The organism is Bacteroidales bacterium, assembly GCA_035342335.1.
Classification (GTDB): Bacteria; Bacteroidota; Bacteroidia; order Bacteroidales; family JAGONC01; genus JAGONC01.
On sequence record DAOQWY010000002.1, the window covers coordinates 115,344 to 230,686 of the forward strand.

Genomic DNA, 115,343 nt, shown 5'->3' on the forward strand with positions numbered 1-115,343 from the left:
CCAGGGCCAACGAAACCGCCACACGTTATGCCCAGGGGGGAATTGCAGCAGTCATGTACACACCCGACACCTACGAAAAGCATATACGGGATACGATGATCGCAGGGGATCATCTCAGCAATGAAAAGATCGTCAGGATCACCATAACGGAATCCACCGAGCGTGTAAAGGAGTTGATTGCCTGGGGCGCTGAATTCGATAAGGAAAAATCAGGGAAATATGACCTCGCCCGGGAAGGAGGCCATTCGGAAAAAAGGATTCTTCATTACAAGGACCAAACGGGTGAGGAAATTGAACAAACCCTGCTGGAAAGGGTGACGAGTCATCCCAATATTGAGATCCTCGAGAATCATTTCGCCATCGACATCATCACCCAGCATCATCTCGGTATTGAAGTGACCCGCCGGAACAAAGACATTCAATGTTATGGAGCTTATGTTTTGAATCTGGAGGATCATTCGATCCTTACCATTCTGGCGAGGACCACGATGTTATCCACCGGTGGTGCCGGGAATGTTTACAGTGTTACCACCAACCCCCAGATTGCCACGGGTGACGGTATTGCCATGGTATACAGGGCTAAAGGCAGGGTGACGGACATGGAATTCTTCCAGTTTCACCCCACAGCGTTGTATCACCCGGCTGAACGGCCGGCTTTTCTCATTACAGAGGCGATGAGGGGATTCGGTGCACTGCTGAAGGACCGGCAGGGCAACGAGTTCATGTACAAGTATGATAAGCGTGGCTCCCTGGCACCACGGGATGTGGTTGCACGGGCGATCGACAACGAAATGAAAATATCAGGCGATGAATATGTTTACCTTGACAGCAGGCATCTCGATAAAAATCAGCTGGTCAATCATTTCCCGAATATTTATGCCAAGTGCCTGAGCATAGGCATCAACATCACCAACGAGATGATACCGGTCAATCCCGCAGCCCACTATCTGTGCGGAGGTATCAAAGTGGATGAATGGGGCCGGAGCTCCATACGGAACCTGTATGCTTCAGGGGAATGTGCCTCTACGGGGCTTCACGGAGCCAACAGATTGGCTTCCAATTCGTTACTCGAATCCCTGGTGTTTTCTCACCGTGCAAGCGTGGATGCCATAAAACAGATCAAAACAACAGGGCTGTGCGATGAAATTCCGGACTGGAATGATGAAGGAACCGTACTGAACGAAGAAATGATCCTGATCACGCAGAGCATGAAAGAGTTGCAGGCCGTGATGACCAACTATGTTGGCATTGTCAGGTCAAATTTAAGGTTGAAAAGGGCATTGCAACGCCTGGAGATCATCTACAGGGAAACCGAGGAGCTGTATCAGAAATCCATCATAACCAAGCAGCTATGTGAATTAAGGAACCTGATCAACCTTGGTTACCTGATCATTAAAGCTGCCCTGGATCGCAAAGAAAGCATCGGGCTTCACTACTCGATTGATTATCCACGCTCCAAGGCAAATGAATTCAGCGTTTCAAACGAAATGGGTTGAATTATTGTAATCCCAGCTTTTTCTTGACCAGCTCGGTGACATCGTCACCCGGATCTGCAAATAACAGCATGCCGCCTGTTGAATTCAGTATGTAGGTATAGCCATTTTCTTTGGCAACCTCTTTCACAGCATTCTGCGCCTTCTCAATGATGGGTGAGGTCAGTTCCACTTCTTTATTTTGGAGGTCCTGCTGTGCCGATGCCTGAAAGGCTTCCATCCGGGTTTGCAAATCAGTGATCTCACGCTCTTTTGTCTGGCGGATTATTTCCGACATTGTTGATTGATTATTCTGATAATCAGCAATTTTTGTTTCCAGTTCCCGTTGCATTGCATCAAACTGTTCCTGCACACCGGCTGCATATTTCTCATAAACTGTCCTCACTGAGTCAAGTCCTGGCATCAGTGCATACAGATCTGCAAAATTTATATGGCCGAATTTTTCCTGGTTCTGGGCGCTAATCCCAAGGGTAAGGGTACTGAATGTCAGTACGATCATCAACTTAACTATAATCTTCATCATTTTTATAACTGTTTAAGTGATAAGAGAAAGCGTGCAAATTTAGACATTTTTTCAAAGTGCGGGCATTAAACAAGTGTTTTCAGGAATTATTTATCGGAATCAAATGAATATCCAAGTTTACTCAGCACATCATCACTGAGGTCGTATTTTTCATTGGCATACAGCATACTCAGACTGCCCGCCTTGTCGAAGATGATCGCATAATTCTGCTGGACTGCCATTTCCTCAATTGCGTTATAGACTTTTTCCTGGATGGGCTTGATCAGTTCCTGTCTTTTCTTGAACAGGTCACCGTCCTTGCCGAAGCGCTGACGCTGCAATTCCTTCACTGCCTGTTCCTTTTTTATGATTTCATCTTCTCTTTTTTTCTTCATCTCTTCAGGTAACAAGACCGCTTCAGCCTGGTAAGATTTATAAAGTTGATCGATCTCGGTGTATTTATCCTCTATTTCCTTTTGCCATTCAGCAGCCATATCATCCAGCAACGACTGTGCATCGTTGTATTCGGGGATGTTCTTCAGGATGTAATCGGTGTCGACGAATGCATATTTCTGGGCCTGGCCTGTGAAGGAGGCGCCCAGGATCAGGAAGGCAATCAGCAGGTTTTTCTTGATACGTGTTTCCATGTTTATGAAAGTTAAATTGATTCGAGGGAGCGTGTCAAATATTATACCAAATTAATCAATCGACTGATTGATGGAAAAGTGGAACTGGCTGCCGTTTGCGTTTGGCAATCCGGGGACCTGGTCGAAACCATATCCCCAGTCGAGCCCCAGAAGGCCAAACATGGGCAGGTATACCCTGACACCAAATCCTGCAGAACGATACAGGTTGAATGGCTGGAAAGTACGAAAATCTTCCCATGAATTCCCGGCTTCCAGAAAGGCTGCCATATAGATCGTTGAACTGGGATTGAGCGACAGAGGATACCTGATCTCCAGCGTATTCCTGCTGTAGATCGTACCTCCCTTTGTTTTGTTTGTATATTTATTTGGTGTAAGGGACTCATTTTCGTATCCCCTGAATCCGATGATTTCCCGGCCATCCATGTTATTATACCCCGAAAGGCCGTCCCCTCCCATGTAATAACGTTCAAACGGTGTTATGCCGATATCCTGATTATAGCATCCCAGGAAGCCATACCGGAATTTCAGAGCCAGGACAAGATTACCTACAATGGGTTTATAGACCACTGCCCGGAAGGCCCATTTATGGTACTCAACCCATTTATACTTCTCATCGTCTTCCATGAGGGCATAATTTTTATTGGAAAAAGCAGAATACGGAGGGGTCAGTTTCAGAGAAAGCGAAACCTCGGTACCTGTTCGCGCAAAGATCGGGGCATCCACAGAGTTCCTTGCCAGGGTAATGCCGTATGTAATGCTGTTGTATTCACCGGTTCCCGTTCCAAAGGAGAATACGCTGGTATAGTTATCCAGCTTGTACCGCTGAAGATTGATGGTCTGGATCAGGCTGAAATAGTCATCGGGCCAGGTAAGCCGTTTTCCGAGCATAAGCGCTACCCCGTCGAGGACAAAGGATTGCCTGGATATATCGTTTTTAGAGAGTCCGTTGGAATAAAGTGAATGGTAATAGGACATGGTGAATGAGTTGGCCTTTTTACCTCCCAGCCAGGGTTCTGTAAAACTTGCATTATAGCTGATGTATCCTTTACCGTACGATTGCAACCGGACCGAAAGCTTCTGGCCATCTCCTGTTGGCACAGGCCGCCAGGCTCCTTTGACGAACATGTTTTTGAGTGAAAAATTGTTAAAGGAAACACCCAGTGTTCCAATGACCCGGCCATACCCCCATCCCCCTGAGAGCTCAATCTGATCCGATGATGTTTCCTCTACCTCATATTGAATATCCACTGTTCCATCGGCAGGATTCGGAATGGGAACAGGATTGATCTTTTCCTGGTTAAAGTATTGTAATTGAGCTAGTTCACGTGTGGTTCGTATGATTTCCGAGCGGGAAAAGAGTTCCCCGGGCTCAGTTCTGATCTCCCGTATGATCACATGGTCGTTGGTCCGGTCATTCCCTTTTACGGTCACCTTATTGATCCTGGCCTGTTTACCTTCATATATCCTCATCTCCAGATCGATGGAGTCGTTCTCAACCTTGACTTCAACCGGATCAACGGAAAAGAACAGATAGCCGTTATCGAGATACAGGGATGTCACGTCCATTCCATTTAAATTAAAGGACAGATTTGTAGAAAGCAATTCCTGGTCGTATACATCCCCTTTCTTGATCTTCAGGATCTCATTCAGCTGGTCGGCTGTGTATTTGGTATTGCCAATCCACGTAATGTTCCTGAAATAGTACTTGCTTCCTTCATAGATCTTCATATTCAGGTCAATAGTATTGTCGGGATTGGCAGAAATGACATCTTCTACAATTTTGGCGTCCCTGTAGCCCTGCTGATTATACTTTTTTATGACGTTATTCTTATCTTCCTTAAAGTCATCAACGATAAATTTTGAGCTCTTGAAAATCCTGAGTTTCACATTATCGGTAAAATAGTCACCAACGGCTCCCAGGACATTGAGCATGTCGAGGGTGGTGGCGGCCTTCAGTGTGGAGGTGACAAGCGTATCGATATAATTCAGGGGATGGACATAGCTTTTTTCTTTGGTTTTTTTCAGGCCCCCCTTGATCTGTTGATCCGTCATCGCCGCGTTGCCTTCAATGTTGATATGTCTGATCTTCACCCGCTGGTTCTTGTCAATCATCACCTCGAGGATGACGTTGTTAGGTTTAGTGGTATCGGATATTTGATTAAACGTTACCTCCGTATTAAGAAAGCCCTTGTCCTTGAAGTACTTTTTGATGGTCCGGGAAGTGCGTACAAGAAGGTTCTCCGTGAGGACATCTCCGGAGCGAAGGGTGATCTCTTCCTTCACGTTGTCGGCTTCAGTTTTCTTGATTCCCAGCAATGAAAATTTGGACATTCTGGGTCGTTCCTTCAAAAAAATGTTCAGGAAGATCACATCTCCCTGAATACGCGCAGCTGTGATCCTTATATCTTCAAAAAGGCCCTGGTCCCAAAGGTTGCGCATTGCATCGCTGATGTCATCCCCGGGCACCGAGACACGATCACCGACGGAAAGGCCCGACAGCATGATCAAAACATTCTGGTCAAGGTACTGGATCCCGCTGACGGTGATGCCTCCAATTTCATATTCTTTAGGCTTTAAATAGTCAATTCCCGACAGATCATCCCCGATGGTAACCTGAGTCGTACCAGGTAAGGAAAACAACAAACCAGCGATTATGGCGATGATGATCCTTTTTAATGGCATAAATGAATCAGGTTGAACTATTTTTTTAGATCTTTCCAAATCTTCTATCCCTTTTCTGAAAATCGAGTATTGCCTCATACAGGTCATTCCTGGTAAAATCAGGCCAGAGTTTAGGTGTGAAGTACAATTCTGTATAAGCAATCTGCCAGAGCAAAAAATTACTTAACCTGAATTCACCACTGGTTCGGATCAGCAATTCAGGATCAGGATAGTGAGCGGTGGTCAGGTGCCGGCTAAAGAATTCATCATCGATGGCCTGATCATCCAGCTGGTGGAGGCTGGCCTGCCGGGCAATCTGACGGGCAGCTTCAACAATCTCCCACCTGGAGCTGTAGCTGAGCGCCAGAATAAGTGTCATGCGGGTATTGCCGGCCGTAGTACGGATCGCTTCCATCAATTCGGAATAGCAGGTTGCATCCAGGCTTGTCAGATCACCGATCACCTGGAGGCGAATGTTGTTTTTCACGAGGGTTTTGGTCTCCCGGCCAATCGTCTGGACCAGTAGCTGCATCAGGGCGCTGACTTCCTCTTTGGGACGTTTCCAGTTTTCCGTTGAGAAAGCGAACAGGGTCAGGTACTGGATACCCAGTTCAGCAGCTGCCTCCGTGATTTCCCTGACGGCTTTCACCCCCTGTTCATGACCGAAAACACGCTCTTTCCCTTGCCGCTGTGCCCAGCGGCCATTGCCGTCCATGATCACCGCAATGTGCAAGGGCAGCTTTTCACGGTCTATTTGTTCTTTAATGTCCATAGTGCTCAAAAACCGCCCTCCGTGTATGAGGGACAGCATTATCCTTTAATATTCAAGATTAATGCATTTACGCCTGTTTACAAAACTGAATCTGTAAGTGGCAGCAACGCCGATAAAACCATAGAACGGCTGGCTGACCGGTAAAAAACCACTTTCGTTATTGTTAAGTCCCAAATTCTTCCTCAATCCAATTTCGGCTGACAATCCAAGGGATTCCCCGATACTGTATTTGAATCCCAAACCAAAAGGCAACGATACAGCACTTAATGTTTCGATTTTTAAAGAATCATTTACATATTCTGGCAGCCCGAGCAAAGTCGAATCTTTCCCAAATGCGTAAGCCAGTCCGCCAAAAATATACGTTGAGTAATAGTTTTTCTTGCTGCCAAGGATAAAATTGCGGAAATTGATTTCATAACGGGTTGCCACTTCATAAAAATGCGACCAGGAAAATGTTCCCGAGACTGTTTGCCGCGAATCAAAACTATGACGATACAACAGCTGAATGGCTGGAGATGGCTGATTTATATGAGGTTGAAAATTCACAGCCTTTTGATCCGTTTGTTCCGGATTCAAGAAGCTGGCTCCGTTGACAATGAAAAAACTGCCCACGTAAATTCCCACCTCGTCATACTGTGCGGATGTGTGGATGACCGTGATCAGACAGGACAGAGCCAGAATTAATCGTTTCATAGAAGTTAACCGCGCAAAAATACCACTTTTTGATTCTTTATCCATTCAGGAAATACCTCCGGAATAATTTCTGATATCGAGTCCCCATTTAAGTTTTCCGCGAATGGTGCTGAAAAAATTTTGTTCTTCCATCCGGATCAGATTGATTTTAAAATTCTCCCTGACGATGATGATCTCGGTTGATGAATCGAGGGTGTTGAACCGGGAATCAAGACTTACAAAAAATTCGCTGCTTCTTCCTTCCACCCGTAGTCGAATCGTGCAATCATCAGGAATAACGACAGGCCGTACGGTTAAATTGTGTGTCGCAATGGGAGTTATGAGAAAATTCCGGGCTTCGGGTAGTACGATGGGTCCGCCACAGGAAAGGGAATAAGCGGTGGAACCGGTCGGGGTGGCAATGATCAGCCCATCAGCCCAGTAGGAATTCAAAAAAAGATCATCAACATACGTGTGGATGGCCAGCATCGAGTTGGGGTCCTTCCGGTAGACAGCCACTTCATTCAATGCATAGTTCAATTCACCAAACAGACCGGCAGGTGATTCCAAACGGATCAATGTTCGCTGGTCAAGCCAGTACCGACGACTGAGAAGTGCGTCCACAGCCTGTTCCGTGTCTTCCGCCGTAACACTGGAAAGAAAGCCCAGACGTCCGGTATTGATTCCAAAGATGGGAATACCGGAATCCCTGACAAGGGTGACCGTATCCAGAAAAGTCCCGTCCCCGCCTATGGAAACCAGGTAGTCCAGATGGCCTGCAATATCGTTATGCCCCTGAAATGTATCTGCCGTTATTTCAAAACCATACTCGTGTATCAGCCGGTGATGAAATGACTCATAGATCATCAGACGACAATCTGATTTTGCCAGCCGACGGAAAAATTGACCGATAGCAGGCAAGCTTTCAGAAGGTATGGATTTACCGTAAAAACCTATATTCATAGTTCTGTCAAATATTCAGGTACCTCATCAGGGATTCATAACGATCACGGAGATCTTCATCGGGATCCTTCGGCGAGAAAGACGCTTTGACAATATAGTCATACCTGTTGAATGTCTGCAGGATGGACCTGATGTCGGTCTGGTTGATTTTGATCGTAATGTCCAATTTTGTCGACTCCGTATGGGGTGAGAGGTAGATACCGAGGATCTTGGCATCATTGGATTCAACGATCTGTGCAATCTCGGATAAAAGGTAATCATTGACATTCAATTCAAGGATGATGATCGCTCCCGGAAAACCTGAGCAGCTCATTGCAGCAAAACCAGCCAGCAGCTTCTGCAAGGTGATCAATCCGATGTATTCCTGTTTCCCATTGAGCACAGGTATGACGGAAACTTTCGACGAATCAGCCATCCTGATGACGTCGTAAACATGGTCATGTTCGTTGACGAAGATTCTCTGAAAGCTCGCCTTCAGGTTGTCCAGAGTGCAATCAGGGTCTTCAAGCGTATAGAGTTCCGTTTCGGTGATCAGTCCCAGATAGGATTCTTGATCCGTCACAGGCAAATGCCATACTTTATATTCGTCCATCAGCACCAGGGCGCTGGTACCTGTATCCGTAATTTTCAGCGAATGTAAGCCTTCAGCAATGAGATCTTTTGCAACCATGCCATTTTTCAAATGAGCCTGCTAAATTACAGGTTTTTAACGGATCCGTGTCAACAGGGATGAAAATTGCTGTTGGCTGCGGATCAGATGATCCGATTTAGTAGCTTTGTAAAAATGGAACGTTGAAGATTCATTATGGTCAGATTGAGCGTTAACATCAACAAAATTGCTACGTTGCGCAATGCGCGCGGCGGAAACATTCCGGATGTACAAAAGGCCGTCGTCGACTGTCAGCGATTTGGTGCACAGGGCATTACGGTTCATCCCCGGCCGGATGAACGGCACATTCGGTACAGGGATGTGATCGAAATCAAACCATTGATCACCACCGAATTCAACATTGAAGGCTATCCTGCGGAAAGTTTCATTGACCTGGTTCTGTCCAGCGTACCTGATCAGGTAACCCTTGTTCCGGATGCGCCCGGTGTGCTGACCTCCAATGCCGGATGGGACACACGGGAAAACCTGGCGTTCCTCCATACGGTCATCAGAAGGTTCAAGGATGCCGGGATACGGACGTCCCTTTTCGTTGAACCGGACCCCGAAATGATCCGTTATGCAGGAAAGACCGGAACGGATCGGATCGAGCTCTATACCGAAAGCTATGCCCGCAATTTTGCACAGGATAAGGAGCAGGCTATCAGACCCTTCCTCGCAGCGGCGGAAACCGCGCTGGAGGAAGGCCTCGGACTGAATGCAGGCCATGATCTCAGCCTTGAGAACCTTCGCTATTTTGTGATGCATATCCCTGGATTGCTTGAAGTTTCCATTGGTCATGCATTGATCGCCGATGCACTTTACTTCGGGCTGGAGAATACGATACAGCTCTACAGGAGGCAGCTGGAGGGGCGGGGTATTGGGTCATAAGGAGTCATTCATGGTGATTCATGGTGATTTATAGTCATTCGTGATCATTTAGAGATATTTGTGGTTATTTGTGGTTATTCTTTGTGATTTGGTTCGATGAAATTATTTTTCAGGCAATTTGGAACGGGTGAGCCAGTGATCATCCTGCATGGTATCTTTGGGTCATCGGATAACTGGGTGACCATTGGGCGCCGCCTTGGAGAACATTTTTCCGTATTCATTCCAGACCAAAGGAACCACGGACATTCACCTCATAGTCCGGCATTGAATTATTATGCCCTTGTTGAGGATTTAAGGGAGTTCATTGAAGAGCATGCCCTTAAAAATCCCGTTTTAATCGGACATTCTATGGGAGGCAAAGTGGCAATGGGCTTCGCACTCGATCTTCCTGTTCTGGTTAAGAAACTCGTCATAATCGACATCAGTCCTCAATCCAATGCCATACGGCAGGAACACCTGACGATTCTTCAGGCGATGCGTGCGGTCGATCCCGAAAACGTCACCTCGAGGCAGGCGGCAGAAGATGAACTGAACAAGTGGCCACTGAGCGGGAGGATACGGCAATTCATGTTAAAAAATCTACAGCGGACAGGACCTGGCCGGTTTGAGTGGCGTATCAACCTGAAAGCGATTGAGGACAACCTGGAACTGATTTTCGGACCGATACCCTTTACAGGACAATATCCTGGCCCGGTTCTGGTCATTCAGGGCGGTGATTCGGACTACATTGCCACCGCTGACAGGGGTATCTTCAGCACCTATTTTCCGAACGTCGGATTCATTACGATTCCAGGTGCTTCACACTGGATCAATGGCGACAAACCGGATGAACTGACCAATGTGCTGAGGGATTACCTTTCAGGAACTGAATGAAGGATCAGCGCCGGTTGATGCTCAGGGTGGAGACAGCGGCATCTATGGTGATGTAGATCTTATTGGTGGCAGCCGAAAAATCATCCGTCTGAAACGTATGATCCTTAACTTTATAAAATCCTTCCAGGTTACGGGAGGAAAGTACCGTGTTGGCTTTCACCTCACATCCCGATGACTGAGGTATGGAAAGGGTAATGGATGACGCACCTGCATCAATGGTGACATTCGTTTCCGGATAGGCATCACCCAGTTCAAGGTCAATGGAGGCCGCACCTCCATCAATATCGATCGTCCTGGTCCTGTAATCCTTCATATCCAGGGTGACAGCTGCAGCACCGATGTCCAGATCGAAATCCCAGACCGGATGGGGATTCAGTTTTATGTTCACTTTATGTTCCCTGGCGGGCCGTTGAATGTTTCCGGCCTCCAGCGTAAGTGAGATGATCTGTTTATCATCCGTATCCAGGGAGGTCATGCTGTAATTACCCCAGAAGCCTTTCCGCTCAAATTCGATCAGATTTGCCGAGGTATCGCCGATATGAAACTCACCCGCAGCTGCGTCCAGCCGGAGCTCGGCAGCAGCCAACGCAGAATCGTAAGGTTCGACCAGGTTCTGATAGGATGCCTCTGGGCCCCCGTACTTCTTTCGGTCAGGTTTGTTCCAATCATCTGTATCCCCCCTCCAGTTGTGAAAGGGCCGGGTCCATCCCCTGAAACCGGGATAAGTTACTTTGTTGTCGTTGACGACGAGAAAAAATGTGAACGCAACGATCAGAAATGAAACAAGGAGTTTGATCCATTCTTTCACCGGGATCATGGATATTCCCAGAAGTACCAGGATAACCGGCCAGAGACGAATGACCGACCACCACGTAAAATAGATTGCTCCGACGTTTTTTAGTATGATCAGAATGCCGATCAGAATAAGGATGGCACCCCAGAAAATTTTCTTAGTGCTCATGATTGATTTTTGTTTTTGTCTTTATATGCATTATAGACCAGTATGATCCCGCCGACAATGAGGAGAACAGGCCAGAGATCGCCAAAATGAATGCGGGGTAAAAATCTGTTCATCAAAAATAAAATTCCGATGGTTATCAGGATGATCCCGGCAACAAGGCTGCCATTGGTCTTTTCTTTTTTAGGATCCTTTGGCCCGGCTGGTGGCCCGGCTGGAACGGGATTAGGTGTGTTTATTGTTTCTTGGTCCATGATTGAAGATTTTTAATAACGGAGCCTCTCATCAGGAGAACTGATAAAACAGTGATTGGACGTAAAGATAAGAAAAAAGTTACAATTCCGGCTTATTTTCAACCGGCCAGTTCCTGATTCTTCCGATAGCCCCTTGCTGCAATGAATATACTGATCTCGTAAAGTCCATAGAGCGGGAGGGCGATCATGGTCTGACTGAAAACATCCGGTGGCGTAATAATGGCTGCGACGATCAGGATAAGGACCAGGGCATACTTGCGGTTCTTACGCATAAAATCAGAGGTCAGTATGCCGATCCGGGAGAAAAAATAAACAAAGACAGGCAGTTCAAACACAAGGCCAGTAGCGAACGTGAGGGTAACCACCGTGCCAAGATAGGATCTGAGCGAAATTTGATTCTGGACCATATCGCTCACCCGGTAAGAGCCCAGGAAATTCAAGGTCAGCGGGACAATTATGAAATAGCTGAACAAAACCCCTATGAAAAACAGCATGGACATGATCAGTACTGCGCCACCGGAATATTTACGTTCCCGGGACTTCAGTGCGGGCTTGATGAACCTCCAGATTTCCCAGAGCACATAGGGAACGGCCAGGATAAGTCCGGCGGAGAGTGAGATGTACATATGGGTCATGAACTGGCCCGACATGGTCAGGTTGACGATATTGAGCGCGAAATCATTGAAGCACAGGGCCGGCACCGACAATACATCGGCAAGCCTGCAGAACCACTGATTGGTGATGAAGTTGACGTCTTTTGGGGCCAGCAGAATGGTATCAAAAAGGATACTCCTGTTGATAAAGGCGACAACTGACAGGACAATGACAGCGATGGCCGACCGAAGGATGTGCCACCGGAGCTCTTCAAGGTGCTGCCAGAAGGACATCTCTTTTTCGGGATTGGATTCTCTGGTTTTTTTTGTAGACTTGGTTTCGGTCACGTGCGTGAACTTATCGTTTAAAAGGTACAGGCATCAGCAGGTAGGGATCAGGAACACCCGCCGCTTGCCACTTTTTTCTTCTTGATTTTTGTGGCGATCGTAGGTTTGGGTGCTGCGGGGGTAGTTTCCTGCGGTGACGGTGTCAGCTCATCCGCGCCGAGTGCCATTCCTGCACCTTTCCGGAAATCATATCTGGCAAATTCATCAGCCGGATCGGTCGAAGAGGGGGCGGAAGGATTCATGATCGTTTCAACCCAGTAGTTCAGACCCCCTTCCAGAACATAGTTGTTGGCATAGCCAAGTTGACGGAGAAGCATCCAGGCTTCATTTGAATGCGTGGCCCCATTGGAGTAGAACACATTCATGTAAACATCCTGGTCAAGGATATCGGTCCATTGATCCGACAGGATGTTATCCAGCGGTACATTGACAGCACCGGGAAGATGGAACTTATCAAATTCTTCGGGAGAGCGTACGTCAACCAAGCGCAGGTAAGGATCTTTATTGATGAGCATTTCAGCCACCTGGTCCGGGTGAATGAACTGAGTCCCGCTTTTCAGTTCCTCCAGCAACTGGTCGGAGGTCAATTTATAGGGTCTTGTTGTATTCACAGGAATGGCGGCGATGATAAAGCCAAGCAGGATCATCAGCAGGGAGATGACGACGCGGAAATTTAATTTGGAAAGCATAATCGATGAGGATTTGGATTAAAAACTAGTATTCTTCTCTGGGGAATTTTTTTTCAGCCCATTCTCCCACCCAAAACATACCAGCCGCCACGAGAATCATCAGTAAAACAAATACACCGGGTGAGATGTTCAATGCATCATTGACGGTAACGACACCCAGGTCTTTTGCCAGATACAGGTTCTGCCAGAGCGGAAATCCTTCTGCAAAAATAAAGATTCCAATGAAAAGGCCGCCGATGAACACAAGGGCGTCGATTTTACCGATGGCAGCACCACAAAAGCTTGTGCCCGGGCAGAATCCCCCCATGATGAAGCCAAGTCCCATGATGATCCCTCCAACAATGGTTGACCAGAGGTACGTGGGATTTACAAAAACATAGTCCAGTTCGATCCATCCAAATAAACTGAAAAACAGCAAGCCCAGTGCGGCAGTGATGGCTCCTGTAAAGAAAACTTTCAGGACAACGGTATCATAACCGTAGAACATACCTGCCAGTTTACGGCTGGAGGAGAAACCAGCCTGTTGAAGAACGGCACCGAAGCCAATGCCAATGAAGAAAGCCAATAGAAGATTGGTATTTTCTGATATTATTTCATTAACAATCAATGGTCCCATGGTAGAGCGAATTTAGATCCAGTTTTTTCTGAAGAAATAAGCAAATGCAAATGCAGTCCCAAAAATTGCCATCATCGAGATAAATCCCTGCAGGGAAAGAACAGCCATTCCGCTGAGGGCTGAGCCGCTGGTGCATCCCCGGCCCAGCTGGGAACCAAATCCAAACAGGGCACCTCCGATCAGGGCAAATACCAGACGGCGTTTCGATGTGATTTTGGGGGAATGTTCCACTTTCCATGTCAATCTCCGGGAAAGGATACCTGAAAGGAATGCACCGACCAGCACGCCGAGCATTTGATAAACCAACCAGGAATTCAATGGATTCCCTCCGTGGGATTCACCAAAATCCTTATAAAAAGTGGCATTGGCCGTATGGTCGGGGGCAATGGTTTCCATGGTTGCCACGATGGCCGACTTGACGGCGCCGCTGGCGCCGACACCCCGGCCGGCAATGAAATTGGCGGCAAGAACCACCAGTCCGAGCAACACTCCGGCGACATAGGGATTCATGTACCTGGTTTTCCTTACCTGTTTTGTATGTATTTCCATAGCATTGAAAGTATTTAATATAACCATCTGCTTGCCTGCCCTGCGTAGGCAATAATGAACCGGAACAGCAGCCCCCCGATCAACACCAGGATAGGTGCTATGATCAGTGGCAGCCTGTACCCTTTGATCTCCAGGACTTCAAGGATCGCCGGGAGGATAAGTCCCATAAAGACAACGAACAACCAGAAAGGGGTCGTATAAGGGCCTCCCAGAAACAACCCGGCTGCCTGGATCTGGACTTCCGTGCTTGCCATAAATCCCATGAACATATGGACGATAAGAAAGAGTTCAATGCCAATGAAAACCAGGTCCAGTTTTGCAAAATGAAGGCGCTCTTCATGTGATTTACTCATCAGTACGATGGCAGCGGCACCGGTCGAGAGGCCGGAAGTAAGAAACAACGGCCCAAGAATGGACGTGTTCCATAAGGGACGTGCATTGAACGCTGAAAGAAGGATACCTGTATATACCCCAAGGATCAGTGAAAGGATGATCAGGATCCAGGCGAGGATCTTTCTGTTTTTTTTGAAGAATTCGATGGGCTTCTCCAGCCAGTCAACCTTCCAGTTAAATCCCGGGAAAACATCTTTCAGGTAGATGGCACCCAGGACAACCGACAGCGGTGTAACGACCAGTAACGTCCAGGCCCCCCACGACATGGGTGATGTAAGTCGCAGGGTCGTGAAAAGCTGCCAGAAATACAGCCGGTGGTTCAGATCATAGATCAGAGCCAATAATCCAATGATCAACAGGATGGGCGTTATCAGGGGGGCAACTTTGACAGCTGTTCTGAATTTGTCTTCTTTCCCTTGCAGGATATAGAAGGAAGCGAAAACGAGTATACCTGCTGCAAGCCCTCCCAGGAACAGATACAGGGGGATTGGCCACTCCCAGATATGAAGCTCGGGATCGATTAAGGGATTCATCCTTCCGCTGACAATGATTTCCTCTTTCATAACGATCACCTTAGATTAAGAAAAAAAGATGCGGTTCAGTACCTGCTTCCGGGATCAGGGTTTTCCATTTCCTGATTTTCATGATCGTGGAGACATCGCTGTTTGGATCCTCCAGATCACCGAAATACAGGCATTTTGTCGGGCAAACGGCAACGCAGGCTGGTTTCAGTCCCTTCTGCACCCTGTTGGTCAAACAAAAGGTACACTTATCAGGGTATCCATCCGGATGGGGGAAGCGTGCATCGTAGGGGCAGGATGCAATGCAGGCACCGCATCCAATGCACTTGACGGGATTAACCAGGACGGTCCCACCGTCGGAATAATGGCTGGCGCCTGTGGGGCAACACCGCACACAGGGGGCATTTCCGCAATGATTGCAACGTTCTGAGCGGATTTCTATTTCCAATTGAGGAAACGTACCATCCACCACTTCTACCACCCAATCCCTGCAATATCCAATCGGAACATTGTTCTCAGTCTGGCAGGCAACCACGCAGTCACTGCATCCAACACATTTCCTGGTATCCACCGCCATTGCATATCTCATATGAATCCTCCTGTCAACTGGTTTTGAATTTATTCATCGGTTCATATCTCAGGAAGTTACAACCTGGCCGGCCGGATCTTCCAGAATAAATGTCACAAAATTTCCACGCATGCCTGTCCCACCCATGATCGGATCGACCCACACGCGGCTGATCAGTTCCGTATCGCTGGCCCCTTTTCCGTAGCACCGGGTCAGGCGTTTCTGGTCATGTCCGAATCCATGCACCATATAAACCGAATCCCAGCGAATGCGTTCCGTTACACGCACTTTCACGGGAAACGAGGAAACAATGCCATCCTGATTCCTCAACCATACATACTGATCATTTTTCATTCCCCACTGATTTGCCACTTTCGGATTGACCCAGAGTGAGTTTTCTTCCATGATATCCGTAAGGTTGGCATTGTTTGAGGTCCGGCTGAAGGTATGTACCGGGCTTCTTCCGTAGTTCAACCTGTAAAATCCTTCCGGCGGCTCTTCGTGCGGCGTGTAGTTAGGGATGGGATCAAAACCTTCAGCCTCAAATTCAGTGGAATAGAGTTCAATTTTACCTGAGGGGGTGTTGAATTCAATTTCCTCGCCATCGGCAAAATACAGATCATCGGCATCCCGTTCGAAGGTTTTTACACCGGTTCGCTGCATTTCTTCCAGGGAGGATCCTATTTGCCTGAGCTGCCAGTCCAGGACATCCTCCAGATTTTCGTAATCAAAATATTGCCGGATTTCCAGCTTTTTAGCCAGTTCCTTTGCGATCCACCAGGCAGGCTTGCTATCATATAAAGGGGGGCTTGCCGGCATTCGGAGAGCGATCTGTGGTTTCCGGTGCTGGCCCGCCCTGATGCTATCATACCGTTCAAGGTAGGTGCATTCAGGAAGAACCACATCGGCCCATCCGGTGATCTCCATCGGCATGGTATCAATCACGGCCAGCAGTTCAAGGTTCTGGATGGCTTCAAGGGTATTCTTTTGGTTGGGCAGGGTTTCAATGAGATTTGTCCCGCAAACGATCCAGCCTTTAAAATTACAGTCGCGATCAAATGAAGGGATGGTGGCGTCGCAGACCCCACTGGCCAGAACCGCTGAGGTAAGGTTATATTTTCCCGGGAAAGCCTCACGCCAGGTCCTTTTAGGAGTTGGAAATGCAGGGTGCGGAAATTCAGGCAATTCGTAATTCGCATTTCTGTAAAATCCGCCACGCCTTCCCCAGGAGCCAAGCAGGGCATTTAAGATCGCTATGGCCCGGCTTCGCTGGGTATCGTCACCATACCAGGTGACATGCCGTCCGGGATGAACGATCACGGCAGGTGAAGCGTGTCCCATTTCCCGCGCCGTTTCCCGGATGATATGCGGCTTGATCGTCGTAACACCATAGGCCCATTCGGGTGTTTTATCCCTTACGTGCGCTTTGAGCTGCTCAAAGCCTACCGTGTAACGTTCGACATAATCCCTGTCGTAAAGTTCTTCACCGATCAGAACATGCATCCAGGCAAGCAGCAGGGCTATGTCCGTTGCCGGTTTGATGGGAAGCCAGTATTTCGATTTGCTTGCAGCGGTGGAATAACGGGGATCCACCGTAATGATCGTTGCACCCTTGTCAATGGCATCCGACATCTCCTGAATCTGACCATTGTGCATGTTTTCACCGATATGGGACCCGATCAGCACCAGGCATCGCGTATCACGAATATCGGTATTCTCCGGAGAGTCGATGGATTCACCAAAGGTAGAGAGAAAGGCCACTTCGCGCGGGCCGCGGCACTGGGCAAAAGAAGGAGCTGCAATGTTGGTCGAACCGGTGGCTTTCAACAGGTCCCCGAAATACTTACCTCCGGAGCCATGCGTAAACAAAGCAACACATTCCGGCCCATGCTCACGGGCGATCTTTTGCATCTTCACGGCAAGGAAACTTAAGGCCTCGTCCCAGCTTGCCTCACGGAACGTCTGCCTGCCCCGTTCCTCGGTCCGGATCAAAGGTGTTTTCAGCCTGTCTTCATCGTAATACATCCCGACTCCCCCGGTACCTCTTGGGCATAACCTCCCATTACAATTCAGATCCTCTTCGTTGCCTTCAATCTTTTTGATCTTTCCCTGTTCGTCGAAATATACCCACCCCGCACACTTCCAGAAACAGATTTCACAATACGTGGGTACCCGTCGCAGCTGCCTGACGTTGCTGTCATCCTTCAGGAACTCCTTCAGGATCTCAGAGCCCCTGACCAGAGAAAGCGAACTTCCGGCTAAAGCCACTCCCCCAAGCCCCAGGGAGGAAATCCGGATAAATTCCCTTCTGTTCGTCATCATTATGGATTATGATCGTAAAACATTAATAATCAATCGATAGTAAGAGTATACCACAAAATTAACGAATTATTCCGTTTGACCAGCAAATCTCCGAAGTTTCAATTTTATCAACTAAATAATTATTAATCAATTTATTACACTAAATCAATAACACAAATGAATTTATGTATCTATTTACAATGTTGAAATCTACTGAATTATAATGATATTAAGAATGATTATAAATTTCATTCCCGCTGCTGGTTTTGAATGGTGTTCAACCACTGATCAGCTTTCATTAAGGCTGTTGATAAGGAAGCGATCGGGTGCAGGAAAAAATAACGTCCACGGGTAATGTTTTTCACCATTACCGGAAGAATGGAAAACGCAAGGTTCAACGACCAGTAGATATTTTTGCAACCATGATTCACCAGGTAGTGCTGGATGCGGGGATTTTTAAGTTCGACGCTTATTGCGGTGAAGCCAAGGATGACCAGGATGGCTCTGAAATTCAGCTGCAAGCCAACCCACACCCCCTCCCATTTGGATACGGAGGGTGCGGTCACAGGATTTGACCAGAAAAATGCGGACAAGATCAGAATGATCATCAATTGCAGCCAGAAAAAAGGCTTTTTCAGTCGCTTAAGGTGTTTGGCATAGAGGAACACGATGAGGATGCAATACAGGAAGGGCAGGATCAATCCAATGTAAATGTCTGCCATGTTAATGATATATAAACAAACCGGAATTGCCGCAAGATGAGCCAGCAGCATATAAATGGAGCGGTATCCCCCGGAAGATGCCGATGGACCGGATTGCTGAATCCCAGGATCTTCATCCGTAAGTTCTTCCGGGGGCACGGATCCGGCAGGCCTCTTCCCGATGGAATACCCCAGGATTGCTGCAATCACTCCAAAGATGACATAGGCAAAAATCAGGATCAGGATGATTACCCAGGGGTCGGCCTGCTGGATTCGGACCTGCCGGGCCGCAAAATAGTACAGGTTCAGGTAGATCTTGAAGAGGTCGGTTCCGTAGATGATCAACAGGGTGATGACTTTATGAATAAGGGCGCTCATCAGGCTAAACACCCCCCCGGTCATATAGCCCGCCAGGTTTCTGCCAAAGATGTTGACAAACAACTGCAACAGAACGGCCTCCGCAAAAATGCCGGTCATGGGGCCCAGAATGACGGCACTGGGAGAGACCGACTTCATCAGGGCACAGATCAGACCCGCCCTCCAGATCAATCCCTTTTCAGGCCATAATCTCGAAAATGAAACCATTAAAATGACGCCAAAAAAAGCGAGTATGGAGCCCGAGAACGGGATACGCAGATTATGCATAAAACTGCCCAAAATGATCTCCACCGATGCCCATAATCCCCCTGCGATGGCAGCTTTTTGCCAGATCAGGCTCCGGCTTTGGTCAGCAGTTTCGCGCTCCTGCAAAATGAGATGCAGGAAACGTTCAGGGGTGATGTCGGCTATTCGCACCACCTTTGCATCTGTCAGATGCCAGTGATCCCTGACCCTGTCTGCAAGTGATTCGCGCACTACCAGAAGGATGATTCCAGCAGGCACATCGTGTAAGGTTTCCAGAAATGTCGCCCAGCCCCCCTTTTGAAGTTCCAGCCCCCCGACCTCATCAATGATGAGCACGTCAGGAGAGGTATGGCAGGTTTTTCTCAAAGCCTCCAGTCCGAAATCCACACCGCTCTGCTTGAAGAAAAAATGATGATACGGAATGTCACTGCCTTCATCCACACGATCGCAAAGCAGCGAGGTCCGGCCGTTTTCAAGGTCCCTTACGTGAAACCGGTCACGTTCACCATCCTTCCAGGTACCGGTTGAACAAATCCCTCCGACCTGAATATGCTCCCCTGCCAGCAGGCGGGCAAGGTTCATCACCCAGCTGGTCTTCCCTTCACCCTTTTTTCCGGTAATCAAAAAAATCATGGTGATGGATCCTTTCCATAGAAAAGACAGCTGTCTCCATAACTTAAAAATCGAAACCCCTGGTCCAAAGCATATTGATAGGCCTGTTTCCAGTCGTCACCAATGAAAGCTGCAACAAGCAATAACAGCGTACTCCGGGGTTGGTGAAAATTGGTGATCAGTATATCCGTCAGGCGGAACCGGTAGCCGGGTACAATCATCAGGCTGGTCTGACCGTCCAGGTCCGTTATCCTCCTTTTATGCATCAAATCCAGGATAGCTTCCAGAGCATCCCTGTTCAAAATCCGGTCACTTCGAGCCTGTTGCCGGTAGGGTTCCCACTGGCTGATCACAAAGGGGGTATCCGTCCCGTGGGTCTGGATCAGCTTAACACCATACCAGTAAAGGCTTTCCAGGGTCCGGACGGTGGTGGTACCCACGGCGATCAGCTTACTGTAATCCCCTTTAATGAGTGACCGGATCAGGTTCACAGAAATGCGGATCTTCTCTGTATGCATGACATGGTCATCGATCCGTGAAGTTACGATGGGTGTAAAGGTACCTGCTCCAATATGCAGGGTGACCTCCGCACGTTTGATCTTTTTTTCCTGGAGCCGTTTCAGTACCTGCTCCGTAAAATGCAAACCAGCTGTTGGAGCAGCCACGGAGCCATCCGTACAGGCAAAAAGAGTTTGGTACCGGATGGCATCGAGGGAAACCGGTTCACGCTGAATATAAGGCGGCAGCGGAATTTTTCCAAAAAATTCCAGCACTTCGGCGAAAGAAAAGTGCCCGGGATTCCAGCAAAAACGTATGTTGCCGGGATTCGTTGCCGATCCGGTCCGCTCAGCATAAAACGTGATCTTTTCTCCATGGCAATAAGCCGATGCAGAAAGAGGCCCCTGTTTCCATCGCTTTGCATTGCCCACCAGGCAATGCCAGGTCACCCCGGAAGGTTGGACAAAGGCCGACTGTATCTCCTGCACTGGTTCAACAGGATTCAAACAGAACACTTCCACCCTGGCTCCGGTTGGCTTCTGAAACAGAAGACGGGCATGGATCACGCGGGTGTCATTGACTACCATCAGCCCCTTCTCGGGCAGGTGATCCGCAAGATTCTGAAAAGTGTCCTCACGGATGGAGTGATCGCTATAAAGAAGAAGTTTTGACTGATCTCTTTCTGCCAGGGGAAACTGGCTGATACGGTCAGCAGGCAACTCGTACGTGAAATCACTGATCAGAAATTCCATGCTATTTGTGCAGATCCCTTTTCATTACAATGATGCAGGAATTGTTTTGACACACAAAAATAACGATAATCATACCCGAATCAATGTATTTTTGCATACCGGGAGAATGATCCCCGTAATTCATCCATCAGCACTCACCATGAAAAAGAACATTCCAAATCTGATCACCCTGCTGAACTTAGTATCAGGGACACTGGCGATCCTGTTTATTCTCCGCAATCAATTACTCATGGGCTCTCTCTGCATAACGGTGGCACTTGTGCTGGATTTTCTTGATGGGTTTATGGCCAGACTGCTCCATGCCCGCTCGCCGATGGGGGAGCAACTGGATTCGTTGGCCGACCTGGTCTCATTTGGAGTGGCTCCTGGTTTTATCGTCTGGACCCTGATGGACGGTTCCACTGGATCTGAAGGAGGACTTTTTGCCAATCTGATTCCCTTCATCTTTGTGCTCATTCCCGTATTTTCTGCGATCAGGCTCGCCCGGTTTACGATTGACGCTTCCCAGAAATACACATTTAGAGGATTACCAACACCAGCCAGCGCGATCTTCATCGGAGCGCTTCCGGTGATACTGGCCGACAAAAATACATCATCCCACGTACAGAGTTTCATTTCCGATCCCCTGGTCCTCCTGGTAACTACGCTTCTGATATCTTTTCTGATGGTCGCGCCAGTCAACATGCTCTCCCTGAAGTTCAGGGATTTTTCCTGGAAATCGAATGGATTGCGCTATCTGATCCTGCTGGTCTCGGTAATCCTGATTCCTTTGCTCAGGGCAGGTGCCTTCCCTGTCATCATCTTCATTTACGTACTGGTATCGGTCTTCTTTATCCCTCAACGATGGTGGCCTGCCAGGCAAGAGTAATATCCGGATGATCGCATGTTGCGTTTCAATCTTTCCAGTAATTCCGCCCCTGTTTTTTTCATAATTTTGCAACCAGATTGGAAAATTGCTCTAAAGAATCATGAGGAGCCCTGTCAATTTCAACCTTCTGAGGCCAGCACTCATCCTGTTGTTTGTTTTTCTTTTCATCCCCACGGAAAACAATTATGGTCTTCAACGTATGGTAAACGCGGAGGTTTTGACCATGGAGGAAGAAAATCGACTTACAGCATTGCTTTTCAGACAGATGTATCGCCGGTTTGACTCCATCGTGGATGTCTGTCATCATTCTTTAGGATTCAATGGGAACATTTTGCTGGCGCATGATAATGAGATTGTTTACCAGGCCTGCTCAGGTTATGAAGATGCACATCTGATCAGATTAAGGCCAGAAACGTCCTTTCAGCTGGCCTCGGTAAGCAAGCAATTCACTGCCATGGCCATACTGATCCTGGAAGCAGAAGGCAAGCTAAGGCTGGATGATCCGCTTCGTAACTCCATTCCTGAATTACCCTACCAGGGGGTGACCATCCGGCATTTATTGAATCACACATCAGGTGTTCCCAACTACCTCTGGTACATTGATCAATACTGGACATCCGACAGCCTGTTACCCACCAACGAAGACCTGGTCAGCATTCTTGCTGAACACGGTGATCGGATGAATTTTGATCCCGGCGAAAGGTTCTCATACTCCAATACGGGTTATGCCCTGCTGGCCAGTGTGGTGGAACGCATCTCGGGACAATCCTTCGGATCCTTTCTTACGGAGAGGATTTTCATACCGCTACATATGGAAAATGCCTCCGTGCATGCCCCGAACGTGCGTGCTGCCGATCCCTTCTATCTGGTTGGGTATCGCTGGAACCGCTCAGAGAAAAATGCTTTCCAGACGGTGATGCATGATGGTATCGTGGGCGATAAGGGAGTTTATGCTTCTGTGGAGGATCTCTTTAAGTGGGATCAGGCCCTCAACAGTGGTAAACTGGTTCCGCATCGGAGCATTCAGCAGGCCATTACAGCCGGAAAGCTGGACAGTGACCGTGAAATACCCTATGGTTTCGGTTTCCGGCTTGATTTTGACAGCACTTCAAAGGTGGTCTATCATTATGGTCGCTGGAGCGGATTCCGTACCGCATTTGTCAAGTACCTGCCCGACAATCTGACCATCATCGTACTGAACAACACCAGTTTCAATGGAGTGGACCAGATCGTTGAGGCTTTTAGGGAAACATGGGTAGACCTGTCGGTTTGCCAGGCTTCAAAAGAAATCGCTCAAGCGTTACTTACCGGGGGAATGGAAAAAGGTTTGGCCCTTTACTCGGCCCAGAGCAATGATGCCAGGGAATGGGTCACCCGGTCAAAGGTTTTCCTGCGTATGGCAGATTATCTTGAAAGCCAGGGCAAAGCACACAAAGCAAAAGAAGTTCGTGAATTTTGCCAGGCTTTACCGGCGTAATTCAAATTTCTCTCCAAGGTAGACTTTTCTGACGTGTTCATCGTGTGCCAGCTCCTCGGATGTTCCTGATTTCATGATTGCACCTTCGAATAACAGATAGGAGCGGTCGGTGATTGAAAGCGTTTCATGGACGTTGTGGTCAGTGATCAGAACGCCGATGTTTTTATCTTTCAGTTTGGAGACGATGTACTGAATGTCTTCCACTGCTATGGGATCAACCCCTGCAAACGGTTCGTCGAGCAAAATGAACCTGGGATCGACGGCCAGCGCCCGGGCGATCTCTGTACGTCTTCTCTCTCCGCCTGAAAGGGTAATGCCCTTACTGTTCCTGACATGCTGAAGGCCAAATTCTTCGATCAGCGTTTCCAGTTTGACTTTTTGTTCCTGCCTGGTCAGTTTAGTAAATTCCAGGACTGCCTTCAGGTTATCTTCCACCGTCAGCGCCCGGAAAACGGAAGCCTCCTGCGACAGGTATCCGATGCCCAGTTTAGCCCTTTTGTACATCGGTTCGTGCGTAATTTCCAGGTCATCCAGGAAGACCTTACCTGAAAAGGGTTTGATCAATCCGACGATGATATAAAAAGACGTGGTTTTCCCTGCACCGTTTGGTCCGAGCAAGCCGACGATCTCCCCCTGATGCACCTCAATGGAGACATCATTGACCACAATTCTGTTCTTGTATTTTTTTACAAGATTCTTTGCATAGAGCATCTTAAAGGGTATTCCTAGATGATTCCTTCTTTGAGTATGTCGTGCAGATGAATGACGCCCGCATAACGGCCCTCATCCAAAACCAGCAACTGCGTTATATTGTTCTGCCTCATCACATCCAGTGCTTCGGAGACCAGGGTGTTCTGATCGATGGTACGGGGATTCTTCGTCATGATATCCCGGGCACGTATCGAATCAAGCGGGATATTTTTCTGAAGCATCCGCCGCAGGTCGCCATCGGTAATGATACCGACCAGCCGCTCATCTTCCATGACCGCTGTAGCGCCCAGCCGTTTTGAAGAGATCTCGATGATGGTCTGGTTGACATTTGCCTGGCTGTCGACCCGGGGAATTTCATTGTTGATAGAAAGATCGCTGACTTTGAGGTACAATTTTTTACCGAGCGATCCCCCGGGATGGTACCTGGCAAAGTCCTTCACGGTGAATCCATGGCATTCGATCAAACAGACAGCCAGAGCATCGCCCATGGCCAGCTGGGCAGCCGTACTGGAAGTCGGGGCAAGGTTGTTGGGACAAGCCTCCTTCCGGACGGCGGTACAGATGACCAGGTCGGCAGTTCGGGCCAGGTAGGATTCAGGGTTCCCGACCATTGCAATCAGTTTGTTCCCCAGGAGTTTCAACAGGGGAAGCATTACTTTTATCTCCGGGGTTTCGCCGCTTTTGGAGATACAGATGATGATATCGTCATCCCTGATCATCCCCAGATCTCCGTGGATGGCATCGGCTGCATGTAAAAAAATGGCACGGGTTCCTGTGGAGTTAAGGGTGGATACGATTTTATTGGCGATATGGGCGCTTTTACCGATACCCGTAATGATCACCCTTCCTGTTGAATGATAGATCATCTCAATGCATCTGTAAAAATCATCATCCACATAATTTATCAGGTGCAGGATGGCTTCCGACTCATCCCGCAGTGTCTGACGTGCAATCTGTTTAATTTCCCCGGCTGATTTCAATTATTTCTGATCTGTTGTGATACACGAGTTAAAACCACATCCTGCAAATTTACAACTTCCGTGCTTTATCCCTTAAGTTTATGTGGTTATAATAAAATGTTGAAAGCCATTGTTTATTGTATTATATTTATAAAAGAATTTTTATCATTTTTTTAAGCATCATTTAAAAAGTATTTTATATAAATTTGTGTATAGAGGAATGAATTTAAGCGCTGCGGGATTAATGGAAACAGCGGATCAGGTGTTTTTTGAATTGATAAGTAAATGGAGACCAGGACTATTTTTTCACTTCATCAACTGTTAAAGAAGTTTTTCGGATTTGATACCTTTAAAGGTAACCAGGAAGCCATCATTGAAAACTTACTGTCGGGGAACAATTCCTTCGTCATCATGCCGACGGGTGGAGGCAAATCGATGTGCTACCAGCTTCCCGCCCTGATCAAGGAGGGGACGGCCATTATCATTTCCCCTCTGATCGCCCTGATGAAGAACCAGGTTGACTCGATCCGTAATTTCGGCACTGAAACAGGTATCGCCCATTTTCTGAATTCTTCGCTCTCAAAAAACGAGATCACTCAGGTCAAGCGCGATCTTGTGACCGGAAAAACGAAGTTGCTTTACGTGGCGCCCGAGTCGCTCACCAAGGATGAAAATGTCCTCTTCCTGAAGGATATCAATATTTCCTTTTATGCCATCGATGAGGCTCACTGCATATCAGAATGGGGGCATGACTTCAGGCCTGAATACAGAAGAATACGGCCCATCATTGAAAGCATCGGTCAGGATGTTCCCGTGATTGCACTCACCGCTACGGCCACTGTAAAAGTTCAGCAGGATATTCAGAAGAATTTAAAAATTCAGGATGCTGTTGTCTTCAAATCTTCCTTCGACAGGCCCAATATTTATTACGAGGTCCGGCCCAAAACCAAGGAAGTCGTCAAAGACATCATCCGTTATATTAAGAACAATTCCGGCAAGTCGGGGATTGTCTACTGTTTGAGCCGTAAAAAAGTGGAAGAGCTTGCGGAAACACTGAAAGTCAACGGAATAAGGGCTCTCCCCTATCATGCAGGCCTTGACGCCACCACCCGCAGGACCAACCAGGATAAATTTTTAATGGAAGAACCCGAAGTCATTGTTGCTACCATTGCTTTCGGTATGGGCATCGATAAGCCCGATGTGCGTTTTGTGATCCACCACGACATGCCCAAGAGCATCGAGGGGTATTACCAGGAAACCGGAAGGGCCGGGCGTGATGACGGTGAAGGAAACTGCATTGCGTTTTACAGTTACGACGATATCCTGAAGCTGGAAAAATTCAACAAGGACAAAGGGGTTGCCGAACAGGAAATCGCCAAGCAACTGCTGATGGAAACCGTCGCCTATGCTGAATCCTCGGTCTGCCGTCATAAACTCCTTCTTCATTACTTCGGCGAAATATACACACGCGACGGTTGCGGTGCCTGTGATAACTGCCTGCACCCCAAAACCAGGTTCGAAGGCAAAAAATATGTGGAACTTGTCCTGGAAACGGTTGAAACCACCAAGCAACAGTTCAAGGCAAAGCATATCATCAATATCATTACAGGGAAACCTTCCTCAACCATCAAACAAATGAGGCATCACCAGCTGGAGATGTTCGGAAGAGGAATGGAGGAGGATGAAAAATTCTGGAATGCCGTTATCCGGCAGACGCTCATCGAACGCCTGCTTATCAAGGACATTGAAAACTACGGCATCCTGAAGATCACACCGGAAGGGAAAAAGTTCCTGAACAAGCCCTATTCGATCATGCTTTCCCGGGATCATGATTACGATAATCCGGAAGAGGAAGAGGATATGATCGGAAGTGCCCACAAAACCAGCACAACGGATAAAACCCTGTTCTCCCTGCTGAAAGACCTCCGCAAAGAGATCTCCCGGAAAGAAAACCTTCCGCCGTTTGTCATCTTCCAGGATCCTTCCCTGGAGGACATGGCGATCCAGTACCCGGTGAATGAAGAGGAGCTGAAACAGATTACAGGTGTCGGTGTCGGAAAGGCCCAGAAATACGGAAGGCCTTTTTTGGAACTCATAAAACAATATGTGGAAGAAAACGAGATCATCCGGCCCAACGACATGGTGGTCAAATCGGTGATCAATAAGTCGGGACTGAAAGTCTATATCATTCAAAACATTGACCGGAAAATATCCCTTGAAGATATCGCCTTTGCCAAAAACCTGACGCTCGGGGAACTGCTGACCGAGATTGAAAGCATTGTTTCCAGCGGTACAAAGCTCGACATTAACTATTACATCGATGAATTTGTAGATCCCTACCACCAGGAAGAAATCTTTGAATATTTCAGGGAAGCTGAATCTGACTCTGTCGAAAAAGCCCTTACCGTCCTTGGAGAAGATGAATACACAGAAGATGAAATCCGGTTGATGCGGATCAAATTCCTTTCGGAACTGGGCAATTAATTCTTAAACTTTTTTAATATCATGGAAGAAGAAACGACGAACAATGTGGGTAAAAAATTAAAAATCAATCTTTTATTGACTGCGATCCTTTTACTGGCCGTTGCTGTACTCTATGTTCTGTTTTTTACAATGAAAAAAGCACCTTCCGGTTCGGCATCGCAAAATGAAGGTCTCTCCGAATCTGAAGTCAGGGTAGCATATGTGGAATCGGATTCCATCCTTGCTCATTATACCCTGGCCATTGAAAAAAGCAAAGAGCTGGAACAGAAAGGTAAAAAGATGGAGGCACAGCTAAAAACCAGGCAGGATCAATACCAGAAAGATGCATCCTATTTTCAGGACCAGGTGGCCCAAAATAAGCTGTCAGAACAATCTGCCCAGTTTATTTATAATCAGCTGATGGAAGAACAACAGAAGATCTATGAACTTCAGAACCAGTACGCATCGGAAATGGCTGATATTGAAATGCAGGTCAACATCATGCTTCTCGACAGTGTGACCAACTTTTTGGAGCGCCTTAACCACAAGCTGAACTTTGATTACATCCTGGGGGACAATCCGGGCAGCAATCTCTTATTGAAGAACCCCAAATTCAACATTACCGACCAGGTCATCCAGGGATTAAACAATGAATATGCTGTCAAGGCTGGTGATTAGGCGGTTAGGGGCGCTGTGCATTCTTTTTCTTATTCTGAACACCGGTTGCAACACAGAGGACAGAAGGAGCGAAACAGGTCCGGTACCTGATGACCTGATCGCAGCCGACTCGATGGTTAAGATCCTGGTGGATGTACATCTGGTCGAATCATCCCTGAAGACGATCCATACAAAAAAGCAGGATAACCAGCAGTTTACGGATAGTTACTACAACACGCTGTTCGCAAGGCATCACATCACGCGGCAGCAGTTCCTCCGGAGCATGGATTATTATGAGCGGGAGGCCGAAAAGCTGGAAAAAATCTACGAGAACGTGATCATTGAATTAAGCAAATTGGAAAGTGAGGTAAAGTAAGGCAGGAAAATCGTTCGATTTTCCCGATGTCCTATTGCCGGATTCGCTCAAAGACAGCCGTATAGGTATAGCTGTCACCCCCAACTTCGACTGTATATTCCCAGTGGGTTTCATTTTTCGCGATGTACTCGCCCGTACCCTGGACGGTAATGCTCTGATCATAGCAAACCTGCTGGGCCGGGATGACGACTGACTTACCGGTCACGATACCATAGGGAGGTTGTTCATCCGAACCTATGAAAGCAAAATTCCGAAGAATGATCTGCGATTCATCAGAGGCATCTTTTGTGATGGTGACCGTATAGGTCATTTGAAGCTTCCCGTCAAGATACTCGCGGCAGTTCCAATCTCCGGCAAAAAGATCCCGCGTATCTTCATCCACGGGCTCATCCAACAGGTCGCAGGCCGGAAACAGCATGAGAAGGGCTAAAAAGGGGAACAACAGGTATGTGCTATGGGATTTCATGAAGGAATGTAATCAACTATTATACCAATGGACCGGTGATCCTTACCCGTTTCACCGCAGGGTCGCCAAGGGCCGAAGCTATGCTGTGCAGGTTCTCAAATCATTCAATAAATTGTCGAGCAAACGGCTGGCGCCGATCCGGAACAGCTGCGGATCAAGCCAGGCATCTCCGGCAATGTGTTGAATCAGCCTGTAATAACGTATGGCCTGCTCCGGCTGCTGGATGCCTCCTGCCGGTTTGATGCCGATGCGCTTTCCCGTAGCTGCGGCATATTCGCTGATGGTGTCCGCCATGATCATCACCGCCGTTTCGGTGGCGGCTGGCTGAATTTTCCCGGTTGATGTTTTTATAAAATCAGCGCCGGCGAGAATGGCTATCTCACTTGCCTTCCGGATCAGTTCAACCGAAGAAAGTTCTCCCGTTTCCAGGATCACCTTCAGTAAGGCACCCCGGCAAACTTCCCTTATCGCGGCAATTTCATCAAATACCTTATTTTCATTACCTTCCAGAAGCTTCCCGCGGCTGATGACTGTATCGATCTCATCAGCACCCTCATCCAGTGCAAAGTGTATCTCCCCGATCTTCAGCGCCAGGGGCAGTTGCCCCGAAGGGAAACCGCCAGCTGCACAGGCAACTTTTATCCCTGTACCGGCAAGGGCTTTGCGGGCTGGTGAAACAAAGGGCGAATAAACACAAACCGCAGCAACCTGAGGTATATGGCTCTCTTCATCCTTTATGCCTTTTGCTTTCTCACATAACTGGATCACCTTCCGGGAAGTATCACTTCCCTCAAGCGTGGTCAGATCAATGGATCCGATCAGGTGCCTGAGCAGGTGGGCCGGTTTGCCCGGAGCAGCCTGATCTGACAGGATGGAACGGAGCCGGCTTTCCAGCTGTTCAGAAGTTAAATCATAGGGTTGGAAAACAGAGTTCATCATTTGAAAGTATAAAGATGATGCATATCAGGTCAGCGGGGCGGCTTCAGATTTTATACCGTTTCAGTCTGACAATGTCGCGGCGCTGTTTCTTTGTCGGGCGGCCAAGTCCCCGCTCCCTCAATTCAAAATTTGTTTCACGGATCACCCTCTGTCGTGCATATTCCTCTTCAGGAGTCAGGTCAAGTGCATAATCCGGGACAAGCTTTGCCGACACGCGATTCGTCAGCAGGGCTTTTACCTGAACTGTCCGGGAGATGAAGCCAAGATGTACGGTGATGATATCCGATAGGCGCACCTCACGGGAGGGTTTTACGGTCTGGTCATCCATCTTGACTTTTCCGGCCCTGCACGCCTGCGATGCCTGGTTCCTGGTTTTGAACAGCCGAACGGCCCACAGCCATTTATCGATCCGGATATGTTCTTCCATGTAACGTTCTGAGGGATACAAAGGTAAACAATTGACGGAGATGTCATCCCGCGCTCCGGAATTCATTGTCTGGGTACTATTTGCTCCTGAAGTAGATTTGCATCGGTGCCCCGGAAAAGTCGAACAGTTTCCGGAGGTGGTTCTCCACAAAGCGTTTATAGGGCTCCTTAACATATTGAGGCAGGTTGCAAAAAAACACAAAAGAGGGATAGTGTGTTTTCAGCTGAGTGATGTATTTGATGTTGTTCCGCTTGCCTTTATACATGGGCGGGGGTGTTTCTTTCACAACAGGCAGGAGCTTGTCGTTGAGCTGGGATGTCGGTATTTTCCTGGTACGGTTATGATAAACCTCCATACAGGTCTCCAGTGCCTTATGGATCCTCTGTTTGGAGGTGGCCGAAATGAACAGGATGGGCACGTCGGTGAACGGGCTGATCTTATTTCGGATTTCGGATTCGAAATGGCGATGCGTATTGGTATCCTTTTCGACCAGATCCCATTTATTGACAAGGATCACGATGCCCTTGAAATTATTTTCAGCCAGTTTAAAAATGTTCAGGTCCTGTCCTTCAAAACCCTGAACAGCGTCGATCATCAGCATGCAGACATCGCTGTTCTCAATGGCTCTGATCGCGCGCATGACGGAATAAAATTCAATATTCTCCGTCACCTTGCCTTTTTTTCTTATGCCGGCTGTGTCGACAAGAAAGAAATCAAAGCCGAAGCTTTTATAGCGCGTGTAAATGGAGTCCCTTGTCGTACCCGCAACCGGGGTAACGATGTGACGGTCTTCCCCCAGCAATGAATTGACCAGGGATGATTTCCCGACATTCGGGCGGCCGATGACTGTAATTTTGGGCAGATCCTCCAGTTCCTCCAGCTGCTTCTCCTTCAGCTCTTTTACCACGTCATCCAGCAGATCGCCTGTACCCGATCCATCCATTGAACTGACAGGGTATACCTTCCCCAGACCAAGTTTATAAAATTCGCCGGAGCTATTGAACAGGTCCATATTATCCACTTTATTGGCCAGCAGGAAGACTTTTTTATCTGCTTTGCGCAAAAGTTCCGCAACATCTTCATCCATTGGGGTCAATCCCTCAATGGTGTCAACCAGGAACAGGATAAGTTCCGCTTCTTCAATGGCCAGGATGATCTGCTTCTGGATCTCTTTTTCGAATACATCCTCCGAATCCATCACATAACCTCCGGTATCGATTACCGAAAATTCAATTCCATTCCAGTCAGAATGACCATAATGCCGGTCACGGGTCACCCCGCTGGTGGTATCCACGATGGCCTGCCTGGTACCGGTTAGCCTGTTGAAAAGGGTTGATTTTCCAACATTTGGCCTGCCAACGATCGCTACAAGATTACTCATAACATCCGGAATTTATATAAGAACTACACTTCATAACCGAATCTTTTTAATTGAAGATCATCATCCCGCCAGTCACTTCTCACCTTTACGGACAGATCCAGGAAAACCCTTACGCCCAGGAATGCTTCGAGCTCTTTTCTGGCCTCTGTTCCCAATTTTTTCAGTGCACTGCCTTTTTTGCCAATGATGATGGCCTTTTGCGATTCACGGCCCATGATGATGGAAGCGCTGATGACCGTTATCTGGTCTTTTTCCTTGAAATCATCGACCACTATCTCAGCCGTGTACGGAATTTCCTGATGAAAATTCAACAGTATCTTCTGCCTGATGATCTCTGAAACAAAAAACCGGACAGAGCGATCCGTAAGCTCATCCTTGGGGTAATAAGGCGGGGCAACCGGCAGTTTTTCCAGGATCGCATTGAACACGGCATCCAGGTTGAAGTGCAGCAACGCTGAAACGGGTATGACATCCGCTCCCGGAAAATGTTGCTTCATCTCTGTCATTTTCCCTTCCACCGTTGACTGATCTGAAAGGTCAATCTTATTGATGATCACAATGACGGGGGTGCCCGACCGGTTGATTGACTGAACAATCTCAGGTTGATAAGTTTCCTCTTCCACCACGGTGACATAAAGAATGATATCGGCGTCGGTAAGGGCAGTCTCGATGTACCTCATCATCGATTGATGAAGTTTGTAATGAGGCTTGATGATTCCCGGTGTATCCGAATAAACCAGTTGAAAATCCTCCCCGTTGACGATACCCATGATCCTGTGACGGGTCGTCTGTGCCTTGGCGGTGACAATGGATAATTTTTCACCCACCATTGCATTCATCAGGGTTGATTTTCCTGTGTTGGGATTACCGATGATATTAACAAATCCTGATTTATGAGCCATTCTCACCTATTTTTCTGTCTGATTTGAACGGGCGAAAGTAATTAATCCCTATATTTGCAGGCAAATTTAGTGGAATATCAGGGGCAAGGCCCATTTTTCATAAGAATAAAGACACTACTGCGGGGTGGAGCAGAGGTAGCTCGTTGGGCTCATAACCCAAAGGTCATAGGTTCGAATCCTATCCCCGCTACAAAAGTAAAAAGGCGTGGAAATTTTCTTTCTGCGCCTTTTTACTTTTTCCGTAAGAAAAGAAAATGTTGTCACTGAGAGGATTGTTTATCCAGCTGATTCTGTAACTCACTGTAATTCAATTCCTTAATTATCCTGCCGTCTTCGGCCCAGAAAGTCCAGATACCCGTGCGTTTACCGACGATGTACTCCCCCTCGTAAAATTTCTGTCCGTTCTCATGCCACACCGTGTGCTTTCCGTGATTGACGTCGTGCTGAAAATTCCCCTCGCTCCACTTCGTTCCGTCACTGTACCATGCTTTCCATAGCCCATGTTTTTGTTTATTCATTACCGGGCCCTCGGTTTTTTTAAAATGATTGGGATAAAAATGAACTTCCCCTGTTATGGTCCTGCTGGTATCCTTTTCCATTTTAAAATACCGAATCATCAGGGGAAATCCCACCGAGTCAAACTCCATCTGGTACAGGTCGGCCGGCAAGGAGTTGCCGTCGAAATCCCACACCTGCCAGTCACCCTTGCGTACACCGTTTTGAAAGTTGGTTTCTGCATTCTTTGCACCGTTTTCGTACCAGATGGTCCATGCACCCTGCATGCGGTCATTTTCACCCAGACCGCCCTCAAGTTGCTTGTTGCCATTCTGGTACAGGTATTCCGTATGGAACCAAACCGTGTCTTTGCCTTCCATGCGAAAATGGCTTACCTGTTTCGGATCGCCGCCGGCAAACGTACTGATGATCTTTTTCCCTTCCCCGGAGGAGCAGCCCATAAAGAATCCTACCATTGCCAGGATGGAGATGCTCCATAATGCTTCTGATAATTTGTGTGCACTGTAAACCATTGGTGAAAGAATTAGCGGTTGAAAATAAGCCGTTTTCCCCTCGATGATCCATCCACTTTTCCTGAGTCATACACCAGGTGACCATTCACAAACGTGTGGGTGACTCTGGAGCGAAATGTCTGCCCGTCAAAAGGTGACCAGCCGCATTTATATAGTAATCCGGAGGGTTCCACTGTCCAGGGATCATCCGGGTCGACCAGGACCACATCCGCCCAGTAGCCCTCGCGAAGAAAACCACGGTCTTCGATCTGGTACAGAATGGCCGGATTATGACACATTTTCCTGACAATCTTCTCCAGGGTGATCTTACCCTGGTGAAAGAACTCAAGCATGGCTACGAGGGAATGCTGAACCATTGGGATTCCGGAAGGAGCGTTGAAATACCCGCTGTTTTTTTCCTCCAGGGTATGCGGGGCATGATCCGTGGCGATCACATCTATTTTGTCCTGCAGAAGTGCTTCAAACAGGGCAGCCCGGTCGTTTGCCGTTTTTATCGCCGGATTGCACTTGATCCGGTTACCAAGGCGGGGGTAATCATCCGCCGTGAACCATAGGTGATGGACACAAACTTCACCCGTTACGCGTTTTTTCTCCGGTGGCAATGATCCATCCAGAAGATCCGTTTCGCTGGCTGTTGAAAGGTGAAGGATATGCAGCCTGGTGTTGTATTCTTTGGCCAGCTGTACGGCAAAGGAACTTGACAGCAAACACGCTTCTTCGCTCCTGATGCGGGGATGGACCGAGACAGGGGGATCATCGCCGTACTTTAGCCTGAATTCATCCGAGTTTTTCCTGACCGTGGATTCGTCCTCGCAATGTACCGCAACAGGTAGCGGTGACTGTGCAAAAATGGTCCGGAGCACCCCGGTGTCATTCAGGAGCATATTCCCTGTTGATGAGCCCATAAAGGCTTTGATTCCGCAGACCCTGGCGGGATCTGTTTTCAGGACCTCATCCAGGTTGGAGTTGGATGCGCCCATATAGAATGAATAATTCGCCAGGGATTTCTGCTCAGCCAGCTGATACTTCAGCTCGAGTTGTGCCTGAGAGAGTGCCGGGGGAACCGTGTTAGGCATATCCATGAATGAGGTTACCCCGCCTGCCACGGCTGCACAGCTTTCGGTCGATAGGTCGCCTTTATGTGTCAGGCCGGGCTCTCTGAAATGGACGTGATCGTCGATGACTCCCGGCAAGATCCACTTATTCCGTGCATCGAGCGGTATGCAGTCCGGTTCTTCCGACGACCGTTTACCGCGATAAATCCTGTCGATCCGGCCATTCCTGATAATGATCCCTCCTTTGAACATCTCCTGTTCATTGACGATCCGACCGTTAAATATATGATAGTGCACATTCATGGCTAAAGCCAGGCAGGAAAAAAGCAGAAGTTATTTTTTACAGTGGATCTTTTTAATGTTCTTGAAGCGCAGGCTGATAACGCCTAAAATGGCTTCCCTGAATATGTTCGAGCTCATTTTTGATTGTCCCTGGGTACGGTCCGTAAAAATAATGGGTACTTCAACAACGCGAAAGCCCAGCTTCCAGGCTGTGTATTTCATTTCGATCTGAAAAGCATACCCGATGAACTGGATCTTATCCAGGTTAATGGCTTCAAGTACCTTGCTTTTGTAGCATTTGAAACCAGCAGTGGTATCCCTGACCTTCATTCCGGTAATCATTCTTACGTATGCGGAAGCGTAATACGACATCAGTACGCGTCCCATGGGCCAGTTGACAACATTGACACCGTTGATGTAGCGGGAACCGATGGCCAGGTCGGCTCCGCCGGCAGTACAGGCATCATAAAGCCGCAGAAGATCATCAGGATTATGGCTGAAATCGGCATCCATCTCAAATATGTACTGATAGCCGTTCCTGAGCGCCCATTTGAAGCCGTGTAGATAGGCAGTGCCCAGTCCCAGCTTGCCTTTTCTTTCTTCGATGAATAGCCTGTCCTTAAACCCGGGCATGAGTTTCTTCACCACATCAGCCGTTCCGTCCGGGGAATTGTCTTCAATGATCAGGATATCAAACGGTTTTGCCAGGGAAAATACTTTACGGATGATTCGTTCGATGTTTTCAATCTCGTTGTAGGTTGGAATGATTACGATGCTGTCTGACACGTTGGATGGTTTTAATTGTACAAAAAAGGATTGTCAATCTTAATCTATATGTTGAATTAAAGGTATTGACCCCAGGGCCCCGGGATATTTACCTCCTCTATACCCCTCCCCTGCACCCCTCCCCTGCTAGCAGGGGAGGGGACGGGGGTGGGGTACATCAAAAGAACATCATTTTCCAGGTTCTGTACTTCCCTTCCAGGCAGATGCAAAACAAATAACACCCCTTTTGAAGGTCAGAAGAAGAATCATTCAGTACATTGATCCCGGGTGCCAGCGCTTTTGTGCCCGAAAAAACGACCCGGCCACTGAGGTCGGTCAACCAATAGGTAATCGGAGCGGACCTGTTTTCATTCCACTCCAGGTTGATCTTTCTGCCAGCTGCGTCGGGCCAGGCTGAAAGATGGGTAAAATGTTCCTCATCCTCCAATCCACTGGTGACAGAAAACTTATGGGTGGAAGTCTCCATTCTATTTCCACTCAAATCCTCAATATTGCGCACGGTAAGTTCATAGGATCCGGTTTGCAGGTTTGAAACGTTGAGGTAGACGTTGCGTTTCATATTTGTCTGCTGATTGGCATCCAGGATGCTGACACCGTTCGTGACCGCATAATTCGATTCGGATTCGGCCGAAAGCTTTTCAGGTGTTTCAGAAAACAGGATCCGGAGGGTTGAGGCATTGATCACCTCCACCAGCTCAACTGCAGGTGGAGTAACATCCATAGTGTGCAACACATCCCTGTCGGACCTCAGTTCGATGAACCAGGAACTCCCTGAAGAATTGACCGGTCCTGTCACGGTATATTGTTCACCCTCCAGGGGTTGATACTCGAAAATGGCCGTATTATAGACCAAAAGGTAACCGGTGCCGTCGTGAACGGTCCACATCCAATCATTCAGAAAATAATCCGCGTCGGTACATTCGGCTTTATGAACCGTGATCACCATTCCTTCCAGGGCTTCCTCTATTTCATTACAGGTGACAGTGACGGGATCAGGCACCTTGATACCACACTTGACCGGGTAATGAGAAACAACATCGCGAATTTCCGTAACGCCCTGGAATTCGGTGATGGTACCGGTAATGATGATGCTGTCACCCGGATTCTGGTAACGGCTGGGATCCCAGACGCGTATTCCCGACCAGGGTCCGGAGCCCTGCTGAAGATAATAATATTCTCCAAACGTCGCCGTGACAATACCGGTGGTGGTCACCTGCTGGTCCAGAAAAGGTGACTCATTCTGCTGTCCCTGAATGGCGTAGATGCTGGTCAATGCCCCTGAAAATTTATTTTGGACCTGGATGACATAGGTGACCGATGTGGTCTGGAAGGTGCCATCTGAAGCTTCGATTCGGTAAAAGATACGTGTATTCTCCAGCTGGCCTGTGATTTCCCCGAGATAATGACCGGCGATGATCTCCATAGGAAGGGTGTTGTTCAGCTCATAGCGCGAAAGTCCCCAGCAGAGTGTAGCCGTGATGGGCTGGGAACTGCCCGAGATATCCGCGCTGATGATCACCTCGCGGTTCTCTTCGGGTATCTCCGGGTAAGCCTGAATATCGCTGATCTTCAGAGGACTTGCGTTTTCTCCGCCCCAGATCAGCTGGGCAAATCCAGGATGATCAATGAATGGGTTACGGTTTTTTTGCCAGGCGTAAATGACATTGTTGCGGTTCATCTCAAATTCATCCGGAGGATCCTGGAGGTTCCATTCGAGCAGGGCGGACAGCCGGCCATGCTCAGGCGCCGGGTAAGTGTTCACCGCATCTACCGCCTCCAGGTCGATTTCCCCGTCATCCCCTTCGTACCGGACATCCATATAAAGGATGATCCGGGCAATATCCCCCTTTTCACTGTCACGGGGTTCCCAGGTATTGTTAGTATAATAACAGCCGATGGCTTCCAGGTGGGCGATCCCTCCTTCATCAAAGTCCTTGTTCCCCTTGTCATTATTGACAGAAGCGTCGCAGGGTTTCAGGTTATGCACATCGCTGTACATGGGAAGGATATCCGTGAAGGATCCGTGGGATTTGGCCCACACATGTTCCCGGTTGAGCTGGTTGTTACCGGTTCCATAATCATCGCCGGGATGGGATGTACCTGTATAAACCAGAAGGACATGCTGGGGATCAAGGGGATCCTGATCGGAGTACTTCATCATTTCCTTGGATGAAAAATAGGAGTACGGCTGATGGTCATCCATCACGTTATGAAGGAAGGTTTTCAACTCGTCACCGTGTTTCCCTTCAGAACCATTGTAAAATCCTGTAGGTTGAGCGATGAGGCCTTGATGAAACAGCAATGCCAGCAGGATCAAGAGAAACAGAACGATGCTCTTGCTGGCTGATTTATTCATCATAAAGCTGAACATTGTCGATACGGTAGGAAGAAGTTTGTCCTGTGTTACCGTTTCCATTGTACTTAAATCCGATATGTGCTGTACCGGAATAGGCCGACAGGTCGAGCACGCCCGAAAAGATCCAGGCATGCTCCGGATCAGTCTGTCCGGCCAGAATTGGATTTAATTCCACCCACGTTGCACCGACAATATTGACACCGTTGAAATTCGTTGAGATCCAGACGGACAAACAATCGTGTGTCCAGTATGCCTGGGCGCTTTCGAAGGTGAGTTTTGGATTGTTCATTGCATCCAGGTCAATGGGAGGAGTGATGAGCCAGCACTCGTTTTCCTCGTTTGAATTGAAAGAGGTAGCCTGTGCATAGAGATTGCTGTCAAATTCCTTCCCGCGCCAGAGCCTGCTGCCAACGGTTGCTTCGTTCAGCCAGCCCGACAGGGCGATATCCACATCGTTCGACTGTGTCTCAAAATCTTCGTTGATGGATGTGACGCCACCTCCCGCACCGCTGGAATTGACAACCACGTCATCGATCCGGAAGCTGGTTGATTCCGTGGTACTGCCGCGGTACCTGAATCCGATGTAGTAAATGCCTGTATAAGAGGAAAGGTCAATATTTCCGGATGGAATGAATTCATGATCAGGATCATTCTCCTTAGCTATACGGGCCTCCAATTCCGTCCAGTGAGCTGAAGATGCATTCGAACCATCAAAGTCAGAGGAGATCCAAACGGTGAGCCCATCATCGGTCTGATGTTCCCAGTAGGCCTTTGCGCTTGTAAACGAGAGGACTTTGGCACCCTGTATCCTGACGGGTGGAGTGATCAGCCAGGTAACCATTTCCGCCAATCCGGAGTTGTAACCCGATGCCTGGGCGTAAACATTCCCGTCATATTCCTTGGCCTGCCACTTTCTGTTACCTAATTCATTGATATTCAGCCACTTATCAAGAATAATATCCACATCAGGGGTGGCACTGCTGAAGGTTTCGTTGATTTCGTCAACGGGTTCAACACCTCCCCCTCCGCCTCCTTCGCACCGTTCACCCTCCAGTGTCACTTCAGAGGTCGTGCGGATGTAAAGCTGATAATCAGCGCCATATTTGCTGATGATCCCGATGATGTTTCCATTTCCCCCGGGCACTTCGTCAGTGGCAAAGGTGGCGTAATTGCTGGTTCTGACGATCAGCGAGTTGCCGTTGCAATCCTCAAGCATGCGGTTGGCGGAAGCCTCAGCATCTGCATAGGTTTTCCCAAGCTCGGTCTGCATGAATTGAACGCTGTCGAGCGTGACCAGGTGAGCCTCGTAGCCCCCGGCCTGGATCTGGCTTATGTTCACCCGTTCGGGTGTGAGGTACTGTTGATTGGCCAGGATGATGATATTGGAATCATTGTCAACATTGTCGATCTGATGAAGGTTATTGTAGGTGGAGAGGATGCAGTTCTTCAGATAGACACGGATGGAGTCACCCACGCGCAGGCCACCTGATTCCAGAAGGTGAAGATTGATGCCGCCCGTAGCGTCCTGTATGAACGCGCTTCGATAGATGTTCCCTGAGGTCTCATCCATCGTGACCACCGCGTACAATGACCGGTCATCGGTAAAAGTGTAGGTGCCCTCGTCCTGATACAACTGATAAAGATCCCCGATGGTTACCAGTTCACCTACCGGGATCTGATCGATCGGAGGCGTATCGAATTCCTGTTTGACACAACCCGTAAGGGCGATGATGAGTAAAACGATGATACCATGCAAACGTCTGTTCGTCCTTGTCATAAATCCTGTCTTATATTCTGAATGTCAAATTAATAAAGAATGTCCTTCCAAAGAGGTAAAAATACCTTGGTGGAAATTTGGAAATGTTGTCAGGATCATACCTGAATTGCTCATAACCTCCGGTTGCCAGATCGGTTGCATTCAGGAGGTTATTCAAGCTGAGATTGAGGCCAATGTAATAGTTCCTGATCTTCCAGGATTTGCCTCCATAGAGGTCAATCGTATAACCGTTCGGTAATTTTTCCTGCGAAAGCAGCTGTTCCAGGCGCACATCGTCTTCTGTCAGGTTGGTGACCGCTTCCCGGGTCCTGCGATCAGGATTGATCTCCAGATAGGTATCCCCGAAGTAATTTACGTTGCAACCGACCCACCAGTAACGCGAGGAGCTGTACTTCAACCCGCCGGAGGCAATCGTTTGCGGCATTCCACCGACGTAATAATTTTTCAGATACACCTTTCGGTTCGATAGCACCCGTGAACTATTATCCTCTGAAATGGTTGCATCCGGGCGGGATGAGTAATAGAACTCACCCATTCCAAAGACTGCGGTCAGCGAAAGCGCCGTGGTGAGGTTGACCTCCGCACCCATTTCGAATCCGGCATGGATCTCATCTACATTGGTCATCTGATAGTTGACAAACGTGTTCAGGTCTTCGTGATAGAAGCTTCTCGACCAGGTTTGATCGTTCAGGGCCGAATAATAGAGCGTCAGCCTTCCCTTTGCCCTGTTCGTCCTGAGAAAATAGCTGGCTTCACCCGAGAGGATCTGTTCGCTTTTGAGATCCGGCACCACATGATCCCTGGTTCTCAGTGAGACATAGGAATTCCAGAAATAGGGTGCCCGGGTCAGGTAGGCTGCACTGGCAACTAGATAATTCCTTCCGTTGATCTTGAACGTCAGGCCGGATTTCACCCCGAAGTTGCCAAATTGCTGCTTTTCAGAATCACCGTACGAATCGTCCGGAAAATGTCCGTTCTGCATGTTGCCTGTCCGCCAGAAGGATGTATAGGAAGCCGTTCCGGAAATGAAGAAATCAAAACGGGCATAGGAAAAGTTACCCTGTGCAAACAGGGTTCCGGTATTTACATTGGCCGTATAATCGTGCGAGTACCGGTCGCCTTCTCCAACGACCCTGTTGGGATGGCGAAGATCACTCTGCGACTCATCGGTGATGATCATGGGATCCTGGTCAGCGTATTTATCAACATCGAGCCAGAAATCACCTCCAAGCAGATCATTTACGACGTTGAAGTGGAATCCCTTGTATCCGTTGAGATTGATACCCGTCGTGAAAACAAGATGGTCACTGAATTTTTTCTGAAGGCGTGAGGTAAATTCGACCTGACTCCTGTCGCTGCGGCGATCCTCGATGATGAATTTCGACCGGTTACCGGTCACCGCATTACCGGTGATTCCATCGGCATCACTGACCGTATAGAGAAACTTGCTGTTGGCGAAATAGAACGCATCCCAGTCGATCTGCCGGTACGCATCGTTGTTTTCCCACAGGTCAGTAAGCAGATCGGCCTGTTCCTGGTCTCCCAGATCACGGTAGTAGCTGGGTAAGTTCCGGTAATAATCCGGCCGGGGATCGCCTGCTTCCGTCCAGTTCAGGGCTGAACTTCCGCCTCTTCCAAAAGAATAGGACAGCGCAGATGTCAGTTTTGTGTCCGGGTCGAACGTCCAGTAGTGGTTCAGCATCAGCATGGGCTGATGATAATTGGAGACACGGCTGTTTCGTTTTTCCCCGTTCTGATAACCCCAGTACGGGTTATAATAATTGGTACCGGCGAGGTCATTGGCTTCCTGAACCGACAGTCCATTCTGACCGCGTTTGACAGGTGCGCCAAAACCCACGAACCCTATACTGTGAGATGGGGAGAGCTCCTTTTCAACACTGAGAAAATAGGACCAGGCATCGTAGAATGTGCCCTCCACATATCCCTCCTTTGACCATCTCCGGGAGCCGGAGACCGTAACTGCCCATCCATTCTTCATCTTTCCGGTCGAGGCGATCACCATGATCCGGTTCCTGTACGACTGGTTGGTCAGTGAATAAGTAGCCTTTACACCGCGGCTGAACTGGGATGCGCGAACGTCAAGGTAAGTCAGGCCGCCAATCCCTCCGAAGCCGAAATCATTCGTTGATAATCCCAGGTAGTTTTCCTGGCTTCTGAAGGCGTCATTCAATCCACCCCAGGATGACCAGAAAGCACGGCCCGTTTCCATATCGTTCATCAGAACGCCATTGATCATCACCTGGGTATTCTCCGTGTCGTACCCGCGCATCCGAAACCGCGCTGAGCCAAAGGTATAGCCTGCCGTGGAAGCAAAAATATCCCTTGAGGACTGCAGTAATCCCGATATATCCTGGCCCTGGTCATAACCATCCAGTTCTGACTGGGAAAGTGTTACCGTCGGTAGTGTATTTATCATCCTCTCATTCACCTGAACCGTGTCCACCTGACCGTAGGCAACAGCTGACAGCAGCCCGGAGATGAACAGGATGATCAACCGGTTTTGTATCATACAGCGAAGCATAAGTTTTTTTCAGTGCAAAATTAAGATTATTCCTGCAGGTATTCGACTGAGTGACGACAAAGTGTTAATTTTACGCACCCGAACTCTACGAATGACATGGTAAAGGTCGATCATTGGTATGAATCCCAGGGCATTCCGATAGTAAATCGGAACTGGACTCAAATCCTGGTGCAGGCACTGGGGAACTTACTCATAATACCCCTCCCCCGTCCCCTCCCCTGCTGGCAGGGGAGGGGTGCAGGGGTAGGGTATGGTAAACCACATCTCAGGTTCATTCTCCTCTTCATATCTTTCTTGCTGGTACTGACAATTGATTCCTTTTCCCAGGAAGATAAAAGATACCGGCTGGGCTGTGTTGCATTTTATAATCTCGAGAATTTATTCGACACGGTCAATGACCCATCCATCAATGATGAAGAGTTTCTCCCCGAAGGAAGGAACCGGTGGGATGGCAAACGATATGCCGATAAGCTGGAACGATTGTCTTCTGTCATCGCACGCATTGGAACCGATCTGAATCCGGATGGTCCTGCAGTGCTGGGTGTTTCGGAGATTGAGAACCGGGCAGTTCTTGAGGACCTTGTGCAGACTGAATCACTGAAAAACAGGGATTATCAGATCGTTCATTTCCAATCGCCTGACCGGCGCGGTATTGATGTGGGCTTACTGTACCAGCCTAAATATTTTCGGCTCATCCATGCTGCAAGTCACCGGCTTGTCATCCCCGGTGAACCGAATTACCGGACCAGGGACCAGCTGGTGGTCTCGGGTACCTTTGACGGTGATACACTGTATTGTATCGTCTGTCACTGGCCATCCAGGAGCAGCGGCGAAAAAGTGACGCTTCCCTACCGGATTGCAGCGGCAGGTCTTAGCCGGTCGATCGTTGATTCCATTCTTACCGATTCACCTGAGGCCAGGATCATCCTGATGGGTGACCTGAATGATAATCCTGTCAACAAAAGCGTGGTAAAAATACTTGGCAGTACGCCGGACAAGGAACTGGCAGTCGGCCAAACCCTGTACAATCCAATGACCTATCTTTACCGGAAAGGCATCGGCTCCACTGCCTGGAGAGATTCCTGGAGCCTGTTCGACCAGATGATCGTTTCCCCGTCGCTTATCCGCGGCGACTTGAATTCCTACCGCTTTTACACGGTAAGGATCTTCAACGAACGATTTCTTGCCCAATCAGAAGGTGAATACAAAGGATATCCCTACCGGACCTTCGGTGGCGGAGTTTATCTCGGTGGTTACAGCGATCACTTTCCGGTGTATCTGTTCCTGTATAAAGAAGCCCGTTGAAAATCAAAAAGCAAATTTCAAAAATCAAATCAACTTTTGCTTTTTGATCTTTGAAATTTACTCTTTACTGATTTCCCGCAGCAGCTCCAGTGCTTCGAACACAGAATTTACGGGTTCAACGGTCAGGGTAAGCCTGGTTTGTTTTTCTTTTAACCTGCAGGAACGGGGATTTCTTTTCACAAAATCCAGGACGTTTGAAAACAGGTCCGAATTATAATAATCCGATTTCTGGTTGCTGACGAATTGCCCCACCAGGCAGTTATTTTTCAGGATAATTTTTTCAAAGCCGGCCTGTTTTGCCAGCCAGCGCAGCCTGACGGCATTGATGAGCCCGTCGACCTCCGCCGGGATGGGTCCGAAACGATCGATCATGCGCTCGAGGTACTGCATCAGCCATTCCTCACTGTCAATATTGTCAAGCTCTTTATACAGGATCAGCCGTTCGCTGATGTTGGACACATAATCATCCGGGATCAGCAGCTCGAGATCCGTTTCAAGCTGGCATTCACGCAGATATTCCACCGGGGCTTCTGTCTTGTAGAGCTCCCGGAATTCAGTTTCCCTGAGTTCCTGAAGGGCTTCATCCAGGATCTTATGATACATTTCAAAGCCAATCTCGGTGATGAATCCGCTTTGCTCAGCACCCAGCAAGTTGCCGGCGCCACGTATATCCAGGTCCCTGAGGGCGATGTTGAAACCGCTTCCCAGTTCTGCAAATTCCTCGATGGCCTTCAGGCGTCTACGGGCTTCAGAAGTGAGCACCGACAAGGGGGGTGACAGCAGGTAGCAAAACGCCTTCTTATTGGAACGTCCGACCCGGCCCCTGAGCTGGTGCAGATCGCTCAGGCCGTAGTTCTGGGCGTCATTGATAATGATCGTATTGACGTTGGGAATATCCAGCCCGGATTCAATGATCGTTGTTGAAAGAAGGATGTCATAATATCCTTCTATGAAATCCAGCATGGTCTGCTCCAGTTGATGGCCTTCCATCTGCCCGTGTCCGATGGCTATTTTCACACCGGGAACGAATTTGGCGATCATCTGGGCGACATCGTTGATATTCTGGATGCGGTTGTGCACGAAATACACCTGCCCTCCCCGGGAAACTTCGTAGCGGATGGCATTCCGGATCACTTCTTCTCCAAAGGGATGGATTTCGGTCTGGATCGGGTACCGGTTAGCCGGAGGCGTATTGATCACCGAAAGGTCCCTTGCGCCCATCAGCGAAAACTGCATTGTCCGTGGGATCGGCGTAGCGGTCAGTGTCAGCGTATCAACGTTCACTTTAAGCTGTTTCAGTCTTTCTTTGGCGGCAACACCGAACTTTTGTTCTTCGTCAACGATCAGCAGGCCAAGATCCTTAAAAACCACATCCTTGCTGAGCAACCGGTGGGTACCGATCAGAATGTCCGTTTTGCCGGACACCAGATCCGAAAGACTTCGCTTCAACTCTTTCTGGCTTTTGAACCGGTTGATATAATCCACCCTGCACGGGAAATCCTTTAACCGTTCGGTGAAGGTACGGTGATGCTGAAAAGCAAGAATGGTCGTGGGAACCAGTACGGCCACCTGCTTGCTGTCGGCAACGGCCTTAAAGGCAGCGCGGATGGCCACTTCGGTCTTGCCAAAGCCAACATCTCCGCATATCAGCCGGTCCATGGGATGAGAAGCTTCCATATCCGTTTTGACATCATTGGTGGATTTTACCTGATCGGGCGTATCCTCATAGATGAAGGATGCTTCGAGTTCATGCTGAAGATAGGAGTCGGGAGAAAACTGAACTCCTTCAGCTGCTTTGCGTTCCGCATAGAGTTTGATGAGGTCCTTGGCGATGTCCTTGACTTTCTGCTTGGTGCGTTCCTTGATCCTGTTCCACGCATTGGAACCAAGCCTGTTCAGCTTTGGAGCGCTGCCCTCCCTGCCAACGTATTTTGAAATGCGGTGAAGGGAGTGAATGCTGACATACAGCAGGTCGTCGTTGTCATACACGATCCGTATCGCCTCCTGGACCCTTCCGTTATTCTCAATTTTTTCAAGCCCTTCATAACGGCCAATGCCGTGGTCAATATGGGTCACATAGTCGCCAGGGTTCAGATTGTACAGCTCCTTGATCGTCAGGGCTTCCCTGCCCTTATAATGCTCCTTCAGCTCAAAGCGGTGATAACGGTCGAAGATCTGATGATCCGTGTAGATGGCGATGTTCAGGTCGTGGTCGACAAATCCCCCGTGCAGTCCCAGGTTTAAGGTTGTAAATTCAATGTGTTCGTTTTCAGGAAGGTCATGCTGTATGTCTTCAAAGATGGTATAGAGCCGCTCCAGCTGCTTTGGACTGTCGGTTGTAATGATATTGTTCACCCTTTCGCGGCTGTTCATCCGCAGGTTGTCGAGCAGCAGGCTGAAATTTTTATTGAAAGAAGGCTGGGGCGAAAGGTGACACTCCATCTTCAGTCCATTTTCAAACAAGGATGAAGTCCCCAGTTCAATTACAGGAAATGACAGTGCATCCCGCAGGATTTCCTTTCCTGTCGTGAACAGGTCGTGCAACGACAGGTCGTAAGAATCGCCTGACCTCGAGAATGCATCTTCAGCCTTATGAAATTCCTGATCAATGCGTTCAAGGGTGAACTGGATCTGATCGAACCATAGGACCGTACCGGATGGAGTATAAGCCAGCAATGATTCCCTCTGTTCTTTTTGATTTCGGTCCTGAATGTTGGGAAGCAGCGTAATACGGTTAAGCTTTTCCAGTGAGAGCTGGGTTCCCGGGTCAAAAGTTCGGATGGAAGCAATTTCATCCCCCGCAAATTCAATCCGGAAAGGATCATCATTGGAAAATGAAAAAACATCGACGATCCCTCCGCGGATGGAGAAGTGGCCGGGTTCAAGAACAAAATCCACACGTTCAAATTCATACTCCGTGAGCAGATCCCCTAAAAAGTCGAGGCTGAGGGCGTCTCCTTTTTTTATCTTGAAAAGGTTTTTCCGGAGTGTGGTCTTACTGGCCACCTTTTCACTCAAAGCCTCCGGATAGGTAATGATCATTGATTTGCGATCTTCGGTTCCCAGCCGGTTTAAAACCTCAGAGCGGGAAAGAAGGTTGCTGTTGTCCGTGTCTTCTATCTGGTAGTGTCTTTTGTAGGAGGTTGGGAAAAAGAGGACCTTCTTTTTTGTGTAGTTGCTGTTTTTCTCGCCCGACAGGTTCTCCAGGTCGTTATAAAAATAAGCTGCGGATTCTTTGTCGGGCAGGATGAACAAATGGTTGCCAGGGAGCCTGTGAAAGAGTGCTGTGGTAAAAAAAGCGCGGGAAGATCCCAGCAGACCTTTCACGTGCAACCGGCAATTTGAACCGTGCCGGAGGAGGATCTCTGTAATCTGCTGAACGCGTGAATCCTGATCGTAAAGGGCTTGTATTTCTTTTAGGTCCAATTCTCCCTCGTCAATGGCATTGATCGTTTTCCGTGCACTTATTCTTCAGGAAGAACGACCGGAAAATCATACATAAAATCCAGGGTCTTGGGTCGTTCGAGGATATTGCCCAGAAAGGAGACGTAAGCATCCGAAAACTGGAATCTGTTGACGTCATAATATTCCTCAGGCAGCGAGCGATTGCCAACTCTTCCCATATCGATTGAGCCGGTATTAAATTCTTCCAGATGGTCATAGGTGACAATCTCTTTCATGACGGGCATCTGGCCATAATCCTCCCTGAGAATGAGATCGACCACTTTATCGGCCAGTGTCATGGTCAGGCGGCGGTCATATTCACTGCAGTTACCCGAACGGGGGTAATAACCCGTGATCACTGCCCTGGCTTCGATATGAAGCTTATTGTAAATTTCACTGGCGATGATCCCGCTTATTCCGCCAAAGCGCGGATGTCCGTATTCATCCACTTCGGAGCTGGCATAGACCACATCCACCTTTTCCAGTTTGTCGTCGTACCACCTGACACCTTCAGAAACCGCAATGATCAGGGTTTTTTTGGGAGATTTCAGATACGATTCCTTCACGGTTTCCAGAAAAAACTCTTTCCGCTCACTGGTGATCTCAAATTCCGGGACCAGGTACAGGTCGGCACCTCCGAATACAGCAGCACCGGTGAGCCACCCCGCATCCCTTCCCATCACTTCCATCACCAGGACTCTGGAATGGGATTCGGCGGTGGTTCTGATACGAGAAGTATATTCCGCCACAGCTTTTGATGCGGATGGAAATCCGGGGCAGAGAACTGCTTCGATCTCCGTGTCGTTAAAATGATGTATTGTCCTGGTTCTTAAATCATTATCAATTGTTTTAGGAAACCCGATGACCGGAACGCCTTCCGTTTCATAAAGACGTTTGGCAGCTCCATTGGTGTCGTCGCCTCCAATGGTGACCAGTACATCGATCTTGTACCGGTCAAGATTTTGCAGGACCTGTGGAATCCTGGATTCAGGATTCTTTTTCGAGGGGAAGGGATTCGTGCGGCTTGACCGTAAAGCGGAGCCGCCATACCATCCGTTGTAGGGTTGATGTGTGAGATCGACAACATCCCCGTCACCCAGCAATCCTTTCCAGCCGTGCCGTATGCCGTACACGTGAAAACCCAGCAATGAGGCCCGGTTACGTATCGCTTCGATGCTGGAGTTGATGGCCGGAGTATCCCCGCCTCCCGACAAAATGGCAAGTGTCTTCCCACTGAAAACTTTATCGTCTCGTTTCATTCGGAATAATCAAAGTTGAGTATCTTTATGATAATCAGTTATTTTACCATTAGCTGGCAGAAAATTTTCAGGTGCAAAATTAGAATTTTTTACAACCCGAACTCATTTTTTATCTTGTCGACCATCACTTTCGCCATTTTAAGGGGCGACTCAGCCGAATATCCGGCAACATGGGGCGAAAGGATGATATTTTCGCGGTGCATAAGATCCATAAAGAGTGGATTGTCAGCATTCTTGTTCAGGTCTTCGAAGGAGGTGTCCTCCCATTCCAGGACATCCAGGGCAGCCCCCAGGATCTTGCCTGAATCAAGATGCCGGATCAGATCAGCCGTGTTGACCACCTGTCCGCGGGAGGTATTGATCAGATAGAAATTTTTCCTGAACGAACGAATAAACGCATCGTCAACCATATACCTGGTTTCAGCAGTAAGAGGAACGTGCAGGCTCACCAGATCGCATCTCATCCGGAGTTCTTCCAGGCTGGCTTCTTTTACAAAGGCATCCCCATAGTTCTTCTTGTACTTATCGTAAGCCAGCACCTCCATCTGAAAACCACTCAGCCGCCTGGCGAATGCACTTCCCATGTTTCCATAGCCAATGATCCCGAGGGTTTTTCCCATCAGTTCGGTGCCGCGGTTGCCTTCCCTGTCCCAGATCCCGTTTCGAACCTGTGCATCCGCCCGCACCATATGGTTGATCAGCGCAAGGATCATCCCCAGGGTATGCTCTGCCAGGGCATCCCTGTTTCCTTCCGGTGCATTGAGGCAAGCAATCCCGCGTTGCAGGGCAAAGGCAGTATCGATGCCCTCCATTCCTGCACCGATCCTGGCGATGAAACGCAGGGCAGGTGCACGGCCGAGCAACTCCTTATCCAGCCTGATTTTATTGCGAACGATGATCCCTGTGTAGCCAGCAATGATCTTACTGAAATCATTGTAAGCATAGTCCGGAAAAAAGTCACAGGTAAAGCCCAGCCGGTTCAGCTCCTCCTTTAGATAGGGATGGGCGGTGTCGATGAAAAGAACCTTTCGTTCCATACTGAACATAGGTGTCATTTCATCAAAAATAATGGATTTAATTGATATTTTTGTTAAAATTTTCACAACATGAAAGGGATCATCCTTGCAGGAGGTTCGGGCACGCGCTTATTCCCCATCACCCTGGCGATAAGCAAACAACTGATGCCCATCTATGACAAACCCATGATCTATTATCCGCTGTCGGTCCTGATGATGGCCGGAATCCGCGAAATATTGGTCATCTCTACACCCCACGACCTGCCTCATTTCAGGCGGCTGCTGGGCGATGGCCATTCCCTCGGATTATCGTTCAGTTATGCCGAGCAGGCCATTCCCAACGGTATCGCCCAGGCATTCGTCATCGGGGAGGGATTCATCGGCAGCGATAAGGCTGCCCTGATCCTGGGTGATAACATCTTCTATGGCACCGGAATGCAGGGACTGCTTCAGGACAACAATGACCCGGATGGCGGGATTGTGTTCGCCTATCACGTATCTGATCCGCAACGCTATGGCGTGGTGGAATTCGACGAAAACCTGACTGCGACATCCATTGAAGAAAAGCCTGCCCATCCCAGATCCAATTATGCCGTCCCTGGATTGTATTTTTATGACAATTCGGTCATCCAGGTGGCAAAAAGCATGAAACCAAGCGCCAGAGGGGAATATGAGATCACCGATGTGAACCGGTATTACCTGGAAAGGAAAAAACTCAAGGTGGGAATTCTTAGCAGGGGAACCGCCTGGCTGGATACAGGGACCTTTGCTTCCCTGTTGCAGGCTTCACAGTTTGTTCAGGTCATCGAGGACCGTCAGGGTCTGAAAATAGGGTGCATTGAGGAAATAGCCTACCGAATGGGTTTCATTTCAGGTGAACAGTTGGCCCTTGTAGCCCAACCCCTGCTCAACAGCGGGTATGGCAAGTATCTGCTCGATCTTGTAAAGTAATCAAAACAGGAATGCATTCCATAGAGACACTTCAACGGATCTTTTCCGATGCGCTCTCCGGGAGGGATTTCGATGGATTTCCACCTGAATTATATGACCCGGTCAAGTATACGTTATCCCTCGGAGGAAAACGGCTTCGCCCGGTCCTCGTTCTGGCGGGATGTGATCTGTTTGGACGGGACGTTCAAAAAGCGCTCCTCCCTGCCATCGGCATTGAACTTTTCCACAACTTCACCCTGCTGCACGACGATATCATGGATCAGGCACCGCTGAGAAGAGGCCATCCAACGGTCCAGGCGAAATGGAATGCCAACGTAGCAATTCTTTCAGGTGATACCTTATTTGCACTGGCTTATCAGCATCTGCTTCACTGTGAAGAGGCCGTGCTGCCTGCCGTGCTGGAAGTTTTTACCAAAACGGCCATTGAAGTATGTGAAGGACAACAGCTTGACATGAATTTCGAGAAACAGGACGATGTTCCGATCCAGGACTACCTGGTCATGATCCGGCTAAAAACAGCCGTGCTTCTGGCCGGCAGCCTGGAAATTGGATCCCTCATCGGCGGTGCTGGCACAGAGGAAGCCAGGCGCCTTTATGAATGTGGATTGAACATGGGAATGGCTTTTCAGCTACAGGATGACCTTCTCGACATCTTCAGTGATGAAGCCCTGTTCGGAAAAATAACCGGCGGAGACATCGTCGCCAATAAAAAAACCTACCTCTACCTGAAAGCACTTGAAGTTGCCGAAGGCAGTGACTTTGATGAATTAAAAAGCCTCTATCATCATCCCACAACGGATCAGGCTGGTAAGGTGGCCCGTATCACCGATTTGTATTCTGCCTTGAAAATCAAGGATCACACAGTGGAGGCGATGGGTGGATACTATGCCAGGGCCCTGGAGGATCTTGACAGGGTCAGGGTGCATCCTGACAGGAAGTCCGCTCTGGATTCGCTCATCCGTGGAATGAGGCAACGTACTTTCTGAACTATCCGTTGAGCTTTTTCCATTGCTCCAGTTCCCTGTGAAGCTCATCCCACTGCGAAACTTCAGCGTCAAGTTGTTCCTTCAGGAGGGCATACCTGTCGTAAATACCGGGGGAAGAAAGTTCTTGCTGATGGGACACCGGATCGGAAAGACAACGATCGATCTGGCTGATTTCCAGCTCAAGCTGATTGATCTTTTCTTCCGTCAGGTGGATCCGGCTGGTCAGCCGGCGTTCCTCCCTGCTGGATTTTTTCTTTTGCTCGTATTTCAGCTTTTGATCAGAGGCCGCCTTCGAAGTGCGTTCACTCGATTCAGAAGATGCGATCTCAAGCTCCTTCAGGGATGACATCCTGCGATTTGCCAGGTAATCATAGATATCACCCGTGTATTGACGGATCCCCTTGTTGCTGAACTCAAACACCATGTTGGTCAATCCCTGAAGGAAATCCCTGTCGTGCGATACAATGATGAGTGTTCCGTCAAAGTGGATCAGTGCATTTTTGAGTATATCCTTCGAGTACATATCCAGGTGGTTGGAAGGCTCATCCAGAACGAGTACATTGACAGGCCTGAGGATCAAAGAGGCAATGGCAAGGCGGGATTTCTCACCGCCCGACAAAACTTTCACCTTTTTATAGATAGCGTCGCCGCTGAACAGGAAACTGCCCAGGATCCCCCGTATCTTTGGCCGTATCTCCCCCACGGCAACATCATCAATGGTCTGGAACACCGTTTTTTCAGGATCCAGCAACTCAGACTGGTTCTGGGCGAAATAACCGATGCTGACCCGGTGCCCGAAAGTTACAGTCCCCTCGTAGTCAAGCTCACCGACGATGATCCTGGAGAGCGTCGTCTTACCTTCGCCATTGCGGCCGACGAAGGCAATGGCGTCATTGCGCGTCACGGCAAAGTTCAGGTCACGCAACACCTCAAGATCTCCAAAATGCTTGGACAGGTTTTTTGCTTCAAAGACCACCTTCCCGGATCTTGGTGCCGGAGGGAAGGAAAAATGGATGGCGGATTGGTCGATCTCCTCCACTTCAATTCTTTCCATCTTTTCCATCATCTTGATCCGCGACTGCACCTGGCGCGATTTGGTATTCTTATACCGGAACCGTTCAATGAACCGCTCAATCTGAGCGATCTGCCGTTGCTGGTTGGTATAGGTCTCCATCTGGCGTTCCCTGAGCTGTTCGCGCATCACGACAAAATCCGAATATCCTGCATTGAAATCGATGATCTTTCCCATCGAGATCTCGATGGTCCTGGAGGTTACATTGTCGAGCAAGGCACGGTCGTGGGAAACAAGGATGACCGCTCCCGGGTAGGAAGTTAAAAATCCCTCCAGCCATTGAATGGATTCGATGTCGAGGTGGTTCGTCGGCTCATCCAGTAAGATCAGGTCAGGCCGCGAAAGAAGGATCTTGGCCAGTTCAACGCGCATTTGCCACCCGCCGCTGAGTTCGGACAATGGTCTGTCAAAATCCCGCGCCTTGAATCCCAGGCCTAAGAGAACTTTTTCCGTTTTGGCCTCCATCAGAAATCCACCGATCACCTGAAATCGTTCCTTTGCCTTATTTAATTTTTCAATAAGCTGATCATAGGTACCTGATTGGAATTCGGTCATCCGGCTGATGGCCACACTCGTTGTTTCGATGCTTTCCTTCAGCTGGATGGCCTCTTCAAAGGCCGTCATGGCTTCCTTAATTACCGTGGTATTTCGAAAGGTCTTTATCTCCTGGGGAAGGTACCCCACTTTCTTTCCCGAAGGAATGATTACCTGCCCGGATTCTGGCTCAAATTCTCCATGGATGATCCTCAGCAGGGTCGTTTTTCCGGTGCCGTTTTTCCCGACCAATCCGATGCGGTCTCTGGGATTGACCAGGAACGAAACGTCATCCAGCAGATAATTCCCGGCAAAATGGACGGTGATATTGTTGACCGAATACATGGTTACAAAGATAGTGAGGGGGCGCCAACAGGTGCCTCCTCACCAAAAAAAAAGAGGCCCCGGTGGAGCCTCTTTTTTTGCATTCAGTGTTACGATTACCGTGTAATCACCACTGATTTGGTAACCTTATCGCCGTTGGCCCTGGTGAATTCCACCATATAGGTTCCAGTGGCGTAGGAAGTAGTGTTCAGCTGGATCAGCTTGGAATCGACCACATTGATGGCATCCATCACCTGACCGATATAATTTACGATCCTGATTTCCGTCACATCATTGGTGACCGTCAGGTTCACATAATTACTGGCCGGGTTCGGATAGACCTGGATCATACCATCGGAGATCGGATCATCCATTCCGACGATAATGGTCATCGAGATCGGGATCGCTTCACTGGAGCAACCCAGTTCTTCAGTAATGTTGATCGATGCATTCAGTACGTCACCTGGTTCAAAGAGTCCTTCCGGAGCAATGAAGACAGGTACTTCGACGAACTGACCCGGTCCGAGTGTACCGGAATTGACACCCAGTTCAACCCAGGTAACGTCAGGATCAATGGCACCAATCCATTTGAGGACACCATTTCCATCGTTGGTGATGGTGATGTACTCGGTGGTCACGCCATACGGTGCAAGATCAACAACGATCTGACCCGGATCCACCACAAGGATGGGCTGGTTCAGTGCGAAGTTCTTCAGCAGATCTCCGGTGATTGCCAGGTTATAGACAACGATCGGATTGAAGCATTCGGCACTGCAGACAACATCGTAGGTACCGGGTTCAACGTCGACGAAGTATTCACCGGTAGCACTGGTATAGGCCGGGTCGTAACCTTCCACGGAAACCGTAGCACCTTCGATCGGTGCACCACCAGCCAATTCAGTGACAGTGCCATACAGCGTATAAGTAACGGATTCGTACACCTTGATGTTATCCACATACCACCAGTTGAAGTCGTAGCTGTCAGCACCATGGCCTACGAACCGCACCTTTGTCAGCTGACCAAGCGCCTCATCGGTGATGTCATACTTAAAGGTCGTCCATGCGATATCTTCTGCATCATCAAACTCGGCAACTTCAATCCAGTTGGTGCCGTTCCAAACTTCGACCTTCAGGAAGTTATTCGCAAGATAGCTGTAACCACTCAGGAAGAGGTCGAACTTCAGGGAGACGTTATTTAGGGCGGTTGTAGCGTCGATCCGCGGGCTTACCAGTGCCATGGAGTAATTTTCCACAGCCGGATACCACTGGAACGCAGCTGTTGGCGCCGGATTACCGTCGGCATCATTCATGATCCAGTTGGGGCTTGGGGTAGGATCAAATGTCCATCCCTGAGCATCGAAGGATGCTGCATCCCATGGTTCAAAGAACGGAAGGACAGCAACGGTCACATCGAACAGTCCAAAATCAAGGACCGTGATCTCCTGATGCTTGATCACCACACCAGGAATGGTCTTGGTGTTGAAACCCTGTGCAATGCAGGTCACATCGTATGTGCCGGCCGGTGCGTTGGCCATGTTGTATTTGCCATCGTATCCTGTCTGGGCAGTGTATCCACCCGGCAGGGAAATGGTAGCACCAACGACCGGTGCGCCGCTCTGGGCATTGAATACATAACCCTTGAGTGTACCACGGCCGGTTACGGTCGCGGAAGCGGGACCTTCAGCCCAGGATTCACCTTCGGTGTAAACGGCAGACACATAGTATTCATAGTTACCAGGATATAGTCCGGCATCCGTATAAGAGGTATCCGGGGTGGGGATATAGGCAACATTATTGCCATTTCTCCACAGGTTGTAACCCATCAAGCCTCTGGTATCCTCATTCGGAGCGTAGGCTGGATTGTCAGCCTTTGCGACTCCAAGGGTGGTATTGCCCGGGCTCTTCACTTCTTCCCTCGCTATCGGGATAACAGGAGCATAATTGGCAGCCTCGGTGGCAACATAGGCTTCAACATTGAAATCGCCTTCGATGCCGAAATCTGAAAGCAAATTGTACCAGGCTCCTTCGTAGAAGATCTTATTACCCTTACCGTCGTAGTTGGTAACTGCATCCATACCCATCGGGTAACCATCCGCGACCTGAACAATCTCCACACCGAACCAGAGTTCCTGCGTGGCGTCGATCAGATAAGGATCATCCAGCGTAATCGTATTCCAATCGTTGATGATGGGACTGGGTGCATCCTGGCTGGCTACTTCCAGTGCAGCATTTTCGCCAACCCAAGCCTTTACGGAATAGGTGGCTATGGTCGTAGCTTCAGCTGCGACAAACCTGATCTTGGTAAGATACATTCCGTCGTAGGGCAGAAGGTCGGTGACCGGGAATCTTGCTGCAGCAAACCATGATGTAGGTTCTGTGATTCCGGTCAGGCCTAATCTGCTGTCATATACGCCATCGTCCCATGCGATCCATTCACCGGTAGGTGCACCCGGAGGACTCCAGGTCAGCAGCACATCGTCGTTTTCCAGCAGGAACGCCTGCAGATCAACAGGAGGCTGCAGATCACCACCGACATTGGCGATGAACGGAGGATCGAACGGACAGCTCTGACCGAAGTCGTAAGCAGCCGTAACGTTGTATTCAAACAAACCACCCGGTGAGCAGTGATCAATGTATACGGTTGATGCAACAGGTATCGGTGTCAGTTTTACATTATCCTTCCATACATTGAATCCCTTAAGGATAAAGTCGCCGCCTCTGCTGTTGGTCACTTCAATCTGGCCATCGCCCAGGGTGATATCGCCGACTGGCGGTGTCACTCCCGAGGGTTTCAGGCTGGTGACGGCAGACGGATCGATCGCATTGTTAGTACGCTGAACGGTGACCGGTTCGAGAACCTGCCCGCCAATGCTGATACCATACACCGTAGCACGGATCATGAGATGATCATAGGAGACCTCTTCAACCCAGGCACCGCCCCCTTGACGTTCGTATGATCTGCCCTGTCCGGCTGATGTTTCGTCAATGGCAGTCGGTGGACAGTTCGGATTGACTCCCAGCTGCCAGTGTGACAGATAGAAATCACCGTCGTTGATGGTAATTCCCAGGCTGGAGATATCAAAGACAACCCACTGATAGTTCTCAGGAGTCACATCCATCTGACCCAGTTCCGTGCCCGGGAATCCATTGGGACCGTCATCGTCATAGACAACGATTCTGAATGGGTTCAGGATATCTCCTGCCGGCCAGGTACCGTCCCAAATATGCATATGGAACTTCAGAATGTCGCACGGATAGCCCTTGGGGGTAAACCGTACGGCAAATTCGCTGCCCGGATCGTACCATTGGACTGCATTTTCGGGAACACCGTCGTCATATTTGATCAGGTATTCAACGGGGACAATGCCAGCCGGAAGTTCCCAATTCAGTATGACGTTCATTCCATTGACCGCACCGGTGAAATTCAACGGCGGGGCAAAGAAGTCGCAGGTATAGTAGGTGAAGGGCACTTCAAGAATGATGGATTCACCGCCGCTATAAACGGCCTGAACACCGGCAACATAGAATTGTCCGAGGACCAGGTCGGTATAGGTATAGGTCAGCTCCTGTGTGAAGGCCAGCTGGATCCCATTCAGGTATACATTGTATCCTTCAAGGGCTCTGGCAGTGCTCGGGGCACGTCCATCAGGCATGACACCAACGGAAATCTTGATTTCGTCCAAACTGATACCCATACCGGATGATTGCGGAGAATCACCTGCAAATCCAATCTGGTAGGTACCGGTTGGCATCGGCAGGTTGATCTCTTCGTGACGCCAGTTGGGAATATCTTCAAAATATCCTGTCAGGGTCTTCCACAATGCATTTGGTGCTGTCTTATAGTAAATCTTCAATTCATCCTGACCTGCACCAACTGGTTGGGCATGCCAGAAGCTCAGTTTGGGTACCATCGCATTGGCCAGATTGATCGGAGGAGTGATCAGACGCGTGATGGCCGTACTTCCAACAAAGTAGGCATTGTACTGACCTTCGTGGGCAATCTCGGGTACGCCCTGTGCACCACCGGTCCTGACCGTCCATGGGGTTTGGGTATCACTGAGGTACTCCTGGGTCCATCCTGAAGGAATGACACCACCTTCGAATCCTTCTTCAAAAGCGGTCTGATATTCCAGTACCGGAGGACACCATGTAGCAACACCTGTCATATTGTCGACAAAGAAGCATGCCGGTGGCAGGAATATTTCCACCAGCTGGATATTCAGCGTAATGTCGGCGTAGATGGCAAGTCCGGATAATGCATAGGGATTGTAATAATCCTTGGTGATATCCAGTTTGTAGATACCATCCCACACCACTTTGTTGAAGAATACCACGCCATTTTCCGGAACAACAGCAGTGTAAACGTAACTGGGGTTGCCATCTTCCCTTGCAAGGTTAACGATGGCACCGGTAGCCGGTGAGCCATCGTTTGTACGGACATTGATCGTCACGGAATGTTCGAAGCCATTGGGTACAAGGTTCGAGAGTGACGGCTCGGATACATTATAGGTATAGTTTGCAGTCACTGCATATCTGTACCATCCCTTTGCATAGGTCGTCCAGTCGGTATCCAGGTAGCTGGTTTCGGTTACTTCGGCTTTTTCAACCCAGGCGGCAGGATTCGTTTCGTCGCCTTGTTCAACCAGGTAAACCGTATAACTTTCAATGTTCCTGGAAACTTCATTTTCCTTGACCGGTTTGAAGCTACCGTCGCCCACCGTATAGGTTCCACTGACATGTTTCGGTGTGTTCATGGTCAGGGCATTGTCGCCCAGTGATTCAATGTTCACCGTACGGGTATTTTCAGTATAACCGAGGATGCTCATGCCTTTTTCTTCATCGTATACGAAAGCACGCATCATGAAGTCGGCCAGTTCGGAGACCATCCAGGGTCCATTCACTGAAGCATCGCGCGAGTAGCTTCTGTAAACCATGGCGTCTTCATCTATGGCGATGGGTACGCAGTTCGGGTAGTCGCCGATCTGAACCATGGCAACATAGAAATCGCCGCTGGCAAGGGTAAGTTCCTGATCTGTAAAGTTCACATCCACCCATCCATAGGCAAACGGCTCGACCATGGTACGGCCCAGTTCTGATCCGGGCATCCCGTCAGGACCATTATCGGCATAAACGATGACTTCAAAAGGCTGCAGATTGGCACCTGCCGGCCACGAACCATCAAAGATGTTGATCTGGACACCGTAGATCTCAGCCGGATAGGCCATTGGTGTAAAACGCAGTGCGTGCATGCTTCCGCCCTTTTGCCAGGCAGTGACATTATCGGCTTCGTTATCATCATAGAAAATCGTGTAGAAATCGCTGTACTCATACCAGTCGACCAGCACTTCGGTGTGGGCTGCGTTACGCGTTGCCGTTACACCGATCACCGGATACGGGAATTCATACAGTTCAAAGTTCACTTCAAGATTCTGTTCATCAGCAAGGACAACACCTTCAAGAACCTGGGTCTCAAAACCGTCAGCTTCCACGGTCATGGTGTACGTATCTTCCGTGACACCTTCCAGGATATAGGAACCGTTGTTCCCGGTATATCCCATAAAGGAACCCCACGAGCCGGTGGCGGTAACCAGTGCTCCTTCGATTGGCAAGAACTGGCTGCCGTACTTGGAAACCGTACCGTAGATCGTGCCTTCACCATTGATGTAGACCGTTGTCGGGCCTTCCTTCCCAGATTCACCGGGTGTCGGGTTGTCATAAACTGCGCTAACTTCATAGTCATAGAAGCCGGCGGCCAAACCCTGGTCGAAATACTCCTGTGAGCCACCCTGTGACGGAGCTACATTGGCTATTTGCACGCCATCCCTGAAGATGTTGAAGGAGATAAGCTCACCATATTCCGGTTCGCGGTTTTCACCGTTATTATAGTTCGCCTTACCAAGCTTTACTTCTCCGCTCAGCGCCTGACCATTCGGGGCGTTGATGGAAGCAGAAGCCGTCGGATCAATGGATTCAGTTGAAGGAGGATGGATTATGGAAGGTTCAAGTACATAATTGCCTTCCATACTTCCGAAAACCCCTGCGCGGATCAAATACAGGTCATAATCAGGAGCACCCCAGGCTTCACCAACCGCATGGTCAAGACCACGGCCAGTACCTGCTGAACTGGAGCTGATCCCTGTCGGAGCACAGTTTGGATACACACCCAGCTGCCAGTGTGCCAGATAGAAATCACCCGATGAGATCACAATGTTCAGGTCAGAAAGATCAAAGGTCACCCAGTACGCAGTTGTTGGTGTGACATCTTTCTGTCCCAGCAGTGTTCCGGGATATCCGCCCGAACCATCGGCTGCGTAAATCCTGATTCTGAAGGGTACATAAATGTTACCTGCCGGCCAAGTGCCATCCCAGATATACATCTGGAATGATTGCAGCGTGCAGGGCCAAGCCAGCGGCGTGAAGCGGACGGCTGTCTCTCCACCCGGATCGTACCAGGCCATGGCATTGTCAGCATTGCCGTTGTCATAAATGATCCAGTACGCATCACCCTGTCCGGATGGTAAATCCCAGGTCAGGTGAGCTGTATGACCAACGTCTTCTCCCTGGAGGTTGGATGGAGGAGGCAGGTAGGCGGAAGTCCAGGTGTAGTTGATCCTGGGTGAATGGCCGCTGGCATAATAGCAGCTGACACCGCTCACATAGGTCTGGCCCCAGTAAATGGTATTGGGGTCATACTGGAAGAACGTTTCAGTGGTAAACCCTGAAATAAAATCATCCAGGTACACTGTAAATCCAATGGGATTTTTCTCGCTGTAATTCCAGAGCCTCACATTATCCACTCCCCAATAGTTGATGTTGTAGCAATCGGCTCCGTAGGCCTTCAGCCTGATCTGGAAATTCTCATTGGCATAGTCCTGGACTTGCTCTGCATAGTGTGTCCAGGCAATGCTGGATGAATTGACAAAGTCGCGAATGGTGATCCATTCTGTTCCGTCAAACACTTCGATTGCCAGATGTTCCTGGTTGGTTGCTGAAAAATTGTTCAGGTAAACATCAAATTCCAGGGTCAGCTGAAAAGTAAAGAATTTGCAATCATACACCTGGCTGGTCAGTGTGTGCGTGTAATTTGTCACGGAAGGTGACCAATTGAAATATGCGCAGGGTGCAGGGTTACCAAGACTTGTATAATACGCCCAGTTGGAACTGGTCGGATTTTCCGTCCACTCATCATATTGTGCCTGGCTCTGGAAAGGATAGAAGCACACTTCCGTCATTCCGCCCGGTTTTTCCCACGTTGCCAGCAAGGTCAGCGGATCCACATACAGATTCTTTGGCGGGTCGGTAATTTCCTGAAGTTCGACATCCCAGGTCACATTTCCGCTCAGGACATAGTCATTGAGTATGTAGGGGTCGTATCCTGCCATTAAGATCGTCAGGTCATAGGTTCCGTTCCAGGCGCCCTTGAATTCCACCACACCGGTAGGGCCGGCAACGGCGCTGTAGCTGTGTTCCGGAAGACCATCCTGGTTGATGAACGTAACATAAGCACCTTCGGGGCTCTGGTTTGACGAGAGGGTGATATTGATGGTAACATCGGATGTCCAGTTTTTCCCCAGAAGGTTGGAGATGGCTGCAGGGGAGTCACCGGCATCATAAACGGCCACCACTGCCCAGCGGTAACCACCGTCGGGAATGGAGATCCAGGAGTTATCATAATAGACCGTATTGGTTACGTAACCTGCCAGAAGCGTCCAGTTGCCCGGATTGGTTTCATCACCTTCCTGCATGCGGTAAACCTTATAATGCGACAGTGCCCTGGGGGCATCGCCGCCATCCACCGGACTGTAAAGTCCTTCACCTTCATAACCCATTTTCATTTTGGGATCTGAAAGGCTCATGTAGGTATCTCTGGGAGGTCTGGTACCCTGATGGATCACGGATTTATCTGCGCGGTTGGCTCCTGCTCCGCCCGGACTTGAAACGACCGCACGGATCATGAAATCGTTGAACGCAGATTCGTACCACGGGCCGGTTCCGAATTTCTGATAGCTGCGGAACACCGGACTGGTTTCATCAATGGCGATGGGAGCACAGTCGGGGTATGAACCACCCTGTTCCATGGCAACGTAGAAATTGCCACTGGTGATGACCACCGGTCTGTCGCTGATATCCCAGAGGACCCAGCCGGTTTCTTCCGGTGTCACATCCACTTCGGCAAGTTTTGTTCCCGGCATGCCATCGGCGCCGTCATCATCAAAAATGGCGATGGTGAATTCCTGAAAGATGTCACCACCTGTCGGATAGGTACCGTCGCCGATATTGACCGAACCGTAGTGAATGGTGCAGGGGTATCCGTCCGGCGTGAACTTCAGGGCATTGTAGTTGCCCGGGGTTTGCCAGGCGATCATGTTCTCAAAATTACCGTCATCATAGATGATTTCGTAAAATCCTTCGGGTATGCTCCAGGTGACTTTCACCACATTGGCATCGGCCTGGACGATCTGGGCGAGGACGCCACTGACCGGGACCTTTGCCTCACTCAGTTCAAGATCGGCATCAACGGTTCCTTCAGGAGGAATGATCACCTCAACCGAAGCAACGTCATACCCTGCCTTGTTGGCTTCAACGGTGGTATAGTTGCCCATCGTTCCTATGGTCATTGAATAGTTACCTGCGCCATCGGTGAATGCAAAGACTTCACCAAAAACGCTGTAGGCCCTCATCAGTGCCCCGGATACGGGCAGGTCGGACGCCGCATCGGTCACCGTACCCGTAACGGTTCCTTCCGTTGGCGGGAGGAAAAATACCCTTAACCGGGGAACGATGTTCGTATAAGTTCCGGTTGGGAATGGTGGCGGTACGGGAGAGTCAAAATACCTGTACACCGATTGATTGGTCGCACCGGTATAACGCTCCCAGTAAACATAGCGGTTTCCGCTGTATGCACCGTCCATATTTCGCCAGGCGATGGCCAGATTCCCCTGCCCGGAGTAAAGGAAGGGGGCAGTGAGTGTAAATTCATTGACCCCGACAAACGGTAGGTAATCTCCCGCCCAGACCAATGTCCATCCATCGGCGATCATGCCTGCGTCATTGTCAGGGAACGTGTTGGTGGTCCAGGCACCTTCGCTGATCTCCTTCATCCAGCATGTCAGATTCAGAATGGGATTGGAACCACCATACTGTGTGGTGCCGAAATACCCTACCTTGGTAATGAGTTTGGGCATGTTATCGCCGAAATCTGTGGCTTTATAAATGCACTTGGAAAAACCATAGTTATAATAACCATAGAACGGCATATAGGACACTGTTCCTGAGTAGGTCCCAACGTCAATTACCATCTGGGCACCAATCTGAAATCCGAAAAACAATGAAAACATCGTTATCATTGTTAATCTTGCAAAAAGAGTAACCTTTTTCATACGTATTAAATTTTAAGTTAATAAGACATTTTGCTGCAAATATATAATAAATAAAATTAATTCAAAAATAAATCATTTTTTTTGTCTGGTTCATAAACGAACTCATCCTCAGCAATATCAAAGCTTTTGGATTTCCCGAAAAATGCCCGCCTAAGTAATGACTGAATATTTTATGGTCTTCTCTATTTTAAGTCAGAGTAAAAGTACTACATTATTATTAATTAACTTCCATGAATGCCAGGGAAATTTATTAAAAAATCATGCAACATTAAAACAAAACAAAATTATAAGCAAGTATTTCGGTCAAATGTTGTGTAAAATTAATGAAGATTTTATGAAATACAATTTAAATGACAAAAATTAACAATTTTTTACCAGGAGGCGGGGCTCCATCATTTCCCTGATGGCATACGGAACTCCCTCCCTGCCCAGACCCGAATCCTTTATGCCTCCGTAGGGCATATGATCAACGCGGAACGTAGGTACGTCGTTGATGATCACCCCGCCTGTTTCCAGTTCCAGGAAGGCCCGGTTCATCTCATCAATGTTGTTGGTAAATACCCCTGCCTGAAGGCCGAAGCGGCTCTGGTTCACCCTTGTGATGGCCTCCTCAAAGGTGGCATAGGATTCCAGGGTGACCACCGGACCGAAGATCTCCCTGGCGCATACGTTCATTTCGGGCCCGGTATTCGTTAAAACGGTCGGCTCAACGAAAGCACCCTGCCTTTTGCCTCCTGCAAGGATGCTGGCCCCGGCCGAAACCGCTTCGGCGATCCATTCTTCCACGCGGCTGGCATTCGCTTCATCGATCATCACCGATATATCCGTCTTCTTATCCATCGGGTCACCGCTCCGGAGTGCTTTTACCGCGTCGATGAACAGGCGTGTAAAATAGTCGAAAACACTCTGTTCCACATAGATGCGCTGGGCGTGAATGCATACCTGGCCTGAATAGGAGAAGGCGCCGGTAACGCATTTCAACACGGCGTCTTCGATCCGGCCACTTTTTGTCACGATGACACCTGCATTCCCCCCCAGTTCCAGCACGACTTTTTTCTTTCCGGCCTGCTGTTTCATCGCCCATCCCACATCAGGGGACCCCGTAAACGACAACAACCGGATACGCGGGTCGGTGACCAGCAAATTACCGGTTTCCCGTGTCATCGGGAGGATGGAGACCGATCCCCTGATCAGGCTTGTGTTTTCGAAGATCCTTGCCAGTTCCAGCGTTGAAAGTGGCGTTGACGACGAAGGTTTGAGTATGATCGGGCATCCGGCGGCCAGTGCAGGGGCGATCTTATGCACGGCCAGGTTCAGCGGGAAGTTGAACGGTGAGATTCCGGCCACGAGTCCTACCGGGAAGTACCTGACCAGACCCTCTTTATGATCGCCTGCCGGTGTCCAGTCGATGCTGATGTATTCTCCCGGGAGCCGGAGCGACTCCTCCGCGGCGACGCGGAAGGTCTGCACTGACCGATCGATCTCAGCCGCGGCATATTTCCAGGGTTTGCCGGATTCCTTCACCAGCAACTGGGTAAACCACTGTTTTCTGACCGTGATCTCGTCAGCTATTTGGAACAGGAGATCGTGCCGCGCGTGGCCGGGCAGGTCACGGAGTTGTTTTTGGACGGCCAGGGCCTTCTGAATGGCGGTTTCCAGCAGGACCGGGTCGGCCAGGTAGGTCTGCGCGATGAGTTCCTTGTCATAAGGATTCCGAACATCCAGGGTTACGGCAGATTTCCGGAATTCCCCTGCCAGGTAAAGCGGATATATGTCCATGGGATTGGTTTTTGTAAAATTAGGAAGAATGAAGAATGAAGGATGAAAGATTTTTAATTTTTTTAATGATCCAATATTCATACATTATTAATATGAGGTCATCCTTTGAGCTGCAAGCTGCAAGGGTGAGAGGTTGGGGTTCCTGCTTTCGCAGGAATGACGTTCCCTGCTTTCGCAGGAATGACATTCCCTGCTTTCGCGGGGATGAGGTTCCTGCTTTCGCAGGAATGACATTCCCTGCTTGTGCAGGGATGACGCTTATCGCGGGGGAAAAGGTGAGGTTCCTGCTTTCGCAGGAATGACGTTCCCCGCTTTCGCGGGGATTAGATCCCTGCTTGCGCAGGGATGACGCTTATCGCGGGGGAAGAGGTGAGGTTCCTGCTTTCGCAGGAATGACGTTCCCCGCTTTCGCGGGGATAAAATCCCTGCTTGCGCAGGGATGACGTTTATCGCGGGGAAAGATAAGTTGAGGTTCCTGCTTTCGCAGGAATGAAGTCCCCGCTTTCGCGGGGACCTCCCTCATTTTACGCACAGACGTCATCCCCGCGAAAGCGGGGATCTCCCCCATTACTATGCAGAAAAAATAATATCACCCTCCGGAGTTGTAATTTCGATTTTTTTACTAATTTTGCTGCTCCATTTTTTTAAGGTAGTTTTAATTGACTGACAGATGTATGCAATCGTCGATATAGCAGGACAACAATTCAAAGTGCAACAGGGCCAGGAAGTATTCGTTCACCGCCTGGATGGCGAAGAAGGTTCTCCGGTCCGGTTTGAGGAGGTCTTATTGGTCGATTCCGATGGCCAGATCCGCGTCGGAAAACCAGTGGTGGAAGGAGCGGTCGTTTCGGCGAAGATACTTTCCCACCTTAAAGGTGATAAAGTATTGGTCTTCAAAAAGAAGAAAAGAAAGGGCTACCAGAAACTGAATGGCCACCGCGACTACCTTACCCGCATCCTGATTGAAGAGATCTCTTTGACAGAAAAGAGAACGGAGAAAGCGGAAAAGAAAAAAGAAGAAAAGGAACCCGCTGTGGAACAACCTGCCTCTGTAGCGGAAATCATTGCTGAAAGCAGCCCTGTGATCCAGGCTGTAACGGATGAGGTGGCACCGGAAGAGACTAAAGTGAAGAAGCCGCGAAAAAAAGCAGTGAAAAAAGCAGAAGATGAAGATGAGGGTGCGGTGGAAGAGCAGTAGACGGTAACCATTTATCAATCAGCAGTATATAAACTTGCAGCTTGAAGCTTGTAACTTGCAACTTGTAGCTTCTAACAAACAGAATCATCGGCAAAAACATTGAACAATGGCGCATAAAAAAGGAGCGGGTAGTTCACACAACGGTCGTGAATCCCAAAGCAAACGATTGGGTGTCAAAGTGTATGGCGGACAGTTTGCCCGTGCCGGAAACATTATCGTCAGGCAGAGAGGCACAAAACACAATCCCGGACTGAATGTCGACATCGGTAAAGACCACACGCTGTTTGCCCTTGTTGACGGAACCGTTGAATTCCGTAAAAGAAAAGACAACAGATCGTACGTTTCCGTGGTTCCTTCTGAAAAGCCCCAGGAATAAAAACGATCGTTACATTATTAATATGAATGGAAAATCTCCTGGTTGATCATCAGGAGATTTTTTTCTGGTTATTATGTTAGAATTAAGCTACATCCGGGAGCACAGGGAAGACGTCATCCAGCGCCTCGGGATCAAGAATTTCAAAGGGATCCATCTTGTGGGCGAGATCCTGCAGGCAGATTCCGACCGGCGAAAGATCCAGAAAAACCTGGACGACATCCTTGCCCTGTCGAACCAGGCTGCCCGCGAAATCGGCATCCTCTATAAGAGCGGCCGGGTGGAGGAAGCCAGTGAAATCAAAGAAAAAACTGCCGAATGGAAGGCGCAGTCGAAAGAACTTGCCGACCGGCTGGCCGGGTCCGAAACACAGCTGAACAATCTGCTGGTGCAATTGCCCAATATGCCTCATCCTTCGGTACCAAGAGGCTTTTCAGCTGAGCAGAATGAAAACGTTTACCAGGAAGGGGATCTGCCCGACCTGGGTCCTGAGGCAATGCCTCACTGGGACCTGATCAAAAAATACGATATCATTGACTTTGAGCTGGGGAATAAGGTTACCGGTGCCGGTTTCCCCTTCTACAAAGGGAAAGGCGCGAAGTTGGAGCGGGCGCTGATCGCATTCTTCCTGGATGCTGCGGTCAGTGCGGGTTACCTTGAAGTTCAGCCGCCCCTGCTGGTCAATGCGGATTCAGGTTATGGCACCGGCCAGCTGCCCGATAAAGATGGCCAGATGTACGTGGTCACGGAGGAAAATTTTTACCTGATTCCCACGGCCGAGGTCCCCATCACCAATATCTACCGCGGCGTGATCCTTCCGGGGGAAAATCTGCCCGTTAAAAATGTGGCGTATTCGAGCTGTTTCCGCCGCGAGGCGGGTTCCTGGGGAAAAGATGTCCGGGGGTTGAACCGTCTGCATCAGTTCGACAAGGTCGAGGTCGTGCAGATCGTGCATCCTGACAAATCCTATGAAGCACTTGAGGAAATGCGGACCCACGTCGCTGGTCTCCTGCACGCGCTGCAGCTGCCTTTCCGTATCATGAAACTCTGCGGGGGAGACCTGAGCTTTACCAGTGCCCTGACGTATGATTTTGAGGTTTATTCCGCTGCGCAGGAAAAATGGCTGGAGGTAAGCTCCGTTTCCAACTTTGAATCCTTCCAGTCGAACCGGATGAAATGCCGCTTCAGGGACCAGGAAGGGAAAACACGCCTGGCCCATACACTAAACGGCAGTGCCCTGGCGTTACCCAGGGTGGTGGCTGCATTGCTCGAAAATAACCAGGGCCCTGAGGGAATTGCGATTCCCGATGTATTGAGGACGTATACGGGGTTTGGGATGATATGAGAGGAGAGATGAGAGAGGAGAGAGGAGAGAGGAGAGAGGAGAAAGGAGTGAGGAGAAAGGAGTGAGGAGAAATACATATAATTAAATTTAATGCAGAGGGAAATTTTTAGGATCTCAGGGATTTTTATAATGGGGATGCTGTTTTCGGCGATCATGGTTTTTGCGCAGCAGCCTGACACCAACCGGATCATCAGCAAAAAACCTCCCACGGTCCGCACGGGCAAGGCCAGCAATGAAAGCCAGCTGGCAGCCGAGTACTATTCCCAGCAGCAATACGACAAAGCCGTTGTCCTTTATGAAAAACTCTTCAATGAAAATCCAACCTTTGTCAACTACAGCTATTATTTTTATAGTCTCATTCAGCTGGGAAGGTACGACGAAGCCATAAAGCTGGTGAAAAAACAGATCCGGGCAAACCCTGAAAAGTTGCGCTACCTGGTTGACCTTGGCTACATCTACCAGATGTCGGACGAACCCTCCAGGGCTCAGAAAGAATACGATGAAGCCCTGTCGAAACTGCCTGCCAACCGCAATGCGATCGTTGAACTGGCCGGGTCGTTTCAGTCACGCCGTGAAACTGACTACGCCATCCGAACCTATCAGAGGGGCAGGGAATTGTTGGGTTATACCGAATCTTTTCACCTGGAGATGGGCCAGATCTATGAAATGGAAGGCAAATATGAAAAAATGTTCGATGAGTACCTCAATCTGCTCGAAGCAGATCCTTCCAAGATCAACACCGTACAGAACCGCATACAGAATAACCTGGCAGCCGATCCTGACGGTACCAAGGGCGACCAGTTCAGGATGACCCTTCTTAAAAGGATCCAGGAATTCCCCGATAAGATCCTCTATTCCGAAATGCTGATCTGGTATTCCATCCAGCAAAAGGATTTCCAGACCGCCCTCCTCCAGGCGAAGGCGCTCGACAGAAGATTCAATGAAGAGGGGGCACGTGTGTTCGAGATCGGTCAGTTATGCACGTCCAATGAAGATTATGATGCAGCCATTGATGCATACAGTTATGTTGTCAGGAAAGGCGAAACATCCTCCTTATACCTCTCCGGCCGCATTGAACTTCTGAATGCGCTGTTCTTAAAGAATACAGGCCTTTATCAACCAGATCACCAGGCTCTCCTGGACATTGACCGGCAATTCGATCAACTGCTGAATGAGCTGGGTTACAGCAGTACGACCTTGTCTTTGATGCGTAACAAGGCGCATTTGCAGGCTTTTTATCTCGACAGGCAGCAGGATGCCATTGCATTGCTGGAAACGGCCCGGCAGATCAAGACCCTTAAACCTCGGCAACGTGCCGGCATCAAAATGGAACTGGCCGATATCCTGTTGTTTTCAGGTCAGCCCTGGGAAGCTACCCTGTTATACTCTCAGGTGGAAAAAGAATTCAAACACGAACCGATCGGACACGAGGCCAAATTCCGGAATGCCAGGCTCTCCTTCTATATCGGTGAATTCCAGTGGTCAAAAGCGCAGCTCGATGTTCTGAAAGCGGCCACCTCCAAACTCATCGCCAACGATGCGATGGAACTGTCGCTCCTGATCCTCGACAACATGGATGACGACAGCACCTATACCGTGCTGGGCCAGTTTGCCAGGGCCGACTTCCTGGTTTTTCAGAACAAGAATGATCTCGCCTTGAACCTGCTCGACTCCCTGGAAAGGGCCTTTCCGGGGCATCCCATCGGGGATGAGATCCTGTACAAAAAGGCTCAGATCAAACTCATGGAAGGAAAATTCCATGAAGCTGACACGATCCTCCAGCAGCTGATCAGCCTCTATCCCTGGGACATTCTGGCTGACAATGCCCTGATGATGCGAGCCACCCTGCACGAAGAAAATTTCAACGATCCTGCTTCCGCCATGGACCTATACCAGCGTCTTATGGTGGATTACCCCGGGAGCCTGTTTGTCGTAGAAGCCCGGAAACGGTTCAGGGAGCTCAGGGGGGATGTGGTTAATTAGTTGGCAGTCGGCGGTCAGCAGCCTGTCCCGAGGAACGTAGTGACGAGGGATCAGCAGTTTGCAGTTGGCAGTTGGCGATTAACAGGCGACTACCTGCAGATGATACTTTACTATCGAAAATTGACAATTGAACATCCGGCCATATCGGTCAGACCAAAGAAACGATGGGGCCAGCATTTCCTGGCCGATGAAAACATCGCACGCAAGATCGTTGGCTGCCTGTCGGATCAAAACGACCAGGTACTGGAGGTTGGTCCGGGAAAGGGAGTCCTGACAAAATACCTGTTACCCCTGTTTCCTTCCCTGAAGGTGATCGAAATCGATCCGGAATCCGTCCGTTATTTGAGTGATTCCATTTGCGGGATCGGAGAAAGGATCATTCAGGATGATTTCCTCAAAAAAGATCTGAAAGAGATCTATGAGGGGCGGTTTGCCATCATCGGCAATTTCCCCTATAACATTTCCTCCCAGATTCTGTTCCATGTGCTGGCACACCGGGGGCAGGTGACCGAGGTCGTCGGAATGTTCCAGAAAGAGGTGGCAGAGCGGATCGTTTCATCGCCCGGCAGCAGGAAATACGGGATTTTGAGCGTGTTGGCCGGGGCCTTCTACGACATTGATTATCTGTTCACCGTAAGTGAAAAAGTCTTTTTCCCGCCGCCCAGGGTAAAATCAGCCGTGATCCGCCTGACAAGGAACCGAAGGGAACATCTGGATTGTGACGAAGAATTTTTCTTCCGGGTGGTCCGGACAGCCTTCAACCAGCGCCGAAAGACGCTCCGGAATGCATTGAAGAACCTGTCAGCGAATGCAAACCTTGCGGATCCCGTTTTTTCTTTTCGCGCAGAACAGCTCAGCATTCAGGACTTCATGCGGTTGACAGTTCTTTTGGAAAAAGACAGGTCAGAAGAATAAACACGAAGGACTCAAAGGTTTCCACGAAGTAACACAAAGGACTTTTGGCACAGACGCTGAGTATTTTATTACTTTTGCCAGCAAATTAAACCTGATGAAAAAATCCGGGTCTAAAACGTCACCTGTTCCGGATCTAAAGCCCTTGAAACCCGCAAAACCAGGGAATCTATGGGTGTATGGACTGATCGTTTTTTTCTTCGGGCTGGCGCTTTACGGGAATACGTATAAAAACAAATATTCCCTTGATGATCATCTGGTTACGTATCCGAATGAGCAGATCGCGCAGGGATTGAAAGCCATTCCCGATATCCTCACAACCCGGTATGCACAAGAAGAACAATTAAGTTACGGTTACCGTCCCCTGGTTAAAATTACCTATGCCGTTGAGTATGCCATCTGGGGATTCAAACCGGGACGTTCCCATTTTTTCAATGCACTGTTCTATGCCCTGACCGGGCTTCTCCTTTTTCATTTGCTGAAAAAGTTATTCAAAAACCACCATCCGGCATTTCCTTTCATCATCACGCTGTTGTTCCTGGCACATCCCGTTCACACGGAAGTTGTAGCCAGTTTGAAGAACAGGGATGAACTCCTGGGGTTTCTCTTCAATCTGCTGACACTGCTTATGATCCTTCGTTTTGTTGAAACCCGGAGGATCCGCTTCCTACTGCTGAGTGTACTGATGTTCATCCTTGTGTTATTATCCAAGCCTACCGCCGCGATCTTTTTCATCATCTATCCCCTGGCCCTGTATTTCTTCACGGATGTCAAAGCCAGGCCCCTCCTTTATTCCGCGCTTTCATTCCTTGGGCTGGTGATGCTGTTTCTTGTCTTCACCCGGTTCATCCTCCCCGAAAATGTCAGGCCGGTGCAGTATTACGAAAATCCGCTCTTCTTTGAAAAAAACATCTGGCTCAGGATCGGGACAGGATTTTCCATTCTGATCTTCTATCTGCGGATGCTCCTGTTTCCGCACCCCCTTCGTTTCTATTACGGATACGACATGATCCCGGTGGTCAACCTGGCTGATATCTGGGTGATCCTGAGTATCCTGATCCATCTGGGATTACTGTTCTATGCCATCTACACCTTCAGGAAAAAACATATTCTATCCTTTGCAATCCTGTATTACCTGCTCATGATGGCGATGTATTCCAATTTCATCCTGCCGTCACCCGGGATCGTTGCCGAGCGTTACCTGTACGTTTCATCCCTTGGATTCAGTATTGCATTGGCTTACCTTATTTTTAAGGCATTTCGTACGAATCCTGAACGCCTTAATCCATCCAGTGTGTCGCTGGCAGGAATCCTGGCGACCTGCCTGGTCATCCTGATCCCTTATTCTGTTCATACATTCAACAGGAATAAGGACTGGAAGAATTACCTTACGCTGTATGAAAGCGACATTCCGTATCTTGAGCGGTCCGTCAAGGCTAATATGCTGTATGCCAGTCTATTGACAAGGGAAGTCACCGAAACGATGGACATGGATCAGCAGGCGAAATGGGTCGAACTGATCAAAAGGCATTACGATCAGGCGTTGAAGATCCATCCTGACAATTTTGAGATCCTGAACAACTATGGATCCTTTTATGCTTATACGCTTGGAGAGCCCGACAGGGCACTCCCCTACCTGGTTAAGGCAACCCGGCTTCAGCCGGAGAGGCCAGAGCCGTACTTCAACCTGGGGTATACGTACAAGATGAAGGGTGACACGGTGAAGGCCATTGCCAGCCTCCGGACTGCCAGCAGGCTGGATCCGTCGAACGTGAACATCAAGTCCGAGCTGGCGAACCTCTATTTCGATGCCGATTCGCTGGTTGAAGCCATTGGACTGAATGAAGAGATCATCCAAACAAATCCCACCCTGCCCCTGCCCTATGTCAATCTGGGCAATTACCAGGCAAGCAGGGGCGATACCGTACGTGCCATTCCCTATTGGGAAAAGGCCGTTGCACTCCAGCCCGAATACAGGCTGTGCATGATGATCAGCTGGTATTATCTCCACCAGCTTGACTCTGCAAGGACGTGGCAGTATTACAATATGGCGCAGCGTGTGAAACCAAAGATGATTCGAGAGGAAGTAAAACGATAAGGCACGATGAAAGCAGGTATTTACGACAGAAGGACCGTTCCTGATCTGCTCATTTCAGTTTCACAGACTTTTCCTCATAAAGGAATAGGATTTGGACAGTCAGACGGCCACATCAAGTTCATTACGTATCAGGAGCTTTTTTTACAGGCAAAGACGCTGGCAGGCGGTTTGCAGGCCAGGGGTCTTGCTCCCGGGGACAAAGTGATCATCGTAATGACCCGGAATGAGGAAATTGTAACCGTACTCTGGGCCTGTTTTTTAAGCGGACTTATCCCCACCATTCTTCAACCCGCGTTATCCTTTACAGAGTTCAATCAACCCGCCCAAAAGATTGAGAATGTCTACCGGATACTGCAAAATCCCAAAATGATCCTATCCTCTGAATTGATCAGCAGTTTCACTTCGGATATCATTCCTTCGGAAAATATTTTTAATACAGAAGACCTTACTCATCCATACGTTGAACCTATCATTGTAACCGTTCAGGAGACGGATGTCGCCTTTATTCAATTCTCCTCAGGGAGTACAGGCGATCCTAAAGGGATCATACTCACGCACAGGAACATACTCGCCAATATTGATGCAATTTGCGTTGGATTGGATGTTTCAGACACGGATGTATTTACGAATTGGATGCCACTCTACCATGACATGGGCCTATTTGGTTATCATATGTGTCCCGTTTTTGGACAATGCAACCAATATCTCATTGAACCTGTTGATTTTGTAAAAAAACCAACCCTCTGGTTGGATGTCATGGAAAAAGTGAGAACCACCATCACCGGATGTCCAAATTTCGGACAAGCCTTGCTGTTAAGATATCTTAAAAACAGAGATACAAAAAGTTGGGATCTTTCCTCGTTGAAGGGCATTGTCAATGGAGCCGAACCCATTTCCTCCCGGATCATGAATGATTTCCTGGACACGCTATCCAAACACCAGTTGAAAAAAGAGTCGATGATGCCAGCCTATGGAATGGCTGAAGCAACACTGGCCATTACCTTTTTCGAGTTACTGGAGGTACCCGTTACCACTGCATTCAACCGGACCTTGTTACAGAAAGAAGGCAAAGCGGTCGTTGAAAAAAACAATGTCCCTGATCTGATAGAGCTTGTGAGTTTGGGAAAGCCACTCAAGGATATTGAACTCAGAATCGTCAATGCCCACGGGCACCCCCTGGAAGAGAATCTTGAAGGACACATCCAGATCAGGGGAAAATGCATCACTTCAGGCTATTTCAACAATACTGTTGAAACGCGTAATTCATTCGTTAATAACTGGTTAAAAACCGGTGATAAAGGATTTATTTTCAAGGGAAATCTTTACATCACGGGAAGAATCAAGGACATCATTTTTGTACGGGGTCAGAATCTCTACGCACACGATCTGGAGAACCTGGCAGGTAAATATGCAGAAATCAGCTATGGGAAGGTAATCATTGGCGGACTGTTCGATCCCAGAAAAGGACAGGATCAAATCATCCTGTTCCTCGTGGGTTCACCCAACCAGGCAACCTGTGATACGTTTCGCGGCTTACAAAAATTTTTCCGGGAGAAATATGGATTGACCATTTCTGTTTTTGTTCCCATACGTTCCAATCAGGTTCCCAAGACCAGCAGCGGCAAGATTCAGCGTCATAAGTTAATCACCAGTTACCAGAACGGGGAGTTTGACGCGGTGATTGCAGAAGTGGCGAAATTGATGAAAGAATAGTAAAAAAATCCTACCTTTGCATCCCTGTAAAAACTTTCGTCATGACCATAGAAGAATTTATCGAGAAGATTGAAGCTGAATTCGAGGACCTGGAACCCGGTAAATTAAAGCCTGCCAGCAATTTTCGTGATGTATTCGAATGGAACTCCATCAATGCCCTGATCCTGATCGCACTGGTCAAAACAGAATACGACGTGGTGATCAAAGCGGAGGATATCGCCAAGGCTAAATCCATCAATGATCTTTATTCGATCATACAGGAACGGTGTTCCTGAAATTTGGAATTTATGGACCCAATCTACCTGCCCTCTCCGCCAATTCACGAATGGTTATCTTCTCGAAAAACAGGTAGGGTGGAAAATTGATCCCGTACTTCTGAAGAAATGCATTCTGAAGATGTACGGCCTTCATTGAATTCAAACCATATGCCGACAACGGCTTCCCCGCATCGATCTTTTCGATGGGGACCTTCAGCTGAACGTGGATCCAGGCCGTCAACCAGGCCTGTATGGAAACCAGATCCATTGACAGGACATTTTTTTCACTCGTCAGGGAGGATTCCGTCAGTACGGACTCACCAACCGTCTCCAGGGAACGACTTAAGAAAGCTGCCCTGCAGGCCCTCCGCTGGATCTTGCCGCTGGAGGTCTTGAGGATGCTGGCGGTGCGGAGCAGCTGAATGGCGTACACTTCCTGCTCAATCTCTTCGGATACCTGCTGTCGGATGGCATCGCACACTTCCGTGACATCCAGGTTGCGGATCGCCGTACGCTCCACTTCCGCCACAATGACCAGTTTCTCTTCCCCGTCAAGATCAACCGAAAAGGCCGCACTGGCGTTGGGCCGCAACGCAGGATGGCTGTTTTCGGCAATGTATTCGATGTCCTGGGGATAATAATTTCTCCCCCTTAAAATGATCAGATCCTTCAATCTTCCCGTAACATACAACTCACCTTCGTGGATGAAACCCAGGTCACCTGTCCGAAGGAACGGACCTTCCCCGGTATCACGGATCATGGCCTGAAAAGTCGCTTTTGTCTCTTTGGGTTTATTCCAGTACCCTCTGGTCACAATGGATCCGGAAACCCATATTTCACCCACTTCGTTCGTTCTGCAGTGTGTGTGTGTTTCGGGATCAATAATAAAAATATTTGTGTCGATCCAGGGTTTTCCAACGGAGACCTGGTAACTGGAATCCGGGTCATCCTTTGTGGTGATTTCGATCCTTCCCTCTTCAAGTGCCTGCTTGTTGACATACACGTACTTTGGGCTGTCTTTGACAGTACCACCTGAAACAATCAATGTAGCTTCCGCCAGCCCGTATGCAGGATAGAAACTCTCCGCCCGGAATCCATAGACCTTGAATTTTTCCGAAAACTGTTCGATCGTGACTTTTCGGACGGGTTCCGCAGCATTCATCACAGATCGGATGGTTTCCAGGTGAAGATCCCGGCAATCTTCTTCTGAAATTTTGGATACACAGTGATCATAGGCAAAATTGGGAGCGCTTCCCATTACGCCACCATAGTCTGAAAAAGCCCTGAGCCAGCGGACGGGTTTTTGAATGAACGAAACAGGAGACATCAGAATCCCGGTAAAACCACTGTAAATTGGTTGAATAATGCCCACGACAAGCCCCATGTCATGAAAAACGGGTAACCAGTGAACCGTCGGTGTTTCAGCAGTAAATTCAAAGCATTGCCGCAAAAACTCCAGGTTACGCATGAAATTGCCATGGCTGACCATCACACCTTTCGGGCTGGCTGTGGAACCAGAGGTGTACTGCAATAAGGCCAGATCATCCGGTTTGGTTTCATAACTGAAATTCTTGCTGATAAACATTTCCTGATCCACTGATATCCAGTGAAGCGATCTCAGTTCCTCAACGTCCCCGAAGTTTTTCTCAAAAGAATCACGAATATCCCTGACGGTAAGACACAGTTTCGGGTTGCAGTCCTCGACGATCGAGATGATCCTGTTGAAAGAGCGGTTTTTACGCGGAGGATAGGCAGGTACGCCATAAATACCTGCATAGAAACAGCCAAACAGGGTCTTGACAAATTCCATCCCGGGAGGAAAAAGTAAAAGAGCTCTTTCACCGGGCTGCATCCCCCGGCTTCGGATGGCATGGGTGACCGCCCAGGCCTGTTCGTACAGCTGCTGGTATGTGATCGTTTCTTTATCGGTTTCACCATCCTTCAGGAAAATGAATGCAACTTTATCCGGGGTGTTCTCTGCCCTGAATTTCAGGATATCGCATATAGTATAAGTAAAGGTATCTTTGTCGGTGACCGTGCCCACTAAAAAATTCTCCAATCCCATGGAAATGTCCTTTGATTTGACCGGTGCAAAATTAGGAAATCATGGGTTGGGAACAGAAAATGGATTAAATTTGTGAGTTGCAAGCTTCAAGCTTCAAGCTAAACAACGAATTATGGCCATTTTTTCCATCCCAAACATTCGAATCGCCGGCATGGCAGCAGCTGTTCCGGTAAAAGAAGTGTCCAATCTGGATTACCGGTGGATCACTGTTAAGGAAAGAAATCAGGTTGTGAAAACTATCGGGGTAGAGAAACGCAGGATCGCGAAAAAAGGTCAGACCACGGCTGATCTGTGCTTTGCTGCCGCCACACGGCTACTGGACGACCTGCCCTGGGACAGGAATGAGATCCAGGTGATCATCTTCGTATCCCAGTCGATGGATTACATCATTCCGGCCACTGCACCCATCTTGCAGGAACGGTTGGGATTATCAAAAACCTGCATGGCATTCGATATTAACCTGGGCTGTTCAGGGTATGTTTACGGATTGTCGGTCATGGGCAGCCTGATGAGCCAGGGGCGTTTGCAAAAAACACTTTTACTGGCCGGCGACCTTTCCAACGTTACTTCATCCTACCGGGATAAAAGCACCTATCCGCTTTTTGGGGATGCCGGGACAGCTACAGCTTTGGAATTTGCCGATACGGCAGGCCCGATGATCTTCAACCTTCAAACAGATGGGGCTGGTCATAAGGCGATCATGATCCCGGATGGAGGGGTGCGCAACTGGGTGAGCAAAAAGTCGTTCACCTATCGGAAATACGAAAATGGAATTTACAGAAATAACCTGCAAATCGCCCTGAATGGGATCGAGGTGTTCAATTTCTCCCTTCGCGAGGTAGTGCCCAACATAAAAGCCACACTCGGATACGCAGAGAAAACACTCAATGATTTTGATTACCTGGTCTTTCACCAGGCCAACCGTCTGATCAACGAAACGATCCGCAAAATGCTGAAAGCCGATAAGGAGAAGGTCCCCTACTCCATCCATAAATATGGGAACACCAGCAGTGCTTCCGTACCTTTAACCATCGTTTCCGAATTGCAGGAAGAAATCAAACATAAACATCTCAGATTTTTGCTTTCTGCTTTCGGTATCGGGTTATCCTGGGGCACGGTACTGCTTGAAACGGAAAGGATGGTGTGTCCGGGAGTGCTGGAGGTTGACAGTTGACGGTTGACAATTAACAATTTGACAATTTGACAATTTGATGACGAATGAACGCATTCGACCTCACCGGAAAACGAATCCTTGTCACAGGCGCATCCTCGGGCCTTGGGCGTCAATGTGCGATCACGGCCAGCCAGCACGGGGCAACGGTCATCATTACCGGCCGGAACCAGGGAAGATTGCTGGAAACCTTCGGTCAACTGTCGGGTACTGACCACCAGTGGCTGCTGGCAGATCTCACCAATGAAACAGAGATCACACAGCTGGTCGGTCATCTTCAACCGGTCAATGGGGTTGTCTACAGTGTCGGGATATCCGATCTGTCACCTGCCCGGTTCATCACCACGGCAGATATTACTAAAACGTTCAATGTCAGCTTTAATGCTTCCGTGCTTCTCACCAGTAACCTTCTGTCACGGAAAAAACTTGTGCCAAAAGCCTGTTCACTCGTCTTTATCTCCACGATATCCACAAGATACCCCTTTGTGGGCGGAGCAATGTATATCAGTGCAAAAGCAGCATTGGAAGCCTACGCCCGTGTGTTGGCCCTCGAACTGGCATCCAGGGGGATCAGATCCAACAGCATCTGCCCGGCCTTTGTTAAAACACCGATGCTGGACACTACCGCTGAAAATTATTCCCAGGAGGCTGTTAAAAAAATAGAAGAACGACAACCCCTGGGACTTGGTGAACCTGAAGATGTGGCCAACGCCGTGGTTTTTTTCCTTTCCGATGCCTCACGCTGGATCACGGCAACAAACCTCATCCTCGGGGGAGGCTGAAAGATATAAGATGAACGATTAACCGGTATTTGATTTTTGATTTTTGATTTATTTTTGATTTTTGGTATTTGCTTTTTGAATTTTAAAAATGAGTGCTCCGGATTATTCAGTGATCGTGCCGGTCTTTAACGGTGAAGACACCCTCGGGGAGTTGTTCAGCAGGATGCAGGCCGTTTTCAACGAACTCAATGCAACCTTTGAAGCAATCTTCATTGACGATGGTTCGCTGGATGACAGCTGGAAGGTGCTGACGCACTTAAAAACGGATCACCCCGACATCATTACGGCCATCCGGCTGGCCAGGAATGCCGGACAGCACAACGCCACCTTTTGCGGGATGGTCAGGGCCAAAGGGAACTTCATCATTACCATCGACGACGACCTTCAAATACCACCGGAAGAAATGACAAAACTGATCCGGCAGTACGCGGATACACAACCTGATGTTGTCTACGGTATTTATCCTGACAAGAAACACAATGCACTGCGGAATATCTCCAGTGCCTCCTTCCGCCAGTCGTCGCGGATCTTCAACAACGGACCCGGCAAGGGCTCTTCTTTCCGGCTGATCACGCGGGAATTGACCGACCATGTTGTCAAGCACTACCAGAGCTTCGTCTTCCTGGATGAACTGATCAACTGGTACACAGCCGACATAACCTACGTTGACATCCGTCACAACGAACGGAAGAATAAAAAGTCGGGTTACTCCCCCCGAAAACTGGCCCGCCTGGTTTCCAATGTCATCCTTTATTATTCCAACATACCCCTGAAGATGATGGTCTATACCGGATTGATCTTTTCTGTTTTTTCATTCTTCATTGGCATACTTTATATCATCAAAAAAATATTCTTTAACGTATCGGTACCCGGATACACCTCCACGATCGTTGTCATCGCCTTCTCAACGGGCATCATCGTATTCAGCCTCGGGGTCATTGGTGAATACCTGAGCCGTATCTACTTCTCCCAGAGCAGAAAACCACCCTATACGATCAAAAAGATACTATAGAATGGAGCTTTCAAAATACGGAATAAAACTCCATCGCCTGCGGGAAGAAGACATTGAACTGGTACGTGCCTGGAGAAACTCCCTCCTGATCCGTCAATACATGGAATTCAGGGATGAGATCACCCCTGAGATGCAGAAAGCGTGGTTCCGGTCCATCAACAATACCGGGAATTTTTACTTTATCATTGAATACGGGCAAAAAAAAATCGGGCTGATCAACTCCAGCCATGTGGATTGGGAAACGCGGAGTTCGGAAGGGGGCATTTTCCTCTGGGATGAACAGTACTATGAAACCTTTGTGCCGGTCTGGGCTTCCCTTTGTCTGCTGGAAACCTCCTATCACATCCTGAAAGCCGGTACATCAGCGGTGAAAATCCTCCGCGACAATGAACGGGCGCAAAAACTGGTCAGTAGCCTGGGCTATGAGCTCGTGGCAGGACAGGAGAGCGTTTACAATCAACACTATATCCTGACCCCCGAGCGCTTTTTCCGGTACGCTCCCCGGCTGATCAAAGCGGCTACCCTGCTTGCCGGGCCAGGGGGATCAACACACTCCCTTTTCTTTGACAGGGAAGATATCCGGTCGGGGCTGGCCGACTTTATGGACGGCAAACTGGATAAAGGTCGGATCAAGGCGTATGCCGGATCAGGTGAAAGCCGTTTCTATGAATTCCTTCCTAGAGCGGTTTAATCTTTCGCTTATGGAATTTCCAGTATGATTTCAGAAAGATCCCCAGGAAACGGTTCAATCCGTTGCGTAGTTTATGGGGCATGCGGTCTCCCAGAAGGATCAGTTGGTACATCACCCAGGCATAGATCAGTGTTGGCAAAATCCACAGGTACAACCCGATGTTAAAACGCGTGTATTGCCTTTCATAACCAGCTTTTTCAGCCGCTTTCCCCGCCACCAGATCGGCGATGCGGATCTCTCTGGCACGCATTTCCGACTTCCAGAGGTTGATCCTGCGGGTCGAAATGGGATGAAAAAGGCTCTGGTGCACCTGTTGGATCTCATCCGAACCGGCGTAGGCTTTTTCGATCGCTGATTTTTTCCGGTAAAATGACAAAACATCAGGATCATACGGAATCCCGATGAACCGGCAAATATCCCTGAAATGATGCTCAGGGTCAGCCACCAGGTCTTCGTACCTGATCGAAAAAATCTGTTCAGGAACGTGTTTCTTCAGCTCCCACATCCTTTTCAGGGCAAATTTCCAGCGGAAAACGACCAGGGGGACAACAGGAACTTCAAAATTGACCTTTGTCAGCGACAGGTAATTATCCCGGTAATCCCTGGTGATGTGAATGATCTTCGCTTCAGGGAAAAGCTGGTGGATGCGGTGAACATACAGTGAATATCCGGGATTCTTATCCCCGATCCACCGGATGTCATCCTTTTCGAATACGGAGTTGTAGGAAAGGCATACCTGCCGGACCATCGTCTGAAAGGATGACCTGCCTTCTTTTTCCATAAGCTGCTGGTAAAGATGCTCCTTATCGGTCAGCCACTTTTCGAAGTAACGCTGGGTGTAAACATCGTCACAGAATTCGCGGATCGTTTCCGGGTTCCAGCTGGTCACGTTCCGGTATTTCCGGTAAAGATTCAGAATGAACGGGCTTTCAGGGGGAACAAGCACTCCGGGATGCGCTTCAAAGAGAAACCGCAGCAGGGTGGTGCCTGACCGGGGCCGCCCGATGATGAAGAAAAGCGACGGGGATGACATCCTCTGGGGTCCTACCTGATCTTCCATTTCCTGAATTCACTTATGAACATAAAATCACTTCTGTGAAACTCAAAGATCCTGCGCACAGGGACGTGTACAATCTTCGAATAGATGAAAACGTATGCCACGGTTCCCAGCGAATAGCTGACATTGGTAGCCCAGACGGCACCCAGTGCTCCATGCCTGGGGATCCACCACAGATTCAGCAGTATGTTGAGGATCAGGGCCGGTAGAAATACATAAATGGAGATGTGGGGTTTACCGATGCCCGACAGCCTGCTGCTGAGGATCCTGAAAATACTGATGAATAAAATACCGGGAAGAATCGTCTGAATGATCCGTACACTGGACTGAAAATTGTCTCCCCAGATCGCAGGGATCAGCCAGGGTGAAACGGCTGCCAGCACGGCGGAGGCGATCAGGCCGGCAATGATGGAAACCCTGACCAGCCTGCCCGTGGTCTGGTTGATCAGGTCCTGGTTGGCTGCATTGGCCGTGCGGCTCATCAGCACAACACCGATGGCCAGGGGAAGCTGCCAGAGCTTTTCTGCGATGGAAACACCCAGTGAATAGAATCCCACTTCTTCTTTAGTCGAAAGCTCCTGCAGCAACAAAATATCAATCCTGTAGTTCAGCTGGATGACCATAAAAGCAAGGGCAAACAGGAAACCCATCGAAATGAGATCACGGATGATCACTGAACGGTAACGGATTTGAAATCCATACTCCCTGCCCATTTTGATCCCTGCCCAGAGGGTGATCAGAGTATTGGCTGCCAGCAGCGACAGCAATGCCCCTGCGATCCCCAGTTCCATGAACCATACCAGTGCGGCCACGGCCACCAGGTGAATGAGTTCGGAGAACCAGTTGATGAAGTTGGCTTTCCCGATCTGCTCCTTACCAATGAAGATCCCTCCGAAATAGGCCATGGCAAGACGGAAGGGGATCGACAGCACGACAAGGATCATGTACAGACGGGTGAATGACTCATCGCCCAGGATCAGGAATCCGGTTCCGGTGATCAGGATCCCGAGCAATGAGGTCATGGCCAGGATGAGCAGAATGCTGCCAACAATCTCCGCCTGTTCATACTTCTTCCTGCCAAGATGATAGATGGAAGAGCCCCGGATCCCGAGCTGAGTGAAACTCACAACAATCAGGGGGATCACCAGAATGGCCGAATAGATCCCGAATCCTTCGGGTCCCAGTTTCCTGGAAAGGATGACACTCGCCAGCAAACCGGACACAATGGTAACGACATTGCTGATCAGAACACCGGATACATCTTTAAAGAAACTTCGCTGGGCCATGCTGCAAAATTAAATATTTTGGCCAAGGGCGGGGGAAAGTGATTTATACGGATAAAATTCGTTATTTTGTCATAGCTCAACCAGATCACACGATGCTGTTCAACTCGATTGAGTACCTGGTCTTTCTTCCTGCAGTCGTTGCCATTTACTTCATCATTCCGGTCAAATGGCGCTGGTTGTTTCTTCTCTTTGCAAGTTATTTCTTCTATATGTGCAACAGGATCGAATATGGTATCCTGATCCTGTTCACCACCATGGTCGACTATTTCGTGGCACTGCAGATCGAACGGTCTTCCAGCCACAGAAAGAAAAAAGCATATCTGGTGATCAGTCTTGTGGCCAACCTGGGCATGCTGGCAGGATTCAAGTATTTGAATTTTTTCTCCGAAAGCATTGGTCTTTTACTTCATTCATTCAACATTCAGGGTAACCTGCCTGTGTTCAGCATTCTGTTACCGGTCGGCATTTCGTTTTTTATCTTCAAATCATTAAGCTATACGATCGATGTATACAGGGGGATCCGCGCACCTGAGAAGCATTTCGGGCACTATGCCCTGTACGTTTCCTTTTTCCCTCAGCTGATCGCCGGTCCGATTGACCGGTCATCCGGTCTCCTGCCCCAGTTGCACCATCCCAGGGAATTCAGCGCATCAGTGCTGATCAGCGGGTTGAAGCTGATGCTGTGGGGTTTCTTTAAGAAAGTGATCATTGCCGACCGGCTTGGATTGTATGTTGACGAAATCTATGCACATCCTGAAACCTATACCGGGCTGTCGGTGATCCTGGCCACGGTGCTGTTTGCCTTCCAGTTGTACGGTGATTTTTCAGGATACACGGATATTGCCCGGGGTTCGGCCCGCATTCTGGGTTACGACCTGATGATCAACTTCAAGCGCCCGATGGTTGCCAAATCCCTCAGGGATTTCTGGAACCGGTGGCACATCTCGCTCACGACGTGGTTCCGTGATTATGTGCTTTACTCCTTGCCTTATATCAAAAATAAAAAGGTCAGTTTTACCTGGCTTTATGCCAACCTCATCATCACCTACCTGCTCATGGGACTCTGGCACGGCGCCAGCTGGAACTTCGTGATCTTTGGTTTCTTAAACGGTGTGTTCCTGATCGCGGAAACCATCTCGGAAAAACCCCGCAGAAGATTCCTTGATGTGACCGGCATCAGCCCATCCCGGTTCCTGAAAAACCTGACCGGAAATATCATCACACTTTCCCTGATCATTTTCACCCTGATCTTTTTCAGGGCAGATAACCTGAAGGAGAGTAGGCTTATTATATCTAATTCATTTAATTTCAGTAATTTACATCTATCGGTATTCCAAATACTCCGTGACAATGAGCTGCTTTTTGGCATCCTGGCGCTTGTCGTGATGCTGGTTGCAGAACATCTTCACGAAAAACATGACCTGGTCAGGATCATTGCCTCCAGGCACATCATAATCCGGTGGTCAATTTATGCCGGATTTATCTTTTTCATCCTCATTTTCTGGGCACAGCAGAAGCAGGAATTCATCTACTTTCAATTCTGACGGGGAATGACACGAAAAATGATCATACGATTCCTTCTGTTCCTGGCACTGCTTGTCATTGTCAATTTCATCCTCGACAGGGCTTTTAAGGCATTCTCCGTCCACAACATCATCAATGAGACCATGGACAGGCAATATGTTGATTACCGGGGAACCATGAAATATCTAACCATTGGCAACTCGCATAATTGCATCAACACGCATATCCTCGGAAACAGCTTTAACTATGGTTCTCCCAGTGAGAATTTCATCCAGTCCTACTATAAACTGAAACACATTTTAGAGGAAATCCCGCAAAAACCACAGAACCTGATCCTGCAAGCAGACATTTCTTCTTTTGGGCCCAAAATAGCCAACCGGTTCGAATATAATTCCTACTGGATCCGTTACATCGACTACTTTGAACTGGCCAGGATCAAAGAGGACAGGGATGTACTGACCAGGTGGCTGGAAGGCAGGTTCATTTCCTATGCCGGTAATTACAAGGACATCCAGCTTTCGATCTTTTACAGGATAAAGGTCAAAACGCTGGAGATCTACAATGGCTACCGGCCTCACCGGGATTACCGCAATTTTGCCAACGAACCCAACCGGCAGATCGTGGCCTGGAACAAGGCCAAACTGCTTCTTTCACACGAAACCTTTCTGGATCCATCCATTGCAGTCTATTTTGAAAAGATCCTGCAGCTTTGCCAGGAGAAGCAGATCAGCGTGATCATGGTGCGCATCCCGATGTCAAAAGAGTTTTATGAAGAGGAATCCAAAATCGTTCCGGTGGATGAATTGTATGGTGCTGTGGAAGAAATTGCCTGCCGCTACCCTGTCTATGAAGGCATGATGGATTACCACGATCTGTTTTTCGATCACCCGGAATACTTTTTTGATCCGGATCACCTCAACATCAAGGGAGCCGATCTGTTCACCCAGCGGCTGGTGAAGGATCTCGGAGAGGTTCCATCAGCGGTTTTTTCTGAAGAGGCCGGCGAGACTTCTGGCAATCCATAAGGGACCTTTGGTCAGTATTTTTCCCCTTAACCGGTAGGGTAACCTGTCCACGAAGCAGGTCATCAGGTAAATGAGCCTTGCATAAACCACGCCCGGCAGGGCCAGGCATCCAATCCAAAGGTTGAAACCCTTGTACTTCCGTTCATATCCGGCCAGTTCGGCATACCTGCCGGCGACAAGGTCGGCGATTCTGATCTGCCGTTCGCTCAGGGATCTCTTCCAGCGACCTATCCTGCTGGCATTTACCGGATTGAACAAGCTTTTATGATGCTTTTCCAGAATTTCGGAAGGGTATTTTTTTTCAGCTTCACCCTTTTTCTTATAGAAATCAAGTACCTCGGGTACGAATGGGATGGCAAGGAAGTCACATAGTTTTTGCAGGTGCCGTTCAGGATGGGTCACCAGGTCCTCGTACCGGATGAAATAAAAGGATCCCGGATGCATTCTGCTTGTCTGCAGGGCTTTTTTATAGAAATATTTCCATTTATAGACCACCAGGGATACAACGGGAAGTTCGAAATCCACATTCCTGACCGATTCGAAATTATCGCGGTAATCTCTCAAAATGTACACAAACCGGGCATCAGGGAAGAGTTTTTTAAGGCGGCGGGTATAGATCGTATAACCGTGATTCTTATCGCCGATCAGCCTGATGGTTTCTTTTGGATAGAATGAGATATAATTAAGATAAACTACCGTGCAGATTCGAGTATAGGTTGACCTCCCCTGGCATTCCAGGAGATCTGACTGCAGTCGGGCGTGATCGATGTTCCAGGTACTGAACTGCCATTGTTGCACCAGATCTGAATAAAACCGGTCAAGGATCTCCTCTGTCCATACTTTTATGTTACCGTAGCGTGGATAAAGATTCAGGACAAACTGGCATTCCCAGGGTATCTGAACGTTGGGGTGTGCGTCGAACAAAGCCCGGAGCAGCGTTGTACCTGTGCGGGGCCGGCCGATGATGAAAAAAAACGGGATATCTGAACGATTCTCCATTGGAAAAGTGAAGTGGAGCAAAGTTACCTATTTGAACCCATCTTTAACAATTCTTCTTATTTTCGCGGAGGAAACACACGTCGCGATCACACCATGAAGGTTCTGTTCAATAAACCCTATATCACCGGCCGGGAGGCGCATCATCTGGCCCAGGTCGCCCTGTCAGGACAGCTGTCAGGAAACGGCCAATATACGCAGATGTGTCACGCATTTTTCCAGCAACGGTTCGGGTTCGGAAAGGTTTTGCTGACGACCTCCTGCTCCGACGCACTTGAAATGGCTGCCATCCTGTGCGATGTCCAGCCGGGTGATGAGGTGATCATGCCCTCCTTCACCTTTGTTTCCACTGCGAATGCATTTCTGCTCAGGGGTGCACGGATCCGCTTTGCAGACACCCTGGATCGTTACCCGAACATTGATCCGGAGTCCATTAAAGGATTGATCACCTCCCGCACCAGGGTGATCGTGGTGGTGCACTACGCAGGAGTAGCCTGCGACATGGAACCGGTCATGGCCCTTGCTGCTCAGCATAACCTCCTTGTCGTAGAGGACGCTGCGCATGCCCACGACAGCTTCTACAAAAATATCCCGCTGGGAGGCATCGGTCATTTCGGGGCCTTTTCATTCCACGAAACAAAAAATATCATCAGCGGAGAAGGCGGAATGCTCGTGGTGAATGATGAGCGGTTTATCAGGAGAGCTGAAATCATCTGGGAAAAAGGCACCGACAGAGCTGCCTTTTCAAGGGGGGAGGTCAGCAAATACGGATGGAAAGACATTGGATCCTCCTTTCTGCCTTCGGAAATAACAGCAGCGGTACTTTACGCCCAGCTTGAAAAATACGATGAGATCCAGGCGAAAAGAAAAAATGTCTGGAACGGTTATCACGCAAGATTAAAGCCTCTGGAAGAAGCGCGGCTGACCGGTCTGCCCGATCTTCCCCCCTGGGCCACCGTCAATGGCAACATGTTCTTTTTGATCACCCGTGATGATACGGAACGGGATGCATTGCTCTCTTTCCTGAAAAACGAAGGAATCCACGCTGTTTTTCACTACCTGCCACTTCATTCCAGCGATTTTTTCCGTCCACAGCACGACGGCCGGATCCTTGAGCATACCGATCATTTTGCCAGCTGCATCATCCGCCTTCCCTTTTACAACGAAATGACCGAAAATGAGATCACCTTTGTTACGGACACTATTCAAAAATTCTTCACAAAGTCCTGAGCTTTGCTATTTGCTCTTTGAGTTTTAATCTCTCCTCTCTCCTCTCTCCTCTCTCCTCTCTCCTTTCTCCTTTCTCCTCTCTCCTCTCTCCTCTCTCATTTCTCATTTCTCATTTCCACACAGGCACCCTCCCCGGCGTCCACGGCGCCCCTGCACGAATCAGCTCATCTTCCAGCTCCCTGAGTTCCTTTTCCGCCACAACGCGGATCATCTCCAGCACAGGGGGAAACTCCTCCAGCAGGATCGCATAATTATCTTTCATCGACTTGGTCACCGTTGTAGAGCGCCACTGTCCCCAGACGATTGATCCCAGCCGCTGGTTCAGCGGAACAGGTCCGGGCAGGTTTTCCTCATCGCTCGGATTATCGGTCTTTCCCGTAAAACGCAACCGGTACGATTCAAGTTTTGCGGTCGCCTGGCTGGCTCTGGCCAGGAAGTCGGTCGCGATGCCCGGAGTGTTGTGCCCGGCCTGTTTGATGGATTCAGTCCGGTCGAGCAATTCGTTGATGGCCCGCTGGGCTCCCTGCATGGCCTTGTTCAGATCGGCCACATTTTTCTGGAACGTCACCAGTTCCTCCCTGTCGGCAACAGGCAATGCAACGTTCTCCAGCACACGTGCGGTAAATTCCACAGGTCCGGCAAGCTCCTTAAGCTGACCGTTTTGCACTATTGCCATACGCACAAAGTAGTTGCCCGGAAGTGCCAGACTGGCATCCCCTCCGTCTTGCAGCGGATCAAACTGGTCATTTCGCAGGTTCACCGGAGATGAGCCCTGGTAACGCAGGTTCCACGTGATCCGGTTGATGCCTTTTTTGGGTTTTTCGTAGATATTCCGAACGATATGATTATCCGCATCCGAAATGGTAAAAACAAGGTAAGGAGGTATTTCTTCCCGTTCTGCAATCAGTTCTGCATCCACCGGAATCGGGATTCTTTCGCCTTTTTTGAAGAGCTCCTCCTCCTTTTCCTTCCGAATTTCCTTAGAGGTTTTGGGCACTTCTTTCAGGTAATAGGTGAAGGTTGCCCCAAAAGGCCTGTTGGGTGCGACGAACGGAGTGGATCCCTCCGAGGTGCCACTTCTGGATTGAATGTACATCAATGCATCTTTTACGGGGAACAGGTACCCCTCTTTTTCTCTCCATTCCGGTTTGAATTCCCTGAGCGGAGTGTAATCATCGAGGATGTAGAAACCACGCCCAAAGGTGGCCAGCACCAGGTCATTCTCCCTTTTCTGGATCACCATATCGCGGACCGCAATGGTGGGTATGCCTGATTTGAGCTGCACCCAGTTTTTCCCGCCGTTGTAGGTGAAGAAAACCCCGAACTCGGTCCCGCAGAACAGCAGGTCGGAATTGACGTGGTCCTGGACAATGGTGTGAACGGTTCCATTCTGAGGCAGGTCACCCGCGATGGAAGTCCAGGTATGGCCTTTATCCGTGCTTTTCAGCAGGTAGGGTTTGAAATCATCCCGGAGGATATTATCGAATGCCGCAAAGACCACATTTTCATCAAAAGAAGATGCCAGCAGATCACTAACGTAAGTGTATTCGGGTACCCCCGGGAATGTTTCGATCCGGCGCCAGGTTTTGGCATCTTCACTGACCTGGATCAGGCCATCATCAGTTCCGGCATAGATCAGGTTTTCTTTCAGGGGTGATTCTTCAAGAGAGACAATGGTGCCAAAAAGAGAGGTCGAGCGGTCTTTCGCCACCGCATCGATGCTCCAGTACTTTCCCATTACCTGGAAGGTATTGCGGTCGATCTGGCGGGTCAGATCTTCGCTGATCACCTTCCAGGAATCGCCCCGGTCGTCGCTGCGGAATACTTTATTGGCACTGCAGTAGAGGCGGGTGGGTGCGTGGGGGCTGACGAACAACGGCGTATTCCAGTTCCATTTATACGTGTCTTCCCCTTTCCGGGGTTCCGGCCGGATGGAGATGCTCTCCCCGCTTTTCCGGTCGTACCTCACCATGTTGCCATACTGGGCTTCGGCATAGATGATATCCGGATTCACCGGATCGGTGGCTGTCCAGAAGCCATCTCCGCCGTTGGTGATATACCACTCGGCGCTGCTGACACCGTCGCGCGAGGTATTCCCGGAAGGTCCGCCCATGCTGTTGTTATCCTGGGTCCCGCCATAAATATGATAAAAGGGAAACTGGTTATCGGCATTCACGCGATAGAACTGCGTGACTGGAAGATTCGACTTGAAAATGTAATTTTTGCCGTCGTCCCAGGTCTCGTAGATCCCACCATCTCCCCCGATCATAAAATGACGGGTGTCATCCGGATCGATCCACAGGGCGTGGTCATCCACGTGCCTGTTGTTGCGGCCGACACGCTGCCAGGTCCGGCCACCGTCCTTTGTCACGTGGGAAAAGGTTTCTACCGAATAAACCTTTTCCACATCCTTCGGATCACAGAAGATCTCGTTATAGTACTGACCGGATTCGTGGTGATCGCTCATTTTTTCCCAGGTCGCCCCGCGGTTGACCGACCGGTAAAATCCACCCTGACCTTCCGCCGCCTCTATGATGGCATAGACCACATCCGGATTGACCGGTGAAATGGCAAGGCCTATTCCGCCCATGTGGCCGGAGGGCAAACCGCTGGTCAGTTTATCCCAGTTCTTTCCGCCATCGGTGGTTTTGTAAATAGCCGTTTCAGGCCCCCCTCCGATTTTCGTGTAGACGTGACGCCGCCGTTGCTCCGAAGAGGCATAGATCACATCCGGATCACGGGGATCCATTACCATCTCGTTGATGCCGGTGTTTTCACTCACCGACAGGATCTTATCCCAGGTCTTGCCTCCGTCGCAGGTCATATACAACCCGCGGTCTCCGCCAGGACCCCATACCGATCCCTCGGCAGCCACATAAACGATGTTTGAGTTCCGTGGATGGATCAGAATTTTCCCGATCTGCCGCGATTCCTTTAAACCCATGTTCTTCCACGATTTTCCTCCGTCAACGGATTTATACACGCCATCACCATAACCCAGCGACCGCTGGTGATTGTTCTCGCCGGTCCCGGCCCAGATGATGCTGTGGTTGGAGGGATCCAGGGCCAGGCAACCGATCGCATAGGCACCGTAATTGTCAAAAACGGGCTCAAACGTGGTCCCGTTGTTCACCGTTTTCCAGATATTCCCGCTGGCCACGGCCACAAAATATTCGTTATGGTCATCCGGATTCACGGCAAAATCAGCAATCCGGCCCGATGTGAACGCAGGCCCGACGGACCGGAACTTCAATCCGCTGAAAAAAGAGGATTTGATCGTATCATTCGCTGTGTCTTTTTCTTTTTTCTGAGCCGGGGCCACAGAAAAAGAGATCAGCAAAACAACCATCAGCAGACCCAGAGGCCGGCCGGTAACTTTTAACATTCTTTTAAACATAATCCTAAGATTTGGCAACATTTTTGTTTTTAGTGTCCGATTTTTTCTTGTGCGCAAGTTACCAAGAAACAAAATACAGGAACGATCAGGGCTGTAAATTTAGTCGTCATTTAAACAGAATTCCCATGAAAAAAACAGTTTTACTCTCTATCGCATTCATCTTTTTTCATTTCATGGGTTATTCACAGCAGCGGATCCCGGTGAAAAGTTCCCTGACAAGGATCAATGATGCGTACTCCGAAAAAATTTCCTTTACCGGCATCAGGACCGGACTTGAAGCCAGGTTCACAGCCGATATTCGTTCCGGAGTCCGGCCGCTGACGGTCCAGTTTACGGATGAATCGCTGGGAAATCCTGTTTCCTGGTTATGGGATTTCGGCGACAGCGGAACCAGCGCTGAGCAAAATCCTTCCCACGTATTTCTCACGGAAGGTAAATACAGCGTCAAACTCACCATTTCCGACGGGTCGAACACCTACACGCTCGAAAAGGAAAACTACATCACCGTCTTGCTGGAGCAGCCAGCCTGCGATACGCTGGACTTTCCCTTTGCCGGCACCTACACCTATTACCTGGTCACCGGCGACAATACCGGCTATGTCTCGGGTAACAACAGCTTCGGGGATAAGGCAAAAGCCAATTATTTTTCTGCCTATCCTGAGAAAATTGAAATTCAGGGACTTCTGCTTGAATTTGCTGTTGCTGTCCAGGGTTCCGGTAACACCACTTCCGTCACTTTTGCCCTATGGGACAATACGGGAGCACAGGGCGCCCCGGGTGCCATCAGAAAGAGCGCTTCGATCCCGCTGTCGCAGATTGTCGAGGATGTGAGCGAGAATACGTTCACCTATGTGCCGTTTGATGATCCTCTCTACATCACTGCTCCCTTTTACGCGGGAGTGATCCTGCCGTCATCATCCGGGGATACCGTTGCTCTGTGGACGAACACCGACGGGGACGCCGCATCGGGCATCGGATGGGAGCAATGGTCGGATGATGGTTGGCTACCTTATTCCGATGCAGAACTTGGATGGAATTTAAAGATAGCAAACGCCATCTTCCCCGTCGTTTGTGCTTCATCTCAGGGCAGGGAAGAGTTGCTGAAGGCGGAGGACATTCTTATCTATCCGAATCCCGCGACCGATAAGGTTACCCTCAGATTCAACAATCCGAATCTCAGCACGGTCAAAATTAAATTGTACAACATCATGGGCGGATTGATGGATTCGTTCATTATCAATCCGTTGCAGACTGCCTCATCCACCATTTCCCTCCAGGGGTATACCAAGGGCCTGTACTTCATGATCCTTGAAACGGGAAATCAGAAGATCACCAGGAAAATCCACGTGGTCTGACGACTGCTTCGTCGCAAATTCCAAAATTTAAATTACAGACCGTCGTTCATTATCATTGGCAGACCCGTGAACCTGAAGACCCGTGAACCTGAAGACCCGTGAACCTGCATTTTTCCTCTTTGATCTTTGATTTTTGATTTTCATTGCTTTCCCCGCAAAATTTCACTATATTTGCCCTCTGTTTGTCATTATTAAACCATGATGCATCGATTTTTACAAACCATTCTTGTCCCGATCGACTTTTCAGATCTGGCAGTGGATGTCATTCAGATGGCCACCAACCTGGCCAAAGCCTTCAATGGTTCCATACGCCTGGTTCATGTCGTCTCACCCCAGTATCCCTACTATGTGGGATTGGAAATGAGTACGGAGATCATACAGGATATCGAGGCTGAAGACATGCATAAGATTGAAAATGACCTCAAGGCAATGGAGTTATTCATTCAGCAAAAGGACATTGAAGTTTCCTCCGTATTGCTGGAAGGGAAGAAGGTCAGTGCGATCATTGAAGAGAGCGAACGGATAGAAGCCGATCTGATCGTCATCGGATCTGAAACGCTGGGTCTCTTTTCCCGTACTTTTCTGGGAAGTGTGAGCGAAGGGGTACTTCGTAAAGCCAGCTGCCCGGTGCTCATCGTTCAGGAGAGGGAATCCCAGGGCTGAAGGGGCCGGTCAGGAAACAGTTCGCTTCTTTATAAATTTTCCCTTTAATCGATCATCTTTGCACGCTGGAACGGTTTTGACCGATCGAAGAGATAGCGGTAGGTATGGTGAATTTTGATGACTTTGCCACCGATTTGCTCAGCAACGTGGATCATCTTCGGATTGAAATCCCCGATCCAGTTCATTTCGATTTCCGTATAGTTAAAATCCTTCTGATAAGCCAGCCTGCTGAAAGCAACCACGATGGCGGATTCGACTCCTTTCCCCTGGTGTTCAGGCACCACGCCGAACAACATTCCCAGCATTTTTGTACAAATCTTTCGCTTCCTGTAATACAAAAACCTTAGTTTATTGAGCAGGTGAAGTTTACCATTCATATGCCTGAAGATCTGGTTCAGTTCAGGTATCATCAGGAAGAATGCGACGGCTTCGTTTTTATAATAAGCAAACCAAAGGAGGTTGGGGTCAAGGATCGGTTTTAGTTTTTTAAAGAGGGCCCTTGCCTGTGAAGAGGAAATGGGAGACACTCCCGAATGCTTACTCCAGCTTTTATTGTACACATTTGTGAAATCCTCGATGATCCGTTGCATCTTCGATTGATCCATCGGTCCGAACGCGTAATCCGGATCCTGGAGCACTCTTTCAGCCTTTTTGGTGACTGCATCGGATAATCCCCCGGCTACGGTACGGTGAAAGGTGAATTGCCTGAAATAGAGCTGGAACCCATACTTTTCGAAAAGATCCTTATAGTAAGGATAGTTATAGGGGATGCAGTAGTTGGGTTCCGAAAATCCCTCCACAAGCAGCCCCCACCATTCGTGCCGTTCGCCGAAGTTGACGGGGCCGTCCATGGCCTCCATGCCTTTTGCCGCAAGCCAGGCCCGGCATTGATCAAATAATGCGGATGCAGCCTCCTGATCGTTGATGCAGTCGAAGAAACCTATCCCTCCCGTAGGTTGTTCATTTTTGCCGGAAGTCTTGCGATCAATGAATGCAGCCACGCGCCCGACGGTCTTTCCCCGTTCGTCAACCAGGATCCAGCGGGTACATTCGCCCATCCTGAAAAATTTATTCCTCTCAGGATCGAACACGCGCTCAACGTCCCTGTCCAACGGACGGATATACCATTGATCCTTTTTATAGAGCCTGACTGGCAGGAGCAGGAATTCCTTCCTGGTTCTCCGGTTGTTTACTTCAATCGTCGTATATTTTTTACCCATTTGACTCCTTTCAGTTTAACAAACATCAGCCAGGATTAAATTAGCGTACTATTTTCCTGATGGATTCCCGTGAAGGTGAGATGATCCCTCGTTCGGTGATGATGCCTTTGATCAGTTTTGCCGGGGTAACGTCGAAAGCGGGATTCCGGGCCTGGGTTCCCGGCGGGCAAACGGATACTTCCGCCAAACGACCGGTCTCTTCATCAAGCCCTTTGATGTAGAGTACTTCCGATGGATCCCGTTCTTCAATGACCACACCGGCACCGTCCTTACAGGAGAGGTCGAACGTGGTTGTTGGTGCAGCTACGTAAAAAGGCACATCAAATTCACGGGCAGCGATTGCAACGGCCAGTGTGCCAATCTTATTGGCAACATCGCCATTAGCTGCGATCCGGTCAGCACCGACGATGACCAGGTCAATCTCCCCTTTCGACATCAGGTAAGCACCTGCATTGTCGGCGATGAGGGCAAAGGGAACTTGCTCCTGTTGCAGCTCCCAGGCTGTCAGCCGGGCGCCCTGGTTCCGGGGGCGTGTCTCATCCACCCATACAAAGAGTTTCTTGCCCGAGCGGTATGCCAGGTAGACAGGTGCCAGTGCGCTCCCGTAGTCGACCAGGCCCAGCCAGCCTGCATTACAATGGGTTTGTATGCGAAATCCATCCCTGATCAGCTCCTGTCCATATTCCCCGATGTGTTTGCCATCCAGGGCATTCTTATCCGCTATTTCCTCCGCCTTTGAAAGGGCCCGGGCGGGTGAGATCAAACCCGCATCAAATACACGTTCGACAGCGGAAAAAAGATCACGGGCGGTCGGGCGGGTGGATTCAATTTCCTTTCTGGCATTCGCGATGAAATCCTGGTACCCTGCAGCGGGTGCCTGCAGGCAGGCCTGGGCCATGGCAAAACCGGCGGCCGCACCTATAGCGCCTGCCCCGCGGACCACCATTTCATAAATGGCCGTACAGGTTTCCTGATAGGTATGGGATTCATTTATTGTAAAATGAAAAGGAAGGAGCAACTGATTGATCATACAGACGCTGTATCCTTCCATCCAGATGGTCCGGTAATCTTTTCCCTGGACCTTCATTCAGGATTTCAGCTCGTTAATGGCTAACCAGGCCATAAGTCCCATACCCGTTTCGAGGCATTTTTCATCTACATCAAATGTGGAAGTATGCAGATTCGACACAATTCCACGCGCTTCATTGCGAATTCCCAGCCGGTAAAAGCAGGCAGGGATCACGTGGGAATAATAGGCAAAGTCCTCAGAGGTCATCCGCATTTCAAGATCACGAACGTTTCCCTTTCCCAGGAAATCCGTCGAATAGCTTTTCACCCTGTGAGTCAGGGCATCGTCATTAATCAGAAAAGGGTAGCCCGGGGCAATGTTCACCTTGCAGGAACCTCCCATGGCTTCCGTAACGGTGGTGACAATCCGGACAAGATGCCCATGAACCTTCTCTCTCCAGGCGTTGTCAAAGGTTCGGATGATACCTTCCAGGCGCACCTCGTCGGGGATGATGTTGACCCTTCCGTCGGCCAGAACCCTCCCGACAGAGACTACCGTGGGTAAAATGGGCGGGGCAAGCCGGCTGGTGATTTGCTGAAGAGCAAGGATCACGTGGGCAGAGATGACAATGGGATCAATGTTCAGCTCAGGGGTGGCAGCATGTCCTCCCCGACCCCGGATCGTCACATAAAATTCGTCGGATGAAGCCATGTATTTGCCCGGTTTCATTCCGACTTTGCCAGCATCAAGACCGGGATAAACATGCTGTCCGATGATGCAGTCGACATGTGGATTTTCCAGCACCCCCTCTTCGATCATTCGTATGGCGCCGCCCGGATAGGTTTCCTCAGAGGGTTGAAAAAGCAGCTTGACCGACCCCTTCAGGCTGCGGGACAGCTGCTGAAGAATCCGGGCGGCACCCAGCAGCGAAGCCAGATGGACATCATGTCCGCAGGCGTGCATCACCCCGGGAACCTGAGAGCGATAGGGTACGTCATTTTCTTCCTGAATGGACAGGGCATCCATATCTGCCCGCAGCGCAACCACCCTACCCTGATTCCCTCCGCCCTGGATCAGGGCGACCAGGCCTGTTCCGGCCACATTGCGGGTAAATGGGATCCCGTAAGCGGTCAGCCTGCCGGCTATGAAATCAGCCGTGCCAAATTCCTGGCAGGATAGTTCAGGGTGTGCATGGAAGTGCCTTCGGATGAGAACCGTGTCCTGATAAAAGGATTTGGCGAGTTCCCTGATCTTGCCAGGCAGGTTATCCATCAGCAGAATTTTTGGTATCCAACCCTCAAAATTATAAAAATAATGAATTGCTTTTATCCATTGAACAAGGATTACGCGGTCCGGGAAAAGCCGTGAACAGCATTAGGATGTGAACGACTGCAGGGAATGTAGCTTTTTGTAAACCCCGTTCTTTGCAATGAGCTCCTGGTGCGTACCGCGTTCGAAAATGCTGCCCTTGTCCAGGACGATGATCTCATCGGCGTACTGGACGGTGGACAGACGGTGCGCAATGACGATCGATGTCCGGTTCTTCATCAGGCTGAACAAAGCTTCCTGGACAAGGCGTTCCGACTCGGTATCCAGGGAAGAGGTGGCCTCATCCAGCAGCAAAATGGGGGGGTTCTTCAAAACAGCCCTGGCAATGCTGATCCGCTGCTTCTGCCCTCCTGAAAGTTTTCCGCCCAGATCACCAATGAACGTTTCGTAACCGTGCTCCATCTTCATGATGAATTCGTGGGCATTGGCAATCTGAGCTGCCTGGCGGACCTCCTCGGGTGTAGCACCCTCTTTGCCCAAAACAATGTTGTTAAAAACCGTATCGTTGAACAAAATGGGTTCCTGGGTCACGATGCCCATCAATCCCCGGAGGTCGGAAATGACAAGATCCCTGATCGGGTATCCATCGATGAAGATATCCCCGGAGGTAACATCATAGAACCGCGGTAACAGGTTGATCAACGAGGTCTTGCCGGCCCCCGAGGGGCCCACCACCGCAATGGCCTTTCCCTTGGGGATGATCAACTGGATATTCCTGAGCACCTGATTGTCTTCCCCTGACTGTTCTTCCCTGGCATAGGAGAAGCATACCTGCCTGAATTCGATCTGATGATGAAATCCGGTTATGGGAATGGCATCCGGTTTTTCCACAATAACTTCTTCAGCCTGAAGTATTTGTTCAATACGTTCCACAGAGGCGGCTCCTTTCTGAATATTGTAGAACGCAGTGGTAAAGGCTTTTGAAGGTGGAATGACCTGGGAAAAGATTCCAAGATAAACAATGAACGTGGCGGCGTCGAGCACTGAATCCGGCTTAAGGACCATCTTTCCGCCAAACCATAATACCCCGACCAGAACGATTGCCCCGAGGAATTCACTCAGGGGAGATGCCAGATCCCGCTTCCGGTACAGCCTGATCATCAAACGGGTATAGGCCGAGTTATTCTCCAGAAAAAAATCATTCCTCTTCCCAATGGCATTGAAAGCTTTAATGATCCTTAATCCTGATATGGATTCCTCAATGATGGACATCAGCTCGCCCATTTTGCGCTGGCCTTTCATTGAAGTCCGCCTCAGGCTCTTGCCCAGCCTGTTGATGCCAAAAGCACTGAAAGGCAGTAAAACAAGCACAAAGGCCGTCAGGGAAGGACTGATGAAGAACAGGGTGACCAGGTAGGATACGATCGCGATCGGCTCACGGAAGACCATCTCCAGTGAACTCATGATCGACCATTCAACTTCCTGGACGTCGCCACTCATACGCGACAGGATGTCGCCCTTGCGCTGTTCGGTAAAATAGGCCAACGGCAGGATCAGGATCCGGTGATACATGTCATTCCTCAGGTCCTTTACCACACCGTTACGGACGGGAGCCAGGTAATACATGGCCAGATAACGGAAAAGATTTCTGAAGAAATACAGGACAATGATCAGAATGCAAATGTACAGGAGAACCTTGACCTCACCGAAATTACTGATCCACTGACCGATATAGTAATAGAAATTTCCCTTCCAGGTATGGAAATCACCAAAGGAGAACGAAGGAGCAGAAGATGGGATCTCCGTTGTCTGAAACAGCATCTGCAAGACAGGAATAAACAGGGCAAAGGAAAAAAGCGAGAAGAGTACGGACAGGATATTGAAAAGAATATTCAGAAGGGCGTAGCCCCAGTAGGGCTTAACATACCTGAAAATCCTGAGGAGTTTATTCATCCGTGCAAAGATAGGATGATCAACGCAATAATGATGGATTAATTTCGATGACAGATTATTTCATACATTTGCCGTATGGAAACCACACGGCAGCAAAAAGTCTCCAGGCTTATCCAGAAGGTAAGTGCAGAATTTTTCAGGGTTGAAAGCCAGAATCTTTTTGACGGGGCCATGATCACCGTCACAAAGGTCTATGTGACCAAAGACATGTCCCTGGCCAGGATCTACCTGAGCCTGTTTGCCACTCAAGACAAACAGAAATTGATCCTGACAATCAGGCAACATACCCGGGACATCCGGCGGTACGTGGGCAATGTCCTGAGAAACCAGTTGCGCCTCATCCCTGAGCTTGAGTTCTTCGAAGACGATTCCCTGGATTACATTGACAATATCGAACGTTTACTGCACACCTGAGAAGATCACCTGCAAGCGTTGAACCTCCCGTTTTACATAGCGAAAAGATACCTGTTTTCGAGGAAATCCCACCATATCATCAACATCATATCAGGGATTTCCGTGGCAGGGGTTACCATCGGTACGATGGCACTGATCATCATCCTTTCGGTTTTCAATGGTTTTGAAAGCCTGGTGATCACGCTGTTCAATTCATTCGATCCCGATCTGAAAATTGAGGCGGTGCAGGGTAAGACATTCACACCTGAGGAACTTCCTTCGGAGGAAATTAAACACTTACCCGGTGTCATCCGGTTTACGGAAGTGGTCGAAGAAAACGCCCTGTTAAAATATAAGAACAAACAGTATATTGCAACCATCAAGGGGGTTTCACCGGATTTTGCCGATCAGCATGTACTTGATTCAATGATCATTGAAGGAGAACTGGTATTGAAACGGGGGAAATATTCCCAGGGAATCCTTGGCCTCGGCGTAGCGTATTACCTGGGCATACAGCTGAACGACCCTTTTAATGCCATCTCGGTTTATGTTCCAAAGCGGACCAAAAAGACCCTGACAAGCCTCGAGGATGCTTTCAACAGCGATATGCTTGTCCCGGCCGGGATCTTTTCCATCCAGCAGGATTTTGACGCAAAGTACATCATTGTTCCCGTCGAGTTTGCCAGGAACCTGCTGGAGTATACCGGCGAGGTCACTGCCGTTGAAATCGGATTATCTCCGGAGGCCGACAGGGAACACCTCCAGCAAAAGATCGCAGCGCTTGCCGGAAACGGATTTACGGTCAAGAACCGGTACCAGCAACAGGAAATGCTCTATAAGATCATGAAATCGGAGAAACTGGCCATATTCCTGATCCTTTCGTTTGTCTTGTTCATTGCCACATTCAACATTGTCGGCTCTCTGTCGATGCTGATCATTGATAAGAAAAAGGACATTGTCGTTTTGCAGAGCATGGGGGCCGACCATCCGCTGATCAAAAGGATATTTATGGCCGAAGGGCTGCTGATCTCGCTGTCAGGAGCCATTTTCGGATTGCTGCTGGGAGGATTCATCTGCTGGCTCCAGCAACAGTTTGGCCTTGTCCCGCTGGAAGGGGGAAGCGAATCGTTCGTGATCGACGCCTATCCCGTTGAAATGAGAGCGACCGACTTTATTTATGTTTTTCTTACCGTTTTTGCCATTGGCCTGCTGGCCGCCTGGTATCCGGTACGGCAGATCTCCGGAAAATACCTCCAACAAAAGCTGGCTTAAAGGATAATTTCGTACTTTTGGCCGCTTTATCCCGAACCCTTATTTCAGCACATTCATTTCAAAAAATCTTACCATGGGATTCATAAAAATATACAGAATTGTCTTCATCCTTGCCCTGTTTTTCACCGGGACCGGCCAGCTGCTGGCTGACGGGATTGCCTTGAGGCAGAAGGGCGAAAATAAACTGGAAGTGATCAGGAACACTGCTGATCAGCTCATCCTTCTGAACAGCATCGCCGAGATCAATGCGCTGAAAGTGCAGACTGAAGCAGGCATTTTCGTCCAGCTGGGCATTCCGGGTTATTCGTACACGGAAGTGACCGGCGAACCGCAATTACCGGTCAACCGACGGCTGATCGAAGTACCTGCCGGATCCACTCCTCACGTTGAAATCGTCAGCTATGCCGTTGAGGAGTATTCCTTACCCGGGCTCGGGATCCAGTTTCCTGTATTCCCCGACCAGCCTCCCTGTCCCAAATCCTCCTCAACCCTTCCTCCTTTTGAATACAAAATAACGGTTTATCAACAAGATGACTTCTGGGGACAGGAGCTTGTCACAGTGGATGTACTGGGCGTGCTCAGGGGTGTACGGCTGGGCAGGGTGAACATCTGTCCTTTCGCTTATAATCCTGTTAAACAAATACTTCGTGTCTATCATGATCTTCGGGTGGAGATCACCTTCCCGAATGCGGACATGGCAAAAACAGAGCAGCTGAAATCCCTGATGGAGAATCCCTATTTCAGGTCGGTCGGTAACTCGCTGTTAAATCATAAACCGTTCACCAGGACCGACACCATCGCCCAGGTTCCCGTTAAATATGTCATTGTTTCGGACCCGATGTTTCAGGAGCAGCTGCAGCCCTTCGCTGAATGGAAGACCAAAAAGGGATTCCAAGTGATGGAGGCATACACCGATGATCCGCTGGTAGGGACAACCACCGCGTCCATCAAGGCATTTCTGCAGGGATTGTATGAAGCGGGCACAACCGCCGATCCCGCACCCTCCTTTGTCCTGTTCGTTGGTGATGTTGCCCAGGTGCCGGCCTGGAACCTCAGCGGTGAATCTGACCGTGAATACTGTGAATACACCGGTGATCTTTTCCCGGAGGTGTATTACGGACGTTTTTCGGCCACCAATCCCGATCAGTTGCAGCCACAGATCGACAAGACCCTGATGTACGAACAGTTCACCATGCCCGATCCTTCCTACCTGGGAGAGGTGGTCATGATCGGAGGCATGGATGGGTCTTTCGGACATGATTGGGCAAACGGGCAGATCACTTACGGTACGGAAAATTATTTCAACGAAGCCCACGGCATCCTTTCGCACACTTATCTGTATCCCAATTCAGGACCGAGCGAGGATCAGATCCGCCAGGATATCAGCAACGGAGTTGCCTACGCAAATTATACTGCCCACGGCAGTCCGAGCGGATGGGCAAATCCTTCTTTTTCGACATCGGATATTGCTTCGCTGCAAAATGAGGGCAAGTATGGGCTATTGGTTGGTAATGCCTGTTCAACAAGCGAGTTTGCGACCAGTGCCTGTTTTGCAGAAGAAATGCTGAGGGCTGTCGATAAAGGCTCAATCGGTTATATCGGAGGCTCAAACAGTACGTACTGGGATGAGGATTATTACTGGGGAGTGGGCGTCGGTCCCATTTCCGAAGATCCGCCCGCATATGAAGAAACATCCCTGGGAGCCTATGACCGGATGTTCCACGATCACGGCGAGAACATTTCAGACTGGTATACGACGCAGGATCAGATGATCTATGCCGGCAACCTGGCCGTAACGGAAGGGTCACCCAGCATGGCTGAATATTACTGGGACATCTACAACCTGATGGGTGATCCTTCGCTCACACCTTACCTGGGTGTTCCGGCAACACTGGCAGTCACCTACGATCAGCTCATGCCCCTGGCCTCCACCTCTTTCACCATCACTGCAGAACCCAATGCCTATGTGGCGATATCCAGGGATAACGTGCTCCACGGCTCCGCTTTTGCCAATGAGGAAGGTGTCGCCGTAGTGACACTCACACCCATCACCGTTCCCGGCACTGCGGATGTTGTCGTGACAGCCCAGAACCGACAGCCCCATATCGGCACCGTCGTGGTTGCCTCACCGGAAGGTCCATACATTCTGATGAATGCATTCCAGGTAAATGATGCAACCGGTAACGGCAATCAGCTGGCCGATTATGGCGAAGATGTCAGGCTGAACATTACTCTGAAGAACGTCGGAAGCTCTGACGCCAGTAACCTGACAGCGACGCTGACCACGGATGATCCCTTTGTTGACATTACCGAGGGTGTCTTCAACTGGCCGGATATCCAGAGTGACTCCGTCTCCGGTCAGGAAAACGTCTTTATGATCCATGTGCAGGATTCCATTCCGGATCTTCATAAAGCGGTTTTCACCCTTGAACTGTCCGACGGCAGTGAAACCTGGACCTCCCCGATCCAATTCTTGATCCATGCTCCGCTGTTCATCCCGGGGAATTATATCATTGTTGACGACATCTATGGTAATGGTAACGGCAACCTGGATGCCGGTGAAGTTGCCGATCTGTATTGTGAGATCACCAACGGCGGGCACGCTTCATCCGGGCAGGTTATAGCGGGGATGAACTGTGAGAACGAATTCATTTTCCTGAATTCCTTCACCGACCAGCTTACCACGATTGCAGCAGGGGAAACACATCAGGCCCATTTCACGTTAACGGTGGATCCGGCTGCCCCGATCGGCAATGTGGCCACATTCGGCCTGCAGATCACCAGTGATCCTTACGCTGCGGAGAGATCTTATCAGCTTAAGATCGGTAAAATCAGCGAGGACTTTGAAACGGCTGATTTTGAAGCTTTTAACTGGGCACTGGGCGGTGATGCTGAATGGCAGGTCCAGGAAGGTGGATATTCCGGAAATTTCTGTGCGCGCTCCGGGGCCATCACCCATCTCCAGGAAACGGTCCTGATGATCACCATTGATGTTTTAACCGACGACTCGATCAAATTTTACCGGAAAGTCTCATCCGAATCCGGATATGATTTCCTGAAATTCTACATTGATGGCTTCATGAAGGCTGGATGGTCGGGAAACCAGGACTGGGAGCTGGTCTCTTTTCCGGTGTCGCAGGGAACACGGACCTTCCGGTGGATCTATAGCAAAGACACCTATGCATCCTCGGGCAGCGACTGCGGGTGGATCGACCTGATCGAGTTCCCGGCCATGGCCACCGATCCGGGTCCCTTCAGCCTCTATGCCTTTGCCAACCCGCAGCAGATCTGCCAGGGATCTTCCGCCATGCTGTTTGCCATCCCCAGCGGGGGAACAGGAACGTATTCGTATGCGTGGGAACCATCCTCTTCCTTAAATGATCCGACCATCTTTAACCCGCTGGCTTCTCCGATAGATGAAACCGAATATACGGTTACGGTCACCGATGGGCAGGAGACCCTTTCGGCCGAAATCACCGTGAGCCTGAAGCCCAGGCCAGAAGCCCCTTCCATCTCACAGGTGGACCAAATGCTTGTATCCAGTGCATCCGAAGGGAACCAGTGGTACCGGGAAGGTGTGCTGATCGAGGGGGCCACCGGCCAATCCCTTCTTCCACCCAATACAGGTGAGTACTGGGTAACGGTCACCGGGGATAATGGCTGTGAATCGGAACCATCCAATACGATTTACTATATGTATACATCCCTGGGTGAGCCTGCCAGGTCGAACACACTGGAAATTTACCCCAATCCCTTCAGTGAACTTGTCCAGTTCCGCTATGCGCTGGAGGAAGCATCTCCTGTCAGGATCCGTGTATACAATCTAAACGGGGAAACGGTCAGAATACTCCTCAACGGGGAAAAAATGGACAAGGGAACCCATACCGTCACTTTATCGGCAGAAGGACTGGAACCGGGCGTCTATTATTGCCGGTTTGAATCGGCCGGACATATTGAGGTGAGGAAAATAATTCTTGCCAAATAATTGGCAATTAACGAAATTTATTCTACTTTTAACCGCTTGTTTACGACAGCTTCACGACCATGAAGAAGTTATTACTATTCATTCCGTTGATTATCAGCTGGATGAGTAATGTGACCGGCCATGAATGGGTGAGCATTCAATCCACGCAACCCACTACGGCCAGGACAGAGCTCTTGGAATCCACTCTGGAACGATCAACCCTTTATTTTCATTTTGATGGTTTTTTCCTTGACGAGGTGGCCACACCAAAAGGGCCCGCTTTTGTGATCGGTCTGGATCAGGGAACACCCATCCTGGAGGCCGGATCACCTGACCTGCCCAAACTGACCGCTTCGCTGATCATTCCTGACCTTGCCCGGATGGATGTCAGGGTTACGGGTTCCTCCTATACGGATTATCACGATATTTTCATTGCCCCATCCAAAGGCAATCTTACCCGTGACATTGATCCTGCCACTGTTCCATATGTATTTGGCAAAGCCTATAACAGGGATGAATTTTACCCCGGAACCCTGGCTCAGCTTCAAACACCTTATATCTTAAGGGATTACAGGGGACAGACCGTGATTGTTTTTCCCTTTCAGTATAATCCAATCACCCGCACCCTGAGGGTGTACCACTCTGTCACCATCGAAATCAAACAAATCGACGATGCGGGAGTCAATCCATTCATCCGAAGCGGAAAAACTGACCGCGTGGATGCTGAGTTCAACCGGATCTATGAACGTCATTTCGTGAATATTCAGCAGGTTCGTTATACCCCGGTGGAGGAACAGGGAAACATGCTGGTGATCTGCCACGGTGACTTCCTGGATGAGATGGAACCCTTCATCCAATGGAAACGAATGACCGGCATCCCCATCGAAATGGTCGATGTGGCAACCATCGGGAACGCAACACAGATTAAGGCTTACGTTCAGGATTACTATGCTTCGAACGGCCTCACATTCCTTCTCCTGGTCGGAGATGCCGCTCAGGTTCCCACACATCCGTATGGCGGAGTTGCCGCTTCCGACAACAGTTATGGCTTCATCTCCGGGAACGATTCCTATGCCGAGGTTTTTGTCGGGCGATTTTCAGCAGAAACGCCTGAACAGGTCATCACGCAGGTTGAACGGGTCATCAACTATGAAAAGAACCCTCCGGTCAGCACCGACTGGTTCACCCATCAGGCCGGCATCGCCTCCTCACAGGGTCCCGGTGATGACGATGAGATGGACTATCAGCATATGCGGAATATTCAGTCCGACCTGCTGAATTATACCTATACAACTTGTTCGGAATTATTTGACGGAACGCAGGGAAATCTGGATGCTCCGGGGAATCCTACCCCCGCCATGGTTGCCTCCGAAGTCAACGCCGGCGTCAGTATGATCACCTATACGGGGCACGGGAGTGAGATCTCCTGGGGTACATCCGGATTCTCTAATTCCAATGTGGATCAGCTCACCAACACGCACATGCTGCCTTTCATCTGGTCGGTGGCCTGCAGCAACGGAGTGTTCACCGGGTCCACCTGCTTTGCAGAAGCCTGGCTGAGAGCTACAGATGACGCAGGTGAACCTGCAGGGGCCATTGCCACCCTGATGTCAACCGTCAGTCAGTCCTGGGATCCGCCCATGGATGGTCAGGATGAAATGATCGATATCCTGGTTGAAAGTTATTCGGATAACATCAAACGTACCTTCGGAGGAATTTCCTTCAATGGTTGCATGAAAATGAATGACGACTATGGTGCGGATGGGTATTATGAAACCAATGCCTGGATGTGCTTCGGTGATCCCTCACTGGTGGTAAGGACTGCCCTCCCCCAGACCATGACCGTCACGCACGATCCCGTTATTTTCATAGGTGCATCACAATTCATTGTAAACTCTACGACTGAAGGGGCCCAGATAGGCCTGACGGTTGACGATCTGCTGATAGGCTCTGCCATTGTTCAGGATGGGATTGCCGTTGTCGAATTCGAACCTCTCCTGCTGGAGGATACCCTGATGGTTGTTACCACGGCCTATAACTGCCTTCCTGTCATCACGGAGGTCCCGATCGTACCACCGGATGGGCCTTATGTGATCTACAGTGCCTGTACCATCAACGACGCCGGATCCAATGGCAACGGGTTGGTGGATTACGGAGAGCAGGTGTTGCTGAATGTGGTTCTTGCCAATGTCGGAACAGAGGAAGCCAACGGTGTGACAGCCGTCCTGACGTGCGGAAATCCCTATGTCACCCTGACCGATGACACGGAAGCATACGGGACCATTCTCCCCGACAGCAACAAGACGGTTAATGACGCCTTTGGTTTTCAGGTGAGTGCCGATGTACCGGATGGGGAAATCATCCTGTTCAGCCTTCAGATCTCCGGTGAAGGAGAGGTGCAATGGAATAGCCATTTTACCCTGGTAGCTCATGCACCCGTACTGTCCATGGGTACGTTCACCATACTGGATCCTGAAGGAAACAATAACGGCAAACTGGATCCGGGCGAATCAGCACAGATCACGATCCAGATCAGCAATACCGGCACAGCCGGGGCACAAAACGTTCAGGGCCTGTTATCCTCTACGGATGAATATATCATCGTCGAGCAACCACTCATCCAATATGGAACCATCACCGGAGGAGGTACAACTGAAGGTGCATTCACGGTAATTGCCTCCGGGGAAACACCTGCAGGTCATTTGGCTGCATTTACGCTGGCCATCACCGCGGATCAGGGTTTGACGGGGAACGGAAGCTTCTCGGCGCTCATCGGACAGGTCCCTGTTCTCATACTTGACCTGGATCCCAACCACACCTCCGGCCCCATTATGCACCAGACCATTCTGGATCTCGGGATTGCGTGTGACTACCTCACTGTTTTTCCTGCGGATCTGAAACTGTATTCATCTGTATTCGTATGCCTTGGAGTCTATTCGTCCAATCATGTACTGACACAGAATGAGGGCGACACACTGGCCACTTACCTCAACCTGGGAGGAAATCTGTACATGGAAGGTGCCGATACCTGGGCCTACAATATGCCCACACCGGTGCATTCCATGTTCCTCATCAACGGTGATCAGGATGGCAGTGGAGACCTCAGCGTTTTGGCCGGGGTGGGCGAGACCTTTACAGAAGGAATGCAGTTCGCCTATTCAGGTGAAAACAGCTATGTGGACCGCATCCAACCCGTTAGCCCGGCCTTTCTCCTGTTCATGAACCAGAGTCCGGTCTACGGATGTGCTGTTGCCAACGACGCCGGCACCTACCGGACCATCGGAGCCTCTTTTGAATTCGGGGGATTGAACGATGCCCAGGCTCCTTCCACAAAGAGCACCCTGATGGTTTCCTACCTGGATTTCTTTGGTGTACAGCAGGCACCGCTGGGAACGGTCACCGGCAGTGTTACTGAAGCGGTTACCGGAAATCCGATACCCGGTGCAGAAGTTTCCGTCGGGATTCATGTTGCTTATGCCAATGATGAAGGAATCTTTTCAGGTAATTTTCCCGTGGGAGAATGGCCGGTTTGCGCTCAAGCAACCGGTCACGAAATGACCTGTACATACCTGACCATTTATGAAGATTCCGCTGTGATCCAAAATTTTATCCTGTCTTACCTTACCCCGCCTTCCAACCTTCAGGTCGAACTGAACGAGAATATTGCCAGCCTGACGTGGGAATGGGCTTCGGACAGGCTGTTTGCAAATTTCTGCGTGTACAGGAGCAAAGATGAAGGCGAATTTGAACTGATCGCCAATCCAACGGAATTGTTTTACAACGACGCACTGAGCCTGTCGGGGATTTACCGTTACTTTGTAACCGCCGTCTACAGTGAAAACAGTGAAAGTGAAGCAACCAATCTGGTTTCGGTGGAGTTTACAGCGACGGGTATCAACAATCCTGAACTAATTCCTCAGCATACGAAGCTTGGATCCAACTATCCCAATCCATTCAATGAAACGACCAAATTGCGCTTCGATCTCAGCAGGGACGGGGATGTCGTCATTGAGATTTTTAAGGTATCCGGTGAAAAAGTACGTACACTGCTGCATGAAAATACGATGGCCGGTCAACATGAAATTGAATGGGACAGCAAAGACGATCAAGAAAGACCCGTTCCCTCAGGTGTTTACGTTTTCCAGTTAAAATCCGGCACCTATCTTCAGTCCAGGAAGATGATCCTCATCAGGTAGGCTGTTACCTTACCGAGACCTGGGATACCTGAAGAACCTCGTACGTATCCGCATCATAGGCAAAAGCGACTACCCGGCACTTATAAGGGTCCCAAACTTCGTTGAGGTAAACCTTGTAGCTTTTCGTGACTTCCGTATCCTTGGCCATGATGACTCCCCGCTGAGCAATCTGTATACCCCAGGGCGTATTGATCGCACTTCGCAGCACATGGTTATGTTCATAGTTGAGGATCTCCGGAGTGGCGCCCACATCGGGATTGTTGTTCTTCTGCGGAGCGATGATCTCATCTTCCGTTATCATAACGCTGAGGTTCAGGTTCCGGTTCGTTTCCCTGACGAACACGGTCTGGATATGGGTACAGAGTTTCCGGTCACTTTCCTGAAAATCGTTGATGATCTCAACGGTCAATTCTGGTTCCTTTTCCAGTTGGCTGGCGATCTTATCGCTCCAGGCACCGGGTGACAAAATGTGTGCGCTGTTATATCCAATCCTGTCGACCATCCCGTTAGGATTTCCCACTTTCGATATTCCAAAGAAGGTATCCCACTCATTTCCTGCTTCCGTTCTGAAATCAGCCGTATAATTCCCACCCATGGGCGTGGCAAAAAAACCGGCATGAATCGAGATCACGACCAGCCGGTCACCCGATGCAGCCTGAAGGTCGTGGGCTGTAACTGCCGCTGTGGGGCAATTCACGCAAAGATGACCGGTGTAATCCTCAAGGAGAACCCGTTTTACCGGATCATGAATGTGCGGAAAATTGGGCACCGGACATTCACTGGTATCGGCTCCCCCAACATCAACAAGGTAGGGAGCCTCCACTTCATCACAGGAAAGTAAGAAAGAGGATGCCAGAAGAAAGAGTGAAAAATATCCTGTATATTTCATTTCAATGTTCTTAAAAACTACTGGTCAATGTAAGTGTGAATCCATTGGAAGCCGGAACGTTCCGGCACACCCCCCCGACACAGATGATCCCCTCCCTCTGCCGGGCATACCGGAGCTCAATGCGGCTCGATTCATGCATAAATCCAAATCCGACATTATAATAATGGAAACGTTTGTCCTTGTCAGGGTTGCCATAATTATACTGATCAAATACCACGACAAACCAGTGCGGGGATATGGTATATTCAAGCAGCCCCATCGCCCAGTCGCCTTTGTCCTGCTGACTCCACAAATGCTGCAGCTCCGCGCGCAACGAATGTGTGTCATTGATCCGGTATACCAGATCCGCTACCGCCGTATGGGCATAAACGACAGGTTCACCCGTATGCCCTTCGATCACTTCAATGTTGTACATCTGGTACAAATAAAACAGGATCGCTTTGAAGGATGGGTTGAATTTCCGTGACAGCTCGACATTGAGTTCTTCATAGTACCTTGTATCCCCCCTGCCGAAAAGACCTGCTTCATAACCATCCGTGCCCGGCTGCCCAATGCTGGTCGTATCATTGACGGCCGATCGCTTGATATCATTTGTGCTGGAGTACGCAAGTTTGATTGTCGTCCCGTATTTTCCACCGATTTTCGATTTTTTCGGGATCGTATAAACCACCTGCCCCAGAATCCCGAGTTCTCCGTTGGGCTGGGTAGCATAAGGATAAATGGCAGCCAAGGAGTAGGAATATTGATCGGTCAACGGAGGTAAGAAATTGATGTCCAGCGCATTGCTTGTCTCTGTACGCTTTGACTTGAAGCTCATATTGTCAATGTACTTACTGCTCAGGGTCACGCCGAGTCCTTTAACTGAATAGCTGGCGCTCAGCCAGATCGCCTGGCCATTTTTATAAATGTAATTGTTGATGGCGGACGGATCGTTGATTTTCATGGCATATTCTCCAGCCAGGGTGAATCCCCCGCGGATCAGGTTCAGACGTGCGGCCCAGGCGCCCACGTTCAACGGCAGACTCAGCATATGGCTCTCATCGGTCATGATTTGCTCATCATCCTGGTATTTACTGACAAAGCTTCCTCCCAGGATGATGCGCGTCCGGGCCTTTGCCCATTGCTGGATCACGTCATTGAAATTGATCTCTCCATCCACGCCACGGACGATGGCAGGGCCCTTATCCCAGAAAAACCGTTGCTTCCCGATCACACCCTTCAGCAGGATTCCCCGGACAGGTTCGATTTTGGCTCTGAAACCATCGATGGAATTATCGTATCCCAGATTCCATTCTTCGTAGCTTCTCAGGATCAGACCATTTCCAAACTGCTCATAGAAATTTCCCGCGGTCAGGTCAAACATCCCTTTTTTGAACTGGACAAACCGGTACGGTATGCCCTGTCCTTTGTATCTCGGATCGAATCCGGTTATCGGATTAAGGTACCCTTCATAACGTATACCTGCTGTAAAAGGACCATTTGCGTAGATCACATTCAGAAAGCCATTCATCAGCAATTTTTCATTCACGTCAGGAGCCCCGATGGCCGAGTCGGGTTTGTAGGTCTGGGCATCCAGCTGAAAGCTTCCGTGAACGTCACCCCCCAGGAAATTCTGGGCAGTGCCAATGCAAGGGATCAAGATTAACAAAAAAATAAATATCCGGACGAAGAGTAACAGGTTATTCATGGTCATTCTTTGTCATTCGAGGTCATTATTGTCATTGACACAGAGTAGCAAGCTGAGCGAAATATATACTTATTAAACTTTATTCACCTGAGTCCTTCGATGAGATATCTTCACCTGCTTTGACTTTACGGACAAGGTCAATAAGTTCAAGTTCAGCACCTTCGGTGAATGAAGTGTGCTGCCACACGATTTCACCTTTTCCGTTCAACAGGAACGTGTGCGGGATCAGGTTGACATTCATGGCACGCTTGAAATCCCCGTTTGGATCAAGATAAATGTCAAAATCCCATCCTTTTCCGTTAACAAAAGGCATCACCTTGGAGGATGACCTGGAGTCGTCGATGGATATTGCCACAAGCCTGACACCCGTTTCTTCCTGCCACTCATCATAGACATCGCTGATCGTTGTCAGCTCCCTGACGCAGGGTTTGCACCACAACGCCCAGAAGCTGATGATCATCGGATTCCCTTCGTTTGTCAGGTCAGCGGTATTGAAATTTTGCCCATCCACAGTTTTGACGGTGACAGAGGGGATCGTTCGGTTGGCTTTATCATCTCCCTGGGCAGAACACATCCATCCGGTGACCAGGAATGCCAAAAACAGAACACCAATTCTTTTCATAGGATAACATATTGATAGAGGGTGATATACGAGTTTAAAACACGGGACAAATTTACATAATTCTCTGTTCGCCGACAGCAGGGTTTTCAATTTAGCCTAAGTCTAAAGAGCAGGGCCATCCTGTACCAATTTTTGTACCACGCTAGGTCGCTCAGGCTTAAAACCGGCACAGCGTGCTTTCTGTTTACGCCTCAACATAAACCTCCAGCAAGTCAACGGTTGGAGAAGGGAATAGCTGGAATTCAGGAATCTCAGCAGGTACGAGGACTGCATCACCGCTGACCAGGGGCAGGCGTCCCTCCCGGCAGACCAGTTCTGCACGGCCCCCCGTGCAAACATAGACCACAAAAGAATCCGGTTTTGCGAATTCCTTCCACGACGGTTTGGTGAGCTGCAGCAGGTTTGTCGTAAAATAGGGACTTTCAACCAGGGTGACCGCTGCGTTCGGCTTTCCCGAATAGTGGATCCGGCTCTGATCACCCACCTGGTAGTCAATGGCGTCAAGAGCCTGACTGATGTGCAATTCACGCCTGTTGCCCTGCGGATCCGTCCTGTCCCAGTCATAGACCCGGTAGGTGATATCGGAGGCCTGCTGGATCTCTGTCAGTAAAATGCCCGGTCCGAGTGCATGGATCCTCCCGGCAGGCAAATAAAAAACATCGCCAGCCGTTACCTTTTCCGTATTCAAGATCTCACGGAGGGACCCGTTTTGCAAATGATCAAGGAATTGCTGACGATCAACGGGCTTCCTGAACCCGCTGATCAATTCTGCGTCAGGCCCGGCATCGATCACATACCACATTTCCGTTTTGCCATAGCCCTGGTGCCGCTCCAAAGCCAGTTCATCATCGGGGTGGACCTGGACCGACAGGTAATCATTGGAATCAATGAATTTAAAAAGGAGCGGGAACCGATCTCCGAACTTTTCAAATACCGGCCCTCCCACCAAGTCGTCCATATACACCTCCACAAGCTCATTGAGTTCATTGCCGGCCAGGAAACCATTGCTGACGACGGTACTTTCACCTTCCACCCCTGAGATAAGCCAAACTTCACCACAATTGGGCAGGGGAGAGAAGTCCTTGCCGAGCAAGGTCTTTATACGCTGTCCCCCCCAGATCTTCTCCTTGTAAACAGGCCGGAATAATAAAGGATATAGACTGTTCATTTATGCAGGTCCTGGATGGATTCAGTCCAGGCATCAAAAGTAAAAAAAAACCAGCACAATGATTTTTTCTAAGGCCTCCATTCATCCTTTTTCTACTTTTGTTCTGTTACAGGAGCAAAGCAGATGAAAAAGCTGGGTGTGTTTTGTGGTTCGAGCATGGGGGGGGCGATGATGTACCGGGAAAAAGCAGCTGAGCTGGGGGAGCAACTGGCCAGGCGACAGATCACCCTTGTGTTCGGAGGAGCCAACATTGGCTTGATGAAAGCGTTGGCCGACGGTGTACTGCATAACGGAGGAAGGGTCATTGGAGTGATGCCTCAGATCCTGGTCGAAAAGGAGATTCTCCACGAATCGCTGAATGAGGTCATCATTGTGGACTCAATGCATGAGCGGAAGGCCAGAATGGCCGGGCTGGCGGATGCATTCATGGCATTGCCCGGCGGCTTTGGAACATTGGACGAACTGGCCGAGATCCTGTCGTGGAACCAGCTGGAGGTCATTTCCAAACCGCTTGCACTGTTCAATGTGAACAACTATTTCGGTCATTTGATCCGGTTCCTGGATCACTGCGTTGATGAACGGTTTTTACGCATTGAGCACAGGAACAATATTCTTGTGGGAGAAGACTGCACGGAGCTGCTTGACCGGCTGGCAACTTTTATTCCGGTTCAGGTCCACAGTAAATGGGTGGATGAACTCAAACTCATGTAATCAACCAAACAACCCTACAGACAGGATGCTCATCATTGGGATCACCGGTACGCTTGGAGCAGGAAAAGGGACCATTGTCCGGTATCTTACCCGGGACCTCGACTTTGCACATTATTCGGTAAGGGCATTTGTTTCGGAGGAGATCCGTTCCAGGGGCCTCCCGGTGAACAGGGACACGATGGTCGAGGTAGCCAATGACCTGAGGGCAAAGCACTCCCCATCGTACATCATCGACCAGCTGTATGAGCAAGCGTCAGAGGAGGGCAGGAATGCGATCATCGAAAGTATCCGGACACCCGGAGAAGTGGAATCCTTAAGGAAAAAAGGAAATTTCCATTTATTTGCCGTGGATGCGATTCCCCTTCTGAGGTATGAACGGATCCAGGTGCGGGAAAGCGAAACCGACCACGTCACCTTTGAAACGTTTCTTGAGAACGAGCAGCGGGAGTATTCCTCGGATGATCCGAACAAGCAAAACCTGAAAAAATGCATTGAAATGGCCGACCATTTTTTTGAAAACAATGGCACCATCGAACATCTCTGTCTTCAGGTTCAGGAAGTGCTGGATATAATCATGGAGCAATGACAGAATCATCCAAAGAGAAGTACCACCGTCCCTCCTGGGATGAATATTTCATGGAGGTTGCCCATACGATCGGCCGGCGGGCCACCTGTGACCGGGGGCGCAGCGGATGCGTCGTTGCCCGTGACCGCCAGTTGCTCGTAACGGGTTATGTGGGCTCGCCTGTTGGCTTACCACATTGTGATGACGTGGGTCACCTTTTGAAAAAGATCATCCACGAGGATGGATCGATCAGCCAGCATTGTGTCAGAACCGTACATGCCGAACAGAATGCGATCTGCCAGGCTGCCAGGCTGGGCATTTCGCTTCAGGGAAGCACCCTGTACTGCCGCATGACACCTTGCAGGACCTGTGCAATGCTGATCATCAACTGCGGCATTGTCAGGGTAGTGTGTGAATATAAGTATCACCTGGCGGAGGAAAGCGAAGAGATGTTTAAAACCGCAGGAATTGAAATCGCGTATGTCAGGAACGAGGTCCTAAAGTACAGGGATCAGTAATCCTTTTATATCGATGAATCCGAAGATCTGTGCAGCGGTAAGGAGTATGACCACAAGGATGACCCACCTTACAAAGTTGGCCCCCTTTTTAACCGCCAGCCTGGAGCCGATCAATCCGCCAACGACGTTCCCGGTACCCAGGATCAGACCGTAGGCATAATCAACCTGCCCGTTTAGGATGAACACAACCAGTGCAAAAGGCGTAAAAATGAAATTTACCAGGACTTTCAGCGCATTGGCTTTTACCAGTTCATAGCCCGCACTGAACACGAGGCCTGCCAGCAAAAAATACCCGACCCCCATCTGGATGAATCCCCCATAGACCCCTATCAGGAAAAAGATCACGATCTGGATCCAGCTCACCTTCTTTTCAATCAGTTCCTTACGTTCCGTGATCCACCGCTCGGGTTTCCAGAGGATAAATACGGCCATCAGGAGCATGATCACGGCAATGGAATATTCGATGGCCTTTTCGTTGACATCCACGGCTATCCAGGCGCCCAGGACGGAGCCCGCCACTGCCGGAATGGCCAGCCAGCGGCCCTTCTTCCAGTCAAGGACCTTTTGCTGCGAAAAGCTGCTCACCGCTGCCACATTCTGCATCAAGATGCCGATGCGGTTGGTACCATTGGCAATATTCGCCGGAAGCCCGAGGAGCATCAACACCGACAGGGAAATGATGGAACCTCCGCCAGCAAGCGTGTTGATGAACCCTACCATGGTTCCGGCAACCACGAGTACGACGCCCTCTGTCAGGGTTATGGAATCCACAGATCTTGGTGTTTATTCGTTGATCATTTCTTTCACGCTCCGGATGATGCCTTTCGGATCGTATCCGCATTCTGCCTGAAGCTCCTGGATGGTTCCCTGTTCGATGAACTGATCGGGAACCCCCAGGCGATAAACCCGGGCCGAATGGGAATGATCTGCCATGTACTCCAGAACTGCACTCCCCAGGCCTCCGACAACCGTACCGTCCTCCACGGTGATGATTTTGCTGAATCGTTTGAAAACATCCTGGAGGAGATCCGCATCCAGAGGTTTTAAAAACCGCATGTCGTAATGCGCCGGAGTGATGTGATCCTTTTTCAGCTGTTCAATGGCTTCGATGACCGTATTTCCGACAGGGCCTATCGAAAGGATGGCGATACCCGAACCGTCGCTGATGAGCCGTC

Annotated in this window: 86 protein-coding genes, 1 tRNA gene and 1 pseudogene (2 of these 88 cut by a window edge); 36 read left to right on the forward strand and 52 right to left on the reverse strand. The window is 49.3% G+C overall.

Annotated elements, in window-relative coordinates; translation table 11 throughout:
* Window positions 1-1,496: the 3' portion of an L-aspartate oxidase gene (gene nadB / locus PKI34_01705; protein HNS16520.1), read on the forward strand. Its footprint begins 103 nt before the window's first position; the window shows 1,496 of its 1,599 coding nt (coding positions 104-1,599); the start codon falls outside the window, past its left edge; the stop codon is at window positions 1,494-1,496.
* 1 nt (window position 1,497) lies between these two features.
* Here the strand turns inward: nadB and PKI34_01710 are convergent, their stop codons facing one another.
* The 7 genes from PKI34_01710 to PKI34_01740 all read right to left on the reverse strand — a co-directional run bounded on the left by PKI34_01710 (window position 1,498) and on the right by PKI34_01740 (window position 8,380).
* Window positions 1,498-2,016, reverse strand: a complete 519-nt coding sequence (locus tag PKI34_01710; protein HNS16521.1) for an OmpH family outer membrane protein — start codon at window positions 2,014-2,016, stop codon at window positions 1,498-1,500.
* An 86-nt stretch (window positions 2,017-2,102) separates the two neighbouring features.
* Entirely contained in the window at window positions 2,103-2,642 is a 540-nt protein-coding gene (locus tag PKI34_01715) for an OmpH family outer membrane protein (GenBank protein ID HNS16522.1), read from the reverse strand.
* Window positions 2,643-2,693: 51 nt separating this feature from the next.
* Window positions 2,694-5,324, reverse strand: coding sequence for a POTRA domain-containing protein (locus PKI34_01720; protein ID HNS16523.1), 2,631 nt, complete (start codon window positions 5,322-5,324; stop codon window positions 2,694-2,696).
* A 25-nt stretch (window positions 5,325-5,349) separates the two neighbouring features.
* Window positions 5,350-6,075 carry an isoprenyl transferase gene (locus PKI34_01725; protein HNS16524.1) on the reverse strand — a complete coding sequence of 242 codons (726 nt, stop codon included), beginning with the start codon at window positions 6,073-6,075 and terminating at the stop codon, window positions 5,350-5,352.
* A 45-nt stretch (window positions 6,076-6,120) separates the two neighbouring features.
* Window positions 6,121-6,768 (reverse strand): DUF6089 family protein, encoded by a 648-nt coding sequence (locus tag PKI34_01730; GenBank protein HNS16525.1) that lies wholly within the window; start codon window positions 6,766-6,768, stop codon window positions 6,121-6,123.
* Window positions 6,769-6,813: 45 nt separating this feature from the next.
* Window positions 6,814-7,710 carry an NAD kinase gene (locus PKI34_01735; protein HNS16526.1) on the reverse strand — a complete coding sequence of 299 codons (897 nt, stop codon included), beginning with the start codon at window positions 7,708-7,710 and terminating at the stop codon, window positions 6,814-6,816.
* 7 nt (window positions 7,711-7,717) lie between these two features.
* A complete protein-coding gene (locus PKI34_01740) occupies window positions 7,718-8,380 on the reverse strand; it encodes a CBS domain-containing protein (GenBank protein ID HNS16527.1) in 663 nt (220 codons plus the stop codon).
* Between the two features lie 135 nt (window positions 8,381-8,515).
* On the opposite strand from PKI34_01740, the gene PKI34_01745 reads away from it, so the two are divergent.
* A complete protein-coding gene (locus tag PKI34_01745; protein HNS16528.1) occupies window positions 8,516-9,247 on the forward strand; it encodes a pyridoxine 5'-phosphate synthase in 732 nt (243 codons plus the stop codon).
* 96 nt (window positions 9,248-9,343) lie between these two features.
* Entirely contained in the window at window positions 9,344-10,120 is a 777-nt protein-coding gene (locus PKI34_01750; protein ID HNS16529.1) for an alpha/beta fold hydrolase, read from the forward strand.
* Between the two features lie 4 nt (window positions 10,121-10,124).
* Here the strand turns inward: PKI34_01750 and PKI34_01755 are convergent, their stop codons facing one another.
* The 11 genes from PKI34_01755 to PKI34_01805 all read right to left on the reverse strand — a co-directional run bounded on the left by PKI34_01755 (window position 10,125) and on the right by PKI34_01805 (window position 21,097).
* On the reverse strand, window positions 10,125-11,081 hold the full coding sequence (locus tag PKI34_01755; protein ID HNS16530.1) for a DUF5668 domain-containing protein: 957 nt from the start codon (window positions 11,079-11,081) through the stop codon (window positions 10,125-10,127).
* Entirely contained in the window at window positions 11,078-11,332 is a 255-nt protein-coding gene (locus tag PKI34_01760; GenBank protein ID HNS16531.1) for a DUF5668 domain-containing protein, read from the reverse strand. The genes PKI34_01755 and PKI34_01760 overlap by 4 nt, the downstream gene beginning before the upstream one ends.
* Before the next feature lie 98 nt (window positions 11,333-11,430).
* Window positions 11,431-12,273 carry a twin-arginine translocase subunit TatC gene (gene tatC, locus PKI34_01765; GenBank protein ID HNS16532.1) on the reverse strand — a complete coding sequence of 281 codons (843 nt, stop codon included), beginning with the start codon at window positions 12,271-12,273 and terminating at the stop codon, window positions 11,431-11,433.
* A gap of 47 nt (window positions 12,274-12,320) precedes the next feature.
* Window positions 12,321-12,962 carry a rhodanese-like domain-containing protein gene (locus PKI34_01770; GenBank protein HNS16533.1) on the reverse strand — a complete coding sequence of 214 codons (642 nt, stop codon included), beginning with the start codon at window positions 12,960-12,962 and terminating at the stop codon, window positions 12,321-12,323.
* A gap of 25 nt (window positions 12,963-12,987) precedes the next feature.
* The gene (locus PKI34_01775) at window positions 12,988-13,578 is read right to left on the reverse strand and encodes a YeeE/YedE thiosulfate transporter family protein (GenBank protein HNS16534.1); all 591 of its coding nucleotides are present in this window, start codon (window positions 13,576-13,578) and stop codon (window positions 12,988-12,990) included.
* Window positions 13,579-13,590: 12 nt separating this feature from the next.
* Window positions 13,591-14,127: a YeeE/YedE thiosulfate transporter family protein gene (locus PKI34_01780; protein HNS16535.1), complete on the reverse strand. Its 537-nt coding sequence runs from the start codon at window positions 14,125-14,127 to the stop codon at window positions 13,591-13,593.
* 14 nt (window positions 14,128-14,141) lie between these two features.
* Window positions 14,142-15,083, reverse strand: a complete 942-nt coding sequence (gene nrfD, locus PKI34_01785; protein HNS16536.1) for a polysulfide reductase NrfD — start codon at window positions 15,081-15,083, stop codon at window positions 14,142-14,144.
* A gap of 10 nt (window positions 15,084-15,093) precedes the next feature.
* Window positions 15,094-15,630 carry a 4Fe-4S dicluster domain-containing protein gene (locus PKI34_01790; protein ID HNS16537.1) on the reverse strand — a complete coding sequence of 179 codons (537 nt, stop codon included), beginning with the start codon at window positions 15,628-15,630 and terminating at the stop codon, window positions 15,094-15,096.
* 48 nt (window positions 15,631-15,678) lie between these two features.
* Window positions 15,679-17,931 (reverse strand): molybdopterin-dependent oxidoreductase, encoded by a 2,253-nt coding sequence (locus PKI34_01795; GenBank protein ID HNS16538.1) that lies wholly within the window; start codon window positions 17,929-17,931, stop codon window positions 15,679-15,681.
* 227 nt (window positions 17,932-18,158) lie between these two features.
* Window positions 18,159-19,868 carry a nucleoside-triphosphatase gene (locus PKI34_01800; protein ID HNS16539.1) on the reverse strand — a complete coding sequence of 570 codons (1,710 nt, stop codon included), beginning with the start codon at window positions 19,866-19,868 and terminating at the stop codon, window positions 18,159-18,161.
* Window positions 19,865-21,097 carry an S-adenosylmethionine:tRNA ribosyltransferase-isomerase gene (locus tag PKI34_01805; protein ID HNS16540.1) on the reverse strand — a complete coding sequence of 411 codons (1,233 nt, stop codon included), beginning with the start codon at window positions 21,095-21,097 and terminating at the stop codon, window positions 19,865-19,867. Before PKI34_01805 ends, PKI34_01800 begins: the two co-directional genes overlap by 4 nt.
* 139 nt (window positions 21,098-21,236) lie before the next feature.
* On the opposite strand from PKI34_01805, the gene PKI34_01810 reads away from it, so the two are divergent.
* The gene (locus PKI34_01810; protein ID HNS16541.1) at window positions 21,237-21,965 is read left to right on the forward strand and encodes a CDP-alcohol phosphatidyltransferase family protein; all 729 of its coding nucleotides are present in this window, start codon (window positions 21,237-21,239) and stop codon (window positions 21,963-21,965) included.
* Between the two features lie 100 nt (window positions 21,966-22,065).
* On the forward strand, window positions 22,066-23,442 hold the full coding sequence (locus tag PKI34_01815; protein HNS16542.1) for a serine hydrolase domain-containing protein: 1,377 nt from the start codon (window positions 22,066-22,068) through the stop codon (window positions 23,440-23,442).
* On the opposite strand, the gene lptB is transcribed toward PKI34_01815, so the two are convergent.
* Both lptB and PKI34_01825 read right to left on the reverse strand, forming a co-directional pair.
* Window positions 23,431-24,153: an LPS export ABC transporter ATP-binding protein gene (gene lptB, locus PKI34_01820; GenBank protein ID HNS16543.1), complete on the reverse strand. Its 723-nt coding sequence runs from the start codon at window positions 24,151-24,153 to the stop codon at window positions 23,431-23,433. The two genes, PKI34_01815 and lptB, sit on opposite strands and share 12 nt — an antisense overlap.
* A 14-nt stretch (window positions 24,154-24,167) precedes the next feature.
* Window positions 24,168-25,133, reverse strand: a complete 966-nt coding sequence (locus tag PKI34_01825) for a KpsF/GutQ family sugar-phosphate isomerase (GenBank protein HNS16544.1) — start codon at window positions 25,131-25,133, stop codon at window positions 24,168-24,170.
* Window positions 25,134-25,397: 264 nt separating this feature from the next.
* Between PKI34_01825 and recQ the strand changes: the two genes are divergently transcribed.
* Genes recQ through PKI34_01840 form a run of 3 tightly spaced genes read left to right on the forward strand, consistent with a single transcriptional unit; the run spans window position 25,398 to window position 28,608 of the window.
* Window positions 25,398-27,596 carry a DNA helicase RecQ gene (gene recQ / locus PKI34_01830; GenBank protein ID HNS16545.1) on the forward strand — a complete coding sequence of 733 codons (2,199 nt, stop codon included), beginning with the start codon at window positions 25,398-25,400 and terminating at the stop codon, window positions 27,594-27,596.
* Window positions 27,597-27,617: 21 nt separating this feature from the next.
* Window positions 27,618-28,253, forward strand: a complete 636-nt coding sequence (locus PKI34_01835) for an OmpH family outer membrane protein (GenBank protein HNS16546.1) — start codon at window positions 27,618-27,620, stop codon at window positions 28,251-28,253.
* Complete coding sequence (locus PKI34_01840) at window positions 28,225-28,608, forward strand: DUF4296 domain-containing protein (protein ID HNS16547.1); 384 nt, start codon at window positions 28,225-28,227, stop codon at window positions 28,606-28,608. Before PKI34_01835 ends, PKI34_01840 begins: the two co-directional genes overlap by 29 nt.
* Before the next feature lie 31 nt (window positions 28,609-28,639).
* Here PKI34_01840 and PKI34_01845 read toward each other — a convergent pair whose 3' ends face one another.
* The 5 genes from PKI34_01845 to era all read right to left on the reverse strand — a co-directional run bounded on the left by PKI34_01845 (window position 28,640) and on the right by era (window position 32,723).
* The gene (locus PKI34_01845) at window positions 28,640-29,074 is read right to left on the reverse strand and encodes a hypothetical protein (GenBank protein ID HNS16548.1); all 435 of its coding nucleotides are present in this window, start codon (window positions 29,072-29,074) and stop codon (window positions 28,640-28,642) included.
* Between the two features lie 78 nt (window positions 29,075-29,152).
* The gene (gene deoC, locus PKI34_01850) at window positions 29,153-30,010 is read right to left on the reverse strand and encodes a deoxyribose-phosphate aldolase (protein HNS16549.1); all 858 of its coding nucleotides are present in this window, start codon (window positions 30,008-30,010) and stop codon (window positions 29,153-29,155) included.
* A 46-nt stretch (window positions 30,011-30,056) separates the two neighbouring features.
* The gene (locus PKI34_01855) at window positions 30,057-30,461 is read right to left on the reverse strand and encodes a S4 domain-containing protein (protein ID HNS16550.1); all 405 of its coding nucleotides are present in this window, start codon (window positions 30,459-30,461) and stop codon (window positions 30,057-30,059) included.
* Between the two features lie 55 nt (window positions 30,462-30,516).
* On the reverse strand, window positions 30,517-31,821 hold the full coding sequence (gene der, locus PKI34_01860; GenBank protein ID HNS16551.1) for a ribosome biogenesis GTPase Der: 1,305 nt from the start codon (window positions 31,819-31,821) through the stop codon (window positions 30,517-30,519).
* Between the two features lie 23 nt (window positions 31,822-31,844).
* Window positions 31,845-32,723: a GTPase Era gene (era, locus tag PKI34_01865; protein HNS16552.1), complete on the reverse strand. Its 879-nt coding sequence runs from the start codon at window positions 32,721-32,723 to the stop codon at window positions 31,845-31,847.
* A gap of 118 nt (window positions 32,724-32,841) precedes the next feature.
* Here era and PKI34_01870 point away from each other — a divergent pair.
* Window positions 32,842-32,913 (forward strand) — tRNA-Met (locus PKI34_01870).
* A gap of 70 nt (window positions 32,914-32,983) precedes the next feature.
* Here PKI34_01870 and PKI34_01875 read toward each other — a convergent pair.
* From PKI34_01875 to PKI34_01900, 6 genes are all read right to left on the reverse strand, one after another.
* Complete coding sequence (locus tag PKI34_01875) at window positions 32,984-33,751, reverse strand: hypothetical protein (protein ID HNS16553.1); 768 nt, start codon at window positions 33,749-33,751, stop codon at window positions 32,984-32,986.
* Between the two features lie 11 nt (window positions 33,752-33,762).
* Window positions 33,763-35,109 carry a dihydroorotase gene (locus PKI34_01880; protein HNS16554.1) on the reverse strand — a complete coding sequence of 449 codons (1,347 nt, stop codon included), beginning with the start codon at window positions 35,107-35,109 and terminating at the stop codon, window positions 33,763-33,765.
* 30 nt (window positions 35,110-35,139) lie between these two features.
* Entirely contained in the window at window positions 35,140-35,874 is a 735-nt protein-coding gene (locus PKI34_01885; protein HNS16555.1) for a polyprenol monophosphomannose synthase, read from the reverse strand.
* A 157-nt stretch (window positions 35,875-36,031) separates the two neighbouring features.
* A complete protein-coding gene (locus PKI34_01890; protein HNS16556.1) occupies window positions 36,032-38,233 on the reverse strand; it encodes an endonuclease in 2,202 nt (733 codons plus the stop codon).
* The gene (locus PKI34_01895; GenBank protein ID HNS16557.1) at window positions 38,223-40,007 is read right to left on the reverse strand and encodes a DUF5689 domain-containing protein; all 1,785 of its coding nucleotides are present in this window, start codon (window positions 40,005-40,007) and stop codon (window positions 38,223-38,225) included. The genes PKI34_01890 and PKI34_01895 overlap by 11 nt, the downstream gene beginning before the upstream one ends.
* Window positions 40,008-40,017: 10 nt before the next feature.
* Window positions 40,018-42,537, reverse strand: a complete 2,520-nt coding sequence (locus PKI34_01900; GenBank protein HNS16558.1) for a Plug domain-containing protein — start codon at window positions 42,535-42,537, stop codon at window positions 40,018-40,020.
* Window positions 42,538-42,843: 306 nt separating this feature from the next.
* Between PKI34_01900 and PKI34_01905 the strand changes: the two genes are divergently transcribed.
* Window positions 42,844-43,854, forward strand: coding sequence for an endonuclease/exonuclease/phosphatase family protein (locus tag PKI34_01905; GenBank protein HNS16559.1), 1,011 nt, complete (start codon window positions 42,844-42,846; stop codon window positions 43,852-43,854).
* A 57-nt stretch (window positions 43,855-43,911) separates the two neighbouring features.
* Here the strand turns inward: PKI34_01905 and mfd are convergent, their stop codons facing one another.
* The 3 genes from mfd to PKI34_01920 all read right to left on the reverse strand — a co-directional run bounded on the left by mfd (window position 43,912) and on the right by PKI34_01920 (window position 49,594).
* Complete coding sequence (gene mfd, locus PKI34_01910) at window positions 43,912-47,280, reverse strand: transcription-repair coupling factor (GenBank protein HNS16560.1); 3,369 nt, start codon at window positions 47,278-47,280, stop codon at window positions 43,912-43,914.
* 38 nt (window positions 47,281-47,318) lie between these two features.
* Window positions 47,319-48,557 (reverse strand): 6-phosphofructokinase, encoded by a 1,239-nt coding sequence (locus PKI34_01915; GenBank protein ID HNS16561.1) that lies wholly within the window; start codon window positions 48,555-48,557, stop codon window positions 47,319-47,321.
* An 89-nt stretch (window positions 48,558-48,646) separates the two neighbouring features.
* A complete protein-coding gene (locus PKI34_01920; protein ID HNS16562.1) occupies window positions 48,647-49,594 on the reverse strand; it encodes an NAD(P)-dependent oxidoreductase in 948 nt (315 codons plus the stop codon).
* Between the two features lie 69 nt (window positions 49,595-49,663).
* On the opposite strand from PKI34_01920, the gene rfbA reads away from it, so the two are divergent.
* Together rfbA and PKI34_01930 are read left to right on the forward strand one after the other, a co-directional pair.
* Window positions 49,664-50,524 (forward strand): glucose-1-phosphate thymidylyltransferase RfbA, encoded by an 861-nt coding sequence (rfbA, locus tag PKI34_01925; GenBank protein ID HNS16563.1) that lies wholly within the window; start codon window positions 49,664-49,666, stop codon window positions 50,522-50,524.
* Between the two features lie 11 nt (window positions 50,525-50,535).
* On the forward strand, window positions 50,536-51,510 hold the full coding sequence (locus PKI34_01930) for a polyprenyl synthetase family protein (GenBank protein HNS16564.1): 975 nt from the start codon (window positions 50,536-50,538) through the stop codon (window positions 51,508-51,510).
* 1 nt (window position 51,511) lies between these two features.
* Here PKI34_01930 and PKI34_01935 read toward each other — a convergent pair whose 3' ends face one another.
* The 3 genes from PKI34_01935 to PKI34_01945 all read right to left on the reverse strand — a co-directional run bounded on the left by PKI34_01935 (window position 51,512) and on the right by PKI34_01945 (window position 64,599).
* Entirely contained in the window at window positions 51,512-53,461 is a 1,950-nt protein-coding gene (locus PKI34_01935) for an ATP-binding cassette domain-containing protein (protein ID HNS16565.1), read from the reverse strand.
* A gap of 95 nt (window positions 53,462-53,556) precedes the next feature.
* Complete coding sequence (locus tag PKI34_01940; protein ID HNS16566.1) at window positions 53,557-62,820, reverse strand: carboxypeptidase regulatory-like domain-containing protein; 9,264 nt, start codon at window positions 62,818-62,820, stop codon at window positions 53,557-53,559.
* A gap of 360 nt (window positions 62,821-63,180) precedes the next feature.
* Window positions 63,181-64,599, reverse strand: coding sequence for an aldehyde dehydrogenase family protein (locus PKI34_01945; protein HNS16567.1), 1,419 nt, complete (start codon window positions 64,597-64,599; stop codon window positions 63,181-63,183).
* A 670-nt stretch (window positions 64,600-65,269) separates the two neighbouring features.
* On the opposite strand from PKI34_01945, the pseudogene rplU reads away from it, so the two are divergent.
* From rplU to PKI34_01985, 8 genes and pseudogenes are all read left to right on the forward strand, one after another.
* Window positions 65,270-65,572, forward strand: a pseudogene (gene rplU / locus PKI34_01950) (50S ribosomal protein L21).
* Between the two features lie 331 nt (window positions 65,573-65,903).
* Window positions 65,904-66,173: a 50S ribosomal protein L27 gene (gene rpmA / locus PKI34_01955; protein HNS16568.1), complete on the forward strand. Its 270-nt coding sequence runs from the start codon at window positions 65,904-65,906 to the stop codon at window positions 66,171-66,173.
* Window positions 66,174-66,246: 73 nt separating this feature from the next.
* Window positions 66,247-67,515, forward strand: coding sequence for a serine--tRNA ligase (gene serS / locus PKI34_01960; GenBank protein HNS16569.1), 1,269 nt, complete (start codon window positions 66,247-66,249; stop codon window positions 67,513-67,515).
* Between the two features lie 90 nt (window positions 67,516-67,605).
* Complete coding sequence (locus PKI34_01965; GenBank protein ID HNS16570.1) at window positions 67,606-69,498, forward strand: tetratricopeptide repeat protein; 1,893 nt, start codon at window positions 67,606-67,608, stop codon at window positions 69,496-69,498.
* Between the two features lie 120 nt (window positions 69,499-69,618).
* Window positions 69,619-70,413: a 16S rRNA (adenine(1518)-N(6)/adenine(1519)-N(6))-dimethyltransferase RsmA gene (gene rsmA, locus PKI34_01970; GenBank protein HNS16571.1), complete on the forward strand. Its 795-nt coding sequence runs from the start codon at window positions 69,619-69,621 to the stop codon at window positions 70,411-70,413.
* 94 nt (window positions 70,414-70,507) lie between these two features.
* On the forward strand, window positions 70,508-72,508 hold the full coding sequence (locus tag PKI34_01975) for a tetratricopeptide repeat protein (protein ID HNS16572.1): 2,001 nt from the start codon (window positions 70,508-70,510) through the stop codon (window positions 72,506-72,508).
* A 6-nt stretch (window positions 72,509-72,514) separates the two neighbouring features.
* Complete coding sequence (locus tag PKI34_01980) at window positions 72,515-74,221, forward strand: AMP-binding protein (GenBank protein HNS16573.1); 1,707 nt, start codon at window positions 72,515-72,517, stop codon at window positions 74,219-74,221.
* Window positions 74,222-74,262: 41 nt separating this feature from the next.
* Window positions 74,263-74,496 (forward strand): acyl carrier protein, encoded by a 234-nt coding sequence (locus PKI34_01985; GenBank protein ID HNS16574.1) that lies wholly within the window; start codon window positions 74,263-74,265, stop codon window positions 74,494-74,496.
* Window positions 74,497-74,506: 10 nt separating this feature from the next.
* On the opposite strand, the gene PKI34_01990 is transcribed toward PKI34_01985, so the two are convergent.
* Complete coding sequence (locus PKI34_01990) at window positions 74,507-76,543, reverse strand: AMP-binding protein (protein ID HNS16575.1); 2,037 nt, start codon at window positions 76,541-76,543, stop codon at window positions 74,507-74,509.
* Window positions 76,544-76,655: 112 nt separating this feature from the next.
* On the opposite strand from PKI34_01990, the gene PKI34_01995 reads away from it, so the two are divergent.
* From PKI34_01995 to PKI34_02010, 4 genes are all read left to right on the forward strand, one after another.
* Window positions 76,656-77,717, forward strand: a complete 1,062-nt coding sequence (locus PKI34_01995) for a ketoacyl-ACP synthase III (GenBank protein HNS16576.1) — start codon at window positions 76,656-76,658, stop codon at window positions 77,715-77,717.
* Window positions 77,718-77,761: 44 nt separating this feature from the next.
* Window positions 77,762-78,496, forward strand: a complete 735-nt coding sequence (locus PKI34_02000; GenBank protein ID HNS16577.1) for an SDR family oxidoreductase — start codon at window positions 77,762-77,764, stop codon at window positions 78,494-78,496.
* 88 nt (window positions 78,497-78,584) lie between these two features.
* Window positions 78,585-79,508, forward strand: coding sequence for a glycosyltransferase family 2 protein (locus tag PKI34_02005; protein ID HNS16578.1), 924 nt, complete (start codon window positions 78,585-78,587; stop codon window positions 79,506-79,508).
* A gap of 1 nt (window position 79,509) precedes the next feature.
* Window positions 79,510-80,199 carry a GNAT family N-acetyltransferase gene (locus PKI34_02010; GenBank protein HNS16579.1) on the forward strand — a complete coding sequence of 230 codons (690 nt, stop codon included), beginning with the start codon at window positions 79,510-79,512 and terminating at the stop codon, window positions 80,197-80,199.
* Here the strand turns inward: PKI34_02010 and PKI34_02015 are convergent.
* The gene (locus tag PKI34_02015) at window positions 80,186-81,259 is read right to left on the reverse strand and encodes a sulfotransferase (protein ID HNS16580.1); all 1,074 of its coding nucleotides are present in this window, start codon (window positions 81,257-81,259) and stop codon (window positions 80,186-80,188) included. The two genes, PKI34_02010 and PKI34_02015, sit on opposite strands and share 14 nt — an antisense overlap.
* Window positions 81,244-82,542 carry an oligosaccharide flippase family protein gene (locus PKI34_02020; protein HNS16581.1) on the reverse strand — a complete coding sequence of 433 codons (1,299 nt, stop codon included), beginning with the start codon at window positions 82,540-82,542 and terminating at the stop codon, window positions 81,244-81,246. Before PKI34_02020 ends, PKI34_02015 begins: the two co-directional genes overlap by 16 nt.
* Before the next feature lie 92 nt (window positions 82,543-82,634).
* On the opposite strand from PKI34_02020, the gene PKI34_02025 reads away from it, so the two are divergent.
* Both PKI34_02025 and PKI34_02030 read left to right on the forward strand, forming a co-directional pair.
* Window positions 82,635-84,086 (forward strand): MBOAT family O-acyltransferase, encoded by a 1,452-nt coding sequence (locus tag PKI34_02025; protein ID HNS16582.1) that lies wholly within the window; start codon window positions 82,635-82,637, stop codon window positions 84,084-84,086.
* A gap of 6 nt (window positions 84,087-84,092) precedes the next feature.
* Window positions 84,093-85,091 carry a hypothetical protein gene (locus PKI34_02030; GenBank protein HNS16583.1) on the forward strand — a complete coding sequence of 333 codons (999 nt, stop codon included), beginning with the start codon at window positions 84,093-84,095 and terminating at the stop codon, window positions 85,089-85,091.
* Here the strand turns inward: PKI34_02030 and PKI34_02035 are convergent.
* Window positions 85,044-86,090, reverse strand: coding sequence for a sulfotransferase (locus tag PKI34_02035; GenBank protein ID HNS16584.1), 1,047 nt, complete (start codon window positions 86,088-86,090; stop codon window positions 85,044-85,046). The genes PKI34_02030 and PKI34_02035 overlap by 48 nt on opposite strands.
* Window positions 86,091-86,183: 93 nt before the next feature.
* On the opposite strand from PKI34_02035, the gene rffA reads away from it, so the two are divergent.
* Window positions 86,184-87,317 carry a dTDP-4-amino-4,6-dideoxygalactose transaminase gene (rffA, locus tag PKI34_02040; GenBank protein HNS16585.1) on the forward strand — a complete coding sequence of 378 codons (1,134 nt, stop codon included), beginning with the start codon at window positions 86,184-86,186 and terminating at the stop codon, window positions 87,315-87,317.
* A gap of 109 nt (window positions 87,318-87,426) precedes the next feature.
* Here rffA and PKI34_02045 read toward each other — a convergent pair whose 3' ends face one another.
* Window positions 87,427-90,702 carry a hypothetical protein gene (locus tag PKI34_02045; GenBank protein ID HNS16586.1) on the reverse strand — a complete coding sequence of 1,092 codons (3,276 nt, stop codon included), beginning with the start codon at window positions 90,700-90,702 and terminating at the stop codon, window positions 87,427-87,429.
* Window positions 90,703-90,839: 137 nt separating this feature from the next.
* Here PKI34_02045 and PKI34_02050 point away from each other — a divergent pair, with 137 nt between their 5' ends.
* Together PKI34_02050 and PKI34_02055 are read left to right on the forward strand one after the other, a co-directional pair.
* Window positions 90,840-92,069, forward strand: a complete 1,230-nt coding sequence (locus tag PKI34_02050) for a PKD domain-containing protein (GenBank protein HNS16587.1) — start codon at window positions 90,840-90,842, stop codon at window positions 92,067-92,069.
* Between the two features lie 198 nt (window positions 92,070-92,267).
* Complete coding sequence (locus PKI34_02055) at window positions 92,268-92,732, forward strand: universal stress protein (protein ID HNS16588.1); 465 nt, start codon at window positions 92,268-92,270, stop codon at window positions 92,730-92,732.
* A gap of 44 nt (window positions 92,733-92,776) precedes the next feature.
* Here the strand turns inward: PKI34_02055 and PKI34_02060 are convergent, their stop codons facing one another.
* From PKI34_02060 to PKI34_02075, 4 genes are all read right to left on the reverse strand, one after another.
* Window positions 92,777-93,952 (reverse strand): hypothetical protein, encoded by a 1,176-nt coding sequence (locus tag PKI34_02060; protein HNS16589.1) that lies wholly within the window; start codon window positions 93,950-93,952, stop codon window positions 92,777-92,779.
* A gap of 40 nt (window positions 93,953-93,992) precedes the next feature.
* Window positions 93,993-95,039 (reverse strand): S-methyl-5-thioribose-1-phosphate isomerase, encoded by a 1,047-nt coding sequence (mtnA, locus tag PKI34_02065; GenBank protein HNS16590.1) that lies wholly within the window; start codon window positions 95,037-95,039, stop codon window positions 93,993-93,995.
* Window positions 95,040-96,233: a M20 family metallopeptidase gene (locus PKI34_02070; protein ID HNS16591.1), complete on the reverse strand. Its 1,194-nt coding sequence runs from the start codon at window positions 96,231-96,233 to the stop codon at window positions 95,040-95,042.
* A gap of 102 nt (window positions 96,234-96,335) precedes the next feature.
* The gene (locus tag PKI34_02075; GenBank protein ID HNS16592.1) at window positions 96,336-98,183 is read right to left on the reverse strand and encodes an ABC transporter ATP-binding protein; all 1,848 of its coding nucleotides are present in this window, start codon (window positions 98,181-98,183) and stop codon (window positions 96,336-96,338) included.
* Between the two features lie 75 nt (window positions 98,184-98,258).
* Between PKI34_02075 and PKI34_02080 the strand changes: the two genes are divergently transcribed.
* The 4 genes from PKI34_02080 (at window position 98,259) to PKI34_02095 (ending at window position 108,008) form a co-directional block, all read left to right on the forward strand.
* A complete protein-coding gene (locus PKI34_02080) occupies window positions 98,259-98,597 on the forward strand; it encodes a ribosome-binding factor A (protein HNS16593.1) in 339 nt (112 codons plus the stop codon).
* 18 nt (window positions 98,598-98,615) lie between these two features.
* Window positions 98,616-99,848, forward strand: a complete 1,233-nt coding sequence (locus PKI34_02085; GenBank protein ID HNS16594.1) for an FtsX-like permease family protein — start codon at window positions 98,616-98,618, stop codon at window positions 99,846-99,848.
* A gap of 73 nt (window positions 99,849-99,921) precedes the next feature.
* Complete coding sequence (locus tag PKI34_02090) at window positions 99,922-103,833, forward strand: C25 family cysteine peptidase (protein HNS16595.1); 3,912 nt, start codon at window positions 99,922-99,924, stop codon at window positions 103,831-103,833.
* A 59-nt stretch (window positions 103,834-103,892) separates the two neighbouring features.
* The gene (locus PKI34_02095) at window positions 103,893-108,008 is read left to right on the forward strand and encodes a C25 family cysteine peptidase (GenBank protein HNS16596.1); all 4,116 of its coding nucleotides are present in this window, start codon (window positions 103,893-103,895) and stop codon (window positions 108,006-108,008) included.
* 4 nt (window positions 108,009-108,012) lie between these two features.
* On the opposite strand, the gene PKI34_02100 is transcribed toward PKI34_02095, so the two are convergent.
* From PKI34_02100 to PKI34_02115, 4 genes are all read right to left on the reverse strand, one after another.
* Complete coding sequence (locus tag PKI34_02100; GenBank protein ID HNS16597.1) at window positions 108,013-108,897, reverse strand: Omp28 family outer membrane lipoprotein; 885 nt, start codon at window positions 108,895-108,897, stop codon at window positions 108,013-108,015.
* 10 nt (window positions 108,898-108,907) lie between these two features.
* Window positions 108,908-110,584, reverse strand: coding sequence for a DUF6029 family protein (locus PKI34_02105; GenBank protein HNS16598.1), 1,677 nt, complete (start codon window positions 110,582-110,584; stop codon window positions 108,908-108,910).
* 79 nt (window positions 110,585-110,663) lie between these two features.
* On the reverse strand, window positions 110,664-111,206 hold the full coding sequence (locus tag PKI34_02110) for a TlpA disulfide reductase family protein (GenBank protein HNS16599.1): 543 nt from the start codon (window positions 111,204-111,206) through the stop codon (window positions 110,664-110,666).
* 184 nt (window positions 111,207-111,390) lie between these two features.
* Window positions 111,391-112,374 carry a mannose-6-phosphate isomerase gene (locus PKI34_02115; GenBank protein HNS16600.1) on the reverse strand — a complete coding sequence of 328 codons (984 nt, stop codon included), beginning with the start codon at window positions 112,372-112,374 and terminating at the stop codon, window positions 111,391-111,393.
* 123 nt (window positions 112,375-112,497) lie between these two features.
* Here PKI34_02115 and PKI34_02120 point away from each other — a divergent pair, with 123 nt between their 5' ends.
* From PKI34_02120 to PKI34_02130, 3 genes are read left to right on the forward strand one after another with little or no spacing between them, the layout of a single operon-like run.
* A complete protein-coding gene (locus PKI34_02120; protein HNS16601.1) occupies window positions 112,498-113,085 on the forward strand; it encodes a TIGR00730 family Rossman fold protein in 588 nt (195 codons plus the stop codon).
* Window positions 113,086-113,110: 25 nt separating this feature from the next.
* Window positions 113,111-113,671, forward strand: coding sequence for an AAA family ATPase (locus PKI34_02125; GenBank protein ID HNS16602.1), 561 nt, complete (start codon window positions 113,111-113,113; stop codon window positions 113,669-113,671).
* Window positions 113,668-114,168, forward strand: a complete 501-nt coding sequence (locus PKI34_02130) for a cytidine/deoxycytidylate deaminase family protein (protein ID HNS16603.1) — start codon at window positions 113,668-113,670, stop codon at window positions 114,166-114,168. Before PKI34_02125 ends, PKI34_02130 begins: the two co-directional genes overlap by 4 nt.
* Here the strand turns inward: PKI34_02130 and PKI34_02135 are convergent.
* The gene (locus tag PKI34_02135) at window positions 114,148-114,939 is read right to left on the reverse strand and encodes a sulfite exporter TauE/SafE family protein (GenBank protein HNS16604.1); all 792 of its coding nucleotides are present in this window, start codon (window positions 114,937-114,939) and stop codon (window positions 114,148-114,150) included. The genes PKI34_02130 and PKI34_02135 overlap by 21 nt on opposite strands.
* Before the next feature lie 12 nt (window positions 114,940-114,951).
* On the reverse strand, window positions 114,952-115,343 hold the 3' end of the coding sequence (gene dxs, locus PKI34_02140) for a 1-deoxy-D-xylulose-5-phosphate synthase (GenBank protein ID HNS16605.1). 1,519 nt of this gene lie beyond the right edge of the window; only the last 392 of its 1,911 coding nucleotides appear in the window; its start codon lies beyond the right edge, outside the window; it ends in the stop codon at window positions 114,952-114,954.

Bases quoted from the DNA above. Each gene is read 5' to 3' on its own strand.
- PKI34_01710 (HNS16521.1), bottom strand. From the start codon at position 2,016: ATGATGAAGATTATAGTTAAGTTGATGATCGTACTGACATTCAGTACC.
- PKI34_01715 (HNS16522.1), bottom strand. From the start codon at position 2,642: ATGGAAACACGTATCAAGAAAAACCTGCTGATTGCCTTCCTGATCCTG.
- PKI34_01720 (HNS16523.1), bottom strand. From the start codon at position 5,324: ATGCCATTAAAAAGGATCATCATCGCCATAATCGCTGGTTTGTTGTTT.
- PKI34_01725 (HNS16524.1), bottom strand. From the start codon at position 6,075: ATGGACATTAAAGAACAAATAGACCGTGAAAAGCTGCCCTTGCACATT.
- PKI34_01730 (HNS16525.1), bottom strand. From the start codon at position 6,768: ATGAAACGATTAATTCTGGCTCTGTCCTGTCTGATCACGGTCATCCAC.
- PKI34_01735 (HNS16526.1), bottom strand. From the start codon at position 7,710: ATGAATATAGGTTTTTACGGTAAATCCATACCTTCTGAAAGCTTGCCT.
- PKI34_01740 (HNS16527.1), bottom strand. From the start codon at position 8,380: ATGGTTGCAAAAGATCTCATTGCTGAAGGCTTACATTCGCTGAAAATT.
- PKI34_01745 (HNS16528.1), top strand. From the start codon at position 8,516: ATGGTCAGATTGAGCGTTAACATCAACAAAATTGCTACGTTGCGCAAT.
- PKI34_01750 (HNS16529.1), top strand. From the start codon at position 9,344: ATGAAATTATTTTTCAGGCAATTTGGAACGGGTGAGCCAGTGATCATC.
- PKI34_01755 (HNS16530.1), bottom strand. From the start codon at position 11,081: ATGAGCACTAAGAAAATTTTCTGGGGTGCCATCCTTATTCTGATCGGC.
- PKI34_01760 (HNS16531.1), bottom strand. From the start codon at position 11,332: ATGGACCAAGAAACAATAAACACACCTAATCCCGTTCCAGCCGGGCCA.
- PKI34_01770 (HNS16533.1), bottom strand. From the start codon at position 12,962: ATGCTTTCCAAATTAAATTTCCGCGTCGTCATCTCCCTGCTGATGATC.
- PKI34_01775 (HNS16534.1), bottom strand. From the start codon at position 13,578: ATGGGACCATTGATTGTTAATGAAATAATATCAGAAAATACCAATCTT.
- PKI34_01780 (HNS16535.1), bottom strand. From the start codon at position 14,127: ATGGAAATACATACAAAACAGGTAAGGAAAACCAGGTACATGAATCCC.
- nrfD (HNS16536.1), bottom strand. From the start codon at position 15,083: ATGAAAGAGGAAATCATTGTCAGCGGAAGGATGAATCCCTTAATCGAT.
- PKI34_01790 (HNS16537.1), bottom strand. From the start codon at position 15,630: ATGAGATATGCAATGGCGGTGGATACCAGGAAATGTGTTGGATGCAGT.
- PKI34_01795 (HNS16538.1), bottom strand. From the start codon at position 17,931: ATGATGACGAACAGAAGGGAATTTATCCGGATTTCCTCCCTGGGGCTT.
- PKI34_01800 (HNS16539.1), bottom strand. From the start codon at position 19,868: ATGATTTTTTTGATTACCGGAAAAAAGGGTGAAGGGAAGACCAGCTGG.
- PKI34_01805 (HNS16540.1), bottom strand. From the start codon at position 21,097: ATGGAATTTCTGATCAGTGATTTCACGTACGAGTTGCCTGCTGACCGT.
- PKI34_01810 (HNS16541.1), top strand. From the start codon at position 21,237: ATGAAAAAGAACATTCCAAATCTGATCACCCTGCTGAACTTAGTATCA.
- PKI34_01815 (HNS16542.1), top strand. From the start codon at position 22,066: ATGAGGAGCCCTGTCAATTTCAACCTTCTGAGGCCAGCACTCATCCTG.
- lptB (HNS16543.1), bottom strand. From the start codon at position 24,153: ATGCTCTATGCAAAGAATCTTGTAAAAAAATACAAGAACAGAATTGTG.
- recQ (HNS16545.1), top strand. From the start codon at position 25,398: ATGGAGACCAGGACTATTTTTTCACTTCATCAACTGTTAAAGAAGTTT.
- PKI34_01835 (HNS16546.1), top strand. From the start codon at position 27,618: ATGGAAGAAGAAACGACGAACAATGTGGGTAAAAAATTAAAAATCAAT.
- PKI34_01840 (HNS16547.1), top strand. From the start codon at position 28,225: ATGAATATGCTGTCAAGGCTGGTGATTAGGCGGTTAGGGGCGCTGTGC.
- PKI34_01845 (HNS16548.1), bottom strand. From the start codon at position 29,074: ATGAAATCCCATAGCACATACCTGTTGTTCCCCTTTTTAGCCCTTCTC.
- deoC (HNS16549.1), bottom strand. From the start codon at position 30,010: ATGAACTCTGTTTTCCAACCCTATGATTTAACTTCTGAACAGCTGGAA.
- der (HNS16551.1), bottom strand. From the start codon at position 31,821: ATGAGTAATCTTGTAGCGATCGTTGGCAGGCCAAATGTTGGAAAATCA.
- era (HNS16552.1), bottom strand. From the start codon at position 32,723: ATGGCTCATAAATCAGGATTTGTTAATATCATCGGTAATCCCAACACA.
- PKI34_01875 (HNS16553.1), bottom strand. From the start codon at position 33,751: ATGGTTTACAGTGCACACAAATTATCAGAAGCATTATGGAGCATCTCC.
- PKI34_01880 (HNS16554.1), bottom strand. From the start codon at position 35,109: ATGAATGTGCACTATCATATATTTAACGGTCGGATCGTCAATGAACAG.
- PKI34_01890 (HNS16556.1), bottom strand. From the start codon at position 38,233: ATGATGAATAAATCAGCCAGCAAGAGCATCGTTCTGTTTCTCTTGATC.
- PKI34_01895 (HNS16557.1), bottom strand. From the start codon at position 40,007: ATGACAAGGACGAACAGACGTTTGCATGGTATCATCGTTTTACTCATC.
- PKI34_01900 (HNS16558.1), bottom strand. From the start codon at position 42,537: ATGATACAAAACCGGTTGATCATCCTGTTCATCTCCGGGCTGCTGTCA.
- PKI34_01915 (HNS16561.1), bottom strand. From the start codon at position 48,557: ATGAAACGAGACGATAAAGTTTTCAGTGGGAAGACACTTGCCATTTTG.
- PKI34_01920 (HNS16562.1), bottom strand. From the start codon at position 49,594: ATGGAACGAAAGGTTCTTTTCATCGACACCGCCCATCCCTATCTAAAG.
- rfbA (HNS16563.1), top strand. From the start codon at position 49,664: ATGAAAGGGATCATCCTTGCAGGAGGTTCGGGCACGCGCTTATTCCCC.
- PKI34_01930 (HNS16564.1), top strand. From the start codon at position 50,536: ATGCATTCCATAGAGACACTTCAACGGATCTTTTCCGATGCGCTCTCC.
- PKI34_01935 (HNS16565.1), bottom strand. From the start codon at position 53,461: ATGTATTCGGTCAACAATATCACCGTCCATTTTGCCGGGAATTATCTG.
- PKI34_01940 (HNS16566.1), bottom strand. From the start codon at position 62,820: ATGAAAAAGGTTACTCTTTTTGCAAGATTAACAATGATAACGATGTTT.
- PKI34_01945 (HNS16567.1), bottom strand. From the start codon at position 64,599: ATGGACATATATCCGCTTTACCTGGCAGGGGAATTCCGGAAATCTGCC.
- rpmA (HNS16568.1), top strand. From the start codon at position 65,904: ATGGCGCATAAAAAAGGAGCGGGTAGTTCACACAACGGTCGTGAATCC.
- serS (HNS16569.1), top strand. From the start codon at position 66,247: ATGTTAGAATTAAGCTACATCCGGGAGCACAGGGAAGACGTCATCCAG.
- PKI34_01965 (HNS16570.1), top strand. From the start codon at position 67,606: ATGCAGAGGGAAATTTTTAGGATCTCAGGGATTTTTATAATGGGGATG.
- PKI34_01975 (HNS16572.1), top strand. From the start codon at position 70,508: ATGAAAAAATCCGGGTCTAAAACGTCACCTGTTCCGGATCTAAAGCCC.
- PKI34_01980 (HNS16573.1), top strand. From the start codon at position 72,515: ATGAAAGCAGGTATTTACGACAGAAGGACCGTTCCTGATCTGCTCATT.
- PKI34_01985 (HNS16574.1), top strand. From the start codon at position 74,263: ATGACCATAGAAGAATTTATCGAGAAGATTGAAGCTGAATTCGAGGAC.
- PKI34_01990 (HNS16575.1), bottom strand. From the start codon at position 76,543: ATGGGATTGGAGAATTTTTTAGTGGGCACGGTCACCGACAAAGATACC.
- PKI34_01995 (HNS16576.1), top strand. From the start codon at position 76,656: ATGGCCATTTTTTCCATCCCAAACATTCGAATCGCCGGCATGGCAGCA.
- PKI34_02000 (HNS16577.1), top strand. From the start codon at position 77,762: ATGAACGCATTCGACCTCACCGGAAAACGAATCCTTGTCACAGGCGCA.
- PKI34_02005 (HNS16578.1), top strand. From the start codon at position 78,585: ATGAGTGCTCCGGATTATTCAGTGATCGTGCCGGTCTTTAACGGTGAA.
- PKI34_02010 (HNS16579.1), top strand. From the start codon at position 79,510: ATGGAGCTTTCAAAATACGGAATAAAACTCCATCGCCTGCGGGAAGAA.
- PKI34_02015 (HNS16580.1), bottom strand. From the start codon at position 81,259: ATGGAAGATCAGGTAGGACCCCAGAGGATGTCATCCCCGTCGCTTTTC.
- PKI34_02020 (HNS16581.1), bottom strand. From the start codon at position 82,542: ATGGCCCAGCGAAGTTTCTTTAAAGATGTATCCGGTGTTCTGATCAGC.
- PKI34_02025 (HNS16582.1), top strand. From the start codon at position 82,635: ATGCTGTTCAACTCGATTGAGTACCTGGTCTTTCTTCCTGCAGTCGTT.
- PKI34_02030 (HNS16583.1), top strand. From the start codon at position 84,093: ATGACACGAAAAATGATCATACGATTCCTTCTGTTCCTGGCACTGCTT.
- PKI34_02035 (HNS16584.1), bottom strand. From the start codon at position 86,090: ATGGAGAATCGTTCAGATATCCCGTTTTTTTTCATCATCGGCCGGCCC.
- rffA (HNS16585.1), top strand. From the start codon at position 86,184: ATGAAGGTTCTGTTCAATAAACCCTATATCACCGGCCGGGAGGCGCAT.
- PKI34_02045 (HNS16586.1), bottom strand. From the start codon at position 90,702: ATGTTAAAAGTTACCGGCCGGCCTCTGGGTCTGCTGATGGTTGTTTTG.
- PKI34_02050 (HNS16587.1), top strand. From the start codon at position 90,840: ATGAAAAAAACAGTTTTACTCTCTATCGCATTCATCTTTTTTCATTTC.
- PKI34_02055 (HNS16588.1), top strand. From the start codon at position 92,268: ATGATGCATCGATTTTTACAAACCATTCTTGTCCCGATCGACTTTTCA.
- PKI34_02060 (HNS16589.1), bottom strand. From the start codon at position 93,952: ATGGGTAAAAAATATACGACGATTGAAGTAAACAACCGGAGAACCAGG.
- mtnA (HNS16590.1), bottom strand. From the start codon at position 95,039: ATGAAGGTCCAGGGAAAAGATTACCGGACCATCTGGATGGAAGGATAC.
- PKI34_02070 (HNS16591.1), bottom strand. From the start codon at position 96,233: ATGGATAACCTGCCTGGCAAGATCAGGGAACTCGCCAAATCCTTTTAT.
- PKI34_02075 (HNS16592.1), bottom strand. From the start codon at position 98,183: ATGAATAAACTCCTCAGGATTTTCAGGTATGTTAAGCCCTACTGGGGC.
- PKI34_02080 (HNS16593.1), top strand. From the start codon at position 98,259: ATGGAAACCACACGGCAGCAAAAAGTCTCCAGGCTTATCCAGAAGGTA.
- PKI34_02090 (HNS16595.1), top strand. From the start codon at position 99,922: ATGGGATTCATAAAAATATACAGAATTGTCTTCATCCTTGCCCTGTTT.
- PKI34_02095 (HNS16596.1), top strand. From the start codon at position 103,893: ATGAAGAAGTTATTACTATTCATTCCGTTGATTATCAGCTGGATGAGT.
- PKI34_02100 (HNS16597.1), bottom strand. From the start codon at position 108,897: ATGAAATATACAGGATATTTTTCACTCTTTCTTCTGGCATCCTCTTTC.
- PKI34_02105 (HNS16598.1), bottom strand. From the start codon at position 110,584: ATGAATAACCTGTTACTCTTCGTCCGGATATTTATTTTTTTGTTAATC.
- PKI34_02110 (HNS16599.1), bottom strand. From the start codon at position 111,206: ATGAAAAGAATTGGTGTTCTGTTTTTGGCATTCCTGGTCACCGGATGG.
- PKI34_02115 (HNS16600.1), bottom strand. From the start codon at position 112,374: ATGAACAGTCTATATCCTTTATTATTCCGGCCTGTTTACAAGGAGAAG.
- PKI34_02120 (HNS16601.1), top strand. From the start codon at position 112,498: ATGAAAAAGCTGGGTGTGTTTTGTGGTTCGAGCATGGGGGGGGCGATG.
- PKI34_02125 (HNS16602.1), top strand. From the start codon at position 113,111: ATGCTCATCATTGGGATCACCGGTACGCTTGGAGCAGGAAAAGGGACC.
- PKI34_02130 (HNS16603.1), top strand. From the start codon at position 113,668: ATGACAGAATCATCCAAAGAGAAGTACCACCGTCCCTCCTGGGATGAA.